This is a genomic window from Streptomyces sp. NPDC031466 (assembly GCF_055581265.1).
The window spans coordinates 89,017-202,930 of sequence record NZ_JBVIJT010000011.1; the positions used below are offsets into that span (position 1 = coordinate 89,017).

A 113,914-nucleotide genomic window follows, 5' to 3' on the forward strand; every position below is an offset into this window, starting at 1 on the left:
GTCCACGCGGCCTACGACCACCGCGCGGGGACGGGCACCCTGCGGGTCGACGCGGACGTCCGGGGCCGCGTCACCGTCCCCGAACTGGGCATCGACATGGCGACCGGCGAGAGCGCCACCGTGCCCGTCGAGCCGTGGACCGCCGAGACACCGAGGCTCTACGGCGGGGTCCTCGTTACCGCGGGCGAGCACGTCCCGCTGCGGATCGGCTTCCGTACGGTCGCCGTCGAGGACGGGGTCATCAAGGTCAACGGCCGCCCGATCCTCTTCCGCGGCGTGAACCGCCACGAGTTCCACCCGCGGACGGGCCGCGCCCTCGACGCCGACACGATGCGCGCGGACGTCCTGCTGATGAAGCGGCACAACATCAACGCCGTCCGCACCAGCCACTACCCGCCCCATCCGGCCTTCCTGGACCTCTGCGACGAGCTGGGCCTGTGGGTCGTCGACGAGTGCGACCTGGAGACCCACGGCTTCCAGGCGGTGGGCTGGCGCGGCAACCCCGTCGACGACGACCGCTGGACGCCCGCGCTCCTGGACCGCGCGGCCCGCATGGTCGAGCGCGACAAGAACCACCCCTCGGTCGTCGTCTGGTCGCTGGGCAACGAGTGTGGCACCGGGCGGGGCCTGACCGCCATGGCCGAGTGGATCCGCGCCCGGGACGACAGCCGCCTCCTGCACTACGAGGGCGACCGTTCCTGCGCGGACACCGACCTGTACTCCCGGATGTACGCCGACCACGCCGAGGTCGAACTCATCGGCCGCGGCGAGGACGAGGGACCCGAGTCCCGGCGCCGGCTCCCCTTCGTCCTGTGCGAGTACGCGCACGCGATGGGCAACGGCCCCGGCGGACTCGCCGAGTACCAGAGGCTGTTCGAGAGGTACGAGCGGCTCCAGGGCGGCTTCGTCTGGGAGTGGATCGACCACGGCATCGCGCACCCCGCGTACGAGTACGCCTACGGCGGTGACTTCGGCGAGGAGCCGCACGACGGCAACTTCGTCTGCGACGGGCTCGTCCTGCCCGACCGCACGCCGTCCCCCGGCCTCGTCGAGTACAAGAAGGTGATCGAGCCGGTCCGCATCGACGGCGACGGCCGCGCGGGAGTCGTCCGGATCACCAATCTGCACGACTTCGCGACGCTGGGCCACCTCTCCTTCACCTGGTCCTACGGGGCGGACGGCGCGCCCGTCGCCGACGGCCCGCTCGCCGTGCCCGCGCTCGGACCCGGTGAGCACGCCGAGGCGAAGCTGCCCCCGGCCCCGCCGCACGCCCCGGGGGCCGAGACGGGCTGGACGGTACGCGCGGTGCTCGCCGGCGACACGGGGTGGGCGGAGCGCGGCCATGTGGTGGCCTGGGCCCAGCTGCCCCACGAGGCCGGTACCGTCCGCCCGGCGGCGCGCGGGGCGAGCCCGGTGCGCGACGGCCGGCGGATCGCCCTCGGCCCCGCCGTCTTCGACGAGCGGGGGACGCTGCTGACCCTCGGCGATCTGCGGATCGAGGACCTGCGCCTGGACGTGTGGCGGGCGCCCACCGACAACGACAACGGCATGCCCTGGCGCCCCGAGCCCGCCCTGGCCACGCGGTGGCGCGAGCTCGGCCTGCACCGGATGCAACACCGCCTGGACGCCGTCGAGTCGAGCGAGGACGCCCTGACCGTACGGACCCGGGTGGCGCCCGCCGCGAGCGATCTGGGCCTGCGGACGGTGTACCGCTGGCAGTCGGACGGGGCCCGGCTGCTGCTCGCCCTCGAGGTGGAACCGGAGGGCGAGTGGACGGTGCCGCTGCCGCGTCTCGGCATCCGTTTCGGGCTGCCCGGCGCGCGCGGCCCCGTCCGCTGGTTCGGCGGCGGTCCCGGCGAGGCCTACCCCGACACCCGTGCCGCCTCGATGACGGGCCTGTGGGAGGCCGACGTCGACGCGTTGCAGACCCCGTACGTGCGGCCCCAGGAGAACGGCGCCCGCCCGGACATCCGCTGGGCACGGATCGGCGGTCTGCGGATCGACTCCGGTCACCGGCCGTGGCTCACCGCGCGCCGCTGGACCACCGAGGAACTCGACGCCGCCCGGCACCGCGCGGACCTCGTCCCGGGCCCGACCGTGTGGGTCAATCTCGACATCGGCCAGCACGGCATCGGCACGGGGTCCTGCGGCCCGGGCCCCCTGCCCCCCTACCAACTGCACGCCCGGCCGACGCGGTTGGACGTCACCTTCTCCACCGCCGCGCCCCGGGGAAACGGGGCCGCCCGCAGCCGCTGCACGACGCGTGCGTGGACCTGACCAACACCCGGGAAGAGGTGCGCCGCCCGCACCCCGTGGACTCCTGGCGCCAAGAGGTCCTGCCTCTGTGGATGACCTATCAGGACCTTTCGGCGCTGCGCGCACATGCCGTATGGATGTATCAGCCGGGTACCTGAACCCCGGGACCGGCGCGGACGCGCCCGGACGAGGGAGAGGGTGCTGTGGGTGTTCGGCACGTGCACAAGGCCAAAAGGCTTCTGGAGGAGGCCCTGGCCGGCTCCGGGGAAGGGGAAGCGGAGGGCGACCTGGTGCGGGCCGCCCGCGCGGTCGTGGCGGAACTGGGCGCGCCGGAGCGGCTGCTGCCGCTGGTGACGGAGCTGGCCGCGGGCGTCGGCGACCCCGCGGGGTGCGCGCTCCTGTCGTACCGCCACGTCCTCGGCTTCGACAAACTGCTGCTGATCGACGGCGGGCCCCGGCACCGGCTGCGCGTCCATATGTGGCATCCGGGGGCGAGCGCCCGGGAGGACGTGCACAACCACCGCTCCCCGCTCGCCTCGCACGTGGTGCGGGGCGCGCTCGGCATGGAGCTGTACGAGCCGGTCGGGGACGGCGTGGGCGGGCGGGCCACCGAGCGGTACCGGGAGGCCCTCGCGGACAAGGGGGGCGACTGGCTGCTCGAACCCGTCGGGCGGGCGCGGCTGCGGCTGACGCAGAGCGCGCTGTACGCGGCGGGGAGCGGGTACGCCCTGCCGTCGTACACCCTGCACCGGGCGTGGTGCGCGTCGGCGGCGACGGCGGTGACGCTGTTCCTGGAGACGGGCGCGGGGCGGCGGCGCTACACGGATGTGTTCACCGACCCCGACATGGCGGACGCGCCGGCGCGGGTGGTGGCGAAGAAGCCGCTGGAGGTACGGGACTACCTGGCGGAGCTGAAGGTCCTGACCGGGCTCATCGACTGAAGGCCTGGCGGACGATGCAGCGGTTGCGGTCGTCGATGTCGACGGTGTCCAGCTCGACGGGGGTCGGCCGGCGGTGCTCCCGGTCGGGCAGCGGCAGCGTCACCTCCAGGGTGAGCGGCCTGACCAGGAGGTGTCCGATTCCTTCAAGACCGGTCATCCGTGTGGCACATACGCTCGCGGACATGAACAGCACACCGGTTCCACGATTCGATCTGATCGGCCTCGTCGTCTCCGACATGGCCGCCTCGCTCGCCTTCTACCGCCGGCTCGGCCTCTCGTTCGCGGAGGGTTCACAGAGCGCGCCGCACGTCGAGGCGGAGCTTCCGGGAGGCCTGCGCCTCGCCTTCGACACGGAGGAGACCATCCGCTCCTTCCACCCCGAGTGGCGCCCGCCCACCGGCGGAGGACGGATCGGGCTCGCCTTCCACTGCGGGAGCCCCGAGGGCGTCGACGCCTCGTACGCGGAGCTGACGGGATGCGGGTACCGGAGCGAGCTGGCGCCGTTCGACGCGCCCTGGGGGCAGCGCTACGCGGTGGTGCTCGACCCGGACGGCAACGGCGTGGACCTCTTCGCGCCCGCGGCGGCCGCCGGGCGGTCAGGGAGCGCCGAGTAGCGCGGTCAGCGAGCGGCCCGTCAATTCCTTGACGTCGCGGGCGAGATGGGCCTGGTCGGCGAAGCCGGCGGCGGTGGCGGTGGCCGCGTACGGCAGTCCGGCGCGGGCCAGCGCGAGGGCCCGCTGGAGCCGCAGCACCCGGGCCAGCGTCTTGGGGCCGTAGCCGAACGCGGGCAGTGAGCGGCGGTGCAGTCGGCGGGCGCCGACCCCGAGGGCCGCCGCCGTCGCGGCGACCGATCGGCCCGCGTCCAAGAGGCCGACGACTTCGGCGAGGAAGGGGTCGGGCGGTCCGGTGCCGGCGGCGCGGTCCAGGGCGAGGTCCTCCAGGGCGGCCACCGGATCGCGGGCGCCGTCCACCCGCGCCGTCAGACGGCGCGCCCGTGCCGCGGTCCACAGGTCCGCCAACTCCACCCGTCTGTCCCGCAGTTCGTTGGCGGGGACGCCCAGGATGGCGGGCGCGGTGCCGGGGTGGAAGCGGATGCCCACATGGCGTCCCGCGGCCCCGGCGGCGCCCGGGAGGTGCGCGCGGGTGTCGGGGCCCGCGACGAACAGTCTGCCCTCGGTCCACAGCAGGTCCATGCAGCCGTCGGGCAGTACGGGGCGGGTGGCGCCGGGGCCGGCCGCGGGCGTACGGGTCCACATGACCGCGCCGGGCAGCCGGGACGGCCGTTCGCGGTACTCCCCCTGGTCGCCGGTGCCGTGAGCCATCCCAGCAGGCTACGCGGTACGGATGCGGTGCTCCTGTGGGCTGACCCCGTACACCCGTTTGAAGGCACCGGACAGGGCGAAGGCGCTGCCGTATCCGACCTTGCGGGCTATCGAGGCGATCGTCTGCTCACTGTCGCGCAGCAGGTCGGCGGCGAGCGCGAGCCGCCAGTTCGTCAGGTACGTCATCGGGGGCTCGCCCACCAGGTCGGTGAACCGGCGGGCGAGCGCGGCCCGGGAGACGCCGGCCTTCGCGGCGAGGTCCGCGATCGTCCAGGGGTGCGCCGGGTCGTCCTGGAGCAGCCGCAGGGCGCGGCCCACGACGGGGTCGCCCATGGCCCGGTACCAGGCGGGGGCCGCCGCCTCGGGCCGGGAGAACCAGGCGCGCAGCGCGGCGATCAGGAGGAGGTCCAGGAGCCGGTCGAGGACGACGTCCTGGCCCGGCTCGTCCTTGCCGAGCTCGTCGGCGACCAGCGGGGTGAGCGGGCAGTCCCACACCTCGCCGGGCAGCACCAGCAGCGGTGGCAGCGCGTCCAGGAGCCGTCCGGTGAGTTCGCCCCGCAGCTGGTAGGTGCCGATCAGCATCTCCACGGAGCTGTCGCGGGACTCGCCCCAGGCGCGCAGGCCGAGGTCGGCGTACTTGTCGGGCGGGGCGCCGCCCAGCGGGACGCAGCGCTCGCCCGGCCGGATCTCGGCGAACGGTGCGGTGGCGGGGTCGCCGGCGCAGGTGTAGTGGTCGGGGCCGCGGGCGATGGCGAGGTCGCCGGGGCGGATGCGCTGGGCGGGCGTGCCGTCCTCGGGGACGATCCAGGCGGTGCCGCGCACCATGACCATGACGGACAGGGGCGCCTCGTCCGCGATGCGCACCGACCAGGGCGGGTCGAACAGCGCGCGGATCATGAAGGCGCCCCGGGCGCGCGGGCCCTCCAGCAAGCCTGCGAGTACGTCCATGGCGGCAGCGTAGACGCAGGCGTATGGGCGTGAGCGCCTGGGCGATGGTTGCGGCGCGGGCCGGGCAGTTGACTGAAGCCATGACGACGAACACGGCGAACACGGCGAACACGACCGACTCGATGGACACGGCGAACATGACGGTTTTGGTGACGGGCGCGACCGGGCGGGTGGGGCACAGGGTGGTGGAGTCCGCGGCGGCGGCAGGTCACACGGTGCGGGCGGCCTCGCGGTCCGGGGCGGTGCGGTTCGACTGGACGGACAGCTCGACCTGGGCGGACGCCCTGCGGGGTGCCGACGCGGCGCACCTCGCGTATCTGCCGGACGTCGGCGCGCCCGGCGCGGCCGAGAAGGTCGGCGCGTTCGCCCGGCTCGCGGTGGAACTCGGCGTGCGGCGCCTGACGCTGCTCTCGGCGCGCGGCGAGCACCAGGCGCACGCCACCGAGCAGGCGGTACGGGACTGCGGCGCCGAGTGGACCGTCGTGCGGGCCGCGTGGTTCGCGCAGAACTTCAGCGAGGGACCGCTGCTGGACGGCATGCGGGGCGGGGAGCTGGTCTTCCCGGCCGGTGAGGTGCTCGAACCGTTCATCGACGCGCGGGACATCGCCGACGTGGTGGTGGCCGCGCTGGGCGGCGGCGACCGGTGGGCGGGCCGGACCCTGGACCTGACCGGGCCCCGCCTGCTGTCGTTCCGGCAGGCGGTGGCGGAGATCGCGGGGGCGGCGGGGCGGGAGATGACCTACGTACCGGTGCCTGCGAGGGACTACGGGGCGGCCCTCGGGGAGTTCGGGGTGCCGGCCGAGGAGGCGGAGTTCCTGGTGGAACTGTTCGAGACGACCCTCGACGGAGGCAACGCGGTGCTCTCCGAGGGGGTGCGGGAGGTGCTGGGCCGCGAGCCCAGGGACTTCTCGGAGTTCGCCGAGGAGTGCGCGGCGGTGGGGGTCTGGTCGGCGTGATGCCGCGGGGCCCCGGTCGCCGAAGGGGCCGTGCCGTGCGGCCCCTTCGGTGACCGGGGCGGATGGAGCGGAGCCGGTGACCTACTCCGGTGGGTGGTCGTCCGACCCATGGCGCTTCACATGCGCCCGCAGCCGCGAGGTCACGTCGTCCGGGGGCAGGAAGCGGGACCACCGCTCGGGGAACTCGGACGGCATCTCCGGGTCGTCGGGGTCGAGCCCCTCGCGCGCGGCGGCCGCGCGGGCGACGACCTCGGCGGCCTGGGCCTCCCTTATGCGGTCGTTGGCGGCGCGCGCGGCGGCCGTGGCGACGGACGGCCAGACGCGGTCGATCGCCGCGTTGACCGCGGCGCCCACCAGGACCGCGAAGGCCGACACGCCGATCCACAGGAGCACGGCGACCGGGGCCGCCAGCGAGCCGTAGATCGTGGGGCCCTCCACGGTGCTGGTGAGGTAGATGCGCAGCAGGAAGCTGCCGAGGACCCACATGGCGAGGGCGATCAGCGCGCCCGGCATGTCCTCGACCCACGGCGAGCGCACCGGCACCGACACGTGGTACAGCGTCGTCAGGAAGACGATGGAGAGGATGACGACGACCGGCCAGTACAGGATCTGGACGACCGTCGTCGAGCCGGGCAGGAGTTTCACCACCGCGTCCGGCCCCGCCACCATCAGCGGCAGCGCGACCGAGCCGATGAGCAGCGCCACGATGAAAAGACCGAAGGCGAGGAGCCGCGTCTTGACGATGCCGCGGACGCCGTCGAGGCCGTACATGACGGTGATCGTGTCGATGAACACGTTCACGGCGCGCGAGCCGGACCACAGGGCGAACAGGAAGCCGATGGAGATGATGTCCGGTCGGCTCACCTTCATGACGTCTTCCAGTATCGGCTGCGCGATCTGGCTCACCCCCCGGTCGGACAGGACCGTGCGGGACGCCTCCAGGATGTTGTTCTCGACGCTGGCGATGGTGTTCGCGCCGGTCCACCGGTCGACGTAGGCGAGCAGTCCGATGAGGCTCAGCAGCAGGGGCGGCACGGAGAGCAGCGTGAAGAACGCCGCCTCGGCCGCGAGCCCCAGGATGCGGTACTCGACGCACGAGTTGACGGTGTCCTTGAGCAGCAGCCAGGCGGTCCTGCGCTTGGAGACGTTGCGGTAGAGAGCGCGGGCCCGTTTCCAGCGCCCCGAGGGCCGCCCGGGTGTTTCATTTGCCTGGTGCACCTCCTTACCGTAGCGGCATGGCAGCCAGCACCCACACAGTGACCAACCAGGCTCCGCCCCTGGTCGGATATGACGTCTTCGCCTCCGACCGGGCCCTCGTGGAGGGCGTCGAGCGGCATCTGGATCCGGCGCTCCTCGATTCCACGCGCGAGGAGCTCTCGCTGCTCGGCCGCAGCGCCGGCTCCGCCCAGGCGCAGGAGTGGGGGGCACTGGCCAACGACCACCCGCCGGTGCTGCGCACCCACGACCGGTACGGGCACCGGATCGACGAGGTCGACTTCCATCCGTCCTGGCACCGGCTGCTGGGCAAGGCGGTCGGCGCGGGCCTGACGGCGGCCTGGTCGCGGCCCGGCGGGCACCTGCGGCGGGCCGCGGGGTTCCTGGTGTGGACGCAGACCGAGGGCGGGCACGGCTGCCCGGTGTCGATGACGCACGCCGCGGTGCCCGCGCTGCGCGCCGATCCGGCGCTCGCCGCCGAGTGGGAGCCGCGCCTCACCTCGACCGTCTACGACCAGGGGCTGCGCCCGGCGTCGCAGAAGGCGGGCGTCCTGTTCGGGATGGGCATGACGGAGAAGCAGGGCGGCAGCGACGTGCGGGCCAACACGACGCGCGCGCGGGCCCTGTCCGAGGAGGGCGCCTACGAGCTGACCGGCCACAAGTGGTTCTGCTCCGCCCCGATGTCCGACGGCTTCCTGGTGCTCGCGCAGGCCGAGCAGGGGCTGACCTGCTTCCTCGTGCCGCGCGTGCTGGAGGACGGCACCCGCAACCCGTTCGCCGTCCAGCGGCTCAAGAACAAGCTGGGCAACCGCTCCAACGCCTCCGGCGAGGTCGAGTTCGACGGGACGTGGGCGCGGCGGGTCGGCGACGAGGGGCGCGGGGTGCGCACCATCATCGGGATGGTCGCGGCGACCCGGCTCGACTGTGTGATCGGTTCGGCCGCGCTGATGCGGCAGGCCGTCGCGCAGGCGGTGCACCACGCCACGTACCGGGAGGCGTTCGGCGGCAAGCTGCTCGACAAGCCGCTGATGCGCAACGTCCTGGCGGACCTCGCGCTCGAATCGGAGGCGGCCACGACGCTGGCGCTGCGGCTCGCGGCCGCGTACGACGACGGGGGCGAGCAGGAGCGGGCGTTCCTGCGGCTCGCGGTGCCGGCGGCCAAGTACTGGGTGACCAAGCGGTGCACGCCGATGGTCGGGGAGGCCCTGGAGTGCCTCGGCGGCAACGGCTACGTCGAGGAGTCGGGCATGCCGAGGCTGCTGCGCGAGGCGCCGCTGAACTCCATCTGGGAGGGCTCGGGGAACGTCCAGGCGCTGGACGTCCTGCGGGCGTTGCAGCGGGAGCCGCTGGCCCTGAACGCGTTCCTCCAGGAGGTCGGCGAGGCCCGGGGCGCCGACCACCGGCTGGACGGGGCGATCAAGGACCTGCTGACGGAGCTGGCCGATCTGGACGGCATCGAGGCGCGGGCACGGCGGCTCGTGGAGCGGATGGCGCTGGTGCTCCAGGGCTCCCTGCTCGTGCGGTACGCGCCCCCGGAGGTGGCCGACGCGTTCTGCGCCTCGAGGCTCGGCGGCGACTGGGGCGCGGCGTTCGGCACGCTGCCGCACAGCCTGGACCTGGCCTCGGTGGTGGAGCGGGCAGCGCCGCGTTCCTAGGCGGCGCCGGCCTGGACACGGGTGGTGCCGCGCCGGCACGGGGCCACCCCTGTCCTTTGCGGGTACCGCTACCACTGGGGCGATCCGGGGCGCGCGGAACGGGGCGGGGCCTTGAACAGCGCAGTACGGACGGGCGCGCGTGCGACCGGGCGCGTGCGACCGGGCGCGTGCGGCCGGGCGGGGTGGGCGTGCGGAAGGGGCGGGCGCGCACGAGAGCGGGCACGAGTGGGGCCGGGTGGGCGCGAGTGAGGGCGGAGCCGACGCCCGGGCGCCGCACGGCCCTCCGCCCGGCCCCGGCAGCGGGGCCCGGCCCGGCGCGTGGTTCGCTGAGTCCCATGAGTCTCACCGTCACCACATGGTCGCTGGAGCAGACGTCCCCCCGCGATCTCCTGCCCGCCGCCGCGCCCGAGGGCGACGTGCGGATCGTGCGCGCCGAAGTGCCCTCGCCCGAGTTCAGCCGGTTCCTGTACGCCTCCGTCGGCGGGGACATCCGCTGGACCGACCGGCTCTCCCTCACCTATGCCGAGTGGCGCAAGCTGCTGGAGCGGCCGGGCGTGGAGACGTGGGTCGCGTACGACAGGGGGACGCCCGCCGGGTACGTGGAGCTGGCGGCGCAGGGCGAGCGGGGGGACGCGGCGCCGGGCGTCGTGGAGATCGTCTACTTCGGGCTGCTCCCCTCCTTCCGGGGCCGGCGCATCGGCGGACACCTCCTCTCGTACGGGGTCGCGCGCGCCTGGGACCTGGCCGAACGGTGGCCCGGCCTCGCGCCGACCGAGCGGGTCTGGCTGCACACCTGCTCCAAGGACGGCGAGCACGCCATGGACAATTACCTGCGGCGCGGTTTCCGGCTCTTCGACACCAAGGTCGAGCAGGAACCGGAGGGCGCCGCTCCGGGCCCGTGGCCGGGGGCCCAGCGCGACTGACGCGGCGACCGACGCTGTGACCGACGACACCTCTGTCCACGATACGGGACAGAGGTGTCCACATTCTGGATAATGCTGGACTGGGCCGAAAGTCCCGTGACACGCTTCCGTCATGGATCGCACTGGAACCGCCTTGGTGAGTCGGCGTCACGTCGACCTCGGCCGCATGTCCAGCGCCATGTGTCCGGCCCGCTGACCGCCTCAGCGCCGCCGCACCTCCACCCCCTCGCTCGTCCCTGATCCCCTCCCTGCGCAGCGCCGCGCGCACATTTCCGCATGTGCCCATACCCGCAGGTCAGAGAGACGTTTCTCCGCTGCCCCGAAGGACGTACACCCATGCCCGCCACGCCAGAGAAGCCCGCCCCAGCCACGCCCCGCCGCAAGGCGAGCCGTCACCGCGGCGAGGGCCAGTGGGCCGTGGGCCACTTCACGCCCCTCAACGGCAACGAGCAGTTCAAGAAGGACGACGACGGTCTCAATGTGCGGACACGTATTGAGACGATCTACTCCAAGCGGGGCTTCGACTCCATCGACCCCAACGACCTGCGCGGGCGCATGCGCTGGTGGGGCCTCTACACCCAGCGCAAGCCCGGGATCGACGGCGGCAAGACCGCGGTCCTGGCGCCGGAGGAGCTGGACGACGAGTACTTCATGCTGCGGGTGCGCATCGACGGCGGCCGGCTGACCACCGAGCAGCTGCGCGTCATCGGGGAGATCTCCGAGGAGTTCGCGCGCGGGACCGCCGACCTCACCGACCGGCAGAACATCCAGTACCACTGGATCCGCATCGAGGACGTCCCCGAGATCTGGCGGCGGCTCGAAGCCGTCGGGCTGTCCACCACCGAGGCCTGCGGCGACACCCCCCGCGTCATCCTCGGCTCACCGGTGGCCGGGGTCGCCGAGAACGAGATCATCGACGGCTCCCCCGCCATCGACGAGATCCAGCGCCGCTTCATCGGCAACCCCGAGTTCTCCAACCTGCCGCGCAAGTTCAAGACGGCGATCTCCGGCTCCCCGCAGCTGGACGTCGCCCACGAGATCAACGACGTCGCCTTCGTCGGCGTGCACCACCCCGAACACGGCCCCGGCTTCGACCTGTGGGTCGGCGGCGGCCTGTCCACCAACCCCAAGCTGGGCGTGCGCCTCGGCGCCTGGGTGGCGCTGGCGGACGTACCGGACGTGTACGGCGGCGTCATCGGCATCTTCCGTGACTACGGCTACCGCCGGCTGCGCAACCGCGCCCGCCTGAAGTTCCTCGTCGCCGACTGGGGCCCGGAGAAGTTCCGCCAGGTCCTGGAGGACGAGTACCTGGGGCGCAGGCTCACCGACGGGCCCGCGCCCGAGCAGCCCGCCGGCACCTGGCGCGACCACCTCGGCGTGCACCGGCAGAAGGACGGCCGCTTCTACGTCGGCTTCGCACCGCGCGTCGGCCGCGTGGACGGCGCCACCCTCACCAAGATCGCCGAGGTCGCCGAGGCCCACGGCTCGGGGCGCCTGCGCACCACCGCCGAGCAGAAGATGATCGTGCTGGACGTGGCGCGGGAGGACGTCGACTCGCTCGTCTCCGCCCTGGAGGCGCTCGACCTCAAGGTCAACGCCTCGCCGTTCCGGCGCGGCACGATGGCCTGCACCGGCATCGAGTTCTGCAAGCTCGCCATCGTCGAGACCAAGGCCCGCGGCGCCTCACTCATCGACGAACTGGAGCGCCGCATCCCGCAGTTCGACGAGCCGATCACCATCAACATCAACGGCTGCCCGAACGCCTGCGCCCGCATCCAGGTCGCCGACATCGGCCTCAAGGGCCAGCTCGTCCTCGACGAGGCCGGCGACCAGGTCGAGGGCTACCAGGTGCACCTCGGCGGCGCGCTCGGCCTCGACGCCGGCTTCGGCCGCAAGGTGCGCGGCCTGAAGGTCACCGCCGACGAACTGCCCGACTACATCGAGCGGGTCCTCAAGCGCTTCCAGGAGGAGCGCGCCGAGGGCGAGCGGTTCGCCACCTGGACCGCCCGCGCCTCCGAGGAGGCCCTGCAGTGAGTGAGCGAGCCGCCCCCTTCCACTGCCCCTACTGCGGCGACGAGGACCTGCGACCGAACGAGACCGGGCACGGCGCCTGGGAATGCGCCGCGTGCAACCGGGCCTTCCAGCTGAAGTTCCTCGGGCTGCTCGCCCGGGGGGTTCGGCACACCGACGGCGGAGGGGATCAGATATGACGTCCACTCAAGCAGTGCGTACGAACGACGAGTTGAAGACGCTGGCCGAGCGGGCCGGGCGCGACCTGGAGGACGCGTCCGCCCTGGAGATCCTGCGCTGGGCCGCCGACACGTTCGGCGGCGCGTTCTGCGTGACCTCCTCCATGGAGGACGCGGTCGTCGCCCATCTCGCCTCGCGGGCCATGCCCGGCGTGGACGTCGTCTTCCTCGACACCGGCTACCACTTCCCGGAGACCATCGGCACCCGCGACGCCGTCGAGGCCGTGCTGGACGTCAACGTCATCACCCTCACGCCCCGCCAAAGCGTGGCCGAGCAGGACGCCGAGTACGGCCCGAAGTTGCACGACCGCGACCCCGACCTGTGCTGCAAGCTGCGCAAGGTGCAGCCCCTGGAGGACGGCCTCAAGGGGTACGCCGCGTGGGCCACGGGCCTGCGCCGCGACGAGTCGCCGACCCGGGCGAACACCCCGGTCGTCGGCTGGGACGAGAAGCGGCAGAAGGTCAAGGTCTCGCCGATCGCCCGCTGGACGCAGGACGACGTCGACGCCTATGTGGCCGAGCAGGGCGTTCTCACCAACCCGCTTCTGATGGACGGCTACGGCTCCGTGGGCTGCGCGCCCTGCACCCGCCGCCTCCTGGAGGGCGAGGACGCGCGCGCCGGCCGCTGGTCCGGCAACACCAAGACCGAGTGCGGGATCCACGGATGACCGCGGCACGACGAGCAGTTCAGGAGTCCCACGTGAGCGGAGCCACTGTCTGGCTCACCGGCCTGCCCAGCGCGGGCAAGACCACCATCGCGCATGAACTGGCGGGCCGGCTGCGCGCGGAGGGCCGGCGGGTGGAGGTGCTCGACGGGGACGAGATCCGCGAGTTCCTCTCGGCGGGCCTCGGCTTCAGCAGAGAGGACCGGCACACCAATGTGCAGCGCATCGGCTTCGTCGCCCAGCTCCTCGCGCGCAACGGCGTGTTGGTGCTTGTCCCGGTGATCGCGCCGTTCGCGGACAGCCGTGCGGCGGTCCGCGGGCGCCACCAGGCGGCGGGCACCGCCTATCTGGAGGTGCATGTCGCCACGCCGGTGGAGGTGTGCTCCGTACGCGATGTGAAGGGCCTGTACGCCCGGCAGGCGGCGGGCGAGATCTCGGGGCTGACGGGGGTCGACGACCCTTATGAGGCGCCCGAGTCGCCGGATCTGCGGATCGAGTCGCAGGACCAGACGGTGCGGGAGTCGGCCACGGCCCTGTACACGCTGCTCACCGAAAGGGGTCTGGCATGACCACTGTTGCCACCGCGACCGGCGAGGGCACCCGCAGCCCCTACGCCCTGAGCCACCTGGACGCGCTGGAGTCCGAGGCGGTGCACATCTTCCGCGAGGTGGCGGGCGAGTTCGAGCGGCCGGTGATCCTCTTCTCCGGCGGCAAGGACTCCATCGTCATGCTGCACCTGGCGCTGAAGGCGTTCGCCCCCGCCCCCGTGCCCTTCTCGCTGCTGCACGTGGACACGGGCCACAATTTTCCCGAGGTCCTCGACTACCGCGACCGGGCGGTGGCCCGGCACGGGCTGCGGCTGCACGTGGCGTCCGTGCAGGAGTACATCGACGCCGGAAAGCTGCGCGAGCGCCCCGACGGCACGCGCAACCCGCTGCAGACGGTGCCGCTCACCGAGAAGATCCAGAGCGAGAGGTTCGACGCGGTCTTCGGCGGCGGCCGCCGGGACGAGGAGAAGGCGCGCGCCAAGGAGCGGGTGTTCTCGCTGCGGGACGAGTTCTCGCAGTGGGATCCGCGCCGGCAGCGCCCCGAGCTGTGGCAGCTCTACAACGGCCGCCACGCGCCCGGCGAGCACGTGCGCGTCTTCCCGCTGTCCAACTGGACCGAGCTGGACGTGTGGCAGTACATCGCGCGGGAGGGCATCGAGCTGCCGCAGATCTACTTCGCCCACGAACGGGAGGTCTTCAAGCGGGCGGGGATGTGGCTGACCGCCGGCGAGTGGGGCGGCCCCAAGGGCGAGGAGCGGGTGGAGAAGCGGCTCATCCGCTACCGCACGGTGGGCGACATGTCCTGCACCGGCGCCGTCGACTCCGACGCCACGACGCTGGACGCCGTCATCGCCGAGATCGCCGCCTCCCGGCTGACCGAGCGCGGGGCGACCCGGGCCGACGACAAGATGTCCGAGGCCGCGATGGAAGACCGCAAGCGCGAGGGGTACTTCTAACCATGAGCAACACCACCACCGCCGACGCCCAGTTGGGTGACCTGACGGCCACCACGCTGCTGCGGTTCGCCACCGCCGGGTCCGTCGACGACGGCAAGTCCACCCTGGTGGGCCGGCTCCTGCACGACTCCAAGTCGGTCCTGACCGACCAGTTGGAGGCCGTCGAGCGCGTCTCGGCCAGCCGGGGCGCCGACACGCCGGACCTCGCGCTGCTCACCGACGGGCTGCGCGCCGAGCGCGAGCAGGGCATCACCATCGACGTGGCCTACCGTTACTTCGCCACCGCCCGGCGCCGGTTCATCCTGGCCGACACCCCCGGCCACGTGCAGTACACGCGGAACATGGTCACCGGCGCCTCCACCGCCGACCTCGCCGTCGTGCTGGTCGACGCCCGCAACGGCGTCATCGAGCAGACCCGCCGCCACGCCGCGGTCGCCGCGCTGCTGCGCGTCCCGCACGTCGTCCTGGCCGTGAACAAGATGGACCTGGTCGCCTACGACGAGACGGTCTTCGCGAAGATCGCCGAGGAGTTCACCGCCTACGCGGGCGAGTTGGGGGTTCCGGAGATCACCGCGATCCCGATCTCCGCCCTCGCCGGGGACAACGTCGTCGAGCCCTCGTCCCACATGGACTGGTACGGCGGCCCCACCGTCCTGGAACACCTGGAGACGGTCCCGGTCAGCCACGACCTCACCTCGTGCCACGCCCGGCTTCCCGTGCAGTACGTGATCCGCCCGCAGAGCGCCGAGCACCCCGACTACCGCGGCTACGCGGGCCAGATCGCGGCCGGCACGTTCCGCGTCGGCGAGTCCGTCACGGTCCTCCCCTCGGGCCGTACCTCGAAGATCGCCGGGATCGACCTCCTGGGCAAGGCGGTGGACGTGGCGTGGACGCCGCAGTCCATCACCCTGCTCCTGGAGGACGACATCGACATCTCGCGCGGCGACCTGATCGTGCCCAGCGGCGACACCCCGCCGACCTCGCAGGACATCGAGGCGACGGTCTGCCATGTCGCCGACACACCGCTGAGCGTCGGCCAGCGGGTGCTGCTCAAGCACACCACCCGCACGGTCAAGGCGATCGTCAAGGAGATCCCCTCGCGGCTGACCCTGGACGACCTGTCCCAGCACCCCGAGCCCGGACAGCTCGTCGCCAACGACATCGGGCGCGTGAAGGTCCGCACCGCCGAGCCGCTGGCGCTCGACGCGTACGCGGACTCGCGGCGCACCGGATCGTTCCTGCTCATCGACCCGGCCGACGGCACGACGCTCGCGGCGGGCATGGCGGGCGAGGCGTTCGCCACGCCGGCGGACGACGGCGCCGCCCCGGCCGACGACGAGGACTGGGACTTCTGACATGCCCCCACTCGACATGTTCTCCACCTTCGCGAAGGAGGGCGGCCGCATCGGCAGCGGCGCCCTCGGCAGCGGGCAGGGCGGGGTGGCGCGATGTGCGCGATGACGTACGCGCACCGCTCGCGCGCCCACGGCCGCCCCGTCCCCCGGGCCGCCTCTGTACGACGACGAAGACCTGCCGACCTCCCGGCCACGACCTGACGGCGTGCGCCCGGGCCGACGAGAGGAACACCTCCCGTGCCTGCTGCACCACGTACCACCCTCACCGCCCTGCTGGCGCTCCCCCTGCTGGCCCTGTCCCTCGGCGCCTGCGGCTATGGCTCCGGGGCGAGCGAGGAGGACGGCAAGACGAAGATCGCCGCGGGCGCGAAGAAGATCGACGGCCTGGACAGCGTGAAGATCGGCTACTTCCCGAACCTCACGCACGCCACCGCCCTGGTCGGCAACCGCGAGGGCCTGTTCCAGAAGGAACTGGGCGGCACGGAGGCGAAGTACTCGCAGTTCAACGCCGGTCCCTCGGAGATCGAGGCGCTGAACGCGGGCTCCATCGACATCGGCTGGATCGGCCCCTCCCCCGCCATCAACGGCTACACCAAGTCCGCCGGCAAGAATCTGCGCATCATCGGCGGTTCGGCCTCGGGCGGCGTGAAGCTCGTGGTGGACCCCAAGAAGATCAAGTCCCTGGCCGACGTCAAGGGCAAGAAGATCGCGACACCGCAGCTCGGCAACACCCAGGACGTGGCCTTCCTCAACTGGATCGCGGAGCGGGGCTGGAAGGTCGACGCGCAGAGCGGCAAGGGTGACGTGTCGGTGATCCGCACCGACAACAAGATCACGCCGGATGCCTACAAGTCCGGCTCCATCGACGGCGCCTGGGTGCCCGAGCCGACCGCCTCCAAGCTGGTCGCCGAGGGCGGCAAGGTCCTCCTCGACGAGGCCGACCTGTGGCCGGACAAGAAGTTCGTGATCACGAACATCATCGTGAAGCAGAGCTTCCTGGAGGAGCACCCGAAGGTCGTCGAGGCCGTCCTGCGCGGTTCCGTGAAGACCAACGCCTGGATCGGCGAGAACCCGGACAAGGCCAAGGCCGCGGCGAACGCCCAGCTCAAGGCGGACTCCGGGAAGGCGCTGCCCGCCGAGGTGCTCGACCCCGCGTGGAAGTCCATCAGCACGACCGACGACCCGCTGGCCGCCACCCTGGACGCCGAGGCCGAGCACGCGGTCAGGGCCGGCCTCCTGGAGAAGCCCGACCTCAAGGGCATCTACGACCTCCGGCCGCTGAACAAGGTCCTCCGGGCCGCGGGCGGGTCCCCGGTCGACGACGCCGGTCTCGGCGTCAAGTAGCCCCGGAAATATTCCCGTTCCCAGGAGGTGACGACCATGGCGACCACCCTCGCCAAGGCCGCGGAGGACATCCGCACCGAGACAACGCACGCCGCCCGGATCGCGCACGTATCGAAGTCCTTCGCCGGTCCCGCCGGGACCCAGCTCGTCCTCGACGACATCACGCTCGATGTCGCGCCCGGCGAGTTCGTCACCCTCCTGGGCGCCTCCGGCTGCGGCAAGTCGACGCTGCTGAACCTGGTCGCCGGGCTCGACAAGCCGTCGGCCGGGGCCATCACGACCGACGGACGGCCCGCCCTGATGTTCCAGGAGCACGCGCTGTTCCCGTGGCTGACGGCGGGCAAGAACATCGAACTGGCCCTGAAGCTGCGCGGCGTGGCGAAGGCCGAGCGCCGCCCGAGGGCCGAGGAACTGCTCGAACTGGTGCGGCTGCACGGCGCGTACGGCAAGCGGGTGCACGAGCTGTCCGGCGGCATGCGCCAGCGGGTGGCGCTGGCCCGCGCACTCGCCCAGGACAGCAGGCTGCTCCTGATGGACGAGCCGTTCGCGGCGCTGGACGCGATCACCCGGGACGTGCTGCACGACGAGCTGACCCGCATCTGGCGCGAGACGAACGTCTCCGTCCTGTTCGTCACGCACAACGTCCGCGAGGCCGTGCGCCTCGCCCAGCGCGTGGTGCTCCTCTCGTCGCGTCCGGGCCGGGTGGCGCACGAGTGGCGGGTCGACATCCCGCACCCGCGCCGCATCGAGGACTCCGCCGTGGCGGAACTGTCCGTCGAGATCACCGAGAAACTGCGTGGGGAGATCCGCCGCCATGGCCAGCACTGAGACGACCGGTCCGGTCACCGGGACGACCGGTCCGGGTTCCGGGACGACCGGTCCGGGTTCCGGGACGACCGGTCCGGGTTCCGGGACGACCGGCGCCCGCAAGGAGTCCGACGGGCCCGGTGACGGCCAGGACCTCGCCGGCCTGGAGGCGGGCCTCGACGCGCTGGAGACCAGCGCGGGACCCGGCCGCACGCCGCTGCGCCAGGTCCTGACGCAGAAGGTGCTGCCGCCGCTCACCGCGGTGCTGCTCGTCCTGCTGGTCTGGCAGGCGCTGGTGTCCTTCGAGGTCGTCGACGACCCGAGCAAGCTGCCCTCGCCGTCCGCGGTCTGGGACGAGGTGCGCGCGGCCTGGGTGCAGGGCACGCTGCTCGACTACATCTGGACGTCCGTCTCACGCGGCCTGCTCGGCTTCCTGCTCGCCCTCGCGATCGGCACGCCGCTCGGTCTGGTCGTCGCCCGGGTGCGGTTCATCAGGGCCGCGATCGGCCCCATCCTCTCCGGACTCCAGTCGCTGCCCTCGGTGGCGTGGGTACCGCCCGCGGTGCTGTGGCTGGGCCTGGAGAACAAGATGATGTACGCGGTGATCCTGCTCGGCGCCGTGCCGTCCATCGCCAACGGCCTGGTGTCCGGCGTCGACCAGGTGCCGCCGCTGTTCCTGCGCGCGGGCCGCACGCTCGGCGCGAGCGGCTTGCGCCACACCTGGCACATCGTGCTCCCGGCGGCGCTGCCCGGCTATCTGGCGGGGCTCAAGCAGGGCTGGGCGTTCTCCTGGCGCTCCCTGATGGCCGCCGAGATCATCGCGTCCTCGCCCGAACTGGGCGTGGGCCTCGGCCAGCTCCTGGAGAACGGCCGCAACGCCAGCTCCATGCCCATGATCTTCCTGGCCATCTTCCTCATCCTCATCGTCGGCATCGCCATCGACCTGCTCATCTTCAGCCCGCTGGAGCGGCGTGTGCTGCGCGGCCGCGGCCTCCTCGTGAGGAGCTGACCCGCCATGCGCCGACCCGCCCCGCCCGCGCACCGTCCCGTGCTCCTCGTCATCGCCCACGGCAGCCGCGACCCGCGGCACGCCGCAAGCGTGCGCGCGCTGGTGCGGCAGGTGCGCTCGCTGCGCCCGGGGCTGCGGGTGGAAACCGCCTTCCTGGACTTCAACGCCCCCTCTGTCTCCGGGACGTTGGAGCAGCTCGCGGCCGAGGGCGTACGGGACGTGGTGGCGCTGCCGCTGCTCCTGACGCGGGCGTTCCACGCGAAGGCGGACATCCCCGCGGTGCTGCGCGAGGCCCCCGCGGCCCTGCGCGTCCGCCGGGCGCCGGTCCTCGGCCCTTCCCCGCTCCTCCTGCACGCCTTGGAGCAGCGGCTGCACGAGGCGGGGCTCGACCCCGCCGACAGGTCCTCGACCGGGGTCGTACTGGCCTCGGCGGGGTCATCGGATCCGGAGGCGATCGCAGTGATCGCTGAAATCGCGCGGGAGTGGCGGCTCACCGGTTGGTGTGCCGTGCGGCCTGCGTTCGCCTCCGCTTCCTCGCCACGCACCCGGGACGCCGTACGCGCACTGCGTGCCGTGCCCGGCGTACGTCAGGTGGCGGTCGCCCCCTACGTCCTCGCGCCCGGTTTCCTGCCGGATCGCATCGCGCGGGACGCCGTCGAGGCCGGCGCCGACATCCTGGCGGACGTCCTCGGGCCCGCGCCGTCGGTGGCGCGGCTGCTGCTGCGGCGCCACGACGAGACGTACGCGCCGGACACCTGCCCTGTTGCTCCTCTGGCGCGGACCCCCGCTCTGGCCTAGCTTGTGGGTTCATGACCCCGAGCCGTTCCCGCACGCTGTGGCTGCGGACCGAACCCCTGCACGCGGTGATCTACTTCGAGGAGCGCTGCCGAGGACTCGGCCGTGCGGTGGGCCTCAAGGGCTTCTGGATGGGGTATTTCGCCGCCCGCACCGCGCCGATGGGGCGCGTGGGCCCGGGCGTCGCCTCGGCGGCACTCGGTGTCTTCGCGCCGGGCATGGTGGCCCGCGCCCTGCCGTCCGCCTGGGAGTACGCCTCACCGGACCGGGTCGTCGAGGAGCGGGCCCGCCTCGCGGCCCGCGCCCTGCGTCAACTGGTCCCGGACATCGCCATCTTGACGACGTCGTCCAACCCGCCGCTGACCGCCGTGGTGGAGGACGCCCCTCCCCTGGCCCGTCCGCTGTTCGCCGCCAACCGCGACCTGGTGGGCCGCACCGACCCGGTCGAGCGCCTGTGGCAACTGACCACGTGCGTCCGCGAGTTCCGGGGCGACGCCCACATCTCGGTGCTCGCCGACCACGGCCTGGACGCCCGCGAGGCCCTCGCCCTGGCCGCCGTGACCGGCAGGGTGGACGCGGCCCGCATCCGGCAGGACCGCGGCTGGAGCGAGGAGGAGTGGGAGACGGCCATGGACCGGCTGCGCTGCCGGGGCCTGATCGACACGGCGGGCCGGGTCACCGAACGGGGGCTCACGGAACGCGAGTTGATCGAGGACGACACGGACCGCCTCGCGGACCGCCTGCTGCGCCCGCTGTCCGCCCCGGCCGCGGACGCCCTCCTCGCCGCCCTGCACCCGGCGGCCCGCGCCATCCAGAACTCGGGCCTGCTGCCCTACCCGAACCCGATCGGACTGCCGCGTACGGTCGGATGAGCGGCGTATCGCCGGGCGCGGAGGCCCAGGGCCGCCCGAGGGGGGCGCACAGCCGGTCGAAGAGAGGGCGCAAAGTGCTTGCTCCGCCTGCCCCCGCCCCCATACCGTCTCGCGGATGACACCCGAGCTGCGGTCCGATCGACTCTCCCTGACGCCCTACGTCGCCTCCGACGAGGCGCACTTCGTCGCACTGTTCCAGGACGAGGCCGTGGGGCGGTGGTTCGGCGAGGGGGTGCAGAGCGCGGCGGAGGACCGGGCCCTGTTCGGCCGCATATTCAGCCTCGTCTACGCGGAGGAACGCTTCCCCGTGTGGGCGGTCCGGCACGAGGGCCGCTATGTCGGGCACGCCGAGATCAAGCCCTCGCCGGAGACCTGGCTGGACGGCCACGAGATCGTCTACGGCCTGACCAGGGAGAGCTGGGGCCTCGGTCTCGGCACGGAGCTGGCGCGACTGCTGACCTCGTACGGGCACGAGAGCCTGGGGCTCGCCGAGGTGCACGCCACGGTGGACTCGGAGAACACCGCCTCCCTCTCCGTCCTCAAACGTCTCGGCTACACCCAGGGCCGGGAGGTCCCGGAGGAGGACGGCAGGACCACCCTGCTGCTCACCTCCCGGATTTCGGACCCGGGTCGGTGAACAGCGTGCCCTGATGGAACCAGAGCCGCCAGCCGCCGCCCGTGCGGCGCCACAGTGAACTGCGGTGCGCGCGGCGGCCGTTGTCGTCCGTGTCGTAGGTGAGATGCACCAGGTCGTCCGCGAGCTGGACGCCGCGCATGCGGGAGACGGTGGTGGCGGGGCGGCCGGCGGGTGCGGACCCGTCCATGAGGACCTCCACGATGGTCTCCCGGTCCCAGCGCGTGCCGGAGGCCCCGAACTCCGTGAACTCCGGGTGCAGCAGCGCCCCGAACAGCTCCGGTGACGTCCGCACCTCGGGATCGAGGAGGCGCAGCTCGCCCTCCATGGCGGCCTCGACGGCGGGGGTCGGCTCAGGCACGGGTCAGCTCCACCAGTCGGGCGACGGTGTTCCAGTTGCGGGTGGTGGCGATCAGGCCCTTGTTCAGGGCGGGCCGCGACAGCTGCTCGCCGAGCTTGGAGCGGCCGAGGCCGTCGGGCGCGTACAGGTACAGGGCGCGGTCGCCGAGCCGGAATTCCTCGGGCAGGAAGGCGGCCTGGTCGATGGCCGAGAAACGCGCCGGGTCGACCGGCGCGGAGAAGTAGGTGACGTGGAGCTGCTTGGCCTCCAGCTCGGCCGCGGGGAAGGGACAGGCGTCCGCCACCGCCCGCAGATACGCCCCGTCGCGGACCAGGACGTCGACGGCGAAGCCGAAGTGCTCCTCGATGGCCGTCCGCAACTCGGCCCCGAGCGAGTCCTCGTCGCCCCGCGGCGCGGTGAACACGGCGTTGCCGCTCTGCAGGTACGTCTGCACGTCGCCGTGCCCGAGCCCTTCGAGGAGCGCGCGCAGCCCGGCCATCGGCACCTTCTTGTGACCGCCGACGTTGATGCCGCGCAGCAGCGCCGCGTATGTCCTGATCGCCATGCGCACACGATAGGGCACCCGACGAAGCGGCCGCCGTGCCCCGTGGGGGCGGGCACGGCGGCCGCGGCTCAGTGGACGGCGAGGATCACTCGACGATCTTCAGGAGCTTGTTGGGCGTGCCCTCGCTCGGGTTGGAGATCTTGTCCGGCGTGGCGCCGTCGGTCAGGGCCTTGGCGACGTCCGCGGGCTTGGCGTCCGGGTGGGCGGCGAGGTAGACGGCGGCGGCGCCCACGACGTGCGGGGTCGCCATCGACGTGCCGGAGATGGTGTTGGTGGCGTCGTCACCGGTGTTCCAGGCGGACGTGATGTCCGAGCCCGGGGCGTAGAGGTCCACGGCGGGGCCGAAGTTGGAGAAGTCCGACTGTTCGTCGTCCTTGGTGGAGGAGGCGACCGTGATGGCCTCCTGCACGCGGGACGGGGAGCCCTGGGAGGCGTCGGTCGACTCGTTGCCGGCGGCCACCGCGAAGGTGACGCCCGAGGCGATCGCCTTGCGCACGGCCGCGTCGAGCGCCTCGTCCGCGCCGCCGCCGAGGCTCATGTTGGCGACGGAGGGGCCCTGGTGGTTCTTGGTGACCCAGTCGATGCCCGCGACGACCTGCTCGGTGGTGCCGGAGCCCTGGTCGTCCAGGACGCGGACGGCGACGATCTTCGCCTTCTTGGCGACGCCGTGCGACTGGCCGGCGATGGTGCCGGCGACGTGCGTGCCGTGGCCGTTGCCGTCGTCGGCGTTGTCGTCGTTGTCGACGGCGTCGAAGCCGGAGGTGGCGCGGCCGCCGAAGTCCTTGTGGCTGACGCGGACACCGGTGTCGATGACGTACGCGGTGGCGCCCTCGCCGGCCGCGTCCGGGTAGGTGTACTTGTCGTCGGCCGCGGTGTCCGTCTGGTCGATGCGGTCCAGGCCCCAGGAGGGCGGGTTGTCCTGGGTGGCGTCGATGGTGAACTTCTTCGACTGGACGACCTTGCCGACGGCCGGGTCGGCGGCCAGGCGCTTGGCCTCGGTCTCGCTCAGGCCCTTGGCGGAGAAGCCGTTGATGGCGGAGGAGTAGGTGCGCTTCAGTTCGCCGCCGTACTCCTCGGCGAGCTTCGACTTGGCCGCCTTGTCGGCCTTCTCGTCGAGCATCACGATGTAGCTGCCGGCCACGGCGCCCTTGGCGTCCAGGCCGTACACCCTGCCCTCGGCGGGGGTGGCCGCGCCGGCGAAGGAGGTGGCGAAGACGGTGACACCGACCGCGGTGGCGGCGGTGGTGATCGCGGCGGTGAGCTTCATCGTGCGGGCACGCCTGTGAGTTGCCATGAAGAGGGGTCTCCTCAGTGCTGTGTGGGGGGAATGTGGGGGGTATTCAGCTGTCTGCCCAGGGGTGCGCCGCGGCGGGAAGTTCCTCGGCACGTCCCCGGACGCCCGGAAGATCTCCGGGTGTTGGGACGAAACCCTGACCGATTGACGCGCGCAGATCAATACCTACATGCAGCTGTGACTTGTTCAACAAGGTTTCGTAATAACAAACCGGACCTCTTGCGGTGGAACCTGACATCTCGCGGACCGGCCACGGCAACTTCCGGCCACAGCAGGCATCTTGCGCCCCACACGTAACACCGGGCGGACTGGAGTACCACCAGCCCGCCCGGCGCGAGATGCACTGCGGCCCCGCTCAGACCGCGGCGGCGACCTTCTGCTCCTCGAAGGAGTCGATCGTCCGCGTGAAGTCCCGCGTGGAGAGCAGCAGTTTGTAGATGATGGCCAGTTCGAAGACCAGCAGCAGGGCACCGGAGACGATCGTCGCCGGCATCACCACGTCGAAGAGCGGGCCGATCATGAAGACGCCCATCTGGAACTCGATGCCGCTCACCAGGTGCGCGCGGATGCGGTGGCGCAGCAGGAAGGAGCGGGCCCGCAGATAGGCGGGGAACTTCCGGCGGAACTCCTGGTGCAGGTCGATCACCTGGGGCTTCGGGACGACCGGTGTCGCCTCCCCGTCGGCGCCGACCCCCTCGGCCCCGGCCTCGGGAAGGTCGTAGGCGGCCTCCCCGGCGGCCCGCTGGAGGTCCTGCTCGATGTCCGCCGAGGGATTGTCGCGGAGCAGGTCCTCCATGAAGGCCACCTCCGCCTCGTTCTGCGCGCGCCGCGCGGCCCGCATGCGGGCCTTGATCTGCTTGCGCATGGTGTGGCGGATCTTGAAGATCTCCAGGGAGTTGATGTAACGCAGGGTGTCGAGCGCCACGACGGCGAGCGCCAGCCAGATGTAGCGGGTGTCGCCGGTGCGCTCGTACTGGCCGCCCATCAGGGCGACGCCGCACACCATGACGCGGATCCGGTCGAAGACGAAGTCGAGCCAGGCGCCGAAGACGGAGCCCTGCCCGGTGAGGCGGGCGATCTTGCCGTCCATGCAGTCGAGGATGAAGCTGAAGTGGTAGACGACGGCGCCGAGGGCGAGCCACTTCCAGTCGCCGAACGCGAAGCACGCGGCCGAACCCAGACCGAGGAGGAACGCGCCCCAGGTGATCTGGTTGGGCGTGATCCTCGTGCGCATCGCGGTGAACCGCACGAGCGGGGTGGCGACGGGGTCGACAAGCAACACGGTCCACCACGCGTCGCGCTTCTTCTGAGTGATGCGACGCACCTCGGCGAGGGGCGGTATGTCTCGACGCATGGGGGTCAACTTCCTGGCGTTCGACGAAAGTTCATCTCACGCTAGGGAGTGATTCACCCCAGGAACAAGATGTACGCAGCGCAACCTTTCCCCGGGGGTAACGGTCAACCTTTCGCACTGAGTCCATGGCCATTCCAGGACATTGGGTGTGTTACCAGAGTGTTATCGAATAGAGGGAACGGCTGAACCCTCACAGAGCGTCACTCCAGGGCCCCTCGGTCCACGCCGCCGCCCCCGGTGCCTTCGGCCGCCTCGTTGTACCGCAGCAGATACTCCGCGAACCGCGCCAGGTCCGGCCCGCTCCACTCGGCGAGCCGCTCCTGGAACGCGACCCGGCGCGCGGCGCCGACCTGCGCCAGCACCTCGTGACCGCGCGCGGTGAGGTGCAGTACGTGGACCCGGTGATCGGCCGGGTCGAGTCGCCGCTCGACGAGCCCGGCCTTCTCCAGGGTCCCGACCTGCCGGCTGATCGTCGATTTGTCGAGGGTGTAGTGCGCGGCCAGGTCCGTGGCCCGGCAGCCGCCCTGGTGCTCCAGGTGGCCGAGCAGCGTGAACGAGACGAGCGACAGCTCGGGGTGCATGCGCGCGGCGGTGGCGCGCGCCCGCCGCGCGAACGCCGTCATCTCCCGCTGGATGACCTCGATGGACTCATCCCGCGCCCCCGGCTCGGGCCTGTCTCGATCGGTCACAGTTTTTCCCTCTCCGCGAATGGTTGTAGAGTACAACATTAGAGAGAGTTGCATATACCAACCATCGGGAGTCCCCCATGTCCGCCACCGCGGCAGCCGCCCCTCGAACACGTGACGCCCTGCGCCATGTCCTCCTCCACCTGGTGACGCCCCTGCTGATGTGTCTCGGCATGGGCCTCGCCTACATGGGCGCGTTCGTCACGCCCGAGCCGCACGACATGCCGATCGCCGTCGTCGGCTCGGGCCCGCGGACCGAGGCCCTCGCCCGCACCGTCCAGGACAAGGCGGGCGACGCGCTCGACGTACGCACCTTCGCCGACCGCGAGCAGGCCGTCGACGCGCTCAAGTCCCTGGACATAGCCGGGGCCTACCTCCCGGACGCGAAGGCGCCCGAGCTGATCGTGGCCTCCGCCGGGTCCGACATGAGCGCGCTGGCCGTGCAGAAGATCTTCACGCCGGTCGCGGCGGAGCAGGGCGTCCCGCTGAAGGTCACCGATGTGGCGAAGCCGGTCTCCGACGACCCCACCGGGCAGGGCCTGTTCTTCCTGCTCGTCGCCGTCAGCATCGGCTCCTACGCCTCGGTGGCCGTACTCGGCGCGGCCGGTGCGGCGCTGCGGATGCGGGTCCGCGCCGCTCTCGTCGTGGGCGTCTCCTTCGCGGTCAGCCTGATCGGCGCGGCACTCGCGGGACCGGTCTTCCACCTGGCGCACCAGGGCCTGTGGGGCGTGTGGGCGATGTCGTGGCTGTACTCGGCCGGGGTCCTGTTCATCGGCGTGGGCCTGCACACCTTCCTGAAGCGCTGGACGACGCTGACGATGATGGTGCTCTTCGTGATGCTGAACTTCACGACGTCCGGCGGCCTCTTCCGGCCCGAGCTGCAGAACGGCTTCTTCGGCTCGCTGCACGCGTTCTGGAACGGCGCCGGCTTCGTCGAGGGAATCCGCGGCCACCTGTACTTCGGCGGTCACGACCTCGGCCGGCACGTCGTGACGCTGGCCGCCTGGCTGGTCCTCGGCCTGCTGATGACCGCCGTCGCGGGGCTGTGGGAGCGGCGCCGGCGTCCGGCCCCCGTCGCCGCCGCCCGCGAGGCGGAGCAGGAGGAGGAGATGGAGGAGTCGGTCGCGGTGTGAGCTGCGGCTCGCCCCAGAGCCCGGCAGCCCCAGCAGCCCCGGCAGCCCCGCTACGAGGCTTCGCCCCGCACCCTCCCACCGGCGCCGGGCCGGACGCGGCTCAGCGCTGGTACCGGGCGAGGACCAGGTTGCCGTCCTCGACCAGCCGCTCGCGCAGCTCGGCGAGGTCGATCGCGCCGCTGTAGTACTCCTGGAGGGCCGGGGTGGCGACCTTGTCCTTCCACTCCGGATAGCCCCGCACGGACTGGGCGGGGGCCGAGCGCAGGTGTTCGGCGAGGGCGGTGCCCACCGCCCAGTCGTTCTCCGTCGTGTGCAGCGCGCGGTCCTTCAGCGCCTCCTTGCCGGTCGGCAGCATCCAGTCGCCGCGCGCCAGCCGGACCATGTTCCGCGGCTGGAGGAAGAAGTCGAGGAACGCGGCCGCCTCCTTCTTGTGCGGGCTGTCCTCGGCGACGGACAGGGTCTGCGGGCTGACCCCCTGGGCGAGCCCCTCCGGCCCGGCGGGCGCGGGCAGCACCTGCCAGTCGAAGCCCTCGGGGGCCTGCTGGGCGAGCTGCTGGCGGTAGGAGAACCCGAGCGGGACCATCGCGTACTTCCCGCCGAAGAAGCCGGGCAGGGTGTCGGAGCCGCCCATGCCGAGGGTCGTGGCGGAGGCGCTCTTGTCGCTGTTCACCTGGTCGTGGACCGTGCGCGGCATGATCTCGTCGGCCTTGTCGAAGCGGACCTCGACCTTGCCGTCCCCGCCCCGGTGGAACATCGTGCCGCCGGTCGACAGGGAGAGGTTGAGGGTCGCCGAGACCGGTTCCTTCAGCGGCCAGGCGACACCGTACTTCCCCTCGTCCGCGTCGCCCAGCTCCTTGGTGACGTCCCTGAACTCGGCCCAGCTCCAGGGCTTTTCGGGGGTGGGAACGCGTACGCCCGACTTCTTCAGCCACGTGGCGTTGGCGACCAGGACGCGCGGTTCCTGGAGGAACGGCACGCCGTAGACCTTGCCGCCGAACGTCGTCGTCCGCCAGCTGCGCCGGGGGATGTCGGACTTCAGGCGGTCGGGCAGCAGCTCGCCGAGATCCGCGAGATAGCCGCCGTACGCGAAGTCGGCGAGGTCGTCGGAGGCGTCGTGGATGATGTCCGGTGCCTCGCCGCCCTCGAAGGAGGTGAGCAGCTGGTCGTGGACGCTGTCCCAACTGCCCTGGACGTACTCGACCCGCACCTCGGGATGCGTGGCGTTCCACTCCGCGACGAGGGCCTTGTTGGCGTCGACGGACTCCTTCTGCCAGGCCAGGGACTGGAACCGGAGGGTGATCTTCCCGTCGTCGTCGCCGGAGTCGCCGCCGCACCCGGTGAGCAGCAGGGCGAGGACCGTGGCGGCCGTGGTCAGCATGCGGGGTGCCGTGCGCATCAGGCCTTCACCGCCCCGGCCAGCATGCCGCCCGTGAGCCGCTTCTGGATGATCGCGAAGAGGACGAGCGAGGGCAGGGTCGCGAGGAACGCCGCGGCGGCGAGCGGCCCGAGGTCGGCGACGCCCTCCGCGCCGATGAAGCGGTTGAGGATGACCGGCAGTGTCTGCTTCTCGGGGGTCTTGAGCAGGACGAGCGCGAAGAAGAACTCGTTCCACGCGGTGATGAAGGCGAACATCGCCGTGGCCACGATGCCGGGGGCGAGCAGCGGCGCGACGACGGAGACGAACGTCCGCACCTTGCTCGCGCCGTCCACCGCCGCCGCCTCCTCCAGCTCGGCGGGCACCGCGCGGACGTATCCGACGAGCATCCACAGCGCGAAGGGCAGCGACCACACCACGTACACCATGACCAGGCCGGTCAGCGAGTTGATCAGGTGGAGGTTCTTCAGGACCAGGAAGAGCGGGATGATGATCAGTACGAACGGGAACGCCTGGCTGATCACCACCCAGCCGGTCGCCGCCTTCGCCAGGCGGGTGCGGTGCCTGGCCATGACGTACGCCATCGGCGTGGCGACGACGACGGCGATCAGGGCCGCGCAGAGCGCCGCGAGCAGGGAGTTGCCGGCGGCCCGCAGGAGCGGCTGCTCGTCGAAGGCCTGCCGGAAGTTGTCCAGCGTGGGGTCCTTCGGGATCCAGGTGGGGTGCAGGCTGCCCAGTTCACGGGCGGGTTTGAAGGCCGTGGAGATCAGCCAGAGGAACGGGAAGGCGAGGAAGACCAGATAGGCGGCGAGCGCCGTGTACTGCGCGGCGCGTGCGGACTTCTTGGTGCGCGTCACGTCTCGTCGCCTCCTTTCAGCCGGCCCACGAGGTAGCAGGCGAGGAGCACGGAGATGACGGCGACCATCACGCAGCCCATGGCCGCGGCGTAGCCGAACTGGCCGTAGCGGAAGGCCTCTTCGTAGGCGAAGAGCATGGGCAGGCGCGTGCGGCCGCCGGGGCCGCCCTGGGTCAGGACGTAGACCAGGGCGAAGGAGTTGAAGTTCCAGATGAAGTTGAGCGCGGTGATGGCGAGGGCGACCGGCTTGATGGCGGGCCAGGTGACCGTGCGAAAACGCCGCCAGGCGCCCGCGCCGTCCATCGCGGCGGCCTCGTGCAGCTCGCGCGGCGTGTTCTGGAGCCCGGCGAGCAGGGCGACGGTGGTCTGTGGCATGCCCGCCCAGACGCCGACGACGATCACGGCGAAGAGGGCGGTGGCCGTGCCGGTCAGCCAGTCCTTTCCGTCGCCGAGGCCGAGGTCGGCGAGCGTTTCGTTGAGGATGCCCGCGTCGGGGTGGTAGACGAGGCGCCACATGATGCCGACGACCACCTCGGGCATCGCCCAGGGGATGATCGCGAGCGCCCGCGCCGGCCAGCGGAAGCGCAGATCCTGGTCGAGCAGCAGGGCGAGGCCGAGCGCGAGCAGGAACTGCGGCACGGTGACGCCGGCCGCCCACAGCAGGCCGATCCGGAACGAGTCCCAGAACAGCGTGTCGTGCAGCAGGTCCTGGAAGTTGAGGGCGCCGATCCACCGGGTGGGCTCGGTGCGGCCCGACTGGGAGTCGGTGAAGGCCAACGCGATGCCGTACAGGAGCGGGCCGACGCTCAGGACGAGGATCGGGATCAGCGCGGGCAGCACCAGGAACCACGCGCCGTGGTCCGCGACGGTGCGGTGCGGCGCGCGTGACGCTGACCGCTTCGTCGCGGTCGCCAAGGTCACGGAATCGGCTCCTTCGGGCGGCTCGTACGGTCCGGCCGCCCCGGCGGCCCCCGTCATCGTGCTGATGTGGTCTTGATACGTCAAGGAGCTGCGCGTCCCCCGTACGCCTGTTGGCCAGTGCGAATGCGAGACTGTCGGCGAACGGGGCAATGGGCGCGGGAGGCACGGATGGACGAGGCACGGGCGCGGCGCGTACTGGAGGCGGCCGATCTGCCGGTTCCGGTGGGCGGGGCCGAGCTGCTCGCGCTCGGCGAGAACGCGGTGTTCGGTGTCGACGGCCTCGTCGTCAAGGTCGGCCGCGCCGCCCCCGGGCTCCTCGACCGGGCGCGGCGCGAGCTGGGCGTCGCGGCCTGGCTGGAGCGGGCCGACGTCCCCGCCGTACGGGCCGTCGAGGCGGAGCCCCGGGTCGTGGACGGGCACCCGGTGACGCTCTGGCGCCGGCTCCCGGCGGCCGTGCGGCCCGCCGAGCCGCGTGACCTCGCCGTGCTCCTGCGTGCCGTCCACGAACTGGCCCCGCCCTCCTTCGCCCTGCCGCGCCGTGAACTGCTCGGCGGCGTGGAGCGCTGGCTGCGTCTGGCGGGCGACGCGATCCACCCCGCCGACGCGGACTATCTGCGCGCGCGCAGGGACGGCTTCGCCTCCGCCGCCGCCGCGCTGACCCCGCGCCTGGCGCCGGGACCGATCCACGGCGACGCGTTGCCCCGCAATGTCCTGGTCGGCCCGGACGGGCCGGTCCTGGTGGACCTGGAGACCTTCTCCTTCGATCTGCGGGAGCACGACCTGGTCGTCATGGCGCTCTCCCGCGACCGGTACGGCCTGGCACCCGAGGCGTACGAGGGCTTCGTGCGTGCCTACGGGTGGGACGTACGGGAGTGGGAGGGCTGCGCGGTGCTGCGCGGGGCCCGCGAGACGGCCAGCTGCGCGTGGGTCGCCCAGCACGCGCCCGCCAACCCCGAGGCGTTGGTGGAGTTCCGCCGCCGGGTGGCATCCCTGCGGGAGGGGGACACCGCGGTGCGGTGGTACCCCTTCTGAGACCAGGCGGTGCGACGCCGGACCGGTGACGAGCCGCCCTGGGGATATCCCCCCTCCCGGGCCTGGGGTGTGCCGGATGGCCTCTCGTCGGGGGCGAATCTAGCGTTCGGCCATGACGTGGACTCCGCGAAAGCACCTCGCCGTGTCACTCGGTGTCGCTGCGCTGCTCGCCGCCGAGGTGGCCACCGCCGTCGCCCGGCCCGCCTGCCCCTCCCCCGTGGAGCAGTTGCGTCGGGACACCGAGGCGATCCACGCCCTCGGTGTCAGCGGTGTGCAGGCCCGCACGATCGCCCCTGACGGTCGGCAGTCGGTCGCCACCAGCGGCGCCGCCGACGTGCACACCGGCCGCCCTGTCGCTTCCGACGGTTACTTCCGCATGGCCAGCACGTCCAAGACGCTGGTCGCCACCGTGGTCCTCCAGTTGGCGGCCGAGAGAAGACTGTCCCTGGACGACACGGTCGACCACTGGCTGCCCCACATCGTGCGGGGCAACGGCAACGACGGCCGCCGGATCACCATCCGCCAACTGCTCCGGCACACCAGCGGCATCCACGACGACCTGCCCGGCTACACCACGCCGGAGGAGTACTACCGGCAGCGCCACGACGTCCACGGCCCCGAGCAGCTGGTTGCCCGCGCCCTGGCCCACGCGCCGGACTTCCGGCCCGGCAAGGGCTGGGCGTACTCCAACACCGGCTACGTCCTGCTCGGCATGATCATCCAGCAGGCCACCGGGCACCCCGCCCACCAGGAGATCGAAGAGCGCGTCCTGCGCCCGCTCGGCCTCGACCAGACCCGGTGGATGGGCACCTCGCCCACCCTGCCCCGGCCCCACGCCCAGGCGTACCAGCTCTTCGGCCCCGGCTCCCGGGTGAACGTCACCGACCAGATACCGGTGGACCACGACAACCTTTCATGGGTCACGACCACGCGGGACGAGAACCACTTCTTCCGCGCGCTGCTCTCGGGCCGCCTGCTACCGACCCGGCAGCTGGCGGCGATGAAGCGGACCGTCCCCGTGAGCGCGGAGCTCCGAAAGCTGTGGCCCGGCGGCCGCTACGGACTCGGGCTGGTCGAACGCCCTCTGAGTTGCGGAGGAACCTACTGGAGCCATGAGGGCGGGGACGGCGGCTACATCACCCTCAACGGCGTCACCGAGGGCGGCAGGCGAAGCGCCGTGGTTTCCATGTCCGAGGCCCGCGGCGACACCCGGAAGCACATGATGGCCCAGGAGAACGCGGCCAGTGCCCTGATCGACCACGCACTGTGTGCCAAGAGCCCCCACACCCCCTGAGCGGAAGCGTCGTCGGGGTGGACGGTTGGCTCGGCGCGGTGCTCGCCGGTGCCGCGGATCAGTGCCGCGCACCTCCGCCTCACCCTCCCGAGGCACCTTGCGGACTCACCTCGGCGACACCTCCCGCGTACGGCACGATCGGCCAGGCCGGCTCGATCGTCGCCTCGGGGTTGGAGGTCCGGCGCAGGTACTTCTGCAACGAAGCCGCCTGCTCGGCCGCCGCACGAACCTGCAGATCGTGCAGCTCCGCCGGCCCCAGCGTTCCTATGGCCGCATAGGTGAGGCCCATGGATCGCGCCGCACGCGCTGCGGCCACCGCGTCCGCGACCGCGTTGTGCGCGTCGTCGAGCGGCACTCCGTAGTGCTCGCAGAGCGCCTGGAGGTTTCTCGACCCCTTCCTGTACCGGTCCACGTGCTTGTCCAGGACCAACGGGTCGACGACGGGCGAGGGCCAGGCCCCTGCGCGCAACCGCTCGGCCAACGGCTCTATCCCGTGCCGTCGGCACTCACGGTCCAGGAGCGAAAGGTCGTAGCGCGCGTTCATCACCACCAGCGGGGTCCCCGAGTCCAGCACGTCGGCGACGGCTGAGGTGATCTCCTCGATCGCGGGAGGGGCCATGACCCCATGCCTGCGGGCGTGTTCCGTGGAGATGCCGTGGATGGCCGAGGCCTGTCGCGGGATGCTCACTCCCGGGTCGAGCAGCCAGGTCCGGGCCTTCGGCGGTCGGCCGTCCGCCTCCACGGCCACGACCGCCGCGGTGACGATCCGGTCGGTCTCGATGTCGGTCCCTGTGGTCTCCAGGTCGAAGGCCATCAACGGCCCGCTGATCCAGCTCATCACAGGGCCCCGACCTCGATCACCGCGCCGGTGACGATGCGCGCCTCGGCCGGATCCGTCCCCGTCGTCCCCAGGTCGAAACCGATCAGCAGCTCCCGGTGCCGGCCCATGCCCGCCCCCTTCTTTCGTGGTGCTTTCCCCCAGTGACCACCACGATCGCATGCGCCACTGACAATCCGAGGGGCACCTTCCGCTTCCGGTGGCCGAGCCTTTTCAGGACACCGGCCGCGAGTCCGCCCACGCCACCTCGAACTCCTCACGATATGTGAGGAAAAGACCACCCTCACCCTGATCGCCCGATTTCACCACGCGGCCGCCGCCGCGCAGCACGAGCACCGGCGCCTCCATCCCCCGCGTCCTGCGCAGGTACGACTGGACGACGGCGATGCCGTCCGCTCCGTCCCCGTCGACCAGGTACGCGGTGAACCTCGGCGTCTCGTCGAAGACCTGGATCTCGAAGGCGCCGGGATCGCGCAGCCGCGCCCGCACCCGCCGCATGTGCAGGATGTTCATCTCGACCGAGCGGCTCAACTCGCCCTTTTTGATGCCCAGTTCGCGCTCCCTGCGCTTGACCGCGCTGCTCGCCGGGTTGAGGAACAGCAGCCGCACCCGGCACCCCGACTCGGCCAGCCGGACCAGGCGGCGCCCGGAGAAGTTCTGCGCCAGCAGGTTGAGCCCGATGCCGATCGCGTCGAGGCGGCGGGCGCCGCCGAAGATGTCCTCGGCGGGAAACTGCCGCAGCAGGCGCACGCGGTCCGGGTGCACCGCCACCACGTCGGCGTAGCGGTCGCCGACCAGGTCCTCGACGGCGTCGACGGGAAGGCGGCGCGCGGAAGGTGTGTCGGTGCCCGCGCCGAGGATGTCCAGGAGTCTGGCCGAGGCCCGCTCCGCCTGCGCGAGGACGGCCTGCGAGAGGGCGCGGTTGCGCGAGACGACGTTCCGCGTGACCTCCAGCTCGTCCAGGGCCAGCTCGACGTCCCGCCGGTCGTCCAGGTACGGCTCGAAGCACGGCCAGTGCTGCACCATCAGCTCGCGCAGCTGCGGCAGCGTCAAAAAGCTCAGGACGTTGTCGTCGGCGGGGTCGAGCAAGTACCCCTTGCGGCGGCTCACTTCGCGTACGGCGACGGCCCGCTGCACCCACTCCTGCCCCGCCGGGCCCGCCGCGGCGACCACCCAGTCCTCGGCGTGGACGGGTTCGTAGACGGGACGCAGAACAGCGGCCACGACCGCGCGCAGCCGCTGCTCCACCAGGTTCAGCCAGATGTAGGCCCGCCCCGCCCGCTGGGCGCGCGTACGGACCTCGCGCCAGGCGTCGGTGTCCCAGTCCAGTTCCGGTCCGATCTGGGACCCCGTCTCGATCGGCCGCGCCAAGGACACCGCTGAGGCGGGTACGTCCACGGAGCCCCCCTCGCGACCCTCGTCACCGGGGGCCGGCTCCCGCCCACCCGAGCTCACCCGCGCACCGCCTTTCGCTCCCCCGAGCCACTCCCCCGGTCAACGATCAAGGAAGGGTACTCCGGGAGCGGTGGGCGGTGCAGCCGGATGCGCCGGGTGGTTCCTCAACCGCCCATCGGAGGGCGACCGTTCTGGTCCGACAGCTCCTGCGGAGTGAGCGGACTCATAGCGGTGACATCGCGGGCGGCCAGCGAGAAGCCCTGCCAGTGGACCGGCATCGGCTGCTGGTCCTCGTCGCGGGCGATGTGGTGGAAACCGATGTGCACCCAGGTGATGGGGTGCGTCAAGGCCTCGCCGTTCGCCCACTTGTCGACGCTGTTCGGCGTGCCGTTCGGGCAGCCGATGTTGTTGCTCGCGTACTGCTCGCACTTCTTGTACTGCGTGAAGTACACGTCGTGCTTGGTGAAGGGCCGGCCCGCGTGCTTGTTGCTGGCCCCGGGGACGATCTCGTACGACCTGGGGTGGCCGTCCTTGTTCTTGCCGGCCCCGCTGACCACGCGCCACCAGCGCATGTCCTTGCGGTCGCCGGTCAGTTCCTTGGTGACCTTCGTGCGGGTCGTCCTCGTGGTGGGGCTGCCCTGGCCGGTGGGCGGGGTGACCTGGGAGTCGTACTGCTCCACCTTGGCCTTCGGGGAGCCGTCCAGGCCGAAGTTGAGCCGCCAGAAGACGTTGTGGGCGTGGCTCTCGGCCTTGGCCTGGTCGCCCTTGCCGATGGGCCAGCCCCGGTCGTCGCCGCCGTCGTAGTCGTAGGGCGAGAGGCTGCCCGTCGCGCCCACGTTGGAGGTGATGGTGCCGTCGGAGGAGAAGCGCCACTCGGTGATGTACTCGTACCAGGAGGCCTTGTTCACCGTGTACACGAGCAGGTCCTTGCCCTGGCCCGTGAAGACCTTGCCGGTGCCGCCGGTGCTCTCGTCGTCGTTGAGGCGGTACGCGTGCCCACGCGCGCGCGTGGTCGTGCACAGGCCCTTCACGTCGCCGCGGCCGGGGACCTTGACGGTCTTGATGGTGCCGCCGGGGCACTCGCCGGGCTGGAGGTTCTGCAGCGCCTGGCCGAAGTCGGTGCCGGTGACGTCGTCGTACTCGGCCTGGCCGTCGTCGTAGGGCACGTGCACCTGGGCGAGCCGGGCGCTGGTCAGGACGGGTATCGGCTTGGCCTCGCCCTTCGGCTGGTAGCTGATCTTGTCGAGGATCAGCCCGGAGAGCGTGTTGTAGTGCCAGCACATGCGCCAGGTGGTGCCGCCGTCGAGGGTCTGCTCGATCTGGTAGGCGGCGCTGCAGTCGGCCCCCGGGGCGGGGGCCTTGCCGGGCGGCTTGGGGGCGGCGGAGGCGGGAGCGGTGGCGCTCAGTGCGCCGCCGAGGAGCGCGGACACCGCGACGGCCAGTGCGGCCCCTTTGCGGGCGCGCGAGACTCTGTTGACGTGCATTGCTGAATGGACTCCCTCGTACGAGGAGAAGTTGGTGAGTGGTGTCCCGTGCGGACGGCCCGCGTCCGCGGGTGGACCGGCGCGGCCGGCGGCCGCGTCAGCCGAGGCGGCCGACGGTGCGGGTGCTCAGGTCGACGACGAGGGCCCTGGTGTCGATCCACGGCCCGTTCTTGACCTTCGTGACGACTTGGAGGCACCGGTGCTCGCCGCACTCGGTGAGGTCGGAGGGCACCCGCTTCACGGTCTCCTTGCGGAAGACCATGCCGCTCAGCTGGAGCTGGTCCGGGCTCTTCAGCGCCTTGCCCGTGGCGTGCTCGAAGTCCTTCTTCAGGCCCTTGCCGAGCCGGTCGGCGATCAGGAGTCTGGCGCCCTCGGCCAGTTCTTCCTGGCTGGGCGGCGGCTGGACGTTCCGTGCGGTGGTCGTGTCGTCCACCTTGCCCGTCTCCAGGTTCACCGTCTTGGTGATGACGGCGTCCTTCTTGTAGTCGTAGTAGACGACCTCGGCCTTGCGCGGGGCCGCTGCCCCGGTGTTGGCCGGATCCGGCTCGCTGAGGTTCGTGGACAGCAACTGCGGCCCGCGGTCCCCCTCCACGTCCCGGGCGCGGGCGCGCAGCTGCCCGGTGACCGACGCCTTCTCGGCCCGCTCCATCTCCTGATCGGTCAGCGGGTCGCTGCCGATGCCCTTGGCGCCCTCCTCGGGCGCGGCCTCGACGACGCCGTCCTTGGCGATGGCGTCCTGCCTGCCCGCCGCCGCGTTGGCAGGGCGGTCCCCCGACCCGCCCGAGCCCGACAGACCGGCGCCCACCAGCACGGCGGCCGCGGTCACCGCGACCGCCGAGCCCGCCACCACCTTCCCCAGGTGGCGTCCGACTATTTCACGCACTTACTCCCCCTACTCCCCTGGCGCCCCATTCGTGGGCATGCCAAGTATGTGGTCAGCCGGATAGACGGGTACAACTCCTGGGTGGTTGCCCCACTTTCGGGCAGACTCCGGCCAAAGTGGCCGGGGCCCTGGCGGGCGTGAGGGAAAGAGTCGTATTCATGCAGGTCTGGCCTGGGCAGGCATACCCCTTAGGCGCCACGTACGACGGTGCCGGCACGAATTTCGCGGTCTTCTCCGAGACCGCCGAGCGCATGGAGCTGTGCCTCCTGCACGACGACGGCTCGGAGACGGCCGTCGAGCTGCGCGAGTCCGACGCGTTCGTGCGGCACGCGTACCTCCCCGGCATCATGCCGGGACAGCGGTACGGCCTACGGGTGCACGGCCCCTACGCACCCGAGCGGGGACACCGCTGCAACTCCGCGAAACTGCTCCTCGACCCGTACGCGCGCGCGGTGAGCGGGCGCGTCGACTGGGGCGAGGAGGTGTACGGCTACCACTTCGAGGACCCCGGCCGGCGCAACGACCTGGACTCGGCCCCGCACATGATGACGTCGGTGGTGGTCAACCCGTACTTCGACTGGGGCGACGACCGGCCGCCCCGCACGCCGTACCACGAGACCGTGCTCTACGAGGCCCATGTCAAGGGCCTGACCATGCTGCACCCCGACCTTCCGGACGAGCTGCGCGGCTCGTACGCGGCGCTCGGCCACCCGGCGATCATCGAGCACCTCACACGGCTCGGGGTGACCGCGCTGGAACTGATGCCGGTCCACCAGTTCGTGAACGACCACCGCCTGGTGGACATGGGCCTGAACAACTACTGGGGCTACAACACGATCGGCTTCTTCGCCCCGCACAACGCCTACGCCTCCTGGGGCGACCGCGGCGAGCAGGTCCTGGAGTTCAAGCAGGCCGTGAAGGCGCTGCACGAGGCGAACATCGAGGTGATCCTGGACGTCGTCTACAACCACACCGCCGAGGGCAACCACCTGGGCCCCACCCTGTCCTACAAGGGCCTGGACAACGCCTCGTACTACCGCCTGACGGACGATCCGCGCTACTACATGGACACCACGGGGACGGGCAACTCCCTCCTGATGCGCTCGCCGCACGTCCTCCAGATGATCATGGACTCGCTGCGGTACTGGGTCACGGAGATGCGCGTGGACGGCTTCCGCTTCGATCTGGCGGCGACGCTCGCGCGGCAGTTCCACGAGGTGGACCGGCTGTCGTCGTTCTTCGACCTCGTGCAGCAGGACCCGGTGGTCAGCCAGGTCAAGCTGATCGCCGAGCCCTGGGACGTCGGCGAGGGCGGCTACCAGGTGGGGAACTTCCCGCCCCTGTGGACCGAGTGGAACGGCATGTACCGCGACACGGTGCGCGACCTGTGGCGGGGCGAACCGCGCACCCTCGCGGAGTTCGCGTCCCGGCTGACCGGCTCCTCCGACCTGTACCAGGACGACGGGCGCCGCCCCCTCGCCTCGATCAACTTCACCACCTGCCACGACGGCTTCACGCTGCACGACCTCGTCTCGTACAACGAGAAGCACAACCACGCGAACGGCGAGAACAACCAGGACGGCGAGAGCCACAACCGCTCCTGGAACTGCGGCGTCGAGGGTCCCACCAACGACCCGGACGTGCTGGCGCTGCGCGCGCGGCAGATGCGGAACCTCATCGCGACGCTCATGCTCTCCCAGGGCGTGCCCATGCTCAGCCACGGCGACGAGTTCGCGCGCACGCAGGGTGGCAACAACAACGCGTACTGCCAGGACAACGAGGTCGCGTGGGTGCGCTGGCCGGACGGCGACAGTCCGGTCCTGGAGTTCACGCGCGCGATGGCGATGCTGCGGCGGGACCACCCGGTGTTCCGCCGGCGCCGGTTCTTCCACGGCCGCCCGGTGCAGGGCACCCGCGACGAGCTGTCCGACATCGCCTGGTTCACCCCGGAAGGGCGGGAGATGGAGCAGCACGACTGGGACGCCGCGCACGCGCGCGCCCTGACGGTGTTCCTGAACGGCAACGCGATCTCCGAGCCGGGCCCGCGCGGCGAGCGGATCAGCGACGACTCGTTCCTGCTGATGTTCAACGCCTCGCCCGAGCCGCTGGACTTCGTGGTGCCGGTCGACCACGGCCGGCAGTGGCAGGTGGTGGTCGACACGGCCCGACCGGAGGGGGTGCCGGAGGAGGCGGGCCCGAAGGTGGGGGCGGGCGACCGCCTGACCCTGACGGACCGCAGCCTGACGGTGCTCCAGCGGCCGGCCTGAGTGCGCCACCCCGTCGGCCCATCGGGGCCGGGCGCCGTCGCACGGACACGCGCGTGGAGGGGTGAGCGGACACGCGTGTGGAGGGGTGAGCGGACACGCATGTGGAGGGGTGAGCGGACACGCGCGTGGAGGGGTGAGCGGACACGCGCGTAGAGGGGTGAGCGGACACGCGTGTGAACGGATGACAGGAAAGCCGCCGGGACGGGTACGTACCTTCGCATGACGCCACAGCGCTCCCGTCCCGCGGTGCCGCCCGCGCCGACCGCCACCTACCGGCTCCAGCTCCAGCCGGAGTTCCCCTTCGCCGCCGCCGAGGCGGCCGTGCAGCACCTCGCCGCGCTCGGCGTCTCGCACCTGCACCTCTCGCCGGTGCTGGAGGCGGTCCCCGGGTCGACCCACGGCTACGACGTGGTGGACCACGCGCGGGTGCGGGCCGAGCTGGGCGGCGAGGAGGGGCTGCGCTCCCTGGCGCGTACCGCGCGCGCGGCCGGGCTCGGCCTGGTGGTGGACATCGTGCCCAACCACATGGCGGCGGCCCCCCGGCACAATCACGCGCTCTGGGAGGTGCTGCGCGAAGGCCCCGGCTCTCCCTACGCGCGCTGGTTCGACATCGACTGGGAGGCCGGGGGCGGGCGCGTCCTGCTGCCCTTCCTCGGCGGCAGGCTCGGCGAGGAGCTGACTTCGCTGCGGGTGGACGGCGACGTGCTGCGCTATCACGAACACGCGTTCCCGCTCCGGGCGGGCACCGAAGGACTGCCGCTGCCCGCGCTGCTCGACGCCCAGTTCTACCGCCTGTCGTGGTGGAGGCTGGCCCGCACTGAGCTGAACTACCGGCGGTTCTTCACCATCTCGGACCTGATCGGGGTACGCGTCGAGGACCCCGAGGTGTTCGACGCGACCCACGGCAAGATCCTCGAACTGCTGCACGAGGGGGTCGTCGACGGACTGCGGATCGATCACCCGGACGGGTTGGCCGATCCGGGGGCCTACCTCCGCACGCTGCATGAGGCGACCGGCGGCCGCTGGACCGTGGTGGAGAAGATCCTCGCCGACGGCGAGCGGCTGCCCGCGGCCTGGCCGGTGGCCGGCACCACCGGTTACGACGCGCTGCGGCACCTCGACGGGGTCTTGGCCGACCCGGCGGGCGCGCAGGAACTGCTCGGCCACTACCGGCGCTTCGCCGCGCCGCCGGCCGACCGGGGCGGCGACTGGGAGGCGACGGTGCGCCGCGCCGCGTACCGGGTGGTCACGCGGGAGCTGGCCGCCGAGGTGGACCGGCTCACGCGCGAGGCCGCCGCGATCTGCGCGGCCGACCCCGGGCTGCGCGACCACGCGCCGTGGGCGCTGCGCACGGCCCTGCGGGAGCTGCTCGTACGGCTGCCCGTCTATCGACCGTACGTCTCCGGGGGCGCCGCTCCCGAGACGGTGCTGACCCCGGAGGCGGCCGAGGAGGCCAAGGCGGCGTTCGGCGTGCCCGAGGAGGCGGCGACGGTCGACGTCGTACGGGATCTGGCGCTGGGCCGGGCCGGGGCGGCGGACGCCCGGTCCCGGGAGGCCGTGGCCGGGTTCCGCGCGCGGTTCGCCCAGACCGCCTCGGCGTTGCGCGCCAAGGCGGTCGAGGACAGCGCCTTCTACCGGCACGCGCCGCTCCTGTCGGCCGCCGAAGTGGGGGGCGCGCCCGAGCGTCCCGCGGTCCCGGTGGCGGAGTTCCACGCGTACTGCGCGCGGGTCCAGCGGGACTGGCCCGCCACGGGGACGGTCCTGACGACGCACGACACCAAGCGCAGCGCCGACGTACGGGCGGGCATCTCGGTCCTCACGCAGTGCCCGGGGCGCTGGGCGGACCTGCTGGCCGACCTGACGGAGCGGACGGCGCGCGAGAGCGGTGTGCGCGCGCCCGACCCCCAGGTGGCGTGGGCCGTCTGGCAGACCGCGCTGGGCTTCGGCCCCCCGGATGCCGCACGGCTGCGGGACGCGCTGGTCAAACACGTGCGCGAAGCGGGCCTGCACACGAGCTGGACGGAGCCGGACGAGGCGTACGAGCGGGCGGTGGCCGAATTCGTGGAGGCGGGCCCGTGCGGACCGCCGCGACACGCGCTGGCGTCCTTCGCACAGGACCTCGCGCCCCATGTCCGGGCGAACGTCCTCGGGGCGGCGCTCCTGCATCTGACGATGCCCGGGGTGCCGGACCTCTACCAGGGGACGGAGGGCGAGTACCGCGCCCTGGTCGACCCGGACAACCGGCACCCCGCCCGCTTCCGCGCGGACGTCCTGGAGCACCTGGAGGCGAACCCGGGCAGCCGGGACCTCTCGGAGGAGAAGCTGGCGCTCACCGCGGCGGCGCTGCGGCTGCGCCGGCGGCGCCCGGAGCTGTTCGGGGAGGCGGGGACGTACGAGCCGTTGACGGCCGAGGGCCCGGGCGCCGCGCACTGTGTGGCGTTCGCGCGCTCCGGGGAGGTGGTGGTGGCGGTGACGCGCCTGTCGCTGCGCCTCGCGGAGGAGGGCGGCTGGCGCGACACACGGCTGGCGCTTCCGGCGGGCCGGTGGACGGATCTGCTCGCCCCGGTCCGGGAGTTCACGGGAGACGCCCCGGCACGGACCCTCTTCGCCGAGTCTCCGGTGGTGCTGCTGCAACGGTCGTAGGCGGCAGGGGGCCGCCCGCGTCCTTGACACGGTTCCGGAGGCTTCGACCCTCCTGCACCTGGTCGAACGGGCCGTACGGGACCGGCGCCTGCGCGCCGACACCTCCTGGCACTTCCTGCTGTGCGCGGACCCCGACGGGGCGAGCCTGCGCGAGGCGCTGCCCCGGCCGGCGGGCGCCGAGGGGCCGTTGCTGCGGGCGGTGCGCTGGGCGCTGGGGCTGGTGCCGGGGCTCGCGGACGACTGGGGGCGGCTGCCGCCAGCGGTGACGAGTGTGGCGCACGTCGGGAGCGTCGACGCGTTCGGGCGGCGCCTGCCGCTGCGGGCGGCGGCGATGCTGCTGCGCGTCCTGGAAGAGGCGGGCGACCGGGCGGCGCACCGGCTCGACCGGCTGGTGGAGCGAGGAGTTCGCCGCGCGGTTCGAGGCGCGCTGGGTGCCGGTGGAACACCAGGTCGAGCACCAGTCACGGACAACGGTGGCGGCGGCGCGGCACGCGCGCGGAGGTGGGTGAGGGCCGCGCCCGTGAGCTGCCGACAAGCGCCTGAGCCGGCCGAAACGATGCAGTCCGTACGCCGGCACGGCGCCGGTCCGGCGCCGCCGGGGCTCACCGGTTCAGTTCGTGGAGAGCCGGAAGGCCATCCGGCCGAAGCTCACCAGGTCGCCGTCCTGGACGAGGGCGGCGCCGACGACCCTGCGGCCGTTGACCGACGTGCCGTTGGTGGAGCCGAGGTCGCGCAGCACCCACATGCCGCCCTGGCGGCGCAGCTCGGCATGGACGCGGGAGACCGTGTCGTGGCTGAGCCGCAGGCCGTTGGCCGGGTCGCGGCCGATCCGCAGCGGACAGGGACTGTCGGGCGAGGGCAGCAGCAGCTTCGGCAGCCGCTCGGCCTGCCAGGCCCTGCGCAGTTTCACCGTGAACCCGGACACCGCTTCCACGCCGCCGAGCACCCGGCGCGCCCAGCGCCCCTCGGTGCGCAGGTCGGCGGTGAGGACGGCCAGTTCGTCGGGCCTGCGGGCGGCGAGCGCCAGTTCCATGCGCCGCAGGAAGGTGTCGTGCGAGAGCCTGCCGACGGCCGCGCCCTCCTTGAGTGCGTCCAGCGCCCGGTCGCGCTCGGCGTCCGTCACCCGCGCGGGGTAAGTGGAGAACTCGAAAGAGGATGTCACCAGCTGATTGTCGGGCAACGCCACCCCGGGTGTCCAGAATGGGCCGCGCGGCGGCCGATCGATCTCTTCCGCCCACGGACACGGCACTTCTGACGCACCATGGGACGCAGGTGTGACGACGGACAGCGGACGAGGGGAACGTCGGTGAGGTTCGAGGTGTGGGCACCCGAGGCGGAGCAGGTCACGCTGGAGTGCGCGGGCGCCACGCGCGCCATGGAGCGCGACGAGGAGCGCGCGGGCTGGTGGACGGCGGAGGCGGCCGCCGAGGACGGCACGCGCTACGGCTTTTCGCTGGACGGCGGCCCACTCCTGCCCGACCCGCGCTCGCGGCGCCAGCCGGACGGCCCCGACGGCCCGAGCGCGGTGGTCGACCACGGCCGCCACGTCTGGCGGGTGCCCTGGGCCGGGCGCGGGGTGCGGGAGGCGGTCCTGTACGAGCTGCACGTGGGGACGTACACCCGTGAGGGCACGCTCGACGCGGCGGCGGGCCGGCTCGGGCACCTCGCCGAGCTGGGGGTCACCCATGTGGAGCTGATGCCGCTGTGCCCCTTCCCGGGGCGGCACGGGTGGGGGTACGAGGGGGTGTCGCTGTGGGCGGTGCACGAGCCGTACGGCGGCCCCGAGGCGCTGAAGCGCTTTGTCGACGCGGCGCACGGGCACGGTCTCGGCGTGGTCCTGGACGTCGTCCACAACCACCTGGGCCCGTCGGGCAACTACCTGCCGGCGTTCGGTCCGTACTTCACCGAGACGCACCAGACGCCGTGGGGCGCCGCGGTCAACCTGGACGCGCCGGGGTCGGACGAGGTGCGCGCCTTTCTGGTGGGCAGCGCGCTGGCGTGGTTGCGGGACTACCGCCTGGACGGGCTGCGGCTGGACGCGGTGCACGCGCTGCGGGACACGCGCGCGTGCCACTTCCTCGAAGAACTCTCCGCCGCGGTCGACTCCTTGGCGGAGGAACTGGGCAGGCCGCTGTCGCTGATCGGCGAGTCGGACCAGGGCGACCCCCGGCTGGTCACCCCGCGCGCGAGCGGCGGCCTGGGCCTGCACGCGCAGTGGAACGACGACTTCCATCACTCGCTGCACACCGCGCTGACGGGCGAGGCGCAGGGCTACTACGCGGATTTCGCGCGCGCCCCGCTGGCCGCGCTCGCCAAGACGATGACGCGCGGCTTCTTCCACGACGGGACGTACTCCTCGTTCCGGGGCCGCGCCCACGGCCGGCCGGTGGACCGCGCCCGCACACCCGCCCACCGCTTCCTCGGCTACGCGCAGACCCACGACCAGATCGGCAACCGCGCGCAGGGCGACCGGCTCGCCGCCTCGCTGTCCCCCGGGCTGCTGGCGTGCGCCGCCACGCTGACGCTCACGGGTCCCTTCACGCCGATGCTGTTCATGGGCGAGGAGTGGGGGGCCACGACGCCCTGGCAGTTCTTCACCGACCACACCGATCCCGAGCTGGCCGAGGCGGTGCGCCGGGGCAGGCGGCGGGAGTTCGCGGCGCACGGCTGGGCGGAGGAGGACATTCCCGACCCGCAGGACCCGGCCACCCGCGAGCGGTCCTGCCTCGACTGGTCGCAGCCGGAATCCGGCCACCACGCCCGTCTGCTGGCCTGGCACCGCGAGTTGATCTCCCTGCGGCGGGCCCGCGCCGACCTGATGGACGCCGACCTGGCGGCGGTACGGGTCGCCTACGACGAGCGGGCGCGCTGGTTCGCGTTCCGGCGCGGGGACCTGAAGATCGCCGTCAACCTCGGCGACGAGCCCGCCACCGTCCCCCTCGGGCACAACCACGCACGCGTGCTCGCCGCCTGGGACCCGGTCGAACCGCCCGGCGCGGACGGCGCGCTGCGACTGCCCGCCGAGTCGTGTGCCGTCCTGGGTCTCGCCTAAGTCGCCTAAGCCGCCTAAGGGGTGTCGCAGAACTCCGCCTCGATCACCGCGTGGCTGTCCCCGGACCAGTCCCCGTTGAAATTGAAGGCCAGCGAGTGGCGGCCGTCGGCGGTCGTGACCGCCTCCGAGGTCCAGCCGGTGATGCCGCCGTGGTGTCCCCAGACCGTGACGCCGCAGCTCAGCTCGCGCTCGGCCAGACCCAGGCCGTAGCGGACCTTGGGGAGCCCCTTGGCCTCGACGGTCGTCTTCATCTCGGCGAGCTGCTTCTCGGGCAGCAGCTCGCCGCGCAGCAGGGCCGAGTAGAAGCGGTTCAGATCGGCGGCCCCGGAGATCATGTCGCCCCCGCCCCCGGCGCGTGTCGGGTTCAGTTCCGTGACGTCGTGGCTCGGGCCGTCGGTGGACTCGGCGAGCTTCGCATAGGCCCGGCTGCTCGGCCGGGGCACCCGGGGGTTCGTACCGGGGAGGGAGGTGGCGCGCAGGCGGAGCGGTCTGATGATGCGGTGGCGGATCTCCTCTCCGTACGGGTTGCCGGTGGCCTTCTCGATCACCATCGCAGCCAGGGAGTAGTTGGTGTTCGAGTACTGCCAGGAACTGCCCGGCGTGAAGTAGGGCTTGTTCGCCATGGCGTACTTCACGTGCCGGTCGAGGGTGACTGTGTCGTAACGGGTGCGGTAGAAGGCGTCCTTGAGGATGTAGGTCCGCACGAACTCCTCGTCGTCGCGGTAGTTGAAGATGCCGCTGGTGTGGTTGAGGAGCTGGCGGAGGGTGATCCGTCGGCCGTCGTGGAGGTTGCCCCGGACCACTCCGGGCAGCCATGTGTCGACCTTGTCGTCCAGGGACAGCCGGCCCTCCGCCTCCAGCTGGAGCAGCACGGTGGCGACGAAGGTCTTGGTGATGCTGCCGACCCGGTAGTGGTCGTCGGCCGAGCGCGGCCGCCCCGTCCTGAGGTCACCGACGCCCGAAGTGCCTTTCCAGGTGCCGTATTCGTCATTCGCCTGCCCGACGACACCGGGGACGCCGTCCTGCACGGCAGCGTCCATCGCTTCCCGTGTCGCACTGTGGTCACCGGTGGCCGACCCGGAGACGGGGGCGGGGGTGGGGGCGGGGGCGGCCAGCGCGTCGGCCGCGAGCGAGGTCGCGGTGAGAGCGACAGCTCCCACCAGTCCGAGGCGCAGGCTGCGGAGTGCTCTCATGAGTCGGTACGTCCTTCGGTCGAGGATCGTTGATCTTCGAGGGAAGGGACACGGCGACAGACGAGCGGGTTGCCTGTCACTGAGCGGGTTGAGCGCTTTTGAGCCTCGTCGGGAACCAGGAAGGCACCCTCGCCCCGCACCGCCCATCGAGGCATGAGGCGAGACGTGGCGACCTCCCTGCCCCCGCCGGGCCCGGCGCTCAGGTCACGACGCCCGGCCTGGCACCGAGATACTGGCGTCGCCCGTCCTGGTGGCGGACCGTCAGTGTCAGTGTCCTGCCGGGGTGTGCGGCGGCGACCGCCGACGCGAGGCGGGCCGCCGATTCGACGCGGGCCCCGCCGACCGCGAGCAGCGTGTCGCCGCGCGTGAGCCCCGCCGTGTGACCGGGGCCCGGGACGCGCACGCCGACGACCAGGGCGCCCGGGCCGGCGGGGGTGTCGACGGCCTCGATGCCGAGGGTGGCGGACCCGGCCGGCTTCGCGTGCCCGGCGCCGGGCACGGGGACGGCCCCCGGCTTCGGCGCCTCAGGAGCGGAAGCCCGCTGCGGCACGGGCGCGGCCCGCCGTGTCTTGGCGAGATCGGCCATGCTGACGACGCCGACCGCACCGGCACCGAGCGCGCCGATACCGATCCCCGCGAGCACCAGGAGCACCGCGAGGAGCAGCCCGGCCAGCACGGCCGTCAGCCGCCTCCCGCGGCGCCCGACGGCCTGCGGCCGGTGGCCCTGTCCGGAGTGCTCGGCGGGGTCGGGCCACGCGTTGTGGCCGGGGTGGTCGCCGGTGGCCCGGCGGGGGTGGTCACCGCTGCTCAGGCCGGAATTCCGGCCCGGCATCGGCTTGGGACGCAACGCGGTCTGGTCCATGGCTCGCCTCCGGCTCCTGCCTACCCGGCGCGACCCGTCGGCGATGCCTCACGAACGGGTGATGTCCCCTCTGCCCACGCCGGGCCGACCGGCCAGGCCGTCAGCGCGACCCGGCGATCGAGGGGACCCTGGGCGCGCGATCGGGCAGGAAGCCGTGCGCCCTGCGGGCCAGGTCCTGCGCGCCGTAGCGACGGCAGCCCGCGTGCCAGTTGAGGATGCCCGCCAGCCAGTTCTGCAGCTCCGTGACGTAACCGTCCAGGACGGCGCGCCCCTCCGCCGTGAGCCCGAAGTCCTCGTACAGGACGGGGAACTCGTGCGCGGCGACATGCTGGAACTGGCGCATGCGCTGGGTCATCAGGTCGTGGATGACCTTCAGCCCGGTCGGATAGTCGCAGCCGAAGAAGTTCTGCACGACCAGGATGCCGTTGTGGACCTCGCCCTCGTACTCGATCTCCTTCTGGTACGAGAAGACGTCGTTGAGGAGCATCGCGTAGTCCATCGCGGCGTTCTCCAACGACCGCACGGGGCCGCTGCGGTAGACCTCCGGCGGCACGGCGGGGCCGTGGCCCATCCGGCACAGGCTCATCGTCAGCTCGGAGCCGAAGGTGGCCCGGCGCATCTCCAGATAGTCGACCGGGTCGGGGATGCGGTTCTGCAGCTGGTTGGCCAGCTCCCACAGCCAGCTCTCCGTCATGACCACCACGGTCTGCCGCATGGTGCGCCGCTGCTCCGGGCTCATGTTCTCGGTGGTGCGGGCCCACAGGTCGGTGAGGCCGCGCTCCATGGCGTTCACGGGGACGGTGGCCGGCCCGCCCTCCACCGGCATGCACCCGGCGAGGCGCTCCGTGCAGATCTTCGCGGCGGCGACGTCACGGCGGTGGCCGAAGACCAGGGGGTAGTAGTCGTCGCCGTAGGTGCCCCAGGCCAGCCACTGCGAGCTGAGGTCGAGGGCCTCCGCGGTGCCGTCCGGACCGATCCCGGCCGCACACAGCGGAAGGTCGTACGCGTCGAGCTTGTCCTCGTCCCAGACGCCCTCCGCCAGGATGCCCATCGCGTGCGACCAGGCGGTGAGCCGGGGGCGCGCGCCGGCCAGGTGCGGATTGAGCCGCAGCGGGAACGGCATCTCGAAGTCGGGCAGGATCGAGGGGCCCACCTTCTGGAACGGGACGTGGGTGTAGGAGCGCAGCCGCCGCGCCCCGGCGGCCGCGAGCAGCGCGCCCACGTCGGCGGCGGAGGTGCCGAGGCCGGTGGGCCCGGCGAGCGGCGAGGTGCTCAGCGCGCCCTCGTTCATGTACCGGCTGGAGCGCAGGTGCCATTCGTGGCCGCCCGACTGCCAGTCCTGGAGCCCCCGGGTGTAGGCGGCGACCGCCGCGACCTCGGCGGGGGTGAGGCCCTTCTCCAGGGCCAGGGCGGGCACTTCGGTGAGCGCCGTGTGCTCGAACTGGTGCAGGCGCGAGGTCAGGACGTCGTTGACGATGTCGGCGGCCTGCTGGGTCATGCAGTCGAAGAAGGTCTCCAGGACGAGCACGCCGTTGCTCAGCTCGCCCTCGTCCTGGACCTCGCGCTGGTACGAGAACAGGTCGTTGCGCAGGTGGACGGCGTCCGAGAAGGTCTCCATGAGCACCCGCAGCGGCCTGGAGCCGGCGACGGCGGCGGGGACCTCGGCCGTCGCGTACTCGACGAGGCCCGCCGACCAAGGAGCGCCGCCGACCTTGCGGCGCATCTCGATGTACTCGACGGGGTTGGCGATCCGCCCTTCGTTGATGTTGGACAGCTCCCACAGGGACTCGTTCAGGAGGTGCTCGGTGGACTCGGCGAAACGGCGGCGCCAGTCCGCCGACATCGCGGGCACGGTGCGCGCCCACAGGTCGGCGAGGCCCGCCTCGACCGGGTTCCGCGGTTCGGGTACGGGTGTCGCGAGGTCCATCGGCATGAAGAGGGGGAGCCGGTCCAGGTGGGCCTTCCCGGCGGCGCGGTCCTGGCTGCGTTTGTACATGTCCAAAAAGTGGTCGTCGAAGAAGAAGACCCACACGTACCAGTCGGTGATCAGCGACAGCGCGGGGCCGTCGCAGTCGGGATGGGTGTACGCGCACAACAGGCCGTAGTCGTGCGCGTCGAGGTCGCTCTGCTCCCAGATGCCGGAGCCCTCCAACATGCCCATGTCGCGCGCCCACTTCGCGGAGTGCGCGCGCGCCTCCTCCAGGTGGGGATTGAGCCGTGCGGGATATGGCATGTAGAAGTGCGGCAGTTCGAACGGCTGCGTCATGGCCCGGCCCTACCCGTGGTCCGGCTCCGCCATCCGGGTGGGGGCACACGATCGCACCATCGCGTGAATCGGGGGCGCGCCGGGGCGCGAAGGGGGCGCACGGGAATGGAAAGCCCCGCCGAGGCGAACGAGGCGTACGTGACGGGGGCGCGGACGCGCCGGTCACCCGCCCCGACGTCCGATCTCGTGGCGCCAGGCAGCCCACCCCCGCACGTCCTGGCCCTCGCGCTGGAGCACGGCGGCGACGCGGCGGAGGTGGTGGTCGTCCACATGCGCGAGGACGGGCGCGAGGACCCGGTCGAGCAGTTCGGCGGCGGTCTCGCGCCACTCCTCGCTGACGCCGTGCCCCTGCCGGGGGCGCCAGATGTGGAAGTACGCGGCCAGGGCGGCGGGCCGCTCGGGCAGCTCGCGCAGGAGGCGGGCACCGGTGTCCTCCTGCAAGAAGTGCGCGCGATAGGGCCGCAGCAGTTCGGGCCCGGCCGCGAAGAGGATCCGCGCGCCGTGGGACCCGCAGACGTCGAGCGGACCGGCCCGGGCGAGCGCGCGGCCGACCCGCTCGTCGATGCCGCGGCGCAGGACGGGGCCGGGCGGCGGTGCCTTGCGGAACAGTTCGCCGAGGCGGTCGACGGAGGACCGGTTGAGGGGTGCCCGGCCGTCGGCGAGGTCCTGGGCGGCCACGAGCAGGGCGGCGGTGCGGCGGTCGCCGGCGCCCGCCCTGCCGTCGTCGCGCAGGACCCGGGCGAACGCGACCAGTTCGGCATCGCAGCGGTCGGGGTCCCGCAGCCAGCCGGTGACGCGGCGGCCGAGGTCCGCCTCGATGATCAGGCGGGGCGTGACGGCACGCACGATCCAGGACTGCTCGGAGGGGTCCGGCGGGCCGTCGCGCCACACGAGGTGCCACAGCAGGGTGAGCGTGGTCCTGTCCTCGACCTTCCGTCCGGGCAGTAGTCCGGTGAGCCGCCCGAAGAGTTCGGCGCCGCCCAGGTGGTCCGGGGGACCGCCCCAGCGGGCGGCGGACGCGGTGAGCCGGACGGTGCGCGGCGCCGCGTCCAGGTGCCGCCACAGCCACTCGCCCTGCGGCGAGACGGCCAGCTCCCGCAGGCGGTTGAGCTTGTGTTCGTTGAGGTCCGCGCCGAGCCGGCGCAGCACCCGGCGGGTGAGGGCGCGGTCGTCGACCTCTTCGAGGACTTGGACCGCGTACGCGCTCTCGCGCTTGTCGGGGCGCAGCAGCGCCCGTGCGAGCCGGTCCAGGGCCTCGGCGAGCCCGGGGCCACCGTCGGCGTCCATGGCGAGGGCGAGGGTGAGCCGCAGTGCCCGCACCCAGGTGTGCACCGGGTCGCGCAGTGTGCGGCGCAGGGCGCCGTCGAGGTCCCCGCGGAGCCGGGCGAGGTCGTCCGGCGCGCGGGCGTCGCTCTCGCCGCGCGCCGCGGACCGGGCGAGGGCCTCGAAGAGCGCGCGCGGGTCGTCGGCGCCGGGCCCGGCGAGGTCGGCCCGTGCCCGGCCCGGGTCGTCGTACGCCCCAGAGACGAGCGGGAGCAGCGCGAAGGCGTCGTCGAGGCCGGGTGCGGGGCGCGGCGGGTTGCCGGAGAGCCAGCGGCCGGCGGTCAGCCGGGCCCAGGCGTCGAAGTCGGGTGGCGGGCTCTGGCAGCCGCCGGTGCCGTCGTGCACGCGGTAGAGGTGCGCGGCCGTCGCGGGGTCGCTCCGGTCGAAGTCCGCTTGCGGGCCGATCCCGATGATCTGTTGGGGGGCGCGACGCGGGTCGGTGGTCCAGACGGCGAACGTCAGCGCGGGGACGCAGGCCTCGGGCAGGGAGGCGCAGGCGAGCGCGATCCAGCGGACGACGGTCTCGGGGTCCTCCTCGACCAGGACGATCCGCCGTCCGGCGGGGTCCTCGAAGAGCCGGCGGACATCGGCGAGGAAGGGCTCGACACGGTCCGCGTGCTGCCGGGCGAAGTCCACGAGCAGCTCGCGGTCCAAGAGCGCTCTGGGCCCAGGCGGTTGGGAGTGCACGAAGCCGACGCCGGGTTTCTCCCCGGCATTCGGGTGCCAGTCGGCGGAGCGCCAGGTGTCGATCGGCCACCCGGGTCCGGGCCCCGGCGTGCCGGCGCTCAGGTGCAGCGCCTCGACGCGCTGCCCGGGCAGTCGCGCGCACAGCAGGCGGCCGCCGTCCGGGAGCAGGCTGTAACTCAGCTCGGCGCCCGCCCCCATGACGCGTTCGACGGTGGCGCGGAGATCGTCCGGGGCTGTTGTCGCTTCCTGCCCTGGTTTCCCCGCCCCGACTCCTGGCTCCCCCGCCCCGACGGGGACCAGGCGGACGGCGCCGGTGTCCGGCTCGTGGTCGAACCGGTAACTGAGGCGTCGTATGGCCATGCCACATTCTGGCCACCCGCGGCACCCGCCCGCAGGCCACCCGGCAAGTTCGCCGCGGCCTTCGCGTACGCCACCCGCACCGGCGTTCGCACCGGTGTTCGCCCCGGTCACGTGGCTCCCGGCCCGGAGCGCGCGCGGCCGCGTGGCACCCTTGCGCGGGCGGGGAGTTGGGGTCACCGTGGTCGCGGGCCGACGCCGTCCGGCGCCGGCCGGCGCGTGCCGGTGATCGGAGTCGATGTGGCCTCCTTCCTGCTCCCCCACACCCTGCTCGGCGACGGGCCGCACAAGGTGGTCGCGGTCCACGGCTGGTTCGCGGACCGGTCCGCGTACGATCCGGTGCTCGCGGATCTCGACGGTAGGGCCTTCCAGTACGCGCTGGTGGATCTGCGCGGTTACGGCCAGGCCAGGAGCGCGGTCGGCTCGTACACCACGGGCGAGGCCGCCGACGACGTGCTCGAACTGGCCGACCGGCTCGGGTGGGAGCGGTTCTCCCTGATCGGCCACTCGATGGGCGGCAGCGTCGCCCAGCGGGTCCTGGCCGCCGCCGGGCACCGGGTACGGCGTCTCGTCGGCGTATCGCCCGTACCCGCGTCGGGTCTGCGGATGCCGCCGGAGCAGTGGGAGTTGTTCGCCTCCGCGGCGCACACGCCGCAGAACCGGCGCGCCATCATCGACTTCACCACGGGCGGCGTACGCCCCGGCGCCTGGCTGGACCGCATGGTGGACCGCTCCCTCGCGGTCAGCGACGCCAAGGCGTTCCGGGCGTGGCTGGACTCCTGGGCGGGCGACGACTTCCACGCCGAGGTGGCGGGCTCGCCGGTGCCCGCGCTGGCCGTGACCGGCGCGCTCGACCCGGCGCTGTCGGCGGACCTCATGCGGGACACGTGGCTGCGGGCGTACCCCCGAGGAGAAGTGACCGAGCTGCCGGGGGCCGGGCACTACGCGATGGACGAGGTGCCCCTGGAGCTGATCCGCACGGTGGAGGACTTCCTGCGGGCGGACGCGGGCACGGGTGCGGACGCCGGTGGAAGTAAGGGCGAGGACGCGAACGCAGGTGGAGGTACGGACGCGGACGCCGGCGCCGATGGAGGTACGGGCCCGGGCGCCGGTGGAGGTAGGGACGCGGGCCCGCGCCCGGCGCGCGGGGCTTCCGGCGCGTGAGTCGGCGCGGTGCCCCCGCCCCGCCCGTCCCCGACGTCTTCGACCCCCGGCTGTACGCGGACGGGGTCCCCCACGACCGTTACCGCGTGCTGCGCGACCACCACCCGGTGGCCTGGCAGGAGGAGCCCGGGGTGCTGGGCTGGCCCGCGGGGCCCGGCTTCTGGGCGGTCACGCGGCACGCCGACGTCGTCCGCGTCCTGAAGGACCCGGCCACCTTCTCCTCGCACCTGGGCGCGACCCAGATCCGCGACCCCGCGCCCGACGACCTGCCGTTCATCCGCCGCATGATGCTCAATCAGGACCCGCCGGACCACGGCAGGCTGCGCCGGCTGGTCAGCCGGGCGTTCACGCCGAAGCGGGTGGCGCGCTTCGAGGCGGGGGCGCGCGAGCGGGCCCGTACGTCGCTCGCGGCCGCCCTGGCCCGGGCCCGCGCGGGCGACGGCACCTTCGACGTCGTCACCGAGGTCACCGACGACTACGCCCTGCTCAACCTCGCCGACCTGCTGGGCGTCCCGCCTGAGGACCGCGGCCTCCTGCTGCACTGGACGCGGCGCGTCATCGGCTACCAGGATCCGGACGAGGCCGCCCCGACGGCGACCGGACCCGACGGCGTGCCCGTCGACCCGCGTTCGCCCGCGATGCTGCGCGACATGTTCGACTACGCGCGCACCCTCGCCGCGTACAAGCGCGAGCACCCCGGCGACGACGTCCTCACGACCCTCGCCACCGACCCCGAACTCGACGGTCCCGAACTGGAGATGTTCTTCTTCCTGCTCACCGTCGCGGGCAATGACACCGTGCGCAGCGCCGCGCCGGGCGGGTTGCTCGCGCTGGCCGGCAGCCCCGGCGAGTACGCGCGGCTGCGCGAGGGCACGGCCCCGATCGCCACGGCCGTGGACGAACTGCTGCGCAGCCAACCGCCGGTGCTCAGTTTCCGGCGCACCGCCACCCGCGACACGATGCTCGCGGGGACGCCCGTCGCGGCCGGGGACAAGGTCGTCGTCTTCCACGCCTCCGCGCACCACGACGAGCGCGTCTTCACCGATCCGCACCGCCTGGACCTGTCCCGCTCGCCCAACCCGCATGTGGCGTTCGGCGAGGGACCGCACGTCTGCCTCGGCGCGCACTTCGCCCGTCTGCAACTGCGCGTGTTCCACGAGGAGGTGGCCCGCACCCTGCCCCGGCTGCGCCTCGCCGCGCCGCCGCGGCGGCTCGTCTCGCACTTCATCAACGGCCTGAAGTCGCTACGCCTGGAGCTGCCCGCGTAAGGTGCAAGATCCATTCGCGTGTCCCCCGACGGACCTGGGACGCGTACCCCCGACAGACCCGGAAGCGGAGAGCAAGGATGCACGCGGCGGCCGAGGCCGAGGACGAGTTCCACGACGAGATCTTCCCCTTCGTGCCCGCACCGGAGGACGGCAGCCGCTGGCAGGCCCCCGCCGACCTCGAGGAGCATCTGTACGAACTGTGCGAGGCCGACGACGCGTACACCTACCTGCGGGCCGTCGCGGTGGCGGGCCTGTACCGGCCGGTGGCGCTGCACGGGAAGGACGCCGGGGCGGACGCGAGCCCGCTGCTCACCGTCGACCTGCCGGACGGCCGCAAGGCGGCGCAGGTGTACACGTCGGGGCTGCTGCCGCGCCCGCACCCCGCGGTGGTCTACGAGTTCGTGACGCTCGGCGCGCTCGCCGAGGGCTGCCCCGACGACGTGGACATCCTGGTGATCAACGCGGCGACACCGTGCGAGCAGTACTACCTGACCACCGACGAGGAGCGGCAGGTCTGGGCCGACCTGCACGAGCGCCACCACCGGGACGGCGGCCTCGGCGACCGCATCGAGACCCGCCGCACCGGGGCGCCCCCGCCCGGCCCGCTGCTGCACGGCCTCGCCTGCGGCGCTCACCTGTGCTTCGCCAACGGCGACCCCTGGAACACCCTCGACTGGCACGGCGCGGGCCACCACAACGAGGTGGGGCGTCTCGCGGAGTCCTGGGGCGTGCACGGCCGCGAGCAGTGGCTGGCCACCCAGGAGCGGCTGCTCACCCGCGAAGTCAGCCCCTGGTACTGGGACTTCGTCCTCGGCGCCCGCCTCGCGGTGCTGGCCGAGGTGGGGCCGCGGCTCGACCCCGAGCGGTGGCGGGAGTGCGTCGAGGTGACGCTGCGCAACCGCGTCGTGGAGACCGGCGGCCCCGACACCCCGCACCGGCCGGGCGACGACCCGGAGCTGGACGACTTCGTCACCGCCATGCGCGGCCTGGTCGGCAAGATCCTGCGCTACGAGGCCCGCTTCCGCGCCGACGGACTGCTGGCCCCCGACGGTTTCGTGCACTCCGTGGCGGCCTGGGACCTCGGCCGCGCCTCCAAGATGGCCCGCTGGGGACGGGGCGCCCGGTACGCGACCGAGGCGGAGCTGCGTGCCGCCGTCGAGCGGACCTCGCACGCCGCGCGGGCCGCCTACTCCTCGTGGGAGGAGTTCTCGGCGGGGTACGTCCTGGGCCGCTGCCTCCACTTCGACGAGGAGTCGTTCGGCTCCTGGTACACGGATGTGCTGCACGCCCACCGCGCCCTGACGACCGACCCGGACAGCCCCTGGCTGACGGTGCCGTTCGAGCCGGCCGGGGGATCGGCCCGGAAGTGAACACCCCCTCGGCCCGCCCCGGAGGCGGGCCGAGCACGCGGTTCTCCTGACGCGCACCGGACGCCGGGACGGCCCGCGGACGTGTGTGGCGGCCTTGGTCACGATCAGGTCTCACTGCCCTGCGCCTCTTGCCACACCCCCGTGTAATCGATTCCAATCCTCCGTGTAATCGATTCCACAAGGAGGTGGACCGACGATGGCTTCCAGCTCGGTGAGCATCAAGGACGTCGCGGCCGAGGCCGGGGTGTCCGTCGCCACCGTGTCGCGGGTGCTCAACAGCCACCCCTCGGTCAGCCCCGGGTCCCGCGCCCGCGTGGTCGCCGCCGTGGAGGCGCTCGGCTACCGGCCCAACGCCGTCGCCCGGTCGCTGCGCACCGACCAGACCCGCACCCTCGGTCTGGTCATCAGCGACGTGCTCAACCCGTACTTCACCGAGCTGGCCCGCTCCGTGGAGGAGGCGGCCCGCGCGCTCGGCTACAGCGTGATCATCGGCAACGCCGACGAGCGGCCCGAGCTCCAGGACCACCACGTGCGGACCCTGGTGGACCGGCGGATCGACGGCCTCCTGGTCTCCCCCACCGACGGCGGCTCCCCGCTGATGCTCGACGCGGTGCGCGCCGGCACCCCGATGGTGTTCGTGGACCGCTGGATCCCCGGCGTGGACGTCCCCGTCGTCCGCTCCGACGGGCGGCAGGCCGTCCGGGACCTGGTCGCCCATCTGCACGGCCTCGGTCACCGCAGGCTCGCCATCATCGCGGGCCCGGCCGCCACCACCACCGGCAGCGAGCGCGTCGAGGCCTTCCGCGAGGCGCTGCGCGAGCACGGCATCGCCCTGCCCGACCCCTACATCGGCCAGGGCGACTTCCAGGCCGACAGCGGACGCCGGGCCACCGAGCGCTTCCTGGCGCTGCCCGAACCGCCCGAGGTCGTCTTCGCCGCCGACAACCTGATGGCGCTCGGCGCCCTCGACGCGATCCGCGCGCACGGCCTGCGCGTCCCGCACGACATCGGGCTCGCGGCCTTCGACGACATCCCCTGGTTCGTGCACACCGACCCGCCGGTCACCGCCATCGCCCAGCCGACCGCCGAGCTGGGCCGGGCCGCCGTGCACGCGCTGATCGACCGGATCGAGGGCAGGGCCCCGAGGTCCGTGACCCTGCCCGCCCGCCTCGTCGTGCGCCGCTCCTGCGGTGAGGGCGCCGGTGAGGACACCTCCGTACGAAGGAGCAACCCGTGAGCGACCAGGACGAGTTGCTGCGCATCGAAGGCATCCGCAAGACGTTTCCCGGCGTCGTCGCGCTCGACCGCGTCGACTTCGATCTGCGGCGCGCGGAGGTGCACGTCCTGCTCGGCGAGAACGGCGCGGGCAAGAGCACCCTCATCAAGATGCTCTCCGGCGCCTACCGCCCCGACAGCGGCCGCATCGTCGTGGACGGGAAGGACGTCCGCATCCACGGCGCGCAGGACGCCGAACGGCTCGGCATCGCCACCATCCACCAGGAGTTCAACCTCGTCCCGGATCTCACCGTCGCCGAGAACATCTTCCTGGGCCGCCAGCCGCGCCGCTTCGGCATGATCGACCGCAAGCAGATGGAGGCCGACGCCGAGGAGCTGCTGCACCGGGTCGGCGTGCGGGTCTCGCCCCGCGCCAAGGTGCGCGAACTGGGCATCGCCCGGCTCCAGATGGTGGAGATCGCCAAGGCGCTGAGCCTGGACGCGCGCGTGCTCATCATGGACGAGCCGACCGCCGTGCTCACCTCCGAGGAGGTCGACAAGCTCTTCTCCATCGTGCGCACCCTGCGCGCGGACGGCGTCGGCATCGTCTTCATCACCCACCACCTGGAGGAGATCGCCGCGCTCGGCGACCGCGTCACCGTCCTGCGGGACGGCCGCAGCGTCGAGCAGGTGCCCGCCTCCACCCCACAGGAGGAACTCGTCCGGCTCATGGTCGGGCGCAGCATCGAGCAGCAGTATCCGCGGACACGGCCCGACGTGGGGCCGCCGTTGCTCTCGGTGGCCGGGCTCACCCGGGACGGTGTCTTCCACGACGTCGGCTTCGAGGTGCGGGCCGGCGAGGTCGTCGGTCTCGCGGGGCTCGTGGGCGCGGGGCGCACCGAGGTGGCGCGCGCGGTCTTCGGCGCCGACCCGTACGACGCGGGGCGCGTCGAGGTGGGCGGCGAGCGGCTGCCCCGCCATGACGTGAACGCCGCGATGGGCGCGGGCATCGGTCTCGTACCGGAGGACCGCAAGGGCCAGGGCCTGGTCCTCGACGCCTCCGTGCGGGAGAACCTCGGCCTGGTCACGCTGCGTTCGGCGACCCGGGCCGGGCTCGTGGACCTCAAGGGCCAGGCGCGCAACGCCGCCCGGATCGCCGAGCAGCTGAAGGTGCGCATGGCCGGGCTCGGCCAGCACGTGCGGACGCTGTCCGGCGGCAACCAGCAGAAGGTCGTCATCGGCAAGTGGCTGCTGGCGGACGTCAAGGTGCTCATCCTCGACGAGCCGACGCGCGGCATCGACGTCGGCGCGAAGGTGGAGATCTACCAGCTGATCAACGAGCTGACGGCCTCCGGGCACGCGGTCCTGATGATCTCCAGTGATCTGCCCGAGGTGCTCGGCATGAGCGACCGGGTCCTGGTCATGGCGCAGGGCCGGATCGCCGGCGAACTGAGCGCCGCCGAGGCGACCCAGGACGCGGTGATGGCCCTCGCCGTCACCGCCGCGTCCCCCATGGACGTACAGAAGGAACCCGTGGACGTACGGAACGAATCCGTGGACGTACGGAACGAAGAAGAAGCGGAGGGCTCCCGTGGCCACTGAAACCCTGAAGCGCGACGCGGGTGGCGCACCGGCGCTCCGCCGCGTCCTGCTCGACAACGGCGCGCTGAGCGCCCTGATCGTGCTGGTCGTGGCGATGTCGCTGCTCTCCGGCGACTTCCTCACCACCCAGAACCTGCTCAATGTCGGTGTGCAGGCCGCCGTGACGGCGATCCTCGCGTTCGGCGTCACGTTCGTGATCGTCTCGGCGGGCATCGACCTGTCGGTCGGCTCGGTCGCCGCGCTGTCGGCCACCGTCCTGGCCTGGACGGCCTCGTCGCAGGGGCTGCCGGTCTGGCTCGCGGTCGTCCTCGCCGTCGCCACGGGCATCGCGTGCGGCTTCGTCAACGGCGTGCTCGTCTCCTACGGGAAGCTGCCGCCGTTCATCGCGACGCTCGCGATGCTGTCGGTGGCCCGCGGCCTGTCCCTGGTGATCTCGCAGGGCAGCCCGATCCCGTTCCCCGAGTCGGTTTCGCACCTGGGTGACACGGTGGGCGGCCGGCTGCCGGTCCCCGTCGTCGTGATGGTCGTGATGGGCCTGCTGACGGCCCTGGTCCTCGGGCGCACGTTCATCGGCCGCTCCATGTACGCGATCGGCGGCAACGAGGAGGCGGCGCGCCTGTCCGGGCTGCGGGTCAAGCGCCAGAAGCTCGTCATCTACGCGCTCTCCGGTCTCTTCGCTGCCGTCGCCGGCATCGTGCTCGCCTCCCGGCTTGTCTCCGCGCAGCCGCAGGCCGCGCAGGGCTACGAACTCGACGCCATCGCGGCGGTCGTCATCGGCGGCGCGAGCCTCGCGGGCGGCGTCGGCAAGGCGTCCGGCACGCTCATCGGCGCGCTGATCCTCGCGGTGCTGCGCAACGGCCTCAACCTCCTGTCGGTGTCGGCCTTCTGGCAGCAGGTCGTGATCGGCGTCGTCATCGCGCTGGCGGTCCTGCTCGACACGCTGCGCAGGCGGGCCGGGGCGACTCCGGGTGCCTCATCGGGCGCGAGCGGAGGGATACGGGGCAAGGGGCCGCAGGCGGCCAAGTACGCGGTGGCCGCCGTGGTCGTGGCGGCCGTGGTCGGCGCGGTGTCCTTCTTCAACTCCGGTTCCTCGGGCACGTCGACGAAGCTCGGCATGTCGCTGTCCACCCTCAACAACCCCTTCTTCGTGCAGATGAAGGAGGGCGCGCAGGCCGAGGCCGAGAAGGCGGGCGTCGACCTGACCGTCACCGACGCGCAGAACGACGCCTCCCAGCAGAGCAACCAGCTGCAGAACTTCACCGGCGAGGGCGTCAAGGCCGTCATCGTCAACCCGGTGGACTCCGACGCGGCGGGCCCCGCCGTGCGCGCCGCCAACAAGCAGGACATCCCGGTGGTCGCCGCCGACCGCGGCGTCAACAAGGCGAGGACGGCCACGCTCGTGGCCTCCGACAACGTGGCGGGCGGCAGGCTCGCCGCGAAGACCCTCGCCGCGAAGCTCGGCGGCAAGGGCAAGGTCGTCGTCCTCCAGGGCACGCCGGGCACCTCCGCGAGCCGCGAGCGCGGGCAGGGCTTCGCCGAGGGTATCAAGGCGTACCCCGGCATCGACGTCGTCGCCAGGCAGCCCGCGGACTTCGACCGCACCAAGGGCCTGGACGTCATGACGAACCTCCTCCAGTCCCACAAGGGTGTGAACGGCGTCTTCGCCGAGAACGACGAGATGGCGCTCGGCGCGGTCAAGGCGCTCGGCGACAAGGCGGGCCGGACGGTGCCGGTGGTCGGCTTCGACGGCACCCCCGACGGTCTGAAGGCGGTCGAGGCGGGCACGCTGTACGCGTCGGTCGCGCAGCAGCCCAGGGAGCTGGGCAGGATCGCCGTGGAGAACGCCGTCCGGGCGGCGCGCGGCAAGAAGGTCCGGGAGACGGTGAAGGTGCCGGTGAAGGTCGTCACGTCGAAGAACGTGCAGGATTTCTCCTGAGCGCTCCGCAACAGCGCCGCGCAGCATCACCGTACGAAAGCAGGAAGCAGCACATGAACGACGACAACGCCGGCCGCACGGGCGGCGCCGACCACGAACTGCTGGTCGTGGGCTCGGCCAACGCCGACCTGGTGGTCGGTGTGGAGCGCCGGCCCGCGCCGGGCGAGACGGTCCTCGGCTCGGACCTCGCCGTCCACCCGGGCGGCAAGGGCGGCAACCAGGCGGTGGCCGCCGCCCGGCTCGGCGCCCGTACGGCCCTGCTCGCCCGGGTCGGTGACGACGCCCACGGCAGGCTCCTGCTGGACGCGCAGCGCGCGGCCGGGGTGGACACCGCCGGGGTGCTGGTGGGCGGCGCGCCCACCGGTGTCGCGCTGATCACGGTCGACCCCTCGGGCGACAACAGCATCGTGGTGTCGCCCGGCGCCAACGCGCGTCTGACGCCCGAGGACATCCGCGCGGCGGGCGACCTGCTCGCGGCGGCCCGGGTGGTCTCGACCCAGCTGGAGATCCCCCTGGAGACGGTCGCCGAGGTCGTCCGCACGCTGCGGCCCGGCGCCCGGTTCGTCCTGAACCCCTCGCCGCCGGCCCCGCTGCCCGCCGAAGTCCTCGCCGCCTGCGATCCGTTGGTGGTCAACGAGCACGAGGCGCGGGTGATCCTCGGCGAGGACGCCGGGGACGCCCCGGAGGACTGGGCGCGCGGGTTGCTCGCGCTCGGGCCCCGGTCGGTCGTGATCACCCTGGGTTCGGCGGGCGCGCTCACCGCGGACGGCTCGGACGTCGTACGCGTGCCGAGCCCGAAGGTCGACGCGGTGGACACCACGGGGGCGGGTGACGCCTTCACCGCCGCGCTCGGCTGGCGCCTCGGCCTCGGCGAGGACCTGGCGACGGCGGCCGGTTACGCGGTGCGGGTGGGCTCCGCGGCGGTCACCCGCAAGGGCGCGCAGGACTCGTATCCGACGGCCGCGGAGCTGGCGGAACGGGCGCCGGACACCTCGGAGGGCTCGTCGCGGTGAAGAAGTCCGGCATCCTCAACCGCGCCCTCTCCGGCGCCCTGGCCGAGTTGGGCCACGGCCACACGGTCCTGGTCTGCGACGCGGGCATGCCGATCCCCCGCGGACCGCGCGTGGTGGACCTGGCGTTCCGCGCCGGGGTGCCCGCCTTCGCGCAGGTCCTCGACGGCCTGCTCGCCGAGCTGGTGGTGGCGGGCGGGACGGCCGCGCGGGAGGTCCAGGAGGCGAATCCGGAGGCGGCGCGGCTGCTGCGGGAGCGCGTCCCGGCGCTCGGTCTCGTGCCGCACGAGGAGCTGAAGCGGCTGTCGGCCGAGGCCCATCTGGTGGTCCGCACCGGGGAGGCACGGCCGTACGCGAATGTGCTGTTGCGCTGCGGAGTCTTCTTCTGACGGCCTGACCTGCTTGCCCCCCTCGGCGGCCACTTGTCCGTTATCTGAACGTCGCTTCCCGATTTCTGACCGGTTTCCCCCCTTGACGGAAAGTCGACCCACCCGGAACATCAGGCAACGCACAGCTCCAAAGGCGCCCCGCGGCACCCGCGTCGCAGGGCGCCTCGTACGTTCCGTCCCCACTTCTGTTCGGAATACGGAGCCCCACCCATGAGATTCCTCAGACGGGCGGCCGCCTGCGCCGCCACCCTGGCCGTCGGCGGCCTGCTGGCCACCGCCGCGCCCACGGCCCTCGCGGCCCCCGCCCCGACGCTCGCGGCGCCCGACATACCGCTCGCCAACGTCAAGGCGCACCTCACCCAGTTCCAGTCCATAGCCTCGGCCAACGGCGGCAACCGCGCCCACGGCCGCCCCGGCTACAAGGCCTCCATCGACTACGTGAAGGGCAAGCTGGACGCGGCCGGATTCACCACCACCGTCCAGCAGTTCACGTCCAGCGGCGCCACCGGGTACAACCTCGTCGCGGACTGGCCGGGCGGCGACCCCGACAAGGTCCTGATGGCGGGCGCGCACCTCGACAGCGTCTCCGCGGGCCCCGGCGTCAACGACAACGGCTCGGGCTCGGCCGGCATACTGGAGACGGCGCTCGCCGTCTCCCGCGCGCAGCTGAAGCCGACGAAGCACCTGCGGTTCGCCTGGTGGGGCGCCGAGGAGCTGGGCATGGTCGGCTCCCGCTACTACGTGAACAACCTCCCGACGACGGAGCGTTCCAAGGTCAGCGGCTATCTGAACTTCGACATGATCGCCTCGCCGAACCCCGGCTACTTCGTCTACGACGACGACCCGACCATCGAGAAGACCTTCAAGGACTACTACGCGGGTCTGAACATCTCCACCGAGATCGAGACCGAGGGCGACGGCCGCTCCGACCACGCCCCGTTCAAGAACGTCGGCATCCCGGTCGGCGGCCTGTTCAGCGGGGCCGAGCGCGCCAAGTCCAGCGCCCAGGCCCAGAAGTGGGGCGGCACGGCCGGCCAGGCCTTCGACCGCTGCTACCACTCGTCCTGCGACACGACGGCGAACATCAACGACACGGCGCTGGACCGCAACAGCGACGCCATCGCCCACGCCGTCTGGCAGCTCGGCACGGACACCCCCGTCCCGCCCGGCGACAGCTACGAGAACACCGCGGACGTCGCCATCCCGGACAACGGCGCGGCGGTGACCTCGACGGTGAACGTGGCCGGCCGCACCGGCAACGCCCCCGCCGCCCTCAAGGTCGACGTCGACATCCGCCACACCTGGCGCGGTGACGTGGTCGTCGACCTGCTCGCCCCCGACGGCACGGCGTACCGCCTGAAGAACTCCAGCAGCAGCGACTCGGCGGACAACGTCATCGCGACGTACACGGTCGACGCGTCCAGCGAGAGCGCCAACGGCGCCTGGAAGCTGCGGGTGCAGGACGTGGCGGCGCAGGACACGGGCTACGTCAACAGCTGGAAGCTGACCTTCTGAGGTCGGTGCCCCGCGGGACGCGCCTCACCCGCGGGGCCGTCCCCGCCCCGCCGATCAGCCCTCGTCGGGCGTGAGCCGCAGCGAGATGCTGTTGATGCAGTACCGCTGGTCGGTGGGCGTGGGGTAGCCCTCACCCTCGAAGACGTGCCCGAGGTGCGAGCCGCAGCGCGCGCAGCGCACCTCGGTGCGCACCATGCCGTGCGAGGTGTCCTGGACCAGTTCGACCGCGTCGGTGTCCTTCGGGTCGAAGAAGCTCGGCCACCCGCAGTGCGACTCGAACTTCTCCGCCGAGGTGAACAGCTCCGCGCCGCACGCGCGGCAGGAGTAGACGCCCTTGGCCTTGGTGTCCGTGTACTCGCCGACGAAGGCGGGTTCCGTGCCGGCCTGGCGCAGCACCGCGTACTCCGAAGGGGTCAGCTCCGCGCGCCACTGCTCGTCCGGCTTCTCGACGTCGTACGACATGGGTGAGGTCCCCTTTGCTTCTTACTTCGACAGCTCGGCCAGGATGTGCGGGCCGAGGTCCGTGACATCGCCCGCGCCCATGGTGAGAACGAGATCGCCGGGCCTCGCCATTCCCGCGATCGCCGCGACCGCCGCCGCCTTGTCCGGGGCGGCCGTGACCTCGGCGTCCGCCGCGCGGGCCGCGTCGATGATCAGGGCGCTGGTGACGCCGGGGATCGGGTCCTCGCGGGCCGGGTAGATGTCCAGGACCACGGAGGAGTCGGCGAGGGCGAGGGCCTGGCCCATCTCGGTGCCCAGCTCCTGGGTGCGCGAGAAGAGGTGCGGCTGGAAGAGCACGAGGATGCGGGAGTCGCCGGCGGCGGAGCGCATGGCCTCCAGGTCGGCCGTCATCTCGGTGGGGTGGTGCGCGTAGGAGTCGATGACCTGGACGCCCGCGGCCTCGCCCTTGAGCTGGAGGCGGCGCTTGACACCGGTGTAGGAGCCGAGCGCGGAGGCGAGGTTGTGCGCCGGGATGCCGAGGGCGATGCCGGCGGCGAGGGCGGCGACGGCGTTGTTCGCGTAGTGGCGGCCGGGCACGGACACCTGGAAGGTCAGGAACTTGCCGTTCAGGACGACCGTGACCTCGCTGGTGAGCCCGCGCGCGGTGATCTTGTGGATGCGCAGGTCGGCGGTCTCGGACTCGCCGTACGTGACGATCTTCGGCCCGCCGAGGTCCCGCACGCGCTTCGTCAGCTCGACCGCGCCGTGCTGGTCCGCCGAGATGACGAGGGTGCCGCCGGGGACGACCTTGCCCGCGAAGATCTCGAACGACTCGTAGATCTCGTCCATCGAGGCGTAATTGGCGTGGTGGTCCAGCTCCACGTTGAGGACGATGGCGACCTCGGGCGCGTACTTGTGGAAGCTGCGGTCGCTCTCGTCGGCCTCGGCGACGAAGATGTCGCCCTCGCCGTGCAGCGCGTTCGATCCCGGCACGTCCAGGTCGCCGCCGATCGCGTACGACGGGTCGAGGCCGAGGGTGGCGAGCGTGACGGCGAGCATCGACGTCGTCGTGGTCTTGCCGTGCGTGCCCGCCACCGCGATCGGGCGCAGGCCGTTCATCAGGGAGGCGAGGGCGTCCGAGCGGTGCACGACGGGGATGCCCAGCTCGGCGGCGCGCACCAGCTCGGGATTGTCGGCGCGGATCGCGGAGGAGACGACGACGCAGCTCGCGTCGTCCGCGAGGTGCGCGGCGGCGTGCCCGATGTGGACCGTGACGCCCAGCGCGCGCAGCGCCTCGGCCGTGGCGGACTCCCGGGCGTCACTGCCCGCGACCTTGGCGCCGCGCTGCGCCAGGATCTTGGCGATGCCCGACATGCCGGCGCCGCCGATGCCGATGAAGTGCGGTCGGTCCATGTCGGCCATGGACTGGGGCAGGCCGGGTGCCATGCGTGTGTCTCCCCTGGTGGTGCGACGAGAGTCGCGTTCGTACGACGGTGAACGGTCCCCAGCCTATTGCCTCCGTGGGCGGCCGCATCGCGCGCCGCCGGGGGCGCCCGGAAGGGGCGCGGTGACCCGCGCGCCCGGCCCCCACGAACCCCGCGGACCGCATGACCCGCCCGGCGGAGCGCTCAGGCCTCGCTGTGCGAGAACAGCTTCAGCACCGGCACGCCCACCTTGTGGCGCGCCCGCGAGGCCCAGTCCCGGTGGAAGAACTCCTCCACGTAGTGGGGATCGGTCAGCACGATCACCTCGTCGGCCGCCACCTCGTCCACGAGGGTCTTCAGCGCGTCCAGCGGGTGATCCTCGATCAGCCGCCCCCGTGCCTCGCAGCCCGCGGCCCGCAGCGCCGTCAGGGAGACGTGCAGTGCCTGCTCGCCGGGGCCGGTCGCGTCCGCGCCCTCGGGGGTCTCGCCCTCGCGCGCCGCCTCGTCGAGCTCGCCGAGGGCGACGTCGTCGATGGCCCGCAGCAGGCGGTCCGCCTGGTCGCCGCGGGGCTGGAGCAGCACGTGGAAGGTGACCGGCTCGTCCCCGTGCAAGGTGGTGACGAACTCCACGTCGGCGGACGTCAGCGCCTTCTCGATCATCAATACGCTTGTGAACACGACAGGCGCCCTTCTCCTCCGTGGGCCGTCCTGAGGCCCTTGCGGAAACCATCCTGCCCCGTGGCCGCACGGGGTCTGCGAGATCTAGTGTGCCCGGCGCGAGCCAAACGGAACGGCTGATTCCGCTGATTGTCGGCTACGACGGTATCGGGTGAAGAGGAACCCGTCCTCCTCCAGCATGGACGCCAGTACGAATTGATCGGGTTCGGCCAGCGCGGGTCCGCCCGCGATCCGCTGCGCGTCCCCCGCCGTGAGCATCGGCGAGACCGTCAGGCACAGCTCGTCCAGCACCTTGGCCGCCACGAACTGCCCGAGCAGCCGCGGGCCGCCCTCGGTGAGCAGCCGGGTGAGTCCCCGCTCCGCCAGGGCGGGCGCCACGCGCGCGGGGTCCACCGTCGCGCCCTCCCCCGCGACCAGCACGACGGCGCCCGCCCGCTCGGCGGCCGCGACCTTGTCGGCGGGCGCGGCCGCCCCCGTCAGCACGAGGGTGGGCGTCAGCGGCTCCGTGAAGAGCGGGAGGGAGAAATCCAGGTCGAGGCCGGCGCTGACGACCGCGACGGCGGGCGCCGGGGTCTGTCCGGCGGCGGCCCTGCGGGCGGCGAAGGCCTCCCGCGCGCGGGCCGGGCGGTACCCCTCCAGGCGAACCGTTTCAGCTCCGACGATCACGGCGTCGGCGAGCCCGCGCAGGGTGCCGAAGATCCGCATGTCGGTGGGGTTGGAGATCGGCCGGGAGCGGCCCTCGTGCTGGGCGGCGCCGTCGAGCGTGGAGACCATGTTGGCGCGCAGCCAGGTGGCCGCCCCGGCAACCCCGGCGGGGTAGGCGTAGGCGTCGGCCAGCTCGTCCAGGCTCCACTCCCGCGGGTCCGTGGTGTCCGAATCCGCCGACTGGTCGGCCGGGCGGTCGGCTGTCTGGTCGGTCACAGGGAACAGGCGTCGCATATCCGCAGTCTCGCATGCCCCTTAAGCTGGGGAACCGTGCCCTCCTCCACCGCCGCCCACGGGCCCGATCCCCTGGCCGAAGTGACTCCGCTGTCCCTGTGCGCCCGCCGGCCCCACGTCCCCGCCGACCGGCTGGTCGCCGAGATGGTGCCGCCGCCGCGCTTCGACGCGGTCCGCTTCGACACCTACCTCCCGGACCCGAATCAGCCCAGCCAGACCGAGGCGGTCCGCGTCCTGAGCGGCTTCGCGGCCGGCCTCGGCGGCGCGCACGCCTCCGGCGCCGGCAAGAAGCGGTGGTTCCAGCGGAAGGCCGCGGCCCCCACCGGGCCCCGCGGTGTCTACCTCGACGGGGGCTACGGCGTCGGCAAGACCCACCTCCTGGCCTCCCTGTGGCACGCCACGCCCGCCGCGCCCGAGCAGAAGGCGTTCGGCACGTTCGTGGAGCTGACGAACCTGGTCGGCGCGCTCGGCTTCCAGCAGACGGTGCGCACCCTCAGTGAGCACCGACTGCTCTGCATCGACGAGTTCGAGCTGGACGACCCGGGCGACACGGTGCTGGTCTCCTCGCTGCTCGCCAAGCTCGTCGAGCAGGGCGTGGCGCTGGCCGCGACCTCGAACACGCTGCCGGGCAAACTCGGCGAGGGCCGGTTCGCCGCCACCGACTTCATGCGCGAGATCCAGGGCCTGTCCGCGCACTTCAAGGCGTTGCGCATCGACGGCGAGGACTACCGCCACCGGGGTCTGCCGCAAGCCCCCGCCCCGTACTCGCAGGAGCAGGTCACCAAGGCGGCGTACGCCACCGAGGGCGCCTCGCTCGACGACTTCCCGCACCTGCTCGCGCACCTGGCCGAGGTCCACCCGAGCCGGTACGGCGCGCTGACCGACCAGGTCAGCGCCGTGTGCCTGACGGACGTGACGCCGGTGCCCGACCAGTCGACCGCGCTGCGGCTCGTGGTGCTGGCCGACCGGCTGTACGACCGGGAGGTGCCGGTGCTCGCCTCCGGTGTGCCCTTCGACCGGCTCTTCAGCGAGGAGATGCTGAACGGCGGGTACCGGAAGAAGTACTTCCGGGCGATCTCGCGGCTCACGGCACTCGCCCGCGACGCCAAGGGTCTCGTGCACTAGTCGGAGCGCGTGGTACACACATCCGGTCACATTCCTGTCCGCCAGCAGGAGGTTGCCCGTCATGTCTGCCACTCGACGTCAGGTCCTCGCCCGTTCCGGGGCCGTGGGCGCCACCATCGCCTTCACCGGCGCTCTCTCGGAACTCTTCGCGGGCACCGCCGCCGCGCACGGGAAGGCCGGTTACGGCCCCCTCGTCCCCGACCCCAAGGGTCTGCTCGATCTGCCGAAAGGTTTCCGCTACCGGGTGCTCTCCCGCGAGGGCGACCAGCTCCGCTCCGGTGAGGGCGCCGTGCCCGGCAACCACGACGGCATGGCCGCCTTCCGGGGCGAGCGCGGGGGCGTCCGCCTCGTGCGCAACCACGAGAACCGCGTCACCGCCAAGATCGCCGTGCCCACGGTCGAGGGGCTCACCTACGACCCGGCGGCCAAGGGCGGCTGTACGACGCTGTCCCTCGACGGCCGGAACGGTGTCCTGGACGAACGGGTGGGGATCGCCGGGACCGCCGTCAACTGCGCGGGCGGGCCGACCCCTTGGGGCACCTGGCTGACCTGCGAGGAGACCGAGGACAAGGCCGGCACGAACGGCTACACCAAGGACCACGGCTTCATCTTCGAGGTCGACCCGGTGGACCCGCGCCGCACCGGCGCCGTGCCGCTCACCGCGATGGGCCGCTTCCAGCACGAGGCGATCGCCGTCGACCCCGGGCGCGGCATCGTCTACGAGACCGAGGACGCCTTCCTCAAGCCCTTCGGCCTCTTCTACCGCTTCCTGCCGGACAAGCCCAAGGGCGGCCGGGGCTCGTTGCGGGCGGGCGGCAGGCTCCAGGCGATGCGCGTGCCGGGTGCGCCGGACCTGTCCTCGATCCAGGAGGCGGGCACGAGCTTCGACGGCGTCGAGTGGGTGGACGTCCCCGACCCGCTGGCCGCGCAGACGCCCATCCGCCTCCAGGACTTCGGCCCGAAGGGCATCACGCACGCCCAGAAGCTGGAGGGCTGCTACTGGGGCGGCTCCTGCGTCTACTTCGTCTCGTCCTTCGCGCGAAAGACGGACGGCTCGGCGGGCGACCACTTCGGGCAGATCTGGCGCTACGACCCCGCCCGGCGCCGCCTCACCCTGGTGATCGTCTTCGGCCCTGGCACGGACGTCCAGCTGCCCGGCGACTCCCCCGACAACATCTGCCTCGCGCCGACCGGCGGCCTGATGGTGTGCGAGGACGGCGACGGCGCCCAGCACGTCTACGGCGTCACCCGGCGCGGCGAGGTCTACGCGATGGCCCGCAACCGCCAGACCATCGGCGCCCCGGACAAGCCGGAGTGGGGGGAGTTCGCGGGTGTCACGTTCTCCCCCGACCACGGCACGATGTACGTCAACTGCTACACGCCCGGCACGACGTTCGCCGTGACGGGCCCGTGGCACAGGTGATGTGACGGTGGGTCAGGCCTAGTACGCCGTCACGGGGTAGTGGTCCGACAGGTTCGTGTACGTGTACTGCTTGCCCCAGCTGGAGACGGTCCAGGGCGCGCTCTGCTCCTTGAGCACATTGTTGTGCCAGGTGGCGGGGCGCGCGTGGCCCTTGCGGTGCAGGACGAAGTCGAGGTCCTCGCGGGGGTCGTCCGGGTAGCGCTCGGCGGCGATCGAGTTGTCCCGGGTGTCGAAGGAGTACGGGTGGCCGGTGCGGCCGTCGGCGGGGGCGAGGCCCGCGTCGGCGAGCATCGAGGCGTACTCGGGGCTGTGCGAGTCGACGTTGAAGTCGCCCGCGACGAGCACCTGTTCGCCGGCCGGGATGTTCTTGGCGTCGAGGAAGGCGTCCAGCTCCTTGAACTGCTCGGCGCGGGTGGCGGCGGCCTCGCCGCTGCCGCAGCCCGGGTCGGTGGACTGGGCGTGGGTGCCGACCACGTGCGCCCTGGTGCCGTTCACGTCCAGCACGGCGTAGACGAAGCCCTTGTTGGAGTAGGAGTCGGAGCCGCAGGCGTCCTTGTAGACGTACTGCTCCTTGCGCAGGATCGGCCACTTGCTCAGGACCGTCACGCCACCGTCCTCGGGCGCCACCGAGGAGTACGCGCCGCCGGTGGCGTCCCAGCCGCTCCGGCCGCGCCCCATCACCGGCGTCTGGTGCGGGTAGCGGCCCTTGGCGTTCGCCATCAGCGCGTCGGAGGCGGAGTTGTCGAACGCCTCCTGGAGCACGACGACGTCCTGCCCGCCGAAGAAGCCGGCCGCCGGTATGGCCTTGGCCCGGTGGTCCTGGCCCCAGTTCGGGTAGAGCGTCTTGCTGAACAGGAACGTGTTGTACGTGAGCACCTTGAGCGAGGGCGTGGCGACGGACGCGTCGGCGGCGCTCGCGCCGGGGGCGACGGCGGCGAGCGTGGCGGCGGCGAGCACGGCGGTGATCGCCGCCGCGTGGGACCTGCGCAGCGCGGAGTGCGGCACTGAATCTCCTGAGGGCGGGGGGCTGTTGCTGCTGTTCCGGCCGGGCCGGAAGCGGCCGTGGGCACGGCGCCCGCACATCCAAGCAGCTGCGATTACTTCTGGGGATACTTCACGTGAACACACCGTTCGCCTCCCTCGCGAAAGTCGCCCCGGCGACGCCGCGCGAGGCCCCGTGCGGCCATCTGACGGCGGCACGGGCGCCTCTTGGGAGTGGGGGCGGGGCGCCGGGCCCGGAGCTTGCGCACGGGCCCGTCGAGCGCCCGCCCACGACCTCCGGAGGACTCCCGCGAACAGGCTCTGACCTGGGCTTTCACCAGCCGTGCGGCCTACCATCACCCTCTCGGGAAGGGGACTTGATGGATCGCGACATCCGCACGATCGACGACGTGCTGAACCTCTTGGACGGTCTGTTCGCGCCGGCGGCCGACCGCTGGACGAGCGGCGGCAGCGGCTGGTGGGACGACTTCTACGCCGACCGCACCAGGCCCGTGCCGTTCTTCGCGGCGAAGCCGGACGAGAGCCTCGCCTCCTACGTGGAACGGGGCCTGCTCACGCCGGGCCGCGCGCTCGACCTCGGCTGCGGACCGGGCCGCAACGCCCTGTATCTGGCCTCGCTGGGCTTCGAGGTGGACGCCGTCGACCTCTCTCCCGCCGCCCTCGCCTGGGCCGGGGACCGCGCCCGTGAGGCGGGGGCCGACGTGCGCTTCCACCAGGGCGACGCGTTCGCCCTGACGCGGGCCGAGTTGGCAGGACCGTACGACCTGGTGCACGACTCGGGCTGCTTCCACCATCTGCCGCCGCACCGCCGCGTCAGCTACCTCGACCTCCTGGACCGCGTCCTGGCCCCCGGCGGCCACTTCTCCCTCACCTGCTTCGCCGCCGGCGACGACGGCATGGGGTCACGACTGCCCGACGCGGACTTCTACCGGCAGGGCGCCCTGCACGGCGGCCTGGCCTACGAGGACGGCTCCCTGCGGTGGATCTTCGGCGATCTGACGGAGGTCGAGCTGCGCCGCATGCGCGACGAGCCCGAGAACTCCGCGCACTTCGGCGAGCCCTTCCTCTGGACGGCACTCTTCCGCCGGGACACACCGGCTCCGGTGGCCGGCCCGGCCCGTTAGGCCGGTCGTACCAGTCGCACCTTGTCGACGCCGAGCAGCCCCGCGAGGGGGACCTTGGCGGTGGTCTGCCGCGGATCGACCGTCAGCCCCTCGGAGCGCAGCATGTCCAGCAGCATCCCGGCCAGCGGCATCACCATGTGCCGGCCCCAGCAGCGCTCGGAGGCGTGGCCGAAGGGCAGGTAGCCGGGGTGGTCGTCGGGGTCGAGGCCGGCCCAGCGCTCGGGGCGGAACGCGTCGGGGTCGTCCCACAGGGCCGGGTCGCGGTGGCTGAGCAGTGGCAGCACCAGGACGTCGTCGCCGGCGCCGATGCGGGCGTCGAGGGCGGGGTACTCCGGGGACGCGTTGCGCAGGACGTTCCAGGAAGGGGGCAGCAGGCGCATGGCCTCGTACAGGATGTGCTCGTTCGGGACGTCGGCCGCGAAGGGCGCGCCGAGCCAGTAGGCACTGGCGACGAGCGTGGAGACGGTGAAGCAGACGGGCGCCGCCGCCCGCCGGTACATGCCCATCGCGTACCGCCGGTCGCTGTAGCTTGCGGCGTCGGCGGTCAGGCCCGCGATCTCGGTCACGGGCGCGCCCGGCCGGAGCCTGCCGGGCAACGCGGCGCCGACGGCGATGACCGTCCACGTCAGCTTGGGCGTCAGCTCCAGGGTGCGGTCCATGAGGATGCGCAGCCGGTAGGGGTCGGCGCCGAGGATCAGGTCGCGCAGGTAGACATGGCCGACGTGCGGCCACTCGCCGGTGAGGTCGGCGGCGCCCGGCACGGGGGCCCGCAGGGCCGCGCGGACGTCGCGGCCGATGGCCCGCATCACGTGGGAGGCCTCGGTGCGGTGGATGGAGCGGCCGTGCAGGGGTTTGAACGTGGGGCGTTCGTGCTCGGTGGCCGGCCGGGCGGCGAGGATCCGGTCGGTCAGCTCGGGCCCGGCGACGCCCATGGTGTCGGCGTCCAGGCGGAACGCGTCCGCACCGCGGTGCTCGCGCAACAGGGCGTGGAGCCGCGGCGCGAAGACGGTGGTCCGGGTGGACCGGTCGGTACCGGAGAGGGGCATCGGTGGTCTCCAAGGGCGGGAGGCCCGTGCCCGGCGGCCGCTCGGGCACGCCGGGCACGGGGCACTCAGAGGGACGATTCGCCGGTTTAGTACCAGTGGTACCAGGCGTACGCCTTCAGGCTCTTCTCGCCGGTGATCCTCTTCTTGAGCGAACGGACCATCTTCATGTACGTGCCTCCGGTCGTTTCCGTTGGTGCGTGACGGACTGGACGAGCGGAGCGTGCAGGGAGGCGATCAACAGGCGATAAACAGCGAAGGGGCCGCGTGAGCGGTACGTGAGCGCGCCGCGGGCCGCGCCCTTCCGGAGGGCCGCCCTCGGGGGTCACCGTGTCCCCAGCGCCCCCAGGATCTGCTCGGTGGCGCCGGACTCCACGGCGCGGCCCTCCGCGAGGACGAGCAGCGCGTCCGTGCGGCTCGCCACCAGCCGCAGGTCGTGGCTGATGAGCACCAGGGCCAGGCCGCGGCTCTCCCGCAGCTCTTCGAGCAGGTCCATCACCGCGCCCGCGGTCCTCTCGTCCAGGGCCGAGGTGACCTCGTCGCAGACCAGGACGTCGGGGTCGGCCGCCAACGCCCTTGCTATGGAGGCGCGTTGCCGCTGGCCGCCCGACAGCTCGTGGGGGTAGCGGTCGGCGAAGTGCGCGGGCAGGCCGACGCTCTCCAGGAGTTCCAGGACGCGCCCGGGGGCCTCGGCGCGCGTGGCCCGCTCGTGCAGGCGCAGCGGGCGGCCGAGGGTGTCGCCCACGGTGCGGCTCGGGTTGAGGGTGCCGAGCGGGTCCTGCGGCACGAGTTGGAGCGCGCGGCGCTGGGCGCGGGTGCGGCCGTGGGCGGCGGGGTGCAGGCGCACGCCGTCGAGGGCGACCGTGCCCTCGGTGGGCCGGTGCAGCCCGACCACGGCACGCACCAGCGTGGTCTTGCCGGACCCCGACGCGCCGACGATGCCCGTGCTGGAGCCGGCGGTGACGCTCAGGTCCACGCCGTGCAGCACGGGCACGCCCCGGCCCCGCCGGGTGAACGACGCGCGCAGTGCGGTGACGGCGAGCTTGGGGACGCCGTCCGGCGCGGGCCGGACCTCACGCGTACGGGGGCACGGCGCGGGCAGCGGGATCGGCGGGGCCCCTTCGGCCGCCAGGTCGACCACGTCGTCCGCCAGCCGCGAGACGAGGTCCGCGTCGTGGCAGGACAGGGCGACGGCGAGGCGGTGGTGGGCCGCCAGGTGGCGCAGCAGCTCGGCGATCTCGTCCCGCACCCGTGGGTCGAGGCCGGCGGTGGGCTCGTCCAGGAGAAGGACGGCGGGGCGGCGGGCCAACGCCCTGGCGAGGGCCACGCGGCGCTGCTGGCCGCCGGACAGCTCGCCCGTGCGGCGGTTCTCCAAGCCCTCGCCGAGAGGCAGGCGCACCTCTTCCAGCTGGGCGCGCAGCGCTTGGGGCCCCCGGTCGACGGCGACCTCGGCGATGAGGCGGCGCACCTTCATGCGGGGGTTGAGTCCGGAGCCCGGGTCCTGGCCGAGGTAGGCGAGGCGGTGGCGACGCAGGGCGCGCAGGTCGGCCGGGCCGAGCGCCAGGGGGTCCTGGCCGAGCACCTCGACGGTGCCGGCGGTGCGCCGGGCGCCGGGCGGCAGGACCCCGGCGACGGCCCGCAGGAGGGTGGTCTTGCCGGACCCCGAGGGGCCGACGAGCGCCGTGACGCGGCCGGGCCGCACCTCCATCCCGCCGCCCGCCAGGAGGAGACGGCCGTCGTCGTCGGCGACGGTCAGCCCCTGGACGCGTACGGCCACGCCGGAGGCGGGCACTTGGCCCTCGGGGTACCAGTCGGGCATGTGGTTCACGAGGCGACCCCCCGGGTCATCGCGGTCTCTGGCGTCACCGGCGCGCTCTTCCGTCCCACCGCACGCTTTCTTCTCACTGCGCGCTCTTCCCTCTCACAGCGCGGTCACCGCTCGGCGGCCGGCGCGCGGCACGAGCGCCGACGCCGCGAGGTTGACGCTCATGGCGAGCAGGCCGATGGCGAGGGAGGGCGCGAGCACCGCCCACGGGTTCAGGACGATGCCGCCGGAGTTCTCGCGGATCATGAGTGCCCAGTCGGCGGCGGGCGGCTGCGGCCCCACCTGGAGGAAGCCGGCGGTCGCCACGATGTAGACGGCGGCGACGAAGCGCAGCCCGAAGAGGGCGAGCAGGGTGGCCCGCAGGTTGGGCAGGACCTCGCGCACGACGAGGTGCCACAGGCGTTCACCGCCGACCGCCGCGGCCTCGATGTACCCGGAGGCGGCGACCGGCGCGGCGGCGCCCGCGACCAGGCGTACGGCGTAGGGCACGCCCATCACCACGGCGGCCGCGATGACGGCGAACCGCCCGCCGCCCGGCCAGGACAGGGCGATGAGCAGGATGCCGAGGACGGCGGGCAGCAGCATGAGGACGTCGGCGCAGCGTTCGACGATCCGTCCGACGGCGGGGCGCAGCGCGCCGAGCGCGCCGAGCAGCGCGGCGGCGCCGGTCACCAGGAAGGCCACCAGCAGGGAGGTGGCGATGAGTTCGCGGCCGCCGGCGAGCAGCCGGCTCAGGACGTCGCGGCCGAGCTGGTCGCCGCCGAGCGCCGCCTTGCCGCCCGGTTCGGCGTAGGGGGCGGTGACGGGGCTGTCGATGGCGTACGGCGCGAGCCAGGGCCCGGCGAGGGCGAGGGCGACGAGCAGCAGGGCGGGCAGGACGCGCAGGACCACCCCACGGCGCGGGAGGCGGCGTACGGCACGCTTCGACAGGGTGTGGGGCGCGGTCATGTACGGCCTCCCGAGGCCCAGGAACGCACGAGGTCGGCGAGGAGCAGTACGCCGGTGATGACGACGCCGGTGACGGCGACGACACCGGCGACGAGCGGGCCGTCGCGGTCGGTGACGGCACCGGCGAGGACCGAGCCGATGCCCGGGTAGTTGAAGATGGTCTCCACCACGACGGCGCCGCCGAGCAGCATGCCGGTGGAGGTGGCGATGCCCGCCGCGACGGTGGGCAGGGCGCCGGGCAGCAGGTGGTGGGTGAAGACGCGGTGGCGCGGCAGTCCGTCGATGACGGCGCTCTCCACATGCGGTGCCTTGGCCTCGTCGGCGAGGGCGGCGCGCACGATGCGGACGTTCCAGCCGATCTGCGGGATGGCGAGGGCGAGGACGGGCAGGATCAGCATCCGCCAGGAGGCGGGCGAGCCGTCGGCGTCGGTGAGGGTGACGGCGGGCAGCAGGTCGGTCCAGAGCGCGAAGACGAGGACGAGCGCGACGGCCACCACGAACTCGGGCAGCGCGAGGATGCCGGTGGCACTCGCGGAGATGGCCCGGTCGGTGGCGCCGCCCGGCTTGAGCGCGGCCCAGCAGCCGAGGGCGAGCGAGGCGACGAGGGTGACCAGGAGCGCGAGGCCGCCCAGAAGCAGCGTGTTGGGCAGCGGCTTGGAGAGGATGTCGGCGATCGGCTCGCCGCGCGCGGAGGTGCCGAAGTCACCGGTGGGCAGTCCGGTCATCCACTCCCAGAAGCGGGTGAGGACGGGCCGGTCGAGGCCGAGGAGTTCGCGGCGGCGCGCGAGGTCGGCGGCGCTCTCGCCGCGCTCGGAGGTGGCATTGGCGGCGTCGCCCGGCAGGAGTTCGACGGCGACGAAGACGGTGGCGAGCAGGACGGCGAGCAGCAGCGCCCGGCGTGCGAGCAGTCCGGTGAGGCGCAGGGTCCCGGCGAGCACGGGTCCGGCGGGCCGCGGGCGAAGGCCCGCGACCCGCTCGCTCACCGTGCCGCTCAGCGGGCCAGCCATGCCCGCTCGAGCTGAACGCGTCCGTAGCCGGGCAGCTTGGGCAGGCCGTGCACGGGGGCGGCGGCCAGGTCGATGCCCTCGGCGACGCCCCACAGCAGGTAGCCGGAGTCCTCGTGCTGGATCCGCTGGAGCTTTTCGAGGGCCTTGGCGCGCGCGCCCGCGTCCTTGGCGCCGATGGACTCGCGGTAGGCGGCGTCGAACTCCGTGTTCTTCCACGCGGCCTCGTTCTGGCCCGACTTGGACTCCATGGTCTTGCTGGCGAAGAAGATCACCGAGTCGTTGGTGCCCCAGTAGGTGGTGTAGAGGTCGGCCTTGAGCCACGTCTTGTCGTAGAAGGTGGCGGACTCCTGCTTGACCACCTGGATCTTGACGCCCGCCTCGCGCACCTGGCTCGCGAAGAGCGTCGCGGACTCGGCGAGGCCGGCGATGTCCTCGGTCGTCATCAGCTTGTACGTCTTGGAGGTGTCGAAGTCCGCTTCCTTCAGCAGGGACTTGGCCCTGGCGAGGTCGCGTCCGCGCTGCGGGATGCCCGAGTCGTAGGCCGGGTCGCCGGTGCCCATGATGTCGTTGCCGACGGTGCCGTAACCGGACAGGACCTGCTTGACCATGGCCTTGCGGTCGACGGCCAGGCGCAGCGCCTCGCGGACCTTGGGGTCGGCGAAGGGGCCGCCGGCCGTGCGCATGACGATCGGCATCGCCATGTCGTCGGGGCGGCGCACGACCTGGACGTCGCCGCGCTTCTCGGCGGTGCGGGCGGCGACGGCGCCGACGTTGGAGGCGAGGTCGATCTGTCCGGCGAGCAGCGCGTTGGACATGGCCTGGGGGGACTCGAAGATCTTGACCTCGATGGCGTCCAGCAGGACGTCGCCGCCGTGCCAGTGCTCGTTGCGCACGAGGCGGGCGTTGCCCGAGCGGAACCAGTCGAGCTTGAAGGGGCCGGTGCCGGGGGCCTTGCCCAGGTCCTTCTTCTCGGTGCCCTTTTTCAGGACGAAGGTGGACAGGCGGGTGAGCAGGGGCAGTTCGGCGTTGGCGTAGTCGGAGACGAGGACGACGGTGTCCTTGCCCTCGGCCTTGATGTTCTCGGCCTTGATGCCGGGCAGCCGGGAGGCGCCGGAGGGGGTGGCGCGCAGCCGCTTGAGCGACCAGACGACGTCGTCGGCGGTGACGGGGGAGCCGTCGTGGAACGTGGCCCCTTCCGCGATCTTGAAGCGCCAGGTCTTCAGGTCGGCGGAGGGCTTCCAACTGGCGGCCAGGCGCGGGGCGGTGTTGTCCTTGGCGCCGGGGGCGGTGAGGGTGTCGTACACCAGGGCGATGATGAGGTAGTCGCTCTCGTTGGCCTGGGTGCCGTGCGGGTCCCGGGTGATGGCCGAGGCGCGGCCGAGGGCGCCGACGCGCAGCGTGCCGCCCTTGCGGGGCTTGCCGCCGCCCGCCTTGGACGAGGTGTCACCGTCCCCGGAGCACGCGGTGAGCAGCGTCGCCGTACCCAATGCTCCGCCGGCCCACAGCACTTGGCGCCTGGTGATGTCCACGTACGTCCTCGTTCCAGTTCAGAGCGGTATGTCGATGCGCAGGGCGGGACACCGGCCGAATCGCAAGTCGATTCGCAGGTCGAAGCCGATACGATCGGATAATCTTAGGGTTGCCTATCCTAATGGCATCCGTGTGCGCAACCCAGCGCACGTGGTCAAGTGCGCCCCCGGCCTCCCCACTTGCCGGACGGAAGGCGACAGTTCCCCTTCGAAGTCTAAGGTTTGCCTTACCTAAGTTTACTGCTAGCGTTCGGCCCGTCACCGGAGATCGCCCGCCCGGATTCCTCCACCAACTCGACGGAAACGGACTTATCTCGCGATGAGCACGGCAGCAGACGCACCAGTCCGCCGGCTGGACCCCCACTCCGTGGGCGAGCTCCGCACCGCGGCCCGGAAGATTCTCGACGAATTCGGCACATCCGCGACATCTCCCCGCCTCCTGGAGCGAGTTGAGCAGTCCGCGGCGGGGTTCGGCGACACTCTGCGACACCACTGCCGGCCCGTCGACACCGATGACGGCCTCTTCGTCCTGCGCGGCCTCGACGTCGACGACGCCGAGATAGGCCCGACCCCGCCCGGCTGGGCCCACGCCGGTGACCGCGGCGCCGTCCACGACATCGTGCTGCTGCTGCTCGCCGGCGTGATGGGCGACCCCATCGCCTGGCAGGGCCAGCAGGACGGCCGGTTCGTGCACAACATCGTGCCCTCGCCGGGCCACGAGTCCGAACAGACCGGCGCCAGCAGCACCGTGCTCCTCAGCCCGCACACCGAGGACGCCTTCCACCCCGGCCGCGCCCACCTGCTGATGCTGGGCTGCATGCGCAACCACGACCGCATCGCGACCACCGCGGCCAGCATCCGCAAGGTCCGGCTCAGCGAGAAGGACGTGGAGCTGCTCTCCCGGCCCGTCCTGCCGATCCTGCCCGACGACGCCTACGCCGAGGCCCAGGGCTACGCCGACGCCGCTCCCCCGCCGGTGCCCGCCCTGTTCGCCGCCGAGGACGGGCTCACGCTCCGCTTCGACCCCGCGTACACGCCGATGGAGGACGCCGACGAGGAGTACCGGGCCGCCTACCGGCGCCTGGCGGACGAACTGGCCCGGGTATCCGTCGCGGTGAGCCTGGAGCCGGGCGAGGTCCTCGTCGTCGACAACGACCTGGTCGTGCACGGCAGGGTGCCCTTCAAGGCCCGCTACGACGGAACCGACCGCTGGCTCAAGCGGGCCTCGGTGCGGGTGCCCGGCCGACGCCGGCGCCCCTTGGCCGAGGCCGACGAGCACGGTTACGGTCAGGCGGCGCTGGAGGCGTTCGGCCGCGGCCGGGTCGCGCTCGCAGCGCACGCCGGCTGAACGCGCCCCCCCCACGCACCGGAAGGAAAGGACACCATGACCGGCACCACCTCCCCCGGCCCCGGCGCCTCGGCCGGCCCCGAAAGCCCCGCCGGGAGCCGAATATCCGGCGACGACCAGCACCTGCGCATCCTGTCGACCAGCGACCTCGCCGGCCTCGACATCTCCCTGGCCGACGTGATCTCCACCGTCGAGGGCGCCTACCGCACCCTGCACGCCGGGGAGTCGGACAACCCGCGCAAGCTGACCGTCAAGCCCAAGGACGGGCACTCCGTCTCCTACGCGATGCTCGGCCGTGACGGCTCCCGCGACGTCGTCGCCATCAAGACCTCGTACAAGCACGGCCTCGACAAGGGCCGCGAGGAGCAGCACTACTACACCTCGCTCACGATCTACGACGATGTGACCGGGCTGCCGGTGGCGATGATGGACTGCGCCCGCATCGGCTCGCTGCGCACCCCCGCCGTCTCCGCGCTGCTCGCCCGCGAACTGGCCGCGCCCGGCGCCCGCAGCGCGCTCGTCGTCGGAACGGGCACGCAGGGGCGGCTCGCGCTGCCGTTCCTGCTGACCGCCCTGCCGGGTCTGGAGCGGCTGATGCTGTCCGGCACGCACCCCGAGGGCATCCAGGCGGTACGCGACGAGCTGCGCCGGCACTTCCCCGACCGCGAGGTGGAACTGGTCGAGGACCTGCGCGCCGCCGCCGGGGACGCCGACGTCGTCGTCGCCACCGCGGGCGGCCACACCCCCGCGGCGATCGAGGCCGACTGGCTGAAGCCCGGCGCCCTGTCCATCCTGGTCGGCCACGGCCTCGCGCCCTCGACCCTGCACCGGGCCGACCGCGTCATCGCCACCAGCGAGGCGCAGATGAACGTCACGGGCACCGACATGGCCGACACCAAGGGCGAACTGCCCGCGGTGGACGCGGAGTTCCCGCCGGTGATCGCGGGCGCGGCGGCGGGCCGGACGGGCGCCGAGGAGCGGATCTTCGCGTACAACAGCGGTCTCGTCGTCACGGACATCGCCCTGGGCCACCGCTTCGCCCAGCTCGCACTGGAGCAGGGCCTGGGCCACGAGGTGGCGCTGTGGCGCTGAGCGGGACCGACGGGGCGAGCGCGGCCGCCTTCTCCGCGCGCCTGCCCTCGCTGCCCGACCCCGGCACCGACGCCGTGCTGGCCAGTGGCCTCGTGCGGGAACTCGCCTACGCCTTCGGGGGCCCCTTCCACTTCCTGCTCCCCGATGCCTTCGACGCCAACCTCCGCGCCATGCGGGAGGCGTTGGAGGAGGCGGGGGTCACCGGGTTCGTGTACTACGCGAAGAAGGCCAACAAGGCCGCCGTGTGGGTCGAGCGGTGCGCGGCCCTCGGCGCGGGCGTCGACGTCGCCTCTCTCGGCGAGCTGCGCGAGGCGCTCGGCCACGGCGTGCCCGGGGAGCACCTGATGGTCACGGGGCCCGCCAAGGGGCACGATCTACTGCGGCTCGCGGTGTGCCAGGGCGCGCTGATCGCCGTGGACGCCCTGGACGAACTCGACGCGGTGCTGGGCCTGGTGAGCGGCGTCGAGCGGGTGGCCCGCCCTGCGCGCGTGCTGCTGCGCGCCCTGCCCCCCGGTCAGCCGCACAGCCGCTTCGGTCTCGACGAGGCCGAGCTGGCGACCGCCATGGACCGCTGCGCGCGGGCCGGCGAGGCCGCCCTGCGCATGGAGGGCTTCAGCTTCCACCTCTCCGGATACGACATCGCGGCCCGCGCCGAACTGGCCGCCTCGCTCGCGGAACTCTGCCTGAAGGCACGGGCGTCGGGCCTGCGGGCCGATCGCGTCAGCGTGGGCGGCGGGCTGCCGATCAGCTACGTCGGCGCCGACGACTGGCAGGTCTTCCTCGCCGCACGGCACGACGGGCACTTCCACGCGGGCAAGTCGTTCGCGGACGGCGACTTCTACCCGTACCACTCGCCCCTCGCGGGCGCGGACGCGCTGCGGGCGCTGCTGGCCCATCGGGCCGGTGGGCACCAACTCGCGGATGTGCTGAGGGACTTGGACGTTCACCTGTTGCTCGAACCGGGGCGGGCGCTGCTCGACCGGGCGGGTGGGACGGTGTTCCGCGTCCAGGGCGTCAAGGAGCGGACGGGCTACCGGCTGCTGACCGTGGACGGGAGCAGCCTGAGCCTGTCGGAGCAGTGGTTCGCCAGCGAGTACCTGCCGGACCCGGTACTGGTGCCGGGCGACGGGCTCGCGGGGCCGACGGGCGCCACGGGGGCGGCAACCGGCGGGGCGGACGAGACGTACCCCGCCAGCGTCGGCGCCGCGACCTGCCTGGAGTCGGACATGCTCACCTGGCGCAAGATCCCCTTCCCGCGGCGGCCCCGCGTCGGTGACCTGCTGGTCTACCCCAACACGGCGGGCTACCAGATGGACTCCAACGAATCCCCCTTCCACGACCTGCCGCTGCCGCCCAAGGTCGTGGTCGACCGCACCGAACTGCCGCGACCGCGCTGGCGGTTGGACCGCCACTTCACCTGACGCCGCCCCGCCACCCTCTCTACAGGAGCACATCGATGCCCGGAGCCCTGCAGCGCCCCGCCGTGGTCTCCCACGTGTCCGACCTCATCGGCCGCACGCCCCTTCTGGAGCTTGCCACCACCGAGACCGGCAGCAGGCTGCTGCTGAAGCTGGAGATGTTCAACCCCACCGGCACCGCGAAGATCCGCATGGCCCGGCAGATGATCCTCGACGCCGAGGAGCGCGGCGAACTGCGCCCCGGCGGACGGATCATCGAGTCGACGTCCGGCAACACCGGCCTCGGCCTCGCGGTGGTGGCCGCCGAGCGCGGCTACACCTTCACGGCCGTCGTGGACCACCACGCCTGTACGGACAAGCTGCGCGCGATGAAGGCCCTCGGCACGGAGCTGGTCTACGTCGACGAGGGCGGCGACAGCGAGGAGCTGGCGACCGCCGCGCGCGAGGAGCTGGCGGAGGAGATGGCGCGCGGCAAGGACAACACCATCTTCACCGAGCAGCACAACAACCCCAGCAACGGCGTCGGTTACTTCCCCGTGGCCCACGAACTGCACGAGGCGCTCGACGGCCGGCTCGACGTGCTGATCGGGGCGGTCGGCACGGGCGGCGCCCTGTGCGGCACGACCCGTGAACTGCGCAAGCTCGTACCGGGGTTCGCCACCGTCGGCGTCGAGCCCAAGGGGTCGATCGCGTTCGGCGGGCCCGCCCACGACTACTACCAGTCGGGCACGGGCACGCCCGAGGGCGCCGAGATCGGGGCGCTCGTCGACTTCGACCTGATCGACGAGGGCGTCAAGGTCGGTGACGTCGAGGCGTTCGCGACCTGCCGGGCCGTGGCCCGCACCGGGCTGCTGATCGGCGGCTCCGCGGGCGGCGTGGTGTACGAGGCGCTGACCCGCCTCGCCGCCCTCCCCCCGGGCAGCACTATGGTCGCCCTGATCAACGACGGCGGCGAGAAGTACCTGGACACCGTCTTCGACGACGCCTGGATGACCGCCCGCAACCTCCTCGATCCCGACGCGGAACGCGAGATCGACGAGCTCCTCACCAAGCTCCGCAGGAACCGATGACCTCGATGCCCCCCAAGCCCGACTCCCCCGCCGCCGAGGCGTCCGGACGGGACGCGCCGCCCTCGGCGCTCGCGACGCTGCTCGGCGACAGCCGGGCGCTCGCCACGCTCGCCGTTCCGCTCATCCTCACCCAGCTGGCGCAGGTCGCCCTGACCACCACCGACACGGTGATGATGGGCCTGCTCGGCACGCAGGAGCTGGCCGCGGGCGGTCTCGCCATCGTCATCTTCAACCAGCTGCGCACGATGGGCGTCGGCCTGGTCACCTCGGTCGGCAACCAGATCGCCGCGGCGGCCGCCCGTGCCGAGAAGGCCGACGGGCAGAGCGCCGAGAAGGGCGCCGAGAGGAGTGCCGCGAAGGCGGAGGCGGGCAAGGCGGGCGGTCACGAGGAGGTGCGCGGCATCGTGCGCGCGAGCATGGCCGTCGCCACGCTCGCCGGTGTCGTCGGCGCTGTCCTCATGGTCCTCATCGGCCAGTGCCTGACGTGGCTCGGCCAGGACGCCGCCGTCGTCGACCGCACCCAGACGATGCTGCTGGCGCTCGCGCCCGGTCTGCTGCCGTGCCTGTGGTTCCAGGCGATCCGCCAGTTCACCGTCGGCATGCGTCGCCCGCAGGCGCTGCTGCGCATCACGGTCGCCTCGATCGCCGTCAACGCGGCGCTCAACTGGGTGCTCATCCACGGCACATGGGGCCTGCCGAAGCTCGGCCTGACCGGCATCGGCGTGGCCACCTCCACCGTCTACCTGCTCTCCTTCCTCGCGCTGTACGCCTCCGCGAAGCGGGACGCCACCCTCGCGCCGCTGCTCACGCTGAACGCCGCCAAGGCCGATCCCGCCGCCGTGAAGCGGCTCATCGGGCTCGGGGTGCCGATCGCGGCGACGTACGGCTCGGAGGCGGGCTTCTTCTCCGTCACGGCGCTGATGGCCGGTGCCTTCGGGCCTGCGGCGCTAGCCGCGCACACGGCCGTGAACCAGCTCGTCTACATCGTCTTCCAGGTCGCCGTGGGCCTCTCGCACGCCGCCTCCATCAACGTCAGCAGGGAGTTGGCGCTCGGCCGCACCGACGATGCGCGGCGCATCAAGAACACGGCGCTCGCGTGCGCGGCGGCGGTGATGGCGGTCGTCGGCATCGCCTACCTCGCCGTGCCGCGCCTGGTCCTGGCCCCCTTCATGGACTCCGGCTCGGACCGGGCGCTGACCATCGCCACGCATCTGCTGATCGTCACGGCGTTCCTGCAGTTCTTCGACTGCGCGCAGAACATCGGCGTCGGCCTGCTGCGCGGCCTGGACGACACCAAGAGCGGTTTTCGCATCACGGTCATCGGCTACTGGGCCGTCGGCCTGCCCGCGGCCTGGCTCCTCTCGCACCCGCTGGGCCTGGAGACCGTCGGCATCTGGCTGGGCCTCCTCACGGGCCTCGCGACGACGGCGGTCCTGCTGCTGCGGCGGTACGGGGCGTCGCTGGCGGCCCGGGAGAGGGCCCTGTCCATCTGACGCCCGGCCCGTGACAGGGCGGCGCCCAGGCCCTCCTTGTGGTCCGCGCCGCCCGAGGGGCCGACGACGTCGCCGCGGGAGCAGTTGTGCCTGTGGTCGCCGGTCCAGTCACCGAGGGCCGGGATGACGCCGGCTTCCTGGCGACACACATCTTCGCCGGTGAGGTTCAGTCACCGGCCGCGGTGGTTCCTTTGCCGGTGCCCTCATCGGCGTGGACCTCAAGGGGGGCGCCAGGCCCTCGCCCCGCGGGCCGCTCGCCCGAAGGTCGCGCCCCGGCTGGCCTCTCGCCCGACGGCCCCGTCCCGGTGAACCGCGCCAACAGGCCGTCCACGAAGTCGCGTACGCCCTCCGGGTAGATGTCCCGCGCCGCCAGCTCGCCCCACCGGTCGCCCACGGCGGCCAGGTGGGGGACCTGTGTGGCGTCGAAGGACTCGCGGAAGGTGAGCGGTCCGGCGTCGGGGCGGCGGCGGGCGGTGTTGGCGCGGACCAGGACCTCGCCGACGGTGTAGTACCAGACGTCCCGGAAGACGTCAACGGACTGGGCGGGCGTGCAGCCGCAGTCGACGGCCCCCGAGAGGATCGCCTCGACCATCCACAGCGCCGATTCGTCCAGGAGCCCGACGAACCCGTCGGCCGTGAGGATCTCCGCCGCCCACGGCCACGCCGCGAGGGCGTCGCGCATCGCCGTGGCGGACGCGATGACGCGCTCGCGCGGATCATCCGGCAGCCGCACGCGCCCGAGCTGTGCCAGGTGCTGGTCGAGCATCAGGACCAGCAACTCGTCCTTGTTCCTGATGTGGTGGTAGAGGGTCGTCGCCCCGACGCCCAGCTCGGCAGCGAGTCGACGGATCGTCAGTTTCTCCCAGCCGTCCACGTCGATGAGCCGCCGGGCGGCCTCCAGGATCTGCGGGCGGGAGGTCACGGGCGGCCGGCCGGTCCGGCCGTGCGGTGCGGGCGTTCGGGACATCGCCCCATCATGCCGCGCCTCCTCCCCCACCGCGCGACCGGGCGCCAGTGGCGCCCGACCGAGGCGCCACTGGCGCGGCACGAGCGCGGGCAAGCAGCGGAGGGCCGGCGACCAACCCCCGTACGACCAAAACCGTTTCGAGATTCCGCGTGCACTCCCGCCACCCCCGATGCTACTTTCGGAACATGTTCGGAAAGTTGCTCGGCGCCTCGGCGCCCGCTCACCCCACCCCTCAGGAACGGAGTCCGCGATGACGGAGAGAACCGACGCGCGGCCAGGGCTCACGCTCGCCGCGGTGGCCGTGGTCCAGTTCATGGTGTCGCTGGACCTCGCGGTCGTGAACGTGGCCCTGCCCCGCGTCGCCGACGGCCTCGGCTTCGACGCGGCGGGCCTGACCTGGGTGATCCACGCCTACGCCCTCACCTTCGGCGGTCTGCTCCTGCTGGGCGGCAAGGCCGCCGACCGCTACGGCCGCAAGCGGGTCCTGCTGGCCGGCCTCGCCCTGTTCGGCGCCGCCTCGCTCCTCGGCGGCCTCGCCCAGGAGCCCGGCCACCTCGTCGCCGCGCGGGCCGCGCAGGGCATCGGAGCCGCCGCGCTGGCCCCAGCCGCGCTGGCCCTGCTGGCCGAGACGTTCCCCGCCGGCCGGGCCCGCGTCCGCGCCTTCGGCGTGTGGAGCGCGACCAACGCCGCGGGCGGCGCCTTCGGGGTCCTGATCGGCGGCCTCCTCACCGAGTACGCCGGCTGGCGCTGGGTGATGTTCGTGAACGTACCGATGGTCGCCGTCGTCCTGCTCCTGGCCCGGCGCGGGATCGCCTCCGGGCGCCCGGCCGCTCCCGCCGGCCGCCCGGACGTGCTCGGCGGCGTCCTCGCGACGGCCGGCATGACCCTGCTGGTCTTCGGCGTCGTGCGCACCGACCGGCACGCGTGGACCTCTGCGGCCACCCTGTCCACCCTGGCGGCGGCCGTCGCGCTGCTCGCCGCGTTCCTGTACGTGGAGCGGACCACCACCCGCGAGCCCCTGGTGCGGCTCGGCCTGTTCGCCAACCGCTTCGTCGCCGGCGCGAACGCCTTCAACCTGCTGGCCGGTGCGGCCATGACGGCGGCCTTCTACTTCATGTCCCTCTACGTCCAGCACGCCCTCGGCAAGGGACCGGCCGCGGCCGGCCTGATGTTCCTGCCGCTGTCCCTCGCGGTGGTCGCCGGCTCCGTGTTCGCCGTGAAGCTGGGGTACCGGCTCACGCCGCTCACCCTCCTCATCGGCGGCGGGCTGCTGACGGCGGCCGGGCTCGCCTGGTTCGGGCTGATCGACGCGGACGGCTCGTTCACCGGTGACGTGCTCGGGCCGTCGCTCGTCATCGGAGTCGGCTTCGGGCTCTGCCTCGGCCCGATCGTCGCCACCGCCACCACCGGTGTCGCGCCCCACGAGACGGGCACCGCCTCCGGCCTGCTCAACAGCTCCCGCCAGATCGGCGCCTCGCTCGGGCTCGCCGCCCTCGGCACCGCGGCGAACCACCGCACCGGCCGGAGCACCACCCCCGAGGCCCTCACCGACGGCTACGCGCTCGGCCTGACCCTCGGCGCCGGGCTCGTGGTGAGCGCCGTCCTCATCGCCGTGGCCGTGCTGCCCCGCGGTGGCGCGCCGATACGGGCCGGACACGACGATCACCACGAGGACAGCTCGCCCGCCACGAGCCCCACGACGGCGGGTGGACGATGACCGGCACCGACCTCACGAAGCCACCCGCGCCCACCGCGCCACCGCCGGACACCGCCGCCGGCTCCGGAACCGGCCACGCCCCCGGACGGACCATGACCAGGCTGCTGCGCCCCTACGCCTGGGGTTTCGCCGCCGTGGTCCTTCTCCAGGTCATCGGCGCGCTCGCCGGCCTCGCACCGCTGCTGGCCGTCGTCGAACTCGGGCGTACGCTGCCGGCACCCGGCCCGCCGGACCGCGACCACGTGTGGCGCGTCGTCCTCACGGGCGCGGCCGGTCTCCTCGTACGCCTGCTGCTCACGGCCGCCTCGACCGGCATCGGCCATGTCCTGGACGGGCGCGTGCAACTGACGCTCCGTCGGCGGCTGGCCACCCAGCTCGGGCGGGTGCCGATCGGCTGGTTCTCCCGGCGCGGGACGGGTGAGCTGGCGAAGGTGGTCGGGGAGGACGTGAGCGCCGTGCACCCGTTCATCGCCCACGCACCCGGCGAGCTGGTCTCCGCGTTCGTGGTGCCGGCGGCGTCCCTGGTCTACCTGTTCGCCGTCGACTGGCGGCTCACGCTGATCACGCTGGCCCCGGTGGTACTGGCGATGGCGCTGGTGCCGCTGATGATGACGCCCGCCCGGCTGCGCGAGCAGGAGGAGTTCGACGCGGGCATGGGCCGGATCTCGTCCTCCGTCGTCGAGTTCGTGCAGGGCATCTCGGTCGTCAAGACCTTCGGCGGGTCCGGGCGCGCCCACCGCGCCTTCCTGACGGCCGCGGACGACTTCGTGGCCACCTTCCGGCGGTGGGTGCACGGCATCTCCCCCGTCGCCGCGGGCATGCAGCTCGCGCTGTCACCGCCGTTCGTCCTGCTCTCCGTGCTGACCGGCGGCACGGCGCTGATCACCGGTGGCGGTCTGGACCCCGCCGACCTGCTGCCCTTCGTCCTGCTCGGCCTCGGGCTGACCGCTCCCGTGGCGGCCCTCGGGCACGGCTTCGACGACCTCCAGGCGGCCCGGCGGGCGGTCGGCCGCATCCGGGACGTCCTCGACGTCCCGCCGCTCCCCGAACCCGTGCGCCCGCGCACGCCCCAGGGGCACCGCGTCGAACTGCGCGACGTCCGCTTCGGGTACGAGCCCGGCCACGAGGTGCTGCGCGGCATCGACCTGGTGCTGGAGCCGGGGACGGTCACCGCGGTCGTGGGGCCCTCGGGGAGCGGCAAGTCCACGCTGGTCCAGCTGTTGCCGCGGTTCTTCGATCCGTCCCACGGCTCGGTCGTCCTCGGCGGCGTCGACCTGCGTGAGCTGAGCGGCCGGGAGCTGTACCGGAGGGTGTCCTTCGTCTTCCAGGACGTACGGCTGCTGCGTACGTCGATCGCGGACAACATCGCCCTCGCGGTGCCGCACGCCGGCCGTGACGAGGTGGTGCGCGCCGCCCGATCGGCGCACATCCACGAGCGGATCCTCCACCTGCCGCGCGGCTACGACTCGGTGGTGGGCGAGGACGCGGGCCTGTCGGGAGGAGAGGCCCAGCGGATCGCGCTCGCCCGCGCGCTGCTCGCCGACACGCCCGTCCTGGTGCTCGACGAGGCGACCGCCTTCGCCGACCCGCAGACCGAACAGGCGGTGCGCCGCGCTCTCGCCAAGCCGGCCGGCGGGCGGACGGTTCTGGTCATCGCCCACCGCCTGGAGACCATCGCCGACGCGGACTCCGTCGTCGTCCTGGAGAACGGAACGATCGCCGAGCGCGGCCGGCCCGACGAACTGCTCGCACAGGACGGGCCGTTCGCCTCGTTCTGGCGGGCCCACCGGGCGGCGGCGGCCGATGAGGGCGAGGTCCCCGGCCGTACTCCGCACGACGAGACCTTCGTCCGGACACCCCAAGGAGACGAGCCCCGATGATTTCCCTGCTGCTGCGTGTGCTCGGCCGCGAGTACGCCCGGCCGTTGCGCCGCACGGTCGCCCTGATGACCGCCGCCGCCGTGGCCGAAGGGCTGTCCTACGCCCTGCTCGTCCCCGTGCTGCGGGCCCTGTTCGGCGACTCCCCCGCCGACGCCTGGCCGTGGCTGGCGGCGTTCGGGGCGGCGGTCGCGCTCTACGCGGTGCTGCGCTACCTCAGCGATCTGTCGGGCTTCAAGGTGGGCAGCGCGCTGCTGAGCGGCATGTACCACCGGCTCGGCGGCCATCTGGCCCGGCTGCCCGTCGGCTGGTACACGGGCGGGCGGCTCGGTGAGCTGTCCGTCCTGGCCGGCCGGGGCGTCCTGCAGGCGATGAGCGTGATCGCGCATCTGCTGGCGCCGTTCGTCTCCGCCACGGTGACCCCCGTGACGATCGTCGCCGTGATGCTCGTACAGGACTGGCGGCTGGGACTGGCCGCGCTGGCCGCCGTGCCGGTCGTGGCGGCGGTGCAGATCCGCACGGGACGCTCGATGTCCGCGGGTGACGCCGAGCGGGCCCGGCGGGACGACCAGGCCACCGGGCGGGTCATCGAGTACCTCCAGGTCCAGCCGGTGCTGCGGGCCGGTGGCCGGACGGCCGAACGCTTCGAGCTGCTCGACGGCAGTCTGCGGGACGTGGAGCGCGCCTCGCGCCGCTCCACGCTCTCCGCGCTGCCCGGCGCCGTGGGCCTGACGCTCACCGTGCAGGTGACGTTCACCGTACTGCTGGCCCTCGGCGCCCGTCTCGCGCTCGACGGGAGCATCGGTGTCGCGGAGCTGCTGACGGTCCTGGTGCTGGCCGCCCGGTGCGCGGACCCGCTGCTGTCGCTCGCGGACATCGGCGGCAGACTCCGCGGGGCGCGTACGGTGCTGGCCGGACTCGACAAGGTGCTGCGCGCCGAGCCCCTGCCGGAACCCGCCGATCCGGTCCGGCCGGCCGGGCAGGACGTGGAGTTCGACGCGGTCACCTTCCGGCGCGGGGGCAGCGCCGTGGTCACCGACGTGTCGCTGTCGGTGCCGCAGGGACAGCGGCTCGCCGTCGTCGGCCCGTCCGGGGCGGGCAAGAGCACCCTGCTGCAGTTGCTCGCCCGCTTCCACGACGTGGACGCGGGTGCCGTACGGATGGGTGGGGTCGACGTCCGCGCGATCGGCACCGAGGCGCTGATGGACCGGATCGCCGTCGTCTTCCAGGACGTGTACCTCTTCGACGGCACGATCGAGGAGAACGTACGGCTCGGCCGTCCGGACGCCGACGCGGCCGAGGTGCGGGCGGTGGCGGCCGCGGCCCGCCTGGACGAGGTGGTCGAGCGGCTGCCCGGCGGCTGGGCGACGCGCGTCGGCGAGGGCGGCGCGCTGCTGTCGGGCGGTGAGCGCCAGCGGGTCTCGATCGCGCGGGCGCTGCTGAAGGACACGCCGGTGGTGCTGCTCGACGAGGTGACCTCCGCGCTGGACCCGGTGAACGAGGCCGCCGTCCACGAGGGCATCGACCGCCTGATGGCGGGCCGCACGGTGGTGATGGTCGCCCACCGCATGCGCACGGTACGGCGCGCCGACCGCATCGTCTTCCTGGACGGCGGCCGCGTCGTGGAGCACGGAACCCACGAGGAGCTGCTGGCACTCGGGGGCCGCTACGCGCGGTTCTGGGACGCGGAGTCCCGCTCCCCGGGTACAGGGGTCCGGGGGGTGGATGCCGTCTCCCGGGGCCTTTCGCAGTAACCCCGCTGGGTGGCTTCGCCTCGATAGTCTGTTCGGCGTGATCGACTCATACGCGGGTTCTGACGATGCCGCAGTCGCGATAGCCGGAGCGCGGGCCGGCGCGGACGTGGTCCGCACCCTGTACGGCCGGCGGCTCAACCGCATCGACAAGGGTGCCGGGGACTTCGCCACCACAGCCGATGTGGAGGCGGAGGCGGCGATTCTCGGCGTCCTCCGTGCCGCACGGCCCGATGATGCGGTACTGGGCGAGGAGGGCGGGCAGCGGGGTGCCGCCGACTCTGCGCGCCAGTGGTTGGTCGATCCCCTGTGCGGCACGCTGAACTACGCCGTCGGCAACATGCTGGTCGCTGTCAACGTGGCGCTGCGCGACGGGGCGGCGGCCGTGGCCGACCCGTTCAGCGGCGAGGTCTTCTTCACCGACGGGGAAAACGCCTGGGTGCGGCATGGCGGGGCCGACGACGCACTGCTGACGCCCACGCCGTCCACCCGATTGGTGGACGTCAACCTGGACCCGCCGTTCCCGAGTGCGCCGGGATTCCGGGCCGTGGATCTGCTGGCCCGCCCCGAGTTCGTCGAGCGTTTCCGCCCGCGCGTCGTCTCCACGACGCTGGCGCTCGCCTGGGTGGCCGCCGGCAGACGCGCCGCGTACGTCACCGATGGCGGTGACCTCTCCAGGAGCGTGCATTTCGCGGCCGGCATCGCTCTGTGCCGCGCTGCCGGCTGCGTCGTCACGGGCATCGACGGTGCCCCGACGGGTGAGGCAGGTCGCGGGCTTGTGGCCGCCGCCGACGAGGAGACCCACGGGCTGTTGATGTCGATGCTGTGCAGCCGGGGCGAGCGCTCATCGTCACCCGCCGGGATCGCACCGAACTGACGCCGCCCCGGCGCACGGTCTGTCGCAGCTTCCGCCCCTCCTGGTGGGTCAGTCCGCGCACCCGGACAGGCCCGGCCACCGCGCCTCCGGCGAGCGCGTCGGATAGCACCGCACATCCAACCGCCATGACCCACCGACCCGGCGAACCGGTGCGGTCACGGCACCGGAGGTCCGCAGGGAGAAGGCCGGCGTACCCCGGCGGCGGCGCGGACGGGTGGTCCCACGGGAGCCATGCGACCAGATAACCTATTTATCGCATTCGCACATATATCGTCACCGCGTGATCACTCTCGCACGGAGACGCGCCGCGCTCTGCGCCCTCGGCGCCCTGACCACCGTCCTCGCCGGCTGCTCGTCCGGCGACACCACGACGCACGGCCGCCCGGGTCACCCGGCTCGGTCCGCGGCGGCCCTCGCCCCCTCGCCGCCCGCCCCGCCCACTCTCGCGGCCGGCCCGTCGGGCCTCACCCCCGTCTTCACCAACGGCTCCCGCACGCACGGCCGTACCGTCGCGCTGACCTTCGACGCCGACATGACCGCGAATCAGGGGTCACGCGCGGCGGCCGGCGAGCGCTTCGACCACCCCGAGCTGGTCGCCACCCTGCGCCGACTGAAGGTGCCCGCGACCTTCTTCATGACGGGGCGGTGGGCGGAGGAGTATCCCGACCAGGCCAAGGACATCGGCCGGGACCCGCTCTTCGAGGTCGCCAACCACTCCTACAGCCACCACGCCTTCACCGGTGACTGTTACGGCCTGCCGAGCGTGCCCCGGGAGCGGATGCGCGCCGACATGGAGCGCGCCTTCGCAGCCCTCCGCGCGGCGGGGGTCGAGCGCCCCGTGCCGTACTTCCGTTTTCCCGGCGGCTGCTACGACCAGCGGGCGCTGCGCGCGCTCGCACCCGGCGGCGTCACCGCCGTGCAGTGGGACGTCGTGAGCGGCGACGCCTTCGCCACGGACGCCGGCGCGGTGGCCCGGCAGGTGATCGACGGGGTCCGGCCGGGATCCGTCGTCGTCATGCACTGCACCCGCAGCGCGGCCCCGACGACGGAACGCGCCCTGCGCACCATCGTGCCGAAACTGCGGGAGCGCGGCTTCCGATTCGTCCGGGTCTCGGAGCAGATCGCCTCGACGCGGACGCCGGCGCCGGCGAAGGAGGGCCCGGCGGGGGCACGGAGCTGACCCCGGCCGCGCCACGTCAACCCCGGCGCGAGCTGAGGGCGCAGGCCGCCCAGGACGCCGCCGCCGCCAGTGCCGCGGCCGGCGCTCCCAGGGGCCAGGGAACGGCCCCCTCACGTGACCCCGTGGTCAGGTCGGTGAGCACCGACCGGGCCGGGGAGCCCGCGATGACCAGCAGGAGCAGCGCGCCGAGCAGCATCGCGGGCACGGCCTTCGCCGGGGAGCGCAGCAGCGGCCAATTGGGCGTACGCCCCCGCGCCGAACGTTCCAGCCACTGCTCGGCGCTCCGCTCGGCCGACCGGCCGGCGAGGCCGTGCACCCGGGCCATGTGCGTGAGGTAGGCGACCGCGGTGAACGGCATCGCGGCGGGGAAGCGCTCGGGCACGAACGCCGTGCGGGGCCGTCCCTCGATCCGGCCCTCGCCGGGCGTGTCGATCCCGGCGAGCAGCCTCAACAGGGTGGATTTTCCGGTGCCGTTGGCGCCCCGCACCCGCACCAGCGCACCCGCCCGCACGTCGAGGTCGACGCCGCGCAGCACCCATGGGCCGCGCATGCCGTAGCGACGGCCCACCCCGGCCAGGCGCCTCACGAGGTCACGTTCCCCGCGGACCATCCTGTTCGGACCATCCTGTTCCATGGCGGCCATCCTCGCGCACGGCCGCGCAACCCCTTCCGGCGGTCCCCGGAGCCCGGGCGGGCGGCGTGCCGGGGATCTTCCGCCTGGCAGACTGGGCGGGTGAGCGACGAGACCACCACCCCCGACACACCGGACGGCGAACACACCCGGCACGCCCCGGCGCCCCCGGTCGGCCAGGACAGTCCCTTCCGCCGGGAGAGCGCCTCGCGTGACGACGCACCGCAGTTCGTGCTGCCCCTCGTCGCCCGCATCGAACGCGCCGCTCCCCCGGCCCGCACCGACGCCCTGGAGACCGCCGCCCGCGCCGTACTGGTGATGCTGAGCGACGCGCGTTCCCTCGGCGACGGCGCGTGGGCGCAGGCCGTGCGGGACTGGCAGGACGCCCGCATCCGCAAGGTGGTCCGCAGGGCGCGCGGCGCCGAGTGGCGCAGGGCCGAGGCGCTGCCCGGCATCACCGTCACCGGCAAGGCGGCCGAGGTCCGGGTCTTCCCGCCCGTACCGCTGGACGGCTGGCCCAAGGACCTGGCGCGCCTGCAGGTCTCGGGCACAGACCTGGACGACCCGGAGCCGCCGGCCGGCGCCGACCCCACGCACCCCGTCCTGTGGATGAACCCCGAGGTCGCCATGTCGGCGGGCAAGGCGATGGCCCAGGCGGGCCACGGCGCCCAACTGGCCTGGTGGGAACTGTCGGACGAGGACCGCGCGGCATGGCGTGACGCCGGTTTCCCGCTGTCCGTCCGCACCCCCGACGCCGCCCACTGGCGCGAACTCACCGCCCTGGGACTGCCGGTGGTGCGCGACGCGGGCTTCACCGAGATCCGGCCGGGCACGGCGACGGTCGTCGCGGACCACCCCGGCCTGCGCGGGCGCTGATCGCGCCCGTTCCGTTCGAGGTCTCGCAGGATTGAACGCCCCACCCGTATCTTCCGTACTCCCCGGTATCACCGGCGGCACCGGAGCACCACGGGAGGCACCTTGCGGCGCGTCAACGGCACGGCTCTGATCATCGCGGCACTCGTCGCCACACTGGGCGCGATCGCCTTCCCCGTGTGGTCGTACGCCGACCGCTCGGGCACCGGGCCCGCCAATCTGGCCGCCGGGTCGGTGCCCACCCAGTGGGGGCCGCTCTCGGCGGCCGACCGGGATCTGCTGGTGAAGGTGCGGCTGGCCGGGCTCTGGGAGATACCGGCGGGTCAGCAGGCCGTCGAGCGCGCGCCGACCGAGGCCGTCAAGGAGGCGGGCGATCACCTCATCGTCGGCCACACCGATCTCGACCAGCGCGTCCGCATCGCCGCCGGGAAGCTGGGCGTGGAGCTGCCCAATCAGCCCAACGAGCAGCAGCAGGGCTGGCTCAGGGAGCTGACGGAGGCGAGCGGCGAGACGTACCAGCGCAAGTTCGCGAACCTGCTGCGCGTCTCGCACGGCAAGGTGTTCGCCGTGATCGCCCAGGTGCGCGACACCACCCGCAACTCCCTGGTCCGGCAGCTCGCGACGGACGCCAACCAGACCGTCCTCGACCACATCACGATGCTGGAGGCCACCGGGCTCGTCGACTTCGACGACATCGCGAACGGCGCCGCGTCGAACGCCACCGCGAGCCCCTCCGGGCCTCCCCCGCCCTCCGGGAGCACCCCTCGCGAGCCCGTGCCCGCCGGGCCCAGCGGCGAGATCTCCACCACCTCCCGCCCCTCACCCGCCCCACCGGGCCAGGTCAACACGGGGCGGCCGGAACCTCAAATGTAGCTCTGAACGTCTCCCTCGCGGGGTTCGGCCGCTCACGCCGGGTGTAAGACGTGAGCACGGGGGACCGGGGGACGAGAAAAAGGGGGAGCGGCATGCGCCGTCTGGGGACCGGAATAGGGTGGCGGCCGGAGATCGCGGACGCCGTCGAGGCCATGCCCGGCATCGACTGGGTGGAGGCCGTCGCGGAGAACGTGTGTCCGGGGCATCTGCCCGCCTCCCTGTTGCGGCTGCGCGAGCGCGGCGTCACCGTCGTGCCGCACGGCGTCTCCCTCGGACTCGGCGGCGCGGACCGCCCCGACGAGGGGCGGCTGACCGCGCTCGCCGAGCGGGCCCTGGCGCTCGGCGCGCCGCTGGTCACCGAGCACATCGCGTTCGTGCGCGCCGGCGGCGACCTCACCGCCACCGCGCCCCTGGAGGCCGGGCACCTGCTGCCGGTGCCCCGCACGCGCGACGCGCTCGACGTGCTCTGCGAGAACGTCCGCGTCGCGCAGAACGCGCTGCCCGTGCCGCTCGCCGTGGAGAACATCGCGGCGCTGGTCTCCTGGCCCGGCGAGGAGATGACGGAGGGGCAGTTCCTGTACGAGCTGGTGGAGCGGACGGGCGTACGGCTGCTGATCGACGTCGCCAACCTCCACACGAACCACGTCAACCGCGGCGAGGACCCGGCGCGGGCCCTGGACGAACTACCGGTCGAGGCCATCGCGTACGTCCATGTGGCGGGCGGCTTCGAGCGGGACGGCGTCTGGCACGACAGCCACGCGCACCCGGTGCCGGAACCGGTCCTCGCTATCCTGGCCGACCTCGCCTCCCGGGTGAGTCCGCCGGGCGTCCTCTTGGAGCGGGACGAGAACTTCCCCGCACCCGCCGAGCTGGAGCGGGAGCTGGACGCGATCCGGGCCACGGTCAAGGCCTCGGGCGAGCTGCCCGCCGCCGACCTGCCCGGCAGGCGCGGCGAGGTCCCGCCCGCGCCCGGAGCCGCCCGGCAGCGTACCGCCCTCGCGCAGGCGGCCCTGCTCTCCGCCCTGGTCGCGGGCACCCCGGCCCCGGAGGGCTTCGACCACGCGCGGCTGAAGGTGCAGAGCCGCGCGCTGGCCGCCAAGCGGGCCGAGGTCGTCGCGAAGGTGGCGCCCGAGCTGCCCGGCATCCTCGGCGCGGGGTACCGCCCCGCCTTCCTCGCCTACGCCCGCTCCCGCCCCATGACGGGCGGCTACCGCCAGGACGCGCTGAGCTTCGCCGAGCACCTGCTGCTCGCCGGACGGCCCGAGGACGCCGACGCCAGGCGGCGGTTGAGCCACTGGTGGCTGGAGCGCTCGGGGCCCGCGCCGCTGGCCCGGCGGCCCGCCGCCCGGCTGCTGAGCGCCACCCGCCGCGTCCTGCTGGGGCGGTGACGGACATGGGCATCGCGGGTGTGCTGTACACGATCGCCGTCGCGCTCTCCTGCGCCGCGCTGATCAGGGGCGTGGCGGCGGCCGGGCGGGGCAGCGGCCACAGTGACGACGACCACGGGGACTTCGTGCGCGGGACGCTGGAGGCCGCGTTCCTCTCCGGTGGTCCCGCCCGGGTCGCCGACGCGCTGATCGCGGGCCTGCACGAGGACGGCCGCCTGGTCGTGGCCGGGCCGGGTGTCGTCGGCATCCCCCGGCCGACGGCGAGGAACGCCGCGGAGCAGGCCGTCGTCGACGCCCACCGCGCGGCGCCCAGCGGCGCGCTGCACTGGCTGCGGACGGCCGTCGCGCACAGCGGGCCGGTGCGGGAGACCGGCGACGCGCTCGCGGCGCGCGGCCTGCTCATGCTGCCGGGGCCGCGGCGCACATACCGGCAATGGGCCGGGGTCCAGCTCCTCCTGAGCATCTTCGGCTTCGTGGTGGCCGCCGTACTGACCCTCATGGAGTACACGGGCGGCCCCCCGGAGCCGGGCAGCGGCGACGAGGTGCTGGACGCCATCGTGCGCATGCTGCCCGCGGGCGTCGCCGGTGTCGCGACCGCCCTGATCTGCCTGTGGATCACCGACAAGCAGCTCACGTCCGCCGGGCGCCGCGCGCTCGACGAGTACGTCGCCTCCTCGCGGCACCTCGCGGGCGCCGGGCACCTCGTGGCGACCCGGGGCCTCGCGGCGGCCCACCCCGACCTGCGCGCCCAACTGGTCACCGCCGCCCGGCTGCGGGGGCGGGCGGTGCCTGCCCCGAGCCCGTACACCCCTTCGCACCAGGACCCGAACCTGTGGGTCACGGTCGGCGGATTCGCGTGCTCGGGCGGGACGGGCGGTTCGGCCTGCTCCGGAGGGGGCGGCTCGGCCTGTTCGGGGGGCGGCGGCTCCGCGTGTTCGGGGGGTGGTGGCGGCTCCTCGTGCTCCAGCGGTTCCTCGTGCTCCAGTGGTGGGGGCGGCTCCTCCTGTTCCAGCAGTGGAGGTGGCTCCTCATGCTCCAGCGGCGGGGGCGGGTCGAGTTGCGGCAGCTCGTCCTCCTGATGACTCCTGCTGACTCCTGCTCAGGGCACCCTGCCGCCCGCCGTGTCCCGCCCAAACCCCCTGTCCTGAGCGCGGCCACCAACGAAACGTGGTCCACCGGTCACGCGGTGTCCACATAGTGAAAAATCCCTGGCCCCGAGCTGGGGGCCTCGCGTAGAACACCGCCATGTTCTGGGTCCCCCTCTTCCTTCTCGCCTCGGCCGTCACCGCCCTGGCCTGCGGCCGGCTCTGCCTGGCCGCGAGCCGCGCCGCCGACCAGGAGCGGGCCGCGCCGCGCGGACGCGAACTCACCCTCTACGAGGCCGCGTTCCTCTCCGGCGGCCCCGACCGCGTCGCCGAGGTGACGCTGGTGGCGATGGCGGGGGCCCGGCGGCTGCTGATCGCGCACACCGGCTGGGCGACCGTGGTCGACCCGGTGGGCCGCGACGAGATGGAGCGTTCGGTGCTCGGTGCGATCGGCCCGGCGGGCCAGTCGCGCATAGCGCCGATACGCCGGGGCACGGCCACCGCCGCCGCCGTGCGGGCGCTCGCGGACCGGCTCGTCGCCGCGGGTCTGGCCGTCCCGGACGGAGCCGCTTCGGGCGTCGCGGCCGCCGTGCGCCAGGTGCGGGCGGCGGCGGTGGCGGTGCTCGCGCTCGGCGCCGCCGCGGCCCTGCTGCCCGGGCAGGGGCCCGAGAGCGCGGGGCAGGTGCCCGTAGCGGTCTGGTTCGGGCTGCCGCTGCTCCTGTGCGTGGGCTGCCTGGTGATCGCCCGGATCGAGGCGCACCCGTATCCGCGGTGGGCGTCCCCCGCCGGGCAGCGGCTGCTCGGCACGCTGCCCACGCGCGGCGACCACCTCACCGCCGTGGCCGTGCACGGGGTCCGCGCGGTCGCCGACCCGGGCCTGCGACAGGCGTTCAGTGGACGGGGGCGGCGGGAAACCACGCACGGGGGGCTTTGAACCCGACACCGGCGACCGGTGCTTTACTTCTCCGAATATCACACGAATCATCCCTTTTGTTCGAAGATCGCCTGGAACACATGGCCGAACAGAAGAGGTGGACACGCGCGATGAGAGCAGCAGCCGCCCGCTACGGAACCGCCGGATCCCTGGTCCTGACCGCCCTCGTCGCCGCCCCGGCGCACGGCGTGGGCGCCGCCCCGCCCTCCCCCGAGGACCGCGGCACCGCCGTCGCCGCGCAGCGCGCCGAGGCCGTCGGGATCCGCTGGGGCACCTGCACCAAGGCCGAGGGCCTGCCGCCCTTCGTCCGGTGCGGCACGGTGTCCGTGCCGCTGGACTACGCCCGGCCCGACGGCGAGCAGATCAGACTGACCGTCAGCAGGGGCAAGGCGCGGCGCAAGGACGGGGACCGGGCGGTCACCCGGCAGGGAGCACTCGTCTACAACCCCGGCGGGCCCGGCGGTTCCGGCATGTACTTCCCGATCCTCGGCGCCATGCCGGAGTGGAAGCGGATCGCGGCGGCGTACGACCTCATCGGCTACGCGCCGCGCGGCGTCGGCCGCTCGGCGCCGCTGTCCTGCCAGGACCCGAAGGAGTTCACCAAGGCGCCCACCCAGGCGCCGATCCACCCCGACGAGGCGGAAAAGCGCGAGCGTATCGCGCGGGCGAAGGCGTACGCGCTCGGGTGCGCCGCCCGCAACCCGGGCCTGCGGCACTACACGACGCTGAACAACACACGCGACCTGGAGGTGCTGCGGGCCGCGCTCGGCGAGCGGAAGCTGACGTTCATGGGGGCCTCCTACGGCACCTACTTCGGGGCCGTGTACGCCACGCTCTACCCCTCGCACGTGCGCCGCATGGTCTTCGACTCGGCGGTCGACCCGGCGCCGGAGCAGATCTGGTACCGCAACAACCTCGACCAGTCGCTGGCCTTCGAGCGGCGCTGGGCGGACTTCCGGGCCTGGGTGGCCAAGCACGACAAGACCTACCGGCTGGGCGCGACGCCCGAGCGGGTCCAGGACAGCTACCGGGCGGTGCGCGCCGCGCTGGCCCGGAAGCCCGCGGGCGGCAAGGTCGGCCCAGGTCAGCTGCACGCCGCCTACCTCAAGGCCGGGTACTACGACGACTACTGGCCGGCGCGCGCCGCCGCGCTCTCCGCGTATCTGAAGGGCGATCCGAAGCCGCTGATCGAGCAGGCCGCGCCCGAGCCGCGCGCCGCGGCCGAGGAGGAGAACGGCAACGCCGTCTACACCGCCGTCGAGTGCAACGACGCCGCGTGGCCGACGGAGTTCGCCACCTGGGACCGCGACAACACCTCGCTGGCGCGCGTGGCGCCCTTCGAGACCTGGGACAACGCGTGGATGAACCTGCCGTGCGCCTTCTGGACCGCGCCCCGGCAGCAGCCGGTCGACGTGGCGACGGCGCCCGGCGAGCTGCCGCCGACGCTGATCCTGGCGGCCGAGCGCGACGCGGCGACGCCGTACGAGGGAGCGCGGGAGCTGGAGCGCAGGCTGGCGGGCTCGGTCCTGGTCACCGAACGGGACGCGGGCACCCATGGCATCGCGGGCGGTCCCAACGCCTGCGTCAACGGGCACCTGGAGGCGTACCTGCTGGAGGGCCGGCTCCCGGTGCGGGGCGCGGCGTGCGCACCGCACGGGGAGCCGAAGCCGCGGTCCGGCGAGCGGGTGGCGGAGCGTCCCAGGGCCCTCTGAGGCAGGGGCCCTTGCGGGGGGTTACGCCAGGCCGGCCACGAGGTCCGCCACGGACTTGCGGCGGCCGGTGTAGAACGGCACCTCTTCGCGTACGTGCATCCGGGCCTCGGAGGCGCGCAGGTGGCGCATGAGGTCGACGATGCGGTACAGCTCGTCGGCCTCGAAGGCGAGCAGCCACTCGTAGTCGCCGAGGGAGAAGGAGGCGACGGTGTTGGCGCGCACGTCGGGGTAGCCGCGGGCCATCTTGCCGTGGTCGGCGAGCATGCGGCGGCGGTCCTCGTCGGGCAGCAGGTACCAGTCGTAGGAGCGCACGAAGGGGTACACCGAGACGTAGTTGCGGGGCGTCTCGTCGGCGAGGAACGCCGGGATGTGCGACTTGTTGAACTCGGCGGGGCGGTGCAGCGCCATGTTCGACCAGACCGGCTCCAGGGCGCGGCCCAGCTTGGTGCGGCGGAAGAGGTTGTAGGCCTCCTGCAGCTCGTCGGCGGTCTCGGCGTGCCACCAGATCATGACGTCGGCGTCGGCGCGCAGGCCGGAGACGTCGTAGGTGCCGCGGACCGTGATGTCCTTGGCGCCGAGCTGGTCGAACAGCTCCTGGACCTCGTCGGCGTAGCCGCCCCGGTCCGTGGCGTCAACGGGAAGCACATCACGCAGCTTGAAGACCGACCACAGCGTGTAGCGGATGACCTCGTTGAGGTCCTTGGCCTTCTTGCCGGCGTTGGGGGTCTTGGCGGGGGCGTCGTCACTCATGGGGCTATTCTCCTCCGCCGCCGTGCAGGCTCTGCACCGGGGCGCGGGTGAGCTGCTCCACACCGGTGAGGTCCCCCGCGAGCTGGTCGACGGCCGCGTTGGCGCTCGCGACGCAGGCGGGGATGCCCACCCCGTCGTACGCCGCCCCGCACACCGCGAGGCCGGGCAGCGCGGCGACATGCGCGCGGATGCGGGCCACGCGCGCGTGGTGGCCGACGGGGTACTGCGGCAGGCCGTCGTCCCAGCGGGAGACGCGGGAGGCGACGGGCTCGGCGGTCAGTCCGGTGGCCTCGCGCAGGTCGCGGCGGGAGACGTCGACCAGGTCGGCGTCGTCGCGGGCGAGGTCCGCCACGTCGCCGTGGCGCCCGACGGAGGTGCGCAGGACCAACAGCCCGGGGTCCTGCCGGTCGATCCACCCCCACTTGCGGCTCGCGAAGGTGGACGCCTTGATGGTGTGCCCGTCGACGGGCGGCACGAGGAAACCGCTGCCGTGGGGAAGGTCGGTCTCGGCACGCCGGTAGGCGAGGGTGATCAGGGCCATCGAGGCGTACTCGACGGTGCGCAGCTCGGCGGCCGCGGCCGGGGACTCGGCGGCCAGGAGCTTCGCGGCGGCGGGCGCGGGCAGGGCGAGGACGACGGCGTCGGCCTCGTGGACGCCGTCGGGGGTGACCACGTGCCAGCCGTCGCCGGTCCGGCGCAGCTCCGTGACCGGCGTGTCCGTGCAAATCCGGGCGCCACGCGCGCGTACCGACTCGGCGACGGCGAGCGGCAGTTGTCCGATGCCGCCGTCGATGCCCATGAACACGGGGCCGGTCTGCTGCTTCTCGGCGGCGCGGGCCTGGATGTCGCGGACGCCGTCCGTGAGGGAGGCGTGGGTGCGGGCGGCCTCGAAGAGCTGGGGGACGGCGGAGCGCATGGAGATGCGGTACGCGTCCCCGGCGTAGACCCCGCCGAGCAGCGGTTCCACGAGGCGGTCGACCACCTCGCGGCCCAGGCGGGCGGCGACGTACTCACCGACCGCGACGTCGTCGCCGATCTCGGTGGGCGGCAGCTCGCGCTCGCGCTCGATACGGCGCACTCCCTCCTGCGAGAGGACCCCGGCGAGGGCGGCGGCGTCCCCGGGCACGCCCATGACGTGGCCCTTGGGCATGGGGCGCAGGGCGCCCCGGGTCCAGATCGCGGCGGTCGCCGTGGCGGGCGGCTGGAGACGGTCGGCGAGGCCCACCTCGCGGGCCAGGGCGACGGCCTCGGGGCGGCGGGCGAGCATCGACTCGGCGCCGAGGTCGACGCGCACCCCGGCGATCTCGCCCGCGTGCAGCTTGCCGCCGAGCCGGCCGGAGGCCTCCAGGAGGGTCACGCGGGTCGTCGGGCCGGTGGTCAGGAGCCGGTGCGCGGCGGCCAGGCCGGCGATTCCGCCTCCGATGACGACGGTGTGGCCGTGGCCCGTGCGTGTGTCCGTTTCGCGCATGTCCCCACTCTCTCAGACCGCCGAGTCCCGACCGTGACCGCATCGGGACCTGCCGGCAGCCACCGTTTCGCCCTCTCCCGCGTCGTAGAAGCATCACCGGCCACACATTTCGGGGGTACGTCGATGCACACGTCCAGCAGGTCACCGCACCGCACAGCCGGGCACCGCGCCGCCCGGGCCCTCTCCGGGGTCCTGCTGGCGGCCGCGCTGGCGCTCACCGGCTGCAGCGCGGGCGGCGACAGCGGCGGCAGCGGCTCGGGGGGCGACAAGGCGGCGGGACCGGCCGCCCGGCCGGATCGCCCGGAGGGCGCCGCGGGCGCCCGGGCGGGCAAGTCCCGCGAGCACAAGCCGCCGAAGCCCGCGGGCACGCACATCATCCGCACCGCGACGCTCGTCGTGCGGGTCAAGGACGTGCCGAAGGCGCTGGCGGAGGCGCGGGCGGCGGCCGAGGACGCGGGCGGTCTCGTGGGCGACGAGAACACCTCGCGCGACGACGAGGGCCGCGAGCGGTCCCGCGTCGTGCTGCGGGTCCCGCAGGACGCGTACGAGGAGGTCCTCACCGCCCTCGAAGGCACCGGCAAGCTGCTCGACCGCCGCGCGAAGGCGCAGGACGTCACCGATCAGGTCGTGGACGTCGAGAGCCGCGTCAAGTCCCAGCGGGCGAGCGTGGCACGGGTGCGGGAGCTGATGGACAAGGCGACCGAGCTGAGCGATGTCGTCACCCTGGAGGGAGAGCTGAGCACCCGTCAGGCCGATCTGGAGTCGCTGCTCGCCCAGCGGGCCTCGCTGAAGGATCGCACCACCCTGGCGACGATCACCCTCTCCCTCACCGAGGGCGCGCCACAGGCCGACGACGGGGACGAGGACCCGACGCTCGGCGACGCGCTCGCGGGCGGCTGGGACGTGTTCGTCACGGCACTGCGCTGGATCGCGATCGCCCTGGCGGCCGTCCTGCCGTTCGCGGCGGTGGCCGCGGTGGCGTTCCTGTTGTGGCTGCGGGTCCTGCGCCCCCGCCTGGCGCGCCGCCCGGCGCCGCGGGGGCGGGACGACTGAGCGGGCCGCGCCCTGTGTCAGCCGCCGGGAGGGCCCGCCGTAGCGTGTCCGTATGAGCAGCACACGAGAGCGACTGGTGGTCATCGGAGGGGACGCCGCCGGCATGTCGGCGGCGTCGCAGGCGCGCAGGCTCAGGGGCCCGGACGAGTTGGAGATCGTCGCGTTCGAGCGCGGCCGGTTCACCTCGTACTCCGCCTGCGGCATCCCGTACTGGGTGGGCGGCGACGTCGGGGAGCGGGACGAGCTGGTCGCGCGCACCCCCGAGAAGCACCGGGAGCGCGCGATCGACCTGCGGATGCGCACCGAGGTGCGCCGCGTCGACGTGGCGGGCCGGCGCGTGCTCGCCCGTGACCTCGAAGCGGACGAGGAGTACTGGACGGCGTACGACAAGCTCGTCATCGCCACCGGGGCCCGGCCCCTGCGGCCGCCGCTGCCCGGCATCGACGCCCCCGGCGTGCACGGCGTGCAGTCCCTGGGCGACGGCCAGGCCCTGATCGACACCCTGGCCCGCACCGAGGGGCGCCGCGCGGTGGTCGTCGGCGCGGGTTACATCGGCGTCGAGATGGCGGAGGCGCTGATCAAGCGCGGCTATGACGTGACGGTGGTCAACCGCGGCGAGGAGCCGATGTCGACGCTCGACCCGGACATGGGCCGGCTCGTGCACGAGGCGATGACGGGTCTCGGCATCGAGATGGTCAACGGCGCCGAGGTCACCGAGATCCTCACCGGGGACGACGGGCGGGTCCGGGCGGTGGCCACCCGGGACGCCGAGTATCCGGCGGACGTGGTGGTCCTCGGCATCGGTGTGCGCCCCGCGACCGAGCTGGCCCGCGAGGCGGGGCTGCCGCTGGGCGAGCACGGCGGTCTGCTGACCGACCTCGGGATGCGGGTGCGCGGCCACGAGGACATCTGGGCGGGCGGGGACTGCGTGGAGGTCCTCGACCTGATGTCGGGGCGCGAGCGGCACATCGCCCTGGGCACGCACGCGAACAAGCACGGGCAGGTCATCGGCGCGAACGTGGGCGGGGGTTACGCGACGTTCCCCGGCGTGGTCGGCACGGCCGTCAGCAAGGTGTGCGACCTGGAGATCGCCCGTACGGGCCTGCGGGAGAAGGACGCGCGGGCGGTCGGGCTGCGGTACGTGGCGGTGACCATCGAGTCGACCAACCGGGCCGGTTACTACCCGGGCGCCGCGCCGATGACGGTGAAGATGCTGGCCGAGCGGCGCACGGGCAGGCTGCTCGGGGTGCAGATCGTCGGGCGCGAGGGCGCCGGGAAGCGGGTCGACGTCGCGGCGGTCGCGCTGACGGCGGGCATGACGGTGGAACAGATGACGGCACTGGACCTCGGATACGCGCCGCCGTTCTCCCCGGTGTGGGACCCGGTCCTGGTGGCCGCGCGCAAGGCGGTGGCGGCGGTCCGGGCGGACACCGCCTGAAGACTCCCGCCGCCACTTCCACCGCCACCGCCCCGTCGCACCTCGGGTGCGAGCACGAAGGAAGGACGACAAGCAAGGGCGAGCGCCCCCCATCGGCGAACGCGCCCTGTTCTGCGCCCCCTCCGTCGGCCAAGAACGCGCTTGCCATGCAGGTCAGCACGCGCTTACCGGCGAAGGCCGCCGCATTCTCGCCCGCACGCGGTTGGCCGATTCCAGACGGTCGGGGGGCACGTTCGTAGGCGCCATGGGAGCCCGCCCGTGCCCGGCGCGGGTACCGCGCGGCCATGCGGGCCGCGCCGGTCGGCACCCCCTCTGAGCGGCCACGGCTCTATGGACGCCTTGGTTCTGGGGTCGTGTCACCCGCCCGCGCGTGCCTCACCCGCACCGGAATCGTTGTCCTCTTTTTTCCGCCAGGTTTCACAGAATCAACACAGATTCCCCAGATGAGCCCCACTATGTGACGCGTCAGAGCGGCACGGACACACACCGCGACACGTGACCGTGCCGTTTGGGGGACGGGCCGTGGGGTGGAGACACCCCTTCGGTCCGACCGTGGAGGGGACCACACACCGCATGAAACACATCGCTCGGGCCACGGCTCTCGGCACCGCCGCTCCGCTTCTCGCGCTCCCACTGCCGGGCGAGGACTCCGCCACCGCGGACGCCCCACCCCGCTCGCCGTTCCTCGAAGGAGCGTGACACCGTGCGCATACTCCTCCTCGGCTCCACCGGATACCTGGGCGGGCACGTCGCCGAGCGGCTGCGGGCCCTGCCGGGCGTACGGCTGCTGCGCGGCGGCCGTACGCCCGTCAACGACCACCGGCTCGACCTCGCCGCCGGCTCCGTCGACGCGCTCGCCGAGCAGCTGGGCCGGGCCGCGCCTGACGCCGTGGTCAACTGCGCGGGCGCCGTCGGCGGCGCCCCGTCGGTCCTGGCCGAGGTCAACTCCCGGGGCCCCGCGGCCCTGTGCGAGGCCCTGCGGGCGGCGGCGCCCACCGCGCGCCTGGTCCACCTCGGCTCGGCGGCGGAGTACGGGCCGAGCGGCGTCGGCGAGCGGGCCACCGAGGACACCCCCGCCCGCCCCCTCACCCCGTACGGCGCCACCAAGCTGGCCGGCACCCTCGCCGTCCTGGACACGCGGCTCGACGCCACCGTCCTGCGGGTCACCGACCCGGTCGGCCCCGGGGCGCCCCCGGACGGTCTTCCCGGCCGCCTCACCGCCGAGCTGAGGCGCGCCCTGACCCGGACACCGCACGGCCCGGTGCACGTCGGCGACCTGTCGGCGCACCGGGACTTCGTCGACGTACGCGATGTCGCGCAGGCCGTGGCGCTCGCGCTGGCCCTGCCGGGGCGGCTGCCGCGCCTGCTCAACATCGGCAGCGGCCGGGCCGTGCCGGTGCGCGACCTGACGCGGGCCCTCGCGTCCCTCGCGGGCTTCACCGGCGACATCGAGGAGGCACCGGGCACGGCGGGCCGCTCCGCGGCGGTGCCCTGGCAGTGCTCCGACGTGACGGCCGCCGAGTGGGAGCTGGGCTGGCGGCCACGGTTCACGCTGCGGGAGTCTCTGGCCGCCCTGTGGGCCGTGGACGGCACCCCGCACCCGACGCCGGTCACCGGCGACCCGCACTGATCCCGCCGGTCCCGCTGCCGGTCCCGCGCGCGCCCCGTCGCACGTGAAAATGGTCCCCGCCCGTTCGGGCAGGGACCATTTTCGGACTTTCTTCAGCGGGCCGTGCGCGTGTGGACGTACTCCACGAGCCGGGTCAGCGCCTCGGGGTCCGTGGTCGGCAGGACACCGTGGCCGAGGTTGAAGATGTGGCCCTCCAGGCCCTCCGCCGCGGCCAGCACCTCGTCCGTCTTCGTCTCGACGGCCTCGCGCGTGGAGAAGAGGACGGCCGGGTCGAGGTTGCCCTGCAGCGCCTTGCCGGGGCCGACGCGCCGCGCCGCCTCGTCCATCGGCACCCGCCAGTCCACGCCGACGACGTCCGCGCCGGCCTCGCCCATCGTCCCGAGCAGTTCCCCGGTGCCGACGCCGAAGTGGATGCGGGGCACGCCGTACCCGGCGACCGCGTCGAAGACCTTGGCCGAGGCCGGCAGCACCGAGCGGCGGTAGTCGGCGGGCGAGAGCGCGCCCACCCACGAGTCGAAGAGCTGCACCGCGCTGGCGCCCGCCTCGATCTGCACCTTCAGGAAGGCGGCGGTGATCTCCGCGAGCCGGTCCAGCAGGTCGGCCCAGAGCTGCGGGTCGCCGTACATCAGCGCCTTGGTGTGCTCGTGGTTGCGGCTGGGGCCGCCCTCCACGAGATAGCTCGCGAGGGTGAAGGGTGCCCCGGCGAACCCGATGAGCGGGGTGGAGCCCAGCTCACCCGTCAGCATCCCGATCGCCTCGGTGACGTAGTGGACGTCCTCCGGGGTGAGGTCCCGCAGCTGGGCGAGGTCGGCGCGCGAACGGATCGGGTTCTCGACGACCGGTCCGATGCCGGGCTTGATGTCGAGGTCGACGCCGATCGCCTTCAGCGGGACGACGATGTCGCTGAAGTAGATCGCCGCGTCCACGTGGTGACGGCGCACCGGCTGCAGCGTGATCTCGGTGACGAGGTCGGGCCGCATGCAGGACTCCAGCATGGCCGTGCCCTCGCGGACCTTGCGGTACTCGGGAAGTGAGCGCCCCGCCTGCCGCATGAACCAGACCGGCGTGTGCGGCACCGCCTCGCGCCGGCACGCCTTCATGAAGGGGGAGTCGTACGTCGCTGTGTTCTGCCGGCCCGTGGGGCTCTGGCTGTTGTTGGCACTCACGCGGAAAGTCTCGCACGTCGACCGGGGACCCCCTCACGGGTGTCTCTCCCTGCGCGAAGGCGCCGTTCCCCTTAACCTTCCCCGCATGGCTGCGGCTCAGGGACAACGGTCGGACGGCGCTGGAGAGATGGACGGTTCGGAGGGGAATGTGGCGGATGCGGCTCCGCCGCCCTTCCGCGCGGCGGTCGAGGCGCTGCGGGAGGCACGGCTGCGGCCGGAGATCGAGATCGAGCCGACGCGAGCGCCACAGCGGCTCGCGCCCTACGCGTACGCGCTGGAGGCGGCGGTCGTGGACGGCGAGGAGGACCTCGCGGACGGGCGGCTCGTACTGCTCCACGACCCGGCGGGACACGACGCCTGGAAGGGCACGTTCCGGCTCGTGACGCTGGTGCGGGCGGAGCTGGAGCCGGAAATGGCCGCGGATCCGCTGCTGCCGGAGGTCTGCTGGTCGTGGCTGACCGGGGCGCTGCGCTCGCGCGGGCTCTCGGTCGGGGAGGCGAGCGGCACGGTGACCCGGGCCGGGTCGCACTACTTCGGGGGGCTCTCGGAGCGGCCGCCCGCCTCCCAGATCGAGATCCGGGCGTCCTGGACCCCCCGCGAGGGCAGCGCGGGGGTGCCGGACACGGCGGCGCATCTCGGGGCGTGGTGCGAGCTGCTGTGCCAGGTGGCGGGGCTGCCGCCGGCCGGGCCCGCGGGGGACGGCTCCGTGGTGTCGCTGCCCCAGCGACGGGGCCCGCTCTCCCCTTGACCGTCCGGCGTACCGTGACCGCCCCGTGGCCTCGCGCCACGGGGCTCTTTTGTTGTCGCTCGGAAGAGTGACGGTTCGGAATGATCTTCGGATAGTCGAGCGCGTGTCCGAATTGCCCCGATTGACACTCATCAAATCGTGATCATTCCTAAAGGCCGACGGGTTTGCTGCCGAAGAGGTTTGTGACCTTGAAAAGCATGGTTCGTCCCGGCTTCCTCCCCGAGCCGGTCCCGTCCCGCCCCCTTCCGCTCCCCCCAGGAGGCCTGGTGTCCGTTCTCCTCGAGCAGCCCGCAAGCCTGGTCGCCTACCGCCCGAACAAGCCGACCGCCATGGTCGTCGTGGCCGACCCCCGCGTCCGATCCACCGTCACCCGCCACCTGTGGGCCCTCGGTGTTCGCGACGTCATCGAGGCCTCGTCGATCGCGGAGGCTCGTCCCCGCATCGGCAACCCCCGCGACATCTGCGTCGCAGACGTCCACCTCCCCGACGGCTCCGGCCTGACGCTGCTGTCCGAGACCCGTGCCGCGGGCTGGCCCAACGGCCTCGCCCTCTCCGCCGCCGACGACATCGGCGCCGTGCGCAACGCCCTCGCGGGCGGCGTCAAGGGCTACGTCGTCACCGGCACGCGGACGAACGTCGGACTCCCCACCCGCCCCGGCGCCGCCCCCATCGGTTCGGCCGCCGCCCGAATGCACCGCCGGCCGCCGGGCGCCCCGAGCCACCCCGGCGGCTACCGCGAGCTGTCCGGCCGGGAGGTCGAGGTGCTCCGGCTCGTCGCCGAGGGCCAGTCCAACAAGGCCATCGGCGTCTCCATGGGCCTGTCCGCCCTGACCGTCAAGAGCCACCTCGCCCGGATCGCGCGCAAGCTCGGCACGGGTGACCGGGCCGGGATGGTGGCGGTCGCGCTGCGCACCGGAATCATCCACTGACCGATTTACACCCCTCCCGCGCCCGTCGACGGAACGTTCCGTCGACGGGCGCCGCGCATACACAGATACCCTTGACAGGTGACCGACGCCCAAGAGACCGCAGCAGACAGCTCACTGCGAACCACCGGAGGCGCCCCTCCGGACGACGGCCTCGCTTCCGATGGGCTGCCGACCCCCTTGCTCGAACCGCGTGACGGCATTCCGCCGGTGATCGCCGACGAGGAATCCCTCGCCGAGACGATCGCCGCCTATGCCCGCGGCACCGGCCCCGTCGCCGTCGACGCCGAGCGCGCGTCCGGCTACCGGTACGGCCAGCGCGCCTACCTCGTCCAGCTCCGCCGCGAGGGCGCGGGCTCCGCGCTCATCGACCCCGTGGCCTGCCCCGACCTCTCCGCGCTCGGCGAGGCCATCGGCGACACCGAGTGGGTGCTGCACGCCGCCACCCAGGACCTGCCGTGCCTGCGCGAGATAGGCATGGTCCCCTCCCGGATCTTCGACACGGAGCTGGCGGGCCGGCTCGCCGGGTTCCCGCGCGTGGGTCTGGGCGCGATGGTCGAGAGCGTGCTCGGCTTCAGCCTGGAGAAGGGCCACTCCGCCGTCGACTGGTCCACGCGACCCCTCCCCGAGCCCTGGCTGCGGTACGCCGCGCTCGACGTGGAACTCCTCGTCGACCTGCGCGACGCCCTGGAGAAGGAGCTGGACCGGCAGGGCAAGCTGGAATGGGCCCGCGAGGAGTTCGACGCCATCGCCTCCGCGCCGCCCGCGCCGCCCCGCAAGGACCCCTGGCGGCGGACGTCCGGCATGCACAAGGTGCGCAGGCGCCGGCAGATGGCGGTCGTACGGGAGCTGTGGAACGCCCGCGACCGGATCGCGCAGCGGCGTGACGTGTCCCCGGGCAAGGTGCTCGGCGACGGCGCGATCGTCGAGGCGGCGCTCGCCCTGCCGCCCAACGTGCACGCGCTCGCGGGGCTCACCGGCTTCGGGCACCGCATGGGGCGGCGCCAGCTGGAACAGTGGCAGGCCGCGGTGGACCGCGCCAAGGCACTGCCGGACTCCGAGCTTCCGCAGCCCGGGCAGACGGTGAGCGGGCCGCCGCCGCCGCGGGCCTGGGCGGACCGCGACCCCGCGGCGGCCGCGCGGCTCTCCGCCGCGCGGGCGGCGATCTCCTCACTCGCCGAGGGCCTCAACATGCCCCAGGAGAACCTGATCACTCCGGACACGGTGCGGCGGCTGTGCTGGGAGCCTCCGGCTCAGGTGGACGCGGACGCGGTGGCGGCGGCGCTGGCGGCGTACGGGGCGCGGCCGTGGCAGATCACGCAGGTCACCCCCGCGCTGGTCACGGCGCTCTCCTGACCCGGCGCCCCTCCTCGCCCCCCGCCCGGGCATACGTGCGGGCACCGCGCATCGGGGCGACCGCCCACCCCGAACCGCCGCTCCGCGGCGGACATCTCCCACCCACCCACCCACCCGTTTACCCGGCATCCCACAGCGAGCAGCCCGGGTGACCACCACCGGCATGCATAACCACCCCAGGCCGCTACCCCACCCCGCCGACGCGGGGTAATGGGCGGGTGGGTGGGAAAACACCCGCCGCGAAGCGGCGGGCACTACGACCCGCACCCGCGGATGCCCACCCCCGGGCAGGCCCCCCGACCCCCCCACACCACCCGGCGCGAGCCGATTGTGACGTTCGCCTCCCCGAGGCGACCCTTGGCCACATAGTTACCGGCAAGTAGCATGGCTTCAGGAAGCGCGCCGCAGGCGTGGCGCAACCGCACCCTGGAGGAGAGCCATCGTGCCTCGTACCGTCAGGGACGTCGTCTTCGTGGACGGCGTCCGCACCCCGTTCGGCAAGGCGGGTCCGAAGGGCATCTACCACGAGACCCGTGCCGATGACCTCGTCGTGAAGGCCATCCGGGAGCTGCTGCGCCGCAACCCGGACCTCGACCCCGCCAAGATCGACGAGGTCGCCATCGCCGCGACCACGCAGATCGGCGACCAGGGTCTGACGATCGGCCGCACCGCCGGCATCCTCGCCGGGCTCCCGCAGTCCGTGCCCGGCTACTCCATCGACCGCATGTGCGCCGGCGCGCTGACCGCCGTGACCTCGGTCGCGGGCAGCGTCGCCTTCGGTGCGTACGACATCGCCGTGGCCGGCGGCGTCGAGCACATGGGCCGCCACCCCATGGGCGAGGGCGTCGACCCGAACCCCCGCTTCGTGAGCGAGAAGCTGGTCGACGAGTCCGCCCTGTTCATGGGCATGACCGCCGAGAACCTGCACGACCGCTACCCGAGCATCACCAAGCTGCGCGCCGACGAGTACGCCGTGCGTTCGCAGGAGAAGGCCGCCAAGGCCTACGCCGACGGCAAGATCCAGGCCGACCTCGTGCCGATCTCCGTACGCCGTACCAACGAAGAGGCCGGTGAGACCGGCTGGGGCCTCGCCACCGCCGACGAGCCGATGCGCCCGGGCACCACCCTGGAGAACCTCGCCGGGCTGAAGACGCCGTTCCGCACCCACGGCCGCGTCACGGCCGGCAACGCCGCCGGGCTCAACGACGGCGCCACCGCCTCCCTGATCGCCTCCGAGGAGTTCGCGCGGGAGAACAACCTCCCCGTGAAGATGCGCCTCGTCTCGTACGCCTTCGCGGGCGTCGAGCCGGAGGTCATGGGCTACGGCCCGATCCCGGCCACGGAGAAGGCGCTCGCCAAGGCGGGCCTGTCCATCTCCGACATGGGTCTCTTCGAGGTCAACGAGGCCTTCGCCGTGCAGGTGCTCGCCTTCCTGGAGCACTACGGCATCGCGGACGACGACGCGCGCGTCAACCAGTACGGCGGCGCCATCGCGTTCGGCCACCCGCTCGCCTCCTCCGGCGTACGCCTGATGACGCAGCTGGCGCGGCAGTTCGAGGAGCAGCCCGAGGTGCGTTACGGCCTCACGACCATGTGTGTCGGCTTCGGCATGGGCGCCACGGTCATCTGGGAGAACCCGAACCACAAGGACGCCGGAGGCGACAAGTGAGCACCACGACCACCGAGCTTCTGAAGGGTGCGGCCGAGCTGTTCCCGGACGAGGTCGTCACGCAGGCGCACGTACGCCACCTCGACCTGCCGGGCGGCGCGGGGCGCTTCGCGCTCATCACGCTGGACAACGGCTTCGACCACACCAAGCCGACCACGTTCGGCCCGGGCTCGCTGGCGAACCTGAACGCCGCGATCGACCAGGTCGAGAAGGAGGCGTCCGAGGGTTCCGTCGTCGGTGTCGGCATCACCGGCAAGCCGTTCATCTTCGCCGTCGGCGCCGACCTCAAGGGCGTGGAGATCCTCAAGCGCCACGAGGACGCGCTGGCCATCGGCAAGGGCGGCCACGACGTCTTCAAGCGTCTGTCGGGCCTCGCCGTGCCGACCTTCGCGTACTACAACGGCGCCGCGATGGGCGGTGGCGTCGAGGTCGGTCTGCACTGCTCGTACCGCACCGTCTCCAAGGCACTGCCCGCCTTCTCGCTGCCCGAGGTCTTCCTCGGCCTGGTCCCGGGCTGGGGCGGCTGCGCGCTGCTGCCGAACCTGATCGGCGCCGACCGCGCGGTCTCGGTCATCATCGAGAACTCGCTCAACCAGAACCGTCAGCTCAAGGGCAAGCAGGTCTTCGAGCTCGGCATCGCCGACGCCCTCTTCGAGGGCGCCGACTTCCTGGAGCAGTCGCTGCTCTGGACGGCCTCCGTCCTCAGGGGCGAGATCGAGGTCGTCCGTCCCGAGATCGACCGGGGCGAGGCCTGGGACGCCGCCGTCGCGCGTGGCCGTGCCATCGCCGACTCCAAGGTGCACGGCGCCGCTCCGGCCGCCTACCGCGCCCTGGAGATCATCGAGGCCGCCAAGGACGGCGACCTCCAGAAGGGCTTCGACGCCGAGGACAAGGCGCTCGCCGACCTCATCATGGGTGGTGAACTGCGCGCGGGCATCTACTCGTTCAACCTCGTGCAGAAGCGCGCCAAGCGCCCCGCCGGTGCCCCGGACAAGAACCTGGCGCGCCCGGTCACCAAGGTCGGTGTCGTCGGCGCCGGTCTGATGGCCTCGCAGCTCGCGCTGCTGTTCCTGCGCCGGCTGGAGGTGCCGGTCGTACTGACCGACATCGACCAGGAGCGCGTCGACAAGGGTGTGGGCTACGTCCAGGCCGAGATCGACAAGCTGCTCGGCAAGGGCCGCATCAACCAGGACAAGGCCAACCGCCTCAAGGCGCTGGTGAGCGGCGTCCTGGACAAGGCCGAGGGCTTCTCCGACGCGGACTTCATCATCGAGGCCGTCTTCGAGGAGATCGGCGTCAAGCAGCAGGTCTTCGCGGAGGTGGAGGCGGTCGCCCCGGCGCACGCCATCCTCGCCACGAACACCTCCTCGCTGTCGGTCACCGAGATGGCGTCGAAGCTGAAGCACCCCGAGCGGGTCGTCGGCTTCCACTTCTTCAACCCGGTCGCGATCCTGCCGCTCCTGGAGATCGTGCGCGGCGAGCAGACCGACGACGCCTCGCTGGCCACGGCGTTCGGTGTCGCCAAGAAGCTGAAGAAGACCGCGGTGCTCGTGAAGGACGCCCCGGCGTTCGTCGTGAACCGCATCCTGACCCGCTTCATGGGCGAGATCCAGAACATCATCGACGAGGGCACCCCGGTCGCCGTCGCCGAGAAGGCCATCGAGCCGCTCGGTCTGCCGATGTCGCCGCTGGTCCTCCTGGAGCTGGTCGGTCCGGCCATCGGCCTGCACGTCTCGGAGACCCTCAACCGCGCCTACCCGGAGCGCTTCACCGTCTCCCCGAACCTCGCGGCCGTCGTCAAGGCGGGCAAGCGCGGCTTCTACGTGTACGACAGCGGGAAGCCGGAGCTGGACCCCGAGGTCGCCGCCCTCCTCAAGCAGGGTGACTCCGTCCTCAC

At 72.8% G+C, this 113,914-nt stretch carries 98 protein-coding genes and 3 pseudogenes (2 of these 101 running past the window's edge); 64 read left to right on the forward strand and 37 right to left on the reverse strand.

What is annotated here, in order from left to right; all coding sequences use genetic code 11:
* The 3 genes in view from ACZ5GP_RS26805 to ACZ5GP_RS26815 are tightly spaced (at most 45 nt apart) and all read left to right on the forward strand, a layout consistent with a single transcriptional unit that may run on beyond the window.
* Positions 1-2,277, forward strand: the 3' portion of a protein-coding gene (locus ACZ5GP_RS26805) for a glycoside hydrolase family 2 TIM barrel-domain containing protein (RefSeq protein ID WP_468753241.1). It extends 633 nt beyond the left edge of the window; only the last 2,277 of its 2,910 coding nucleotides appear in the window; its start codon lies beyond the left edge, outside the window; the stop codon is at positions 2,275-2,277.
* Entirely contained in the window at positions 2,268-2,414 is a 147-nt protein-coding gene (locus ACZ5GP_RS26810; protein ID WP_468753242.1) for a hypothetical protein, read from the forward strand. The genes ACZ5GP_RS26805 and ACZ5GP_RS26810 overlap by 10 nt, the downstream gene beginning before the upstream one ends.
* Before the next feature lie 45 nt (positions 2,415-2,459).
* A complete protein-coding gene (locus ACZ5GP_RS26815; RefSeq protein WP_468753243.1) occupies positions 2,460-3,197 on the forward strand; it encodes a hypothetical protein in 738 nt (245 codons plus the stop codon).
* Here ACZ5GP_RS26815 and ACZ5GP_RS26820 read toward each other — a convergent pair.
* Positions 3,187-3,354, reverse strand: coding sequence for a hypothetical protein (locus tag ACZ5GP_RS26820; RefSeq protein ID WP_468753244.1), 168 nt, complete (start codon positions 3,352-3,354; stop codon positions 3,187-3,189). The two genes, ACZ5GP_RS26815 and ACZ5GP_RS26820, sit on opposite strands and share 11 nt — an antisense overlap.
* A gap of 25 nt (positions 3,355-3,379) precedes the next feature.
* On the opposite strand from ACZ5GP_RS26820, the gene ACZ5GP_RS26825 reads away from it, so the two are divergent.
* Positions 3,380-3,811 carry a VOC family protein gene (locus tag ACZ5GP_RS26825; protein ID WP_468753245.1) on the forward strand — a complete coding sequence of 144 codons (432 nt, stop codon included), beginning with the start codon at positions 3,380-3,382 and terminating at the stop codon, positions 3,809-3,811.
* Here ACZ5GP_RS26825 and ACZ5GP_RS26830 read toward each other — a convergent pair.
* Together ACZ5GP_RS26830 and ACZ5GP_RS26835 are read right to left on the reverse strand one after the other, a co-directional pair.
* On the reverse strand, positions 3,794-4,519 hold the full coding sequence (locus tag ACZ5GP_RS26830; RefSeq protein WP_468753246.1) for a helix-turn-helix domain-containing protein: 726 nt from the start codon (positions 4,517-4,519) through the stop codon (positions 3,794-3,796). The two genes, ACZ5GP_RS26825 and ACZ5GP_RS26830, sit on opposite strands and share 18 nt — an antisense overlap.
* A gap of 9 nt (positions 4,520-4,528) precedes the next feature.
* The gene (locus ACZ5GP_RS26835) at positions 4,529-5,467 is read right to left on the reverse strand and encodes an AraC family transcriptional regulator (protein ID WP_468753247.1); all 939 of its coding nucleotides are present in this window, start codon (positions 5,465-5,467) and stop codon (positions 4,529-4,531) included.
* Positions 5,468-5,547: 80 nt separating this feature from the next.
* On the opposite strand from ACZ5GP_RS26835, the gene ACZ5GP_RS26840 reads away from it, so the two are divergent.
* On the forward strand, positions 5,548-6,423 hold the full coding sequence (locus ACZ5GP_RS26840; RefSeq protein ID WP_468753248.1) for an NmrA family NAD(P)-binding protein: 876 nt from the start codon (positions 5,548-5,550) through the stop codon (positions 6,421-6,423).
* An 81-nt stretch (positions 6,424-6,504) separates the two neighbouring features.
* On the opposite strand, the gene ACZ5GP_RS26845 is transcribed toward ACZ5GP_RS26840, so the two are convergent.
* A complete protein-coding gene (locus tag ACZ5GP_RS26845) occupies positions 6,505-7,641 on the reverse strand; it encodes a YihY/virulence factor BrkB family protein (RefSeq protein WP_468753249.1) in 1,137 nt (378 codons plus the stop codon).
* Between the two features lie 17 nt (positions 7,642-7,658).
* On the opposite strand from ACZ5GP_RS26845, the gene ACZ5GP_RS26850 reads away from it, so the two are divergent.
* From ACZ5GP_RS26850 to ACZ5GP_RS26920, 15 genes are all read left to right on the forward strand, one after another.
* Positions 7,659-9,293: an acyl-CoA dehydrogenase family protein gene (locus ACZ5GP_RS26850; RefSeq protein WP_468753250.1), complete on the forward strand. Its 1,635-nt coding sequence runs from the start codon at positions 7,659-7,661 to the stop codon at positions 9,291-9,293.
* A gap of 335 nt (positions 9,294-9,628) precedes the next feature.
* On the forward strand, positions 9,629-10,216 hold the full coding sequence (locus ACZ5GP_RS26855) for a GNAT family N-acetyltransferase (protein WP_468753251.1): 588 nt from the start codon (positions 9,629-9,631) through the stop codon (positions 10,214-10,216).
* A gap of 112 nt (positions 10,217-10,328) precedes the next feature.
* Positions 10,329-10,412, forward strand: a complete 84-nt coding sequence (locus ACZ5GP_RS26860) for a putative leader peptide (RefSeq protein ID WP_355806261.1) — start codon at positions 10,329-10,331, stop codon at positions 10,410-10,412.
* 140 nt (positions 10,413-10,552) lie between these two features.
* Positions 10,553-12,250: a nitrite/sulfite reductase gene (locus ACZ5GP_RS26865; protein ID WP_468753252.1), complete on the forward strand. Its 1,698-nt coding sequence runs from the start codon at positions 10,553-10,555 to the stop codon at positions 12,248-12,250.
* Positions 12,247-12,426, forward strand: coding sequence for a hypothetical protein (locus ACZ5GP_RS26870; RefSeq protein ID WP_358583515.1), 180 nt, complete (start codon positions 12,247-12,249; stop codon positions 12,424-12,426). The genes ACZ5GP_RS26865 and ACZ5GP_RS26870 overlap by 4 nt, the downstream gene beginning before the upstream one ends.
* On the forward strand, positions 12,423-13,133 hold the full coding sequence (locus tag ACZ5GP_RS26875) for a phosphoadenylyl-sulfate reductase (RefSeq protein ID WP_468753253.1): 711 nt from the start codon (positions 12,423-12,425) through the stop codon (positions 13,131-13,133). Before ACZ5GP_RS26870 ends, ACZ5GP_RS26875 begins: the two co-directional genes overlap by 4 nt.
* A complete protein-coding gene (gene cysC, locus ACZ5GP_RS26880; protein ID WP_468753254.1) occupies positions 13,130-13,699 on the forward strand; it encodes an adenylyl-sulfate kinase in 570 nt (189 codons plus the stop codon). The genes ACZ5GP_RS26875 and cysC overlap by 4 nt, the downstream gene beginning before the upstream one ends.
* Complete coding sequence (cysD, locus tag ACZ5GP_RS26885) at positions 13,696-14,634, forward strand: sulfate adenylyltransferase subunit CysD (protein ID WP_468753255.1); 939 nt, start codon at positions 13,696-13,698, stop codon at positions 14,632-14,634. Before cysC ends, cysD begins: the two co-directional genes overlap by 4 nt.
* Before the next feature lie 2 nt (positions 14,635-14,636).
* Entirely contained in the window at positions 14,637-15,989 is a 1,353-nt protein-coding gene (locus ACZ5GP_RS26890; protein WP_468753256.1) for a sulfate adenylyltransferase subunit 1, read from the forward strand.
* 237 nt (positions 15,990-16,226) lie between these two features.
* On the forward strand, positions 16,227-17,333 hold the full coding sequence (locus ACZ5GP_RS26895) for an aliphatic sulfonate ABC transporter substrate-binding protein (RefSeq protein ID WP_468753257.1): 1,107 nt from the start codon (positions 16,227-16,229) through the stop codon (positions 17,331-17,333).
* A gap of 36 nt (positions 17,334-17,369) precedes the next feature.
* On the forward strand, positions 17,370-18,161 hold the full coding sequence (locus tag ACZ5GP_RS26900) for an ABC transporter ATP-binding protein (RefSeq protein ID WP_468753258.1): 792 nt from the start codon (positions 17,370-17,372) through the stop codon (positions 18,159-18,161).
* On the forward strand, positions 18,148-19,149 hold the full coding sequence (locus tag ACZ5GP_RS26905; protein WP_468753259.1) for an ABC transporter permease: 1,002 nt from the start codon (positions 18,148-18,150) through the stop codon (positions 19,147-19,149). Before ACZ5GP_RS26900 ends, ACZ5GP_RS26905 begins: the two co-directional genes overlap by 14 nt.
* Before the next feature lie 6 nt (positions 19,150-19,155).
* Positions 19,156-19,947, forward strand: a complete 792-nt coding sequence (locus ACZ5GP_RS26910) for a sirohydrochlorin chelatase (protein ID WP_468753260.1) — start codon at positions 19,156-19,158, stop codon at positions 19,945-19,947.
* Between the two features lie 11 nt (positions 19,948-19,958).
* Positions 19,959-20,816, forward strand: coding sequence for an SCO6745 family protein (locus ACZ5GP_RS26915; RefSeq protein ID WP_468753261.1), 858 nt, complete (start codon positions 19,959-19,961; stop codon positions 20,814-20,816).
* Positions 20,817-20,931: 115 nt separating this feature from the next.
* The gene (locus ACZ5GP_RS26920) at positions 20,932-21,453 is read left to right on the forward strand and encodes a GNAT family N-acetyltransferase (RefSeq protein ID WP_468753262.1); all 522 of its coding nucleotides are present in this window, start codon (positions 20,932-20,934) and stop codon (positions 21,451-21,453) included.
* On the opposite strand, the gene ACZ5GP_RS26925 is transcribed toward ACZ5GP_RS26920, so the two are convergent.
* From ACZ5GP_RS26925 to ACZ5GP_RS26945, 5 genes are all read right to left on the reverse strand, one after another.
* Positions 21,422-21,778, reverse strand: coding sequence for a nuclear transport factor 2 family protein (locus ACZ5GP_RS26925; RefSeq protein WP_468753426.1), 357 nt, complete (start codon positions 21,776-21,778; stop codon positions 21,422-21,424). The two genes, ACZ5GP_RS26920 and ACZ5GP_RS26925, sit on opposite strands and share 32 nt — an antisense overlap.
* A 25-nt stretch (positions 21,779-21,803) precedes the next feature.
* Entirely contained in the window at positions 21,804-22,355 is a 552-nt protein-coding gene (locus ACZ5GP_RS26930; protein ID WP_468753263.1) for a DUF1697 domain-containing protein, read from the reverse strand.
* 85 nt (positions 22,356-22,440) lie between these two features.
* Positions 22,441-23,649 carry a S8 family peptidase gene (locus tag ACZ5GP_RS26935; protein WP_468753264.1) on the reverse strand — a complete coding sequence of 403 codons (1,209 nt, stop codon included), beginning with the start codon at positions 23,647-23,649 and terminating at the stop codon, positions 22,441-22,443.
* Between the two features lie 355 nt (positions 23,650-24,004).
* Positions 24,005-25,003: a CDP-alcohol phosphatidyltransferase family protein gene (locus ACZ5GP_RS26940; protein WP_468753265.1), complete on the reverse strand. Its 999-nt coding sequence runs from the start codon at positions 25,001-25,003 to the stop codon at positions 24,005-24,007.
* Between the two features lie 200 nt (positions 25,004-25,203).
* On the reverse strand, positions 25,204-25,626 hold the full coding sequence (locus ACZ5GP_RS26945; RefSeq protein ID WP_468753427.1) for a MarR family winged helix-turn-helix transcriptional regulator: 423 nt from the start codon (positions 25,624-25,626) through the stop codon (positions 25,204-25,206).
* A 143-nt stretch (positions 25,627-25,769) separates the two neighbouring features.
* Between ACZ5GP_RS26945 and ACZ5GP_RS26950 the strand changes: the two genes are divergently transcribed.
* Entirely contained in the window at positions 25,770-26,822 is a 1,053-nt protein-coding gene (locus ACZ5GP_RS26950; RefSeq protein ID WP_468753266.1) for an ABC-2 transporter permease, read from the forward strand.
* 100 nt (positions 26,823-26,922) lie between these two features.
* On the opposite strand, the gene ACZ5GP_RS26955 is transcribed toward ACZ5GP_RS26950, so the two are convergent.
* Genes ACZ5GP_RS26955 through ACZ5GP_RS26965 form a run of 3 tightly spaced genes read right to left on the reverse strand, consistent with a single transcriptional unit; the run spans position 26,923 to position 29,974 of the window.
* Positions 26,923-28,218, reverse strand: a complete 1,296-nt coding sequence (locus ACZ5GP_RS26955) for an ABC transporter substrate-binding protein (RefSeq protein WP_468753267.1) — start codon at positions 28,216-28,218, stop codon at positions 26,923-26,925.
* Positions 28,218-29,054: a carbohydrate ABC transporter permease gene (locus ACZ5GP_RS26960; protein WP_468753268.1), complete on the reverse strand. Its 837-nt coding sequence runs from the start codon at positions 29,052-29,054 to the stop codon at positions 28,218-28,220. Before ACZ5GP_RS26960 ends, ACZ5GP_RS26955 begins: the two co-directional genes overlap by 1 nt.
* Positions 29,051-29,974: a carbohydrate ABC transporter permease gene (locus ACZ5GP_RS26965; protein ID WP_468753269.1), complete on the reverse strand. Its 924-nt coding sequence runs from the start codon at positions 29,972-29,974 to the stop codon at positions 29,051-29,053. The genes ACZ5GP_RS26960 and ACZ5GP_RS26965 overlap by 4 nt, the downstream gene beginning before the upstream one ends.
* 168 nt (positions 29,975-30,142) lie before the next feature.
* Between ACZ5GP_RS26965 and ACZ5GP_RS26970 the strand changes: the two genes are divergently transcribed.
* Positions 30,143-31,006, forward strand: a complete 864-nt coding sequence (locus ACZ5GP_RS26970) for a phosphotransferase enzyme family protein (protein WP_468753270.1) — start codon at positions 30,143-30,145, stop codon at positions 31,004-31,006.
* A 112-nt stretch (positions 31,007-31,118) separates the two neighbouring features.
* The gene (locus tag ACZ5GP_RS26975) at positions 31,119-32,300 is read left to right on the forward strand and encodes a serine hydrolase domain-containing protein (protein WP_468753271.1); all 1,182 of its coding nucleotides are present in this window, start codon (positions 31,119-31,121) and stop codon (positions 32,298-32,300) included.
* Between the two features lie 79 nt (positions 32,301-32,379).
* Here the strand turns inward: ACZ5GP_RS26975 and ACZ5GP_RS26980 are convergent, their stop codons facing one another.
* The 4 genes from ACZ5GP_RS26980 to ACZ5GP_RS26995 form a co-directional block, all read right to left on the reverse strand.
* On the reverse strand, positions 32,380-33,138 hold the full coding sequence (locus ACZ5GP_RS26980; protein ID WP_468753272.1) for an exonuclease domain-containing protein: 759 nt from the start codon (positions 33,136-33,138) through the stop codon (positions 32,380-32,382).
* A gap of 213 nt (positions 33,139-33,351) precedes the next feature.
* Positions 33,352-34,593 carry an SAV2148 family HEPN domain-containing protein gene (locus ACZ5GP_RS26985; protein WP_468753273.1) on the reverse strand — a complete coding sequence of 414 codons (1,242 nt, stop codon included), beginning with the start codon at positions 34,591-34,593 and terminating at the stop codon, positions 33,352-33,354.
* Positions 34,594-34,697: 104 nt separating this feature from the next.
* Positions 34,698-36,017: a copper amine oxidase gene (locus ACZ5GP_RS26990; protein WP_468753274.1), complete on the reverse strand. Its 1,320-nt coding sequence runs from the start codon at positions 36,015-36,017 to the stop codon at positions 34,698-34,700.
* A gap of 97 nt (positions 36,018-36,114) precedes the next feature.
* Positions 36,115-36,900 carry a Tat pathway signal sequence domain protein gene (locus ACZ5GP_RS26995; protein WP_468753275.1) on the reverse strand — a complete coding sequence of 262 codons (786 nt, stop codon included), beginning with the start codon at positions 36,898-36,900 and terminating at the stop codon, positions 36,115-36,117.
* A 158-nt stretch (positions 36,901-37,058) separates the two neighbouring features.
* Here ACZ5GP_RS26995 and glgX point away from each other — a divergent pair, with 158 nt between their 5' ends.
* From glgX to ACZ5GP_RS27010, 3 genes and pseudogenes are all read left to right on the forward strand, one after another.
* Entirely contained in the window at positions 37,059-39,167 is a 2,109-nt protein-coding gene (gene glgX / locus ACZ5GP_RS27000) for a glycogen debranching protein GlgX (protein ID WP_468753276.1), read from the forward strand.
* Between the two features lie 219 nt (positions 39,168-39,386).
* Entirely contained in the window at positions 39,387-41,810 is a 2,424-nt protein-coding gene (gene treY, locus ACZ5GP_RS27005) for a malto-oligosyltrehalose synthase (RefSeq protein ID WP_468753277.1), read from the forward strand.
* Positions 41,811-41,955: 145 nt separating this feature from the next.
* Positions 41,956-42,319: pseudogene (locus ACZ5GP_RS27010) on the forward strand (M14 family zinc carboxypeptidase); the annotation flags it as partial.
* Positions 42,320-42,420: 101 nt separating this feature from the next.
* Here ACZ5GP_RS27010 and ACZ5GP_RS27015 read toward each other — a convergent pair.
* Positions 42,421-42,972, reverse strand: coding sequence for an FHA domain-containing protein (locus ACZ5GP_RS27015; RefSeq protein ID WP_468753278.1), 552 nt, complete (start codon positions 42,970-42,972; stop codon positions 42,421-42,423).
* 144 nt (positions 42,973-43,116) lie between these two features.
* Between ACZ5GP_RS27015 and treZ the strand changes: the two genes are divergently transcribed.
* Complete coding sequence (gene treZ, locus ACZ5GP_RS27020) at positions 43,117-44,862, forward strand: malto-oligosyltrehalose trehalohydrolase (RefSeq protein WP_468753279.1); 1,746 nt, start codon at positions 43,117-43,119, stop codon at positions 44,860-44,862.
* A gap of 14 nt (positions 44,863-44,876) precedes the next feature.
* On the opposite strand, the gene ACZ5GP_RS27025 is transcribed toward treZ, so the two are convergent.
* The 4 genes from ACZ5GP_RS27025 to ACZ5GP_RS27040 form a co-directional block, all read right to left on the reverse strand.
* On the reverse strand, positions 44,877-46,055 hold the full coding sequence (locus ACZ5GP_RS27025) for a serine hydrolase domain-containing protein (protein WP_468753280.1): 1,179 nt from the start codon (positions 46,053-46,055) through the stop codon (positions 44,877-44,879).
* A 199-nt stretch (positions 46,056-46,254) separates the two neighbouring features.
* Positions 46,255-46,917: a PDZ domain-containing protein gene (locus ACZ5GP_RS27030; protein WP_468753281.1), complete on the reverse strand. Its 663-nt coding sequence runs from the start codon at positions 46,915-46,917 to the stop codon at positions 46,255-46,257.
* A gap of 100 nt (positions 46,918-47,017) precedes the next feature.
* Positions 47,018-49,183: a germacradienol/geosmin synthase Cyc2 gene (gene cyc2 / locus ACZ5GP_RS27035; RefSeq protein WP_468753282.1), complete on the reverse strand. Its 2,166-nt coding sequence runs from the start codon at positions 49,181-49,183 to the stop codon at positions 47,018-47,020.
* Positions 49,184-49,345: 162 nt separating this feature from the next.
* On the reverse strand, positions 49,346-51,553 hold the full coding sequence (locus tag ACZ5GP_RS27040; protein ID WP_468753283.1) for a GTPase-associated protein 1-related protein: 2,208 nt from the start codon (positions 51,551-51,553) through the stop codon (positions 49,346-49,348).
* A 237-nt stretch (positions 51,554-51,790) separates the two neighbouring features.
* On the opposite strand from ACZ5GP_RS27040, the pseudogene ACZ5GP_RS27045 reads away from it, so the two are divergent.
* The 9 genes and pseudogenes from ACZ5GP_RS27045 to ACZ5GP_RS27085 all read left to right on the forward strand — a co-directional run.
* Positions 51,791-52,561, forward strand: a pseudogene (locus ACZ5GP_RS27045) (alpha/beta fold hydrolase); the annotation flags it as partial.
* A 149-nt stretch (positions 52,562-52,710) separates the two neighbouring features.
* Complete coding sequence (locus ACZ5GP_RS27050; protein ID WP_468753284.1) at positions 52,711-53,982, forward strand: cytochrome P450; 1,272 nt, start codon at positions 52,711-52,713, stop codon at positions 53,980-53,982.
* A 77-nt stretch (positions 53,983-54,059) separates the two neighbouring features.
* A complete protein-coding gene (locus ACZ5GP_RS27055; RefSeq protein ID WP_468753285.1) occupies positions 54,060-55,352 on the forward strand; it encodes a DUF1266 domain-containing protein in 1,293 nt (430 codons plus the stop codon).
* A gap of 196 nt (positions 55,353-55,548) precedes the next feature.
* Positions 55,549-56,589: a LacI family DNA-binding transcriptional regulator gene (locus ACZ5GP_RS27060; RefSeq protein ID WP_468753286.1), complete on the forward strand. Its 1,041-nt coding sequence runs from the start codon at positions 55,549-55,551 to the stop codon at positions 56,587-56,589.
* On the forward strand, positions 56,586-58,169 hold the full coding sequence (locus ACZ5GP_RS27065) for a sugar ABC transporter ATP-binding protein (RefSeq protein ID WP_468753287.1): 1,584 nt from the start codon (positions 56,586-56,588) through the stop codon (positions 58,167-58,169). Before ACZ5GP_RS27060 ends, ACZ5GP_RS27065 begins: the two co-directional genes overlap by 4 nt.
* The gene (locus ACZ5GP_RS27070; RefSeq protein WP_468753288.1) at positions 58,159-60,105 is read left to right on the forward strand and encodes an ABC transporter permease/substrate-binding protein; all 1,947 of its coding nucleotides are present in this window, start codon (positions 58,159-58,161) and stop codon (positions 60,103-60,105) included. The genes ACZ5GP_RS27065 and ACZ5GP_RS27070 overlap by 11 nt, the downstream gene beginning before the upstream one ends.
* A 53-nt stretch (positions 60,106-60,158) precedes the next feature.
* Entirely contained in the window at positions 60,159-61,118 is a 960-nt protein-coding gene (locus ACZ5GP_RS27075; protein ID WP_468753289.1) for a ribokinase, read from the forward strand.
* Positions 61,115-61,504 carry a D-ribose pyranase gene (gene rbsD / locus ACZ5GP_RS27080; protein WP_468753290.1) on the forward strand — a complete coding sequence of 130 codons (390 nt, stop codon included), beginning with the start codon at positions 61,115-61,117 and terminating at the stop codon, positions 61,502-61,504. Before ACZ5GP_RS27075 ends, rbsD begins: the two co-directional genes overlap by 4 nt.
* Positions 61,505-61,714: 210 nt before the next feature.
* Positions 61,715-63,019, forward strand: a complete 1,305-nt coding sequence (locus ACZ5GP_RS27085) for a M28 family metallopeptidase (protein WP_468753291.1) — start codon at positions 61,715-61,717, stop codon at positions 63,017-63,019.
* Positions 63,020-63,073: 54 nt separating this feature from the next.
* Here the strand turns inward: ACZ5GP_RS27085 and msrB are convergent, their stop codons facing one another.
* The 4 genes from msrB to ACZ5GP_RS27105 form a co-directional block, all read right to left on the reverse strand.
* Positions 63,074-63,481: a peptide-methionine (R)-S-oxide reductase MsrB gene (gene msrB, locus ACZ5GP_RS27090; RefSeq protein ID WP_468753292.1), complete on the reverse strand. Its 408-nt coding sequence runs from the start codon at positions 63,479-63,481 to the stop codon at positions 63,074-63,076.
* A gap of 21 nt (positions 63,482-63,502) precedes the next feature.
* Complete coding sequence (gene murC / locus ACZ5GP_RS27095) at positions 63,503-64,906, reverse strand: UDP-N-acetylmuramate--L-alanine ligase (protein ID WP_468753293.1); 1,404 nt, start codon at positions 64,904-64,906, stop codon at positions 63,503-63,505.
* Between the two features lie 182 nt (positions 64,907-65,088).
* The gene (locus ACZ5GP_RS27100) at positions 65,089-65,562 is read right to left on the reverse strand and encodes an indole-3-glycerol phosphate synthase (protein ID WP_468753294.1); all 474 of its coding nucleotides are present in this window, start codon (positions 65,560-65,562) and stop codon (positions 65,089-65,091) included.
* 84 nt (positions 65,563-65,646) lie between these two features.
* Complete coding sequence (locus tag ACZ5GP_RS27105) at positions 65,647-66,501, reverse strand: pyrimidine reductase family protein (RefSeq protein ID WP_468753295.1); 855 nt, start codon at positions 66,499-66,501, stop codon at positions 65,647-65,649.
* 36 nt (positions 66,502-66,537) lie between these two features.
* On the opposite strand from ACZ5GP_RS27105, the gene zapE reads away from it, so the two are divergent.
* Entirely contained in the window at positions 66,538-67,626 is a 1,089-nt protein-coding gene (gene zapE / locus ACZ5GP_RS27110) for a cell division protein ZapE (protein ID WP_468753296.1), read from the forward strand.
* Between the two features lie 61 nt (positions 67,627-67,687).
* Positions 67,688-69,049, forward strand: coding sequence for an alkaline phosphatase PhoX (locus tag ACZ5GP_RS27115; RefSeq protein WP_468753297.1), 1,362 nt, complete (start codon positions 67,688-67,690; stop codon positions 69,047-69,049).
* 18 nt (positions 69,050-69,067) lie between these two features.
* On the opposite strand, the gene sph is transcribed toward ACZ5GP_RS27115, so the two are convergent.
* Entirely contained in the window at positions 69,068-70,054 is a 987-nt protein-coding gene (gene sph, locus ACZ5GP_RS27120; RefSeq protein ID WP_468753298.1) for a sphingomyelin phosphodiesterase, read from the reverse strand.
* A 356-nt stretch (positions 70,055-70,410) separates the two neighbouring features.
* Between sph and ACZ5GP_RS27125 the strand changes: the two genes are divergently transcribed.
* Complete coding sequence (locus tag ACZ5GP_RS27125; RefSeq protein ID WP_468753299.1) at positions 70,411-71,175, forward strand: class I SAM-dependent methyltransferase; 765 nt, start codon at positions 70,411-70,413, stop codon at positions 71,173-71,175.
* Here ACZ5GP_RS27125 and ACZ5GP_RS27130 read toward each other — a convergent pair.
* The 6 genes from ACZ5GP_RS27130 to ACZ5GP_RS27155 form a co-directional block, all read right to left on the reverse strand.
* Entirely contained in the window at positions 71,172-72,221 is a 1,050-nt protein-coding gene (locus ACZ5GP_RS27130) for a cytochrome P450 (protein WP_468753300.1), read from the reverse strand. The genes ACZ5GP_RS27125 and ACZ5GP_RS27130 overlap by 4 nt on opposite strands.
* Positions 72,222-72,307: 86 nt before the next feature.
* Positions 72,308-72,388: a tryptorubin family RiPP precursor gene (locus tag ACZ5GP_RS27135; RefSeq protein ID WP_358586696.1), complete on the reverse strand. Its 81-nt coding sequence runs from the start codon at positions 72,386-72,388 to the stop codon at positions 72,308-72,310.
* 155 nt (positions 72,389-72,543) lie between these two features.
* The gene (locus ACZ5GP_RS27140) at positions 72,544-74,046 is read right to left on the reverse strand and encodes an ABC transporter ATP-binding protein (RefSeq protein ID WP_468753301.1); all 1,503 of its coding nucleotides are present in this window, start codon (positions 74,044-74,046) and stop codon (positions 72,544-72,546) included.
* Between the two features lie 93 nt (positions 74,047-74,139).
* Positions 74,140-74,991, reverse strand: coding sequence for an ABC transporter permease (locus ACZ5GP_RS27145; protein ID WP_468753302.1), 852 nt, complete (start codon positions 74,989-74,991; stop codon positions 74,140-74,142).
* A complete protein-coding gene (locus ACZ5GP_RS27150; protein ID WP_468753303.1) occupies positions 74,988-75,998 on the reverse strand; it encodes an ABC transporter permease in 1,011 nt (336 codons plus the stop codon). Before ACZ5GP_RS27150 ends, ACZ5GP_RS27145 begins: the two co-directional genes overlap by 4 nt.
* Positions 75,983-77,527: an ABC transporter substrate-binding protein gene (locus ACZ5GP_RS27155; RefSeq protein WP_468753304.1), complete on the reverse strand. Its 1,545-nt coding sequence runs from the start codon at positions 77,525-77,527 to the stop codon at positions 75,983-75,985. Before ACZ5GP_RS27155 ends, ACZ5GP_RS27150 begins: the two co-directional genes overlap by 16 nt.
* 319 nt (positions 77,528-77,846) lie before the next feature.
* Between ACZ5GP_RS27155 and ACZ5GP_RS27160 the strand changes: the two genes are divergently transcribed.
* Genes ACZ5GP_RS27160 through ACZ5GP_RS27180 form a run of 5 tightly spaced genes read left to right on the forward strand, consistent with a single transcriptional unit; the run spans position 77,847 to position 83,948 of the window.
* Positions 77,847-78,875, forward strand: coding sequence for a TauD/TfdA family dioxygenase (locus ACZ5GP_RS27160; protein WP_468753305.1), 1,029 nt, complete (start codon positions 77,847-77,849; stop codon positions 78,873-78,875).
* A 36-nt stretch (positions 78,876-78,911) separates the two neighbouring features.
* Positions 78,912-79,967, forward strand: a complete 1,056-nt coding sequence (locus tag ACZ5GP_RS27165) for an ornithine cyclodeaminase family protein (RefSeq protein ID WP_468753306.1) — start codon at positions 78,912-78,914, stop codon at positions 79,965-79,967.
* Positions 79,964-81,388, forward strand: a complete 1,425-nt coding sequence (locus ACZ5GP_RS27170) for a type III PLP-dependent enzyme domain-containing protein (protein WP_468753428.1) — start codon at positions 79,964-79,966, stop codon at positions 81,386-81,388. The genes ACZ5GP_RS27165 and ACZ5GP_RS27170 overlap by 4 nt, the downstream gene beginning before the upstream one ends.
* A 35-nt stretch (positions 81,389-81,423) precedes the next feature.
* Positions 81,424-82,455, forward strand: coding sequence for a cysteine synthase family protein (locus ACZ5GP_RS27175; RefSeq protein ID WP_468753307.1), 1,032 nt, complete (start codon positions 81,424-81,426; stop codon positions 82,453-82,455).
* 5 nt (positions 82,456-82,460) lie between these two features.
* Complete coding sequence (locus ACZ5GP_RS27180; protein WP_468753429.1) at positions 82,461-83,948, forward strand: MATE family efflux transporter; 1,488 nt, start codon at positions 82,461-82,463, stop codon at positions 83,946-83,948.
* Positions 83,949-84,114: 166 nt separating this feature from the next.
* Here ACZ5GP_RS27180 and ACZ5GP_RS27185 read toward each other — a convergent pair whose 3' ends face one another.
* Entirely contained in the window at positions 84,115-84,915 is an 801-nt protein-coding gene (locus tag ACZ5GP_RS27185; RefSeq protein ID WP_468753308.1) for a TetR/AcrR family transcriptional regulator, read from the reverse strand.
* Positions 84,916-85,165: 250 nt separating this feature from the next.
* Here ACZ5GP_RS27185 and ACZ5GP_RS27190 point away from each other — a divergent pair, with 250 nt between their 5' ends.
* From ACZ5GP_RS27190 to ACZ5GP_RS27210, 5 genes are all read left to right on the forward strand, one after another.
* Positions 85,166-86,632 (forward strand): MFS transporter, encoded by a 1,467-nt coding sequence (locus ACZ5GP_RS27190; RefSeq protein ID WP_468753309.1) that lies wholly within the window; start codon positions 85,166-85,168, stop codon positions 86,630-86,632.
* Complete coding sequence (locus ACZ5GP_RS27195) at positions 86,629-88,512, forward strand: ABC transporter ATP-binding protein (RefSeq protein ID WP_468753310.1); 1,884 nt, start codon at positions 86,629-86,631, stop codon at positions 88,510-88,512. Before ACZ5GP_RS27190 ends, ACZ5GP_RS27195 begins: the two co-directional genes overlap by 4 nt.
* Positions 88,509-90,263, forward strand: a complete 1,755-nt coding sequence (locus tag ACZ5GP_RS27200; protein ID WP_468753311.1) for an ABC transporter ATP-binding protein — start codon at positions 88,509-88,511, stop codon at positions 90,261-90,263. The genes ACZ5GP_RS27195 and ACZ5GP_RS27200 overlap by 4 nt, the downstream gene beginning before the upstream one ends.
* 37 nt (positions 90,264-90,300) lie before the next feature.
* Positions 90,301-91,137, forward strand: coding sequence for an inositol monophosphatase family protein (locus tag ACZ5GP_RS27205; RefSeq protein WP_468753312.1), 837 nt, complete (start codon positions 90,301-90,303; stop codon positions 91,135-91,137).
* A 280-nt stretch (positions 91,138-91,417) separates the two neighbouring features.
* Complete coding sequence (locus tag ACZ5GP_RS27210) at positions 91,418-92,317, forward strand: polysaccharide deacetylase family protein (protein WP_468753313.1); 900 nt, start codon at positions 91,418-91,420, stop codon at positions 92,315-92,317.
* Positions 92,318-92,572: 255 nt separating this feature from the next.
* Here ACZ5GP_RS27210 and ACZ5GP_RS27215 read toward each other — a convergent pair.
* Positions 92,573-92,927: pseudogene (locus ACZ5GP_RS27215) on the reverse strand (ATP-binding cassette domain-containing protein); the annotation flags it as partial.
* Positions 92,928-93,050: 123 nt separating this feature from the next.
* Here ACZ5GP_RS27215 and ACZ5GP_RS27220 point away from each other — a divergent pair.
* From ACZ5GP_RS27220 to ACZ5GP_RS27245, 6 genes are all read left to right on the forward strand, one after another.
* Positions 93,051-93,824, forward strand: a complete 774-nt coding sequence (locus ACZ5GP_RS27220) for an aminoacyl-tRNA hydrolase (protein ID WP_468753314.1) — start codon at positions 93,051-93,053, stop codon at positions 93,822-93,824.
* A 102-nt stretch (positions 93,825-93,926) separates the two neighbouring features.
* On the forward strand, positions 93,927-94,694 hold the full coding sequence (locus tag ACZ5GP_RS27225) for a DUF4142 domain-containing protein (protein ID WP_358586693.1): 768 nt from the start codon (positions 93,927-93,929) through the stop codon (positions 94,692-94,694).
* Positions 94,695-94,786: 92 nt separating this feature from the next.
* Positions 94,787-96,082, forward strand: a complete 1,296-nt coding sequence (locus tag ACZ5GP_RS27230) for an MbnB/TglH/ChrH family RiPP precursor modification enzyme (RefSeq protein ID WP_468753315.1) — start codon at positions 94,787-94,789, stop codon at positions 96,080-96,082.
* 5 nt (positions 96,083-96,087) lie between these two features.
* Positions 96,088-97,161 carry a TIGR04222 domain-containing membrane protein gene (locus ACZ5GP_RS27235; RefSeq protein ID WP_468753430.1) on the forward strand — a complete coding sequence of 358 codons (1,074 nt, stop codon included), beginning with the start codon at positions 96,088-96,090 and terminating at the stop codon, positions 97,159-97,161.
* 166 nt (positions 97,162-97,327) lie between these two features.
* Positions 97,328-98,101 (forward strand): TIGR04222 domain-containing membrane protein, encoded by a 774-nt coding sequence (locus ACZ5GP_RS27240; RefSeq protein ID WP_468753316.1) that lies wholly within the window; start codon positions 97,328-97,330, stop codon positions 98,099-98,101.
* Between the two features lie 110 nt (positions 98,102-98,211).
* A complete protein-coding gene (locus ACZ5GP_RS27245) occupies positions 98,212-99,813 on the forward strand; it encodes an alpha/beta hydrolase (protein ID WP_468753317.1) in 1,602 nt (533 codons plus the stop codon).
* Between the two features lie 21 nt (positions 99,814-99,834).
* On the opposite strand, the gene hemQ is transcribed toward ACZ5GP_RS27245, so the two are convergent.
* Positions 99,835-100,563 (reverse strand): hydrogen peroxide-dependent heme synthase, encoded by a 729-nt coding sequence (hemQ, locus tag ACZ5GP_RS27250; RefSeq protein WP_468753318.1) that lies wholly within the window; start codon positions 100,561-100,563, stop codon positions 99,835-99,837.
* 4 nt (positions 100,564-100,567) lie between these two features.
* Positions 100,568-102,031 (reverse strand): protoporphyrinogen oxidase, encoded by a 1,464-nt coding sequence (gene hemG / locus ACZ5GP_RS27255; RefSeq protein WP_468753319.1) that lies wholly within the window; start codon positions 102,029-102,031, stop codon positions 100,568-100,570.
* Between the two features lie 123 nt (positions 102,032-102,154).
* Here hemG and ACZ5GP_RS27260 point away from each other — a divergent pair, with 123 nt between their 5' ends.
* From ACZ5GP_RS27260 to ACZ5GP_RS27275, 4 genes are all read left to right on the forward strand, one after another.
* A complete protein-coding gene (locus tag ACZ5GP_RS27260) occupies positions 102,155-103,084 on the forward strand; it encodes a DUF4349 domain-containing protein (RefSeq protein WP_468753320.1) in 930 nt (309 codons plus the stop codon).
* 52 nt (positions 103,085-103,136) lie between these two features.
* Complete coding sequence (locus tag ACZ5GP_RS27265) at positions 103,137-104,522, forward strand: FAD-dependent oxidoreductase (protein WP_468753321.1); 1,386 nt, start codon at positions 103,137-103,139, stop codon at positions 104,520-104,522.
* A 573-nt stretch (positions 104,523-105,095) separates the two neighbouring features.
* Positions 105,096-105,221, forward strand: coding sequence for a hypothetical protein (locus tag ACZ5GP_RS27270; RefSeq protein ID WP_468753322.1), 126 nt, complete (start codon positions 105,096-105,098; stop codon positions 105,219-105,221).
* Positions 105,222-105,225: 4 nt separating this feature from the next.
* Positions 105,226-106,152 carry an NAD-dependent epimerase/dehydratase family protein gene (locus ACZ5GP_RS27275; protein WP_468753323.1) on the forward strand — a complete coding sequence of 309 codons (927 nt, stop codon included), beginning with the start codon at positions 105,226-105,228 and terminating at the stop codon, positions 106,150-106,152.
* A gap of 92 nt (positions 106,153-106,244) precedes the next feature.
* Here ACZ5GP_RS27275 and hemE read toward each other — a convergent pair whose 3' ends face one another.
* Complete coding sequence (hemE, locus tag ACZ5GP_RS27280; protein ID WP_468753324.1) at positions 106,245-107,318, reverse strand: uroporphyrinogen decarboxylase; 1,074 nt, start codon at positions 107,316-107,318, stop codon at positions 106,245-106,247.
* Between the two features lie 85 nt (positions 107,319-107,403).
* Between hemE and ACZ5GP_RS27285 the strand changes: the two genes are divergently transcribed.
* The 5 genes from ACZ5GP_RS27285 to ACZ5GP_RS27305 form a co-directional block, all read left to right on the forward strand.
* Positions 107,404-108,066, forward strand: coding sequence for a DUF3000 domain-containing protein (locus tag ACZ5GP_RS27285; RefSeq protein WP_468753325.1), 663 nt, complete (start codon positions 107,404-107,406; stop codon positions 108,064-108,066).
* Between the two features lie 266 nt (positions 108,067-108,332).
* On the forward strand, positions 108,333-108,995 hold the full coding sequence (locus ACZ5GP_RS27290; protein WP_030687574.1) for a response regulator transcription factor: 663 nt from the start codon (positions 108,333-108,335) through the stop codon (positions 108,993-108,995).
* A 78-nt stretch (positions 108,996-109,073) separates the two neighbouring features.
* On the forward strand, positions 109,074-110,348 hold the full coding sequence (locus ACZ5GP_RS27295; RefSeq protein ID WP_468753326.1) for an HRDC domain-containing protein: 1,275 nt from the start codon (positions 109,074-109,076) through the stop codon (positions 110,346-110,348).
* A 442-nt stretch (positions 110,349-110,790) separates the two neighbouring features.
* Positions 110,791-112,017, forward strand: a complete 1,227-nt coding sequence (locus ACZ5GP_RS27300; protein WP_468753327.1) for a thiolase family protein — start codon at positions 110,791-110,793, stop codon at positions 112,015-112,017.
* Positions 112,014-113,914, forward strand: partial view of a 3-hydroxyacyl-CoA dehydrogenase NAD-binding domain-containing protein gene (locus ACZ5GP_RS27305; RefSeq protein ID WP_468753328.1) — the 5' portion only. The gene runs 232 nt beyond the window's last position; 1,901 of the gene's 2,133 nt are visible here — the first part of the coding sequence; the start codon lies at positions 112,014-112,016; its stop codon lies beyond the right edge, outside the window. Before ACZ5GP_RS27300 ends, ACZ5GP_RS27305 begins: the two co-directional genes overlap by 4 nt.

Coding starts and splice junctions, on each gene's coding strand:
- ACZ5GP_RS27030 (WP_468753281.1), bottom strand. CDS start 46,917: ATGGACCAGACCGCGTTGCGTCCCAAGCCGATGCCGGGCCGGAATTCC.
- ACZ5GP_RS26855 (WP_468753251.1), top strand. CDS start 9,629: ATGAGTCTCACCGTCACCACATGGTCGCTGGAGCAGACGTCCCCCCGC.
- ACZ5GP_RS27175 (WP_468753307.1), top strand. CDS start 81,424: ATGCCCGGAGCCCTGCAGCGCCCCGCCGTGGTCTCCCACGTGTCCGAC.
- hemQ (WP_468753318.1), bottom strand. CDS start 100,563: ATGAGTGACGACGCCCCCGCCAAGACCCCCAACGCCGGCAAGAAGGCC.
- ACZ5GP_RS27150 (WP_468753303.1), bottom strand. CDS start 75,998: ATGGCTGGCCCGCTGAGCGGCACGGTGAGCGAGCGGGTCGCGGGCCTT.
- ACZ5GP_RS26860 (WP_355806261.1), top strand. CDS start 10,329: ATGGATCGCACTGGAACCGCCTTGGTGAGTCGGCGTCACGTCGACCTC.
- ACZ5GP_RS26940 (WP_468753265.1), bottom strand. CDS start 25,003: ATGCGTCGAGACATACCGCCCCTCGCCGAGGTGCGTCGCATCACTCAG.
- cysD (WP_468753255.1), top strand. CDS start 13,696: ATGACCACTGTTGCCACCGCGACCGGCGAGGGCACCCGCAGCCCCTAC.
- ACZ5GP_RS26915 (WP_468753261.1), top strand. CDS start 19,959: ATGACCCCGAGCCGTTCCCGCACGCTGTGGCTGCGGACCGAACCCCTG.
- ACZ5GP_RS26970 (WP_468753270.1), top strand. CDS start 30,143: ATGGACGAGGCACGGGCGCGGCGCGTACTGGAGGCGGCCGATCTGCCG.
- ACZ5GP_RS26980 (WP_468753272.1), bottom strand. CDS start 33,138: ATGAGCTGGATCAGCGGGCCGTTGATGGCCTTCGACCTGGAGACCACA.
- msrB (WP_468753292.1), bottom strand. CDS start 63,481: ATGTCGTACGACGTCGAGAAGCCGGACGAGCAGTGGCGCGCGGAGCTG.
- ACZ5GP_RS27125 (WP_468753299.1), top strand. CDS start 70,411: ATGGATCGCGACATCCGCACGATCGACGACGTGCTGAACCTCTTGGAC.
- ACZ5GP_RS27200 (WP_468753311.1), top strand. CDS start 88,509: ATGATTTCCCTGCTGCTGCGTGTGCTCGGCCGCGAGTACGCCCGGCCG.
- ACZ5GP_RS27260 (WP_468753320.1), top strand. CDS start 102,155: ATGCACACGTCCAGCAGGTCACCGCACCGCACAGCCGGGCACCGCGCC.
- ACZ5GP_RS27130 (WP_468753300.1), bottom strand. CDS start 72,221: ATGCCCCTCTCCGGTACCGACCGGTCCACCCGGACCACCGTCTTCGCG.
- ACZ5GP_RS26850 (WP_468753250.1), top strand. CDS start 7,659: ATGGCAGCCAGCACCCACACAGTGACCAACCAGGCTCCGCCCCTGGTC.
- ACZ5GP_RS27235 (WP_468753430.1), top strand. CDS start 96,088: ATGGGCATCGCGGGTGTGCTGTACACGATCGCCGTCGCGCTCTCCTGC.
- ACZ5GP_RS26825 (WP_468753245.1), top strand. CDS start 3,380: ATGAACAGCACACCGGTTCCACGATTCGATCTGATCGGCCTCGTCGTC.
- ACZ5GP_RS27265 (WP_468753321.1), top strand. CDS start 103,137: ATGAGCAGCACACGAGAGCGACTGGTGGTCATCGGAGGGGACGCCGCC.
- ACZ5GP_RS27115 (WP_468753297.1), top strand. CDS start 67,688: ATGTCTGCCACTCGACGTCAGGTCCTCGCCCGTTCCGGGGCCGTGGGC.
- ACZ5GP_RS27190 (WP_468753309.1), top strand. CDS start 85,166: ATGACGGAGAGAACCGACGCGCGGCCAGGGCTCACGCTCGCCGCGGTG.
- ACZ5GP_RS27025 (WP_468753280.1), bottom strand. CDS start 46,055: ATGAGAGCACTCCGCAGCCTGCGCCTCGGACTGGTGGGAGCTGTCGCT.
- ACZ5GP_RS26990 (WP_468753274.1), bottom strand. CDS start 36,017: ATGCACGTCAACAGAGTCTCGCGCGCCCGCAAAGGGGCCGCACTGGCC.
- ACZ5GP_RS26875 (WP_468753253.1), top strand. CDS start 12,423: ATGACGTCCACTCAAGCAGTGCGTACGAACGACGAGTTGAAGACGCTG.
- glgX (WP_468753276.1), top strand. CDS start 37,059: ATGCAGGTCTGGCCTGGGCAGGCATACCCCTTAGGCGCCACGTACGAC.
- ACZ5GP_RS26835 (WP_468753247.1), bottom strand. CDS start 5,467: ATGGACGTACTCGCAGGCTTGCTGGAGGGCCCGCGCGCCCGGGGCGCC.
- ACZ5GP_RS26910 (WP_468753260.1), top strand. CDS start 19,156: ATGCGCCGACCCGCCCCGCCCGCGCACCGTCCCGTGCTCCTCGTCATC.
- ACZ5GP_RS26975 (WP_468753271.1), top strand. CDS start 31,119: ATGACGTGGACTCCGCGAAAGCACCTCGCCGTGTCACTCGGTGTCGCT.
- ACZ5GP_RS26945 (WP_468753427.1), bottom strand. CDS start 25,626: ATGACGGCGTTCGCGCGGCGGGCGCGCGCCACCGCCGCGCGCATGCAC.
- ACZ5GP_RS27085 (WP_468753291.1), top strand. CDS start 61,715: ATGAGATTCCTCAGACGGGCGGCCGCCTGCGCCGCCACCCTGGCCGTC.
- ACZ5GP_RS27270 (WP_468753322.1), top strand. CDS start 105,096: ATGAAACACATCGCTCGGGCCACGGCTCTCGGCACCGCCGCTCCGCTT.
- hemG (WP_468753319.1), bottom strand. CDS start 102,031: ATGCGCGAAACGGACACACGCACGGGCCACGGCCACACCGTCGTCATC.
- ACZ5GP_RS26950 (WP_468753266.1), top strand. CDS start 25,770: ATGTCCGCCACCGCGGCAGCCGCCCCTCGAACACGTGACGCCCTGCGC.
- ACZ5GP_RS27060 (WP_468753286.1), top strand. CDS start 55,549: ATGGCTTCCAGCTCGGTGAGCATCAAGGACGTCGCGGCCGAGGCCGGG.
- ACZ5GP_RS27245 (WP_468753317.1), top strand. CDS start 98,212: ATGAGAGCAGCAGCCGCCCGCTACGGAACCGCCGGATCCCTGGTCCTG.
- ACZ5GP_RS27240 (WP_468753316.1), top strand. CDS start 97,328: ATGTTCTGGGTCCCCCTCTTCCTTCTCGCCTCGGCCGTCACCGCCCTG.
- ACZ5GP_RS27135 (WP_358586696.1), bottom strand. CDS start 72,388: ATGAAGATGGTCCGTTCGCTCAAGAAGAGGATCACCGGCGAGAAGAGC.
- ACZ5GP_RS26865 (WP_468753252.1), top strand. CDS start 10,553: ATGCCCGCCACGCCAGAGAAGCCCGCCCCAGCCACGCCCCGCCGCAAG.
- ACZ5GP_RS26820 (WP_468753244.1), bottom strand. CDS start 3,354: ATGACCGGTCTTGAAGGAATCGGACACCTCCTGGTCAGGCCGCTCACC.
- ACZ5GP_RS26840 (WP_468753248.1), top strand. CDS start 5,548: ATGACGACGAACACGGCGAACACGGCGAACACGACCGACTCGATGGAC.
- ACZ5GP_RS26930 (WP_468753263.1), bottom strand. CDS start 22,355: ATGGCGATCAGGACATACGCGGCGCTGCTGCGCGGCATCAACGTCGGC.
- ACZ5GP_RS26955 (WP_468753267.1), bottom strand. CDS start 28,218: ATGCGCACGGCACCCCGCATGCTGACCACGGCCGCCACGGTCCTCGCC.
- ACZ5GP_RS27145 (WP_468753302.1), bottom strand. CDS start 74,991: ATGACCGCGCCCCACACCCTGTCGAAGCGTGCCGTACGCCGCCTCCCG.
- ACZ5GP_RS27105 (WP_468753295.1), bottom strand. CDS start 66,501: ATGCGACGCCTGTTCCCTGTGACCGACCAGACAGCCGACCGCCCGGCC.
- ACZ5GP_RS27185 (WP_468753308.1), bottom strand. CDS start 84,915: ATGTCCCGAACGCCCGCACCGCACGGCCGGACCGGCCGGCCGCCCGTG.
- murC (WP_468753293.1), bottom strand. CDS start 64,906: ATGGCACCCGGCCTGCCCCAGTCCATGGCCGACATGGACCGACCGCAC.
- cysC (WP_468753254.1), top strand. CDS start 13,130: ATGACCGCGGCACGACGAGCAGTTCAGGAGTCCCACGTGAGCGGAGCC.
- ACZ5GP_RS27195 (WP_468753310.1), top strand. CDS start 86,629: ATGACCGGCACCGACCTCACGAAGCCACCCGCGCCCACCGCGCCACCG.
- ACZ5GP_RS26920 (WP_468753262.1), top strand. CDS start 20,932: ATGACACCCGAGCTGCGGTCCGATCGACTCTCCCTGACGCCCTACGTC.
- ACZ5GP_RS27230 (WP_468753315.1), top strand. CDS start 94,787: ATGCGCCGTCTGGGGACCGGAATAGGGTGGCGGCCGGAGATCGCGGAC.
- cyc2 (WP_468753282.1), bottom strand. CDS start 49,183: ATGACGCAGCCGTTCGAACTGCCGCACTTCTACATGCCATATCCCGCA.
- treY (WP_468753277.1), top strand. CDS start 39,387: ATGACGCCACAGCGCTCCCGTCCCGCGGTGCCGCCCGCGCCGACCGCC.
- ACZ5GP_RS26830 (WP_468753246.1), bottom strand. CDS start 4,519: ATGGCTCACGGCACCGGCGACCAGGGGGAGTACCGCGAACGGCCGTCC.
- ACZ5GP_RS27180 (WP_468753429.1), top strand. CDS start 82,461: ATGCCCCCCAAGCCCGACTCCCCCGCCGCCGAGGCGTCCGGACGGGAC.
- ACZ5GP_RS27055 (WP_468753285.1), top strand. CDS start 54,060: ATGCACGCGGCGGCCGAGGCCGAGGACGAGTTCCACGACGAGATCTTC.
- ACZ5GP_RS27160 (WP_468753305.1), top strand. CDS start 77,847: ATGAGCACGGCAGCAGACGCACCAGTCCGCCGGCTGGACCCCCACTCC.
- ACZ5GP_RS26925 (WP_468753426.1), bottom strand. CDS start 21,778: ATGGAGGGCGAGCTGCGCCTCCTCGATCCCGAGGTGCGGACGTCACCG.
- ACZ5GP_RS26890 (WP_468753256.1), top strand. CDS start 14,637: ATGAGCAACACCACCACCGCCGACGCCCAGTTGGGTGACCTGACGGCC.
- ACZ5GP_RS27285 (WP_468753325.1), top strand. CDS start 107,404: ATGGCTGCGGCTCAGGGACAACGGTCGGACGGCGCTGGAGAGATGGAC.
- ACZ5GP_RS26905 (WP_468753259.1), top strand. CDS start 18,148: ATGGCCAGCACTGAGACGACCGGTCCGGTCACCGGGACGACCGGTCCG.
- ACZ5GP_RS27165 (WP_468753306.1), top strand. CDS start 78,912: ATGACCGGCACCACCTCCCCCGGCCCCGGCGCCTCGGCCGGCCCCGAA.
- ACZ5GP_RS26900 (WP_468753258.1), top strand. CDS start 17,370: ATGGCGACCACCCTCGCCAAGGCCGCGGAGGACATCCGCACCGAGACA.
- ACZ5GP_RS27040 (WP_468753283.1), bottom strand. CDS start 51,553: ATGGCCATACGACGCCTCAGTTACCGGTTCGACCACGAGCCGGACACC.
- ACZ5GP_RS27075 (WP_468753289.1), top strand. CDS start 60,159: ATGAACGACGACAACGCCGGCCGCACGGGCGGCGCCGACCACGAACTG.
- ACZ5GP_RS26935 (WP_468753264.1), bottom strand. CDS start 23,649: ATGGCAACTCACAGGCGTGCCCGCACGATGAAGCTCACCGCCGCGATC.